General features: G+C 68.4%; 105 protein-coding genes (2 of these 105 cut by a window edge). 33 read left to right on the top strand and 72 right to left on the bottom strand.

Going from position 1 to position 111,590, the window contains the following annotated elements; genetic code table 11:
- A protein-coding gene (locus ASC81_RS12450) for an SDR family oxidoreductase (RefSeq protein ID WP_056267254.1) crosses the window boundary here: on the bottom strand, window positions 1–187 show its start. 554 nt of this gene lie to the left of the window's left edge; the window shows 187 of its 741 coding nt (coding positions 1–187); its start codon is at window positions 185–187; the stop codon falls past the left edge of the window.
- 205 nt (window positions 188–392) lie between these two features.
- Between ASC81_RS12450 and ASC81_RS12445 the strand changes: the two genes are divergently transcribed.
- Both ASC81_RS12445 and ASC81_RS12440 read left to right on the top strand, forming a co-directional pair.
- Window positions 393–878 carry a carboxymuconolactone decarboxylase family protein gene (locus tag ASC81_RS12445; protein ID WP_056267251.1) on the top strand — a complete coding sequence of 162 codons (486 nt, stop codon included), beginning with the start codon at window positions 393–395 and terminating at the stop codon, window positions 876–878.
- Window positions 879–930: 52 nt separating this feature from the next.
- Window positions 931–1,875 (top strand): AraC family transcriptional regulator, encoded by a 945-nt coding sequence (locus ASC81_RS12440; RefSeq protein WP_082536467.1) that lies wholly within the window; start codon window positions 931–933, stop codon window positions 1,873–1,875.
- 1 nt (window position 1,876) lies between these two features.
- On the opposite strand, the gene ASC81_RS12435 is transcribed toward ASC81_RS12440, so the two are convergent.
- On the bottom strand, window positions 1,877–2,167 hold the full coding sequence (locus ASC81_RS12435; protein WP_156392035.1) for a hypothetical protein: 291 nt from the start codon (window positions 2,165–2,167) through the stop codon (window positions 1,877–1,879).
- Window positions 2,168–2,364: 197 nt separating this feature from the next.
- Between ASC81_RS12435 and ASC81_RS12430 the strand changes: the two genes are divergently transcribed.
- Window positions 2,365–5,913: a Dyp-type peroxidase domain-containing protein gene (locus ASC81_RS12430; protein ID WP_056267245.1), complete on the top strand. Its 3,549-nt coding sequence runs from the start codon at window positions 2,365–2,367 to the stop codon at window positions 5,911–5,913.
- A 77-nt stretch (window positions 5,914–5,990) separates the two neighbouring features.
- Here the strand turns inward: ASC81_RS12430 and ASC81_RS12425 are convergent, their stop codons facing one another.
- The 7 genes from ASC81_RS12425 to ASC81_RS12395 all read right to left on the bottom strand — a co-directional run bounded on the left by ASC81_RS12425 (window position 5,991) and on the right by ASC81_RS12395 (window position 15,125).
- Window positions 5,991–6,170 carry a hypothetical protein gene (locus tag ASC81_RS12425; protein ID WP_235533635.1) on the bottom strand — a complete coding sequence of 60 codons (180 nt, stop codon included), beginning with the start codon at window positions 6,168–6,170 and terminating at the stop codon, window positions 5,991–5,993.
- A gap of 85 nt (window positions 6,171–6,255) precedes the next feature.
- Window positions 6,256–6,450, bottom strand: coding sequence for a type II toxin-antitoxin system VapB family antitoxin (locus ASC81_RS12420; protein ID WP_056267237.1), 195 nt, complete (start codon window positions 6,448–6,450; stop codon window positions 6,256–6,258).
- A 112-nt stretch (window positions 6,451–6,562) separates the two neighbouring features.
- Window positions 6,563–8,014 carry a polysaccharide lyase family 1 protein gene (locus tag ASC81_RS12415; RefSeq protein ID WP_200946801.1) on the bottom strand — a complete coding sequence of 484 codons (1,452 nt, stop codon included), beginning with the start codon at window positions 8,012–8,014 and terminating at the stop codon, window positions 6,563–6,565.
- A 289-nt stretch (window positions 8,015–8,303) separates the two neighbouring features.
- Complete coding sequence (locus ASC81_RS12410) at window positions 8,304–11,279, bottom strand: AAA family ATPase (RefSeq protein ID WP_056267234.1); 2,976 nt, start codon at window positions 11,277–11,279, stop codon at window positions 8,304–8,306.
- A gap of 86 nt (window positions 11,280–11,365) precedes the next feature.
- Window positions 11,366–12,616, bottom strand: a complete 1,251-nt coding sequence (locus ASC81_RS12405; protein ID WP_056267231.1) for a hypothetical protein — start codon at window positions 12,614–12,616, stop codon at window positions 11,366–11,368.
- 155 nt (window positions 12,617–12,771) lie between these two features.
- The gene (locus tag ASC81_RS12400; RefSeq protein ID WP_056267229.1) at window positions 12,772–13,005 is read right to left on the bottom strand and encodes a hypothetical protein; all 234 of its coding nucleotides are present in this window, start codon (window positions 13,003–13,005) and stop codon (window positions 12,772–12,774) included.
- A 137-nt stretch (window positions 13,006–13,142) separates the two neighbouring features.
- The gene (locus ASC81_RS12395) at window positions 13,143–15,125 is read right to left on the bottom strand and encodes an alpha/beta fold hydrolase (RefSeq protein WP_082536466.1); all 1,983 of its coding nucleotides are present in this window, start codon (window positions 15,123–15,125) and stop codon (window positions 13,143–13,145) included.
- 70 nt (window positions 15,126–15,195) lie between these two features.
- On the opposite strand from ASC81_RS12395, the gene uvrA reads away from it, so the two are divergent.
- Window positions 15,196–18,081, top strand: coding sequence for an excinuclease ABC subunit UvrA (gene uvrA, locus ASC81_RS12390; RefSeq protein WP_056267226.1), 2,886 nt, complete (start codon window positions 15,196–15,198; stop codon window positions 18,079–18,081).
- 22 nt (window positions 18,082–18,103) lie between these two features.
- Here uvrA and ASC81_RS12385 read toward each other — a convergent pair whose 3' ends face one another.
- Window positions 18,104–18,913, bottom strand: coding sequence for an MHFG family PEP-CTERM protein (locus tag ASC81_RS12385; protein ID WP_056267223.1), 810 nt, complete (start codon window positions 18,911–18,913; stop codon window positions 18,104–18,106).
- A gap of 217 nt (window positions 18,914–19,130) precedes the next feature.
- Here ASC81_RS12385 and ASC81_RS12380 point away from each other — a divergent pair, with 217 nt between their 5' ends.
- Window positions 19,131–19,523, top strand: coding sequence for a response regulator (locus ASC81_RS12380; RefSeq protein WP_056267221.1), 393 nt, complete (start codon window positions 19,131–19,133; stop codon window positions 19,521–19,523).
- A gap of 84 nt (window positions 19,524–19,607) precedes the next feature.
- Here ASC81_RS12380 and ASC81_RS26550 read toward each other — a convergent pair whose 3' ends face one another.
- The 9 genes from ASC81_RS26550 to ASC81_RS12330 form a co-directional block, all read right to left on the bottom strand.
- Complete coding sequence (locus ASC81_RS26550; protein ID WP_082536465.1) at window positions 19,608–20,033, bottom strand: SWIB/MDM2 domain-containing protein; 426 nt, start codon at window positions 20,031–20,033, stop codon at window positions 19,608–19,610.
- 223 nt (window positions 20,034–20,256) lie between these two features.
- Entirely contained in the window at window positions 20,257–20,808 is a 552-nt protein-coding gene (locus ASC81_RS12365; protein ID WP_235533634.1) for a cytochrome b/b6 domain-containing protein, read from the bottom strand.
- A gap of 7 nt (window positions 20,809–20,815) precedes the next feature.
- Window positions 20,816–21,109 carry a PepSY domain-containing protein gene (locus tag ASC81_RS12360; protein WP_056267217.1) on the bottom strand — a complete coding sequence of 98 codons (294 nt, stop codon included), beginning with the start codon at window positions 21,107–21,109 and terminating at the stop codon, window positions 20,816–20,818.
- Entirely contained in the window at window positions 21,106–22,239 is a 1,134-nt protein-coding gene (locus ASC81_RS12355; RefSeq protein ID WP_056267213.1) for an alpha-hydroxy acid oxidase, read from the bottom strand. Before ASC81_RS12355 ends, ASC81_RS12360 begins: the two co-directional genes overlap by 4 nt.
- On the bottom strand, window positions 22,236–22,928 hold the full coding sequence (locus tag ASC81_RS12350; protein WP_056267210.1) for a Fe2+-dependent dioxygenase: 693 nt from the start codon (window positions 22,926–22,928) through the stop codon (window positions 22,236–22,238). Before ASC81_RS12350 ends, ASC81_RS12355 begins: the two co-directional genes overlap by 4 nt.
- A 32-nt stretch (window positions 22,929–22,960) precedes the next feature.
- On the bottom strand, window positions 22,961–25,234 hold the full coding sequence (locus ASC81_RS12345) for a TonB-dependent siderophore receptor (RefSeq protein ID WP_082536464.1): 2,274 nt from the start codon (window positions 25,232–25,234) through the stop codon (window positions 22,961–22,963).
- Window positions 25,235–25,346: 112 nt separating this feature from the next.
- On the bottom strand, window positions 25,347–25,766 hold the full coding sequence (locus tag ASC81_RS12340) for a biopolymer transporter ExbD (RefSeq protein ID WP_056267207.1): 420 nt from the start codon (window positions 25,764–25,766) through the stop codon (window positions 25,347–25,349).
- A gap of 19 nt (window positions 25,767–25,785) precedes the next feature.
- Window positions 25,786–26,544, bottom strand: coding sequence for a MotA/TolQ/ExbB proton channel family protein (locus tag ASC81_RS12335; protein ID WP_056267205.1), 759 nt, complete (start codon window positions 26,542–26,544; stop codon window positions 25,786–25,788).
- Window positions 26,545–26,563: 19 nt separating this feature from the next.
- Entirely contained in the window at window positions 26,564–27,301 is a 738-nt protein-coding gene (locus ASC81_RS12330; RefSeq protein ID WP_156392032.1) for an energy transducer TonB, read from the bottom strand.
- Window positions 27,302–27,429: 128 nt separating this feature from the next.
- On the opposite strand from ASC81_RS12330, the gene ASC81_RS12325 reads away from it, so the two are divergent.
- Complete coding sequence (locus ASC81_RS12325; RefSeq protein WP_056267571.1) at window positions 27,430–27,783, top strand: phage holin family protein; 354 nt, start codon at window positions 27,430–27,432, stop codon at window positions 27,781–27,783.
- Window positions 27,784–27,846: 63 nt separating this feature from the next.
- Here ASC81_RS12325 and ASC81_RS12320 read toward each other — a convergent pair whose 3' ends face one another.
- On the bottom strand, window positions 27,847–29,451 hold the full coding sequence (locus tag ASC81_RS12320; protein ID WP_056267202.1) for a M48 family metalloprotease: 1,605 nt from the start codon (window positions 29,449–29,451) through the stop codon (window positions 27,847–27,849).
- 74 nt (window positions 29,452–29,525) lie between these two features.
- On the opposite strand from ASC81_RS12320, the gene moaC reads away from it, so the two are divergent.
- Window positions 29,526–30,026: a cyclic pyranopterin monophosphate synthase MoaC gene (gene moaC, locus ASC81_RS12315; RefSeq protein ID WP_056267199.1), complete on the top strand. Its 501-nt coding sequence runs from the start codon at window positions 29,526–29,528 to the stop codon at window positions 30,024–30,026.
- Here moaC and ASC81_RS12310 read toward each other — a convergent pair.
- The 14 genes from ASC81_RS12310 to recA form a co-directional block, all read right to left on the bottom strand.
- Window positions 30,018–31,718 (bottom strand): PglL family O-oligosaccharyltransferase, encoded by a 1,701-nt coding sequence (locus tag ASC81_RS12310; RefSeq protein WP_082536462.1) that lies wholly within the window; start codon window positions 31,716–31,718, stop codon window positions 30,018–30,020. The genes moaC and ASC81_RS12310 overlap by 9 nt on opposite strands.
- Window positions 31,719–31,743: 25 nt before the next feature.
- Window positions 31,744–33,309, bottom strand: a complete 1,566-nt coding sequence (locus ASC81_RS12305) for an NAD(P)/FAD-dependent oxidoreductase (protein WP_056267195.1) — start codon at window positions 33,307–33,309, stop codon at window positions 31,744–31,746.
- On the bottom strand, window positions 33,306–33,692 hold the full coding sequence (locus ASC81_RS12300; protein WP_056267193.1) for a GtrA family protein: 387 nt from the start codon (window positions 33,690–33,692) through the stop codon (window positions 33,306–33,308). Before ASC81_RS12300 ends, ASC81_RS12305 begins: the two co-directional genes overlap by 4 nt.
- A gap of 20 nt (window positions 33,693–33,712) precedes the next feature.
- Entirely contained in the window at window positions 33,713–35,617 is a 1,905-nt protein-coding gene (locus ASC81_RS12295; protein ID WP_056267190.1) for a hypothetical protein, read from the bottom strand.
- A 63-nt stretch (window positions 35,618–35,680) separates the two neighbouring features.
- Window positions 35,681–36,139 (bottom strand): prepilin-type N-terminal cleavage/methylation domain-containing protein, encoded by a 459-nt coding sequence (locus tag ASC81_RS27870; protein ID WP_056267187.1) that lies wholly within the window; start codon window positions 36,137–36,139, stop codon window positions 35,681–35,683.
- A 237-nt stretch (window positions 36,140–36,376) separates the two neighbouring features.
- Window positions 36,377–37,162, bottom strand: coding sequence for an MBL fold metallo-hydrolase (locus tag ASC81_RS12285; protein WP_056267184.1), 786 nt, complete (start codon window positions 37,160–37,162; stop codon window positions 36,377–36,379).
- A gap of 209 nt (window positions 37,163–37,371) precedes the next feature.
- Complete coding sequence (locus ASC81_RS12280; RefSeq protein WP_056267181.1) at window positions 37,372–38,025, bottom strand: FHA domain-containing protein; 654 nt, start codon at window positions 38,023–38,025, stop codon at window positions 37,372–37,374.
- A 37-nt stretch (window positions 38,026–38,062) separates the two neighbouring features.
- Window positions 38,063–38,872 (bottom strand): Stp1/IreP family PP2C-type Ser/Thr phosphatase, encoded by an 810-nt coding sequence (locus tag ASC81_RS12275; protein ID WP_056267177.1) that lies wholly within the window; start codon window positions 38,870–38,872, stop codon window positions 38,063–38,065.
- Window positions 38,869–39,990, bottom strand: a complete 1,122-nt coding sequence (locus ASC81_RS12270; protein WP_056267174.1) for a serine/threonine-protein kinase — start codon at window positions 39,988–39,990, stop codon at window positions 38,869–38,871. The genes ASC81_RS12275 and ASC81_RS12270 overlap by 4 nt, the downstream gene beginning before the upstream one ends.
- A 114-nt stretch (window positions 39,991–40,104) precedes the next feature.
- On the bottom strand, window positions 40,105–40,998 hold the full coding sequence (gene sucD, locus ASC81_RS12265; RefSeq protein ID WP_056267171.1) for a succinate--CoA ligase subunit alpha: 894 nt from the start codon (window positions 40,996–40,998) through the stop codon (window positions 40,105–40,107).
- Between the two features lie 18 nt (window positions 40,999–41,016).
- Window positions 41,017–42,177 (bottom strand): ADP-forming succinate--CoA ligase subunit beta, encoded by a 1,161-nt coding sequence (gene sucC / locus ASC81_RS12260; protein WP_056267168.1) that lies wholly within the window; start codon window positions 42,175–42,177, stop codon window positions 41,017–41,019.
- A complete protein-coding gene (locus tag ASC81_RS12255; RefSeq protein WP_082536460.1) occupies window positions 42,174–42,809 on the bottom strand; it encodes a DUF2889 domain-containing protein in 636 nt (211 codons plus the stop codon). Before ASC81_RS12255 ends, sucC begins: the two co-directional genes overlap by 4 nt.
- Window positions 42,810–42,982: 173 nt before the next feature.
- Window positions 42,983–43,453: a regulatory protein RecX gene (locus ASC81_RS12250; protein ID WP_235533633.1), complete on the bottom strand. Its 471-nt coding sequence runs from the start codon at window positions 43,451–43,453 to the stop codon at window positions 42,983–42,985.
- A gap of 64 nt (window positions 43,454–43,517) precedes the next feature.
- Window positions 43,518–44,555, bottom strand: coding sequence for a recombinase RecA (recA, locus tag ASC81_RS12245; RefSeq protein WP_056267163.1), 1,038 nt, complete (start codon window positions 44,553–44,555; stop codon window positions 43,518–43,520).
- 177 nt (window positions 44,556–44,732) lie between these two features.
- Between recA and ASC81_RS12240 the strand changes: the two genes are divergently transcribed.
- Window positions 44,733–45,404 (top strand): response regulator transcription factor, encoded by a 672-nt coding sequence (locus ASC81_RS12240; protein ID WP_056267160.1) that lies wholly within the window; start codon window positions 44,733–44,735, stop codon window positions 45,402–45,404.
- Between the two features lie 39 nt (window positions 45,405–45,443).
- On the top strand, window positions 45,444–46,943 hold the full coding sequence (locus tag ASC81_RS12235; protein ID WP_056267568.1) for a sensor histidine kinase: 1,500 nt from the start codon (window positions 45,444–45,446) through the stop codon (window positions 46,941–46,943).
- Here the strand turns inward: ASC81_RS12235 and rodA are convergent.
- Genes rodA through ASC81_RS12210 form a run of 5 tightly spaced genes read right to left on the bottom strand, consistent with a single transcriptional unit; the run spans window position 46,933 to window position 52,690 of the window.
- Entirely contained in the window at window positions 46,933–48,087 is a 1,155-nt protein-coding gene (gene rodA / locus ASC81_RS12230; RefSeq protein ID WP_056267157.1) for a rod shape-determining protein RodA, read from the bottom strand. The genes ASC81_RS12235 and rodA overlap by 11 nt on opposite strands.
- A complete protein-coding gene (mrdA, locus tag ASC81_RS12225) occupies window positions 48,084–50,099 on the bottom strand; it encodes a penicillin-binding protein 2 (protein ID WP_156392030.1) in 2,016 nt (671 codons plus the stop codon). Before mrdA ends, rodA begins: the two co-directional genes overlap by 4 nt.
- Window positions 50,100–50,113: 14 nt before the next feature.
- On the bottom strand, window positions 50,114–50,635 hold the full coding sequence (gene mreD, locus ASC81_RS12220; RefSeq protein ID WP_056267154.1) for a rod shape-determining protein MreD: 522 nt from the start codon (window positions 50,633–50,635) through the stop codon (window positions 50,114–50,116).
- The gene (mreC, locus tag ASC81_RS12215; protein ID WP_056267151.1) at window positions 50,632–51,624 is read right to left on the bottom strand and encodes a rod shape-determining protein MreC; all 993 of its coding nucleotides are present in this window, start codon (window positions 51,622–51,624) and stop codon (window positions 50,632–50,634) included. Before mreC ends, mreD begins: the two co-directional genes overlap by 4 nt.
- A 22-nt stretch (window positions 51,625–51,646) precedes the next feature.
- Window positions 51,647–52,690, bottom strand: a complete 1,044-nt coding sequence (locus tag ASC81_RS12210; protein ID WP_056267561.1) for a rod shape-determining protein — start codon at window positions 52,688–52,690, stop codon at window positions 51,647–51,649.
- Window positions 52,691–52,900: 210 nt separating this feature from the next.
- Here ASC81_RS12210 and gatC point away from each other — a divergent pair, with 210 nt between their 5' ends.
- The 3 genes from gatC to gatB are packed head-to-tail and all read left to right on the top strand — an operon-like array spanning window position 52,901 to window position 56,135.
- Window positions 52,901–53,200, top strand: coding sequence for an Asp-tRNA(Asn)/Glu-tRNA(Gln) amidotransferase subunit GatC (gatC, locus tag ASC81_RS12205; protein ID WP_056267150.1), 300 nt, complete (start codon window positions 52,901–52,903; stop codon window positions 53,198–53,200).
- Complete coding sequence (gene gatA / locus ASC81_RS12200) at window positions 53,197–54,684, top strand: Asp-tRNA(Asn)/Glu-tRNA(Gln) amidotransferase subunit GatA (protein WP_056267147.1); 1,488 nt, start codon at window positions 53,197–53,199, stop codon at window positions 54,682–54,684. The genes gatC and gatA overlap by 4 nt, the downstream gene beginning before the upstream one ends.
- A gap of 2 nt (window positions 54,685–54,686) precedes the next feature.
- Complete coding sequence (gene gatB, locus ASC81_RS12195; protein WP_056267144.1) at window positions 54,687–56,135, top strand: Asp-tRNA(Asn)/Glu-tRNA(Gln) amidotransferase subunit GatB; 1,449 nt, start codon at window positions 54,687–54,689, stop codon at window positions 56,133–56,135.
- A 34-nt stretch (window positions 56,136–56,169) separates the two neighbouring features.
- On the opposite strand, the gene ASC81_RS12190 is transcribed toward gatB, so the two are convergent.
- The 3 genes from ASC81_RS12190 to ASC81_RS12180 form a co-directional block, all read right to left on the bottom strand.
- Entirely contained in the window at window positions 56,170–56,853 is a 684-nt protein-coding gene (locus tag ASC81_RS12190; protein WP_056267141.1) for a hypothetical protein, read from the bottom strand.
- Between the two features lie 7 nt (window positions 56,854–56,860).
- Window positions 56,861–57,529, bottom strand: a complete 669-nt coding sequence (gene pyrE, locus ASC81_RS12185; protein WP_056267139.1) for an orotate phosphoribosyltransferase — start codon at window positions 57,527–57,529, stop codon at window positions 56,861–56,863.
- 165 nt (window positions 57,530–57,694) lie between these two features.
- On the bottom strand, window positions 57,695–59,956 hold the full coding sequence (locus tag ASC81_RS12180) for a TonB-dependent receptor (protein ID WP_056267136.1): 2,262 nt from the start codon (window positions 59,954–59,956) through the stop codon (window positions 57,695–57,697).
- 182 nt (window positions 59,957–60,138) lie between these two features.
- Between ASC81_RS12180 and ASC81_RS12175 the strand changes: the two genes are divergently transcribed.
- The 7 genes from ASC81_RS12175 to ASC81_RS12145 all read left to right on the top strand — a co-directional run bounded on the left by ASC81_RS12175 (window position 60,139) and on the right by ASC81_RS12145 (window position 66,830).
- Window positions 60,139–60,933 carry an exodeoxyribonuclease III gene (locus tag ASC81_RS12175; protein WP_056267131.1) on the top strand — a complete coding sequence of 265 codons (795 nt, stop codon included), beginning with the start codon at window positions 60,139–60,141 and terminating at the stop codon, window positions 60,931–60,933.
- A gap of 184 nt (window positions 60,934–61,117) precedes the next feature.
- Window positions 61,118–61,510, top strand: coding sequence for a hypothetical protein (locus tag ASC81_RS12170; protein WP_056267128.1), 393 nt, complete (start codon window positions 61,118–61,120; stop codon window positions 61,508–61,510).
- Window positions 61,511–61,540: 30 nt separating this feature from the next.
- Window positions 61,541–62,371, top strand: coding sequence for a hypothetical protein (locus tag ASC81_RS12165; protein ID WP_056267125.1), 831 nt, complete (start codon window positions 61,541–61,543; stop codon window positions 62,369–62,371).
- A 198-nt stretch (window positions 62,372–62,569) separates the two neighbouring features.
- Window positions 62,570–63,079, top strand: a complete 510-nt coding sequence (locus ASC81_RS12160; RefSeq protein WP_056267122.1) for a hypothetical protein — start codon at window positions 62,570–62,572, stop codon at window positions 63,077–63,079.
- A 39-nt stretch (window positions 63,080–63,118) separates the two neighbouring features.
- The gene (locus ASC81_RS12155) at window positions 63,119–64,102 is read left to right on the top strand and encodes a glycosyltransferase family 2 protein (RefSeq protein WP_056267119.1); all 984 of its coding nucleotides are present in this window, start codon (window positions 63,119–63,121) and stop codon (window positions 64,100–64,102) included.
- The gene (locus ASC81_RS12150) at window positions 64,099–65,556 is read left to right on the top strand and encodes a hypothetical protein (protein ID WP_056267118.1); all 1,458 of its coding nucleotides are present in this window, start codon (window positions 64,099–64,101) and stop codon (window positions 65,554–65,556) included. The genes ASC81_RS12155 and ASC81_RS12150 overlap by 4 nt, the downstream gene beginning before the upstream one ends.
- Complete coding sequence (locus ASC81_RS12145) at window positions 65,553–66,830, top strand: hypothetical protein (RefSeq protein WP_156392028.1); 1,278 nt, start codon at window positions 65,553–65,555, stop codon at window positions 66,828–66,830. The genes ASC81_RS12150 and ASC81_RS12145 overlap by 4 nt, the downstream gene beginning before the upstream one ends.
- 11 nt (window positions 66,831–66,841) lie before the next feature.
- Here the strand turns inward: ASC81_RS12145 and ASC81_RS12140 are convergent, their stop codons facing one another.
- From ASC81_RS12140 to rfbF, 8 genes are all read right to left on the bottom strand, one after another.
- Entirely contained in the window at window positions 66,842–67,624 is a 783-nt protein-coding gene (locus ASC81_RS12140) for a class I SAM-dependent methyltransferase (RefSeq protein WP_056267114.1), read from the bottom strand.
- A gap of 72 nt (window positions 67,625–67,696) precedes the next feature.
- Entirely contained in the window at window positions 67,697–68,725 is a 1,029-nt protein-coding gene (locus ASC81_RS12135) for an NAD(P)-dependent oxidoreductase (protein WP_056267111.1), read from the bottom strand.
- The gene (locus tag ASC81_RS12130; RefSeq protein WP_056267109.1) at window positions 68,722–69,810 is read right to left on the bottom strand and encodes an N-acetylneuraminate synthase family protein; all 1,089 of its coding nucleotides are present in this window, start codon (window positions 69,808–69,810) and stop codon (window positions 68,722–68,724) included. Before ASC81_RS12130 ends, ASC81_RS12135 begins: the two co-directional genes overlap by 4 nt.
- A gap of 15 nt (window positions 69,811–69,825) precedes the next feature.
- Window positions 69,826–70,857 (bottom strand): FkbM family methyltransferase, encoded by a 1,032-nt coding sequence (locus ASC81_RS12125; protein ID WP_056267107.1) that lies wholly within the window; start codon window positions 70,855–70,857, stop codon window positions 69,826–69,828.
- Window positions 70,857–72,620 carry a thiamine pyrophosphate-binding protein gene (locus ASC81_RS12120; protein ID WP_056267104.1) on the bottom strand — a complete coding sequence of 588 codons (1,764 nt, stop codon included), beginning with the start codon at window positions 72,618–72,620 and terminating at the stop codon, window positions 70,857–70,859. The genes ASC81_RS12125 and ASC81_RS12120 overlap by 1 nt, the downstream gene beginning before the upstream one ends.
- Window positions 72,617–73,936 (bottom strand): lipopolysaccharide biosynthesis protein RfbH, encoded by a 1,320-nt coding sequence (gene rfbH / locus ASC81_RS12115; protein ID WP_056267102.1) that lies wholly within the window; start codon window positions 73,934–73,936, stop codon window positions 72,617–72,619. Before rfbH ends, ASC81_RS12120 begins: the two co-directional genes overlap by 4 nt.
- Entirely contained in the window at window positions 73,933–74,988 is a 1,056-nt protein-coding gene (gene rfbG, locus ASC81_RS12110) for a CDP-glucose 4,6-dehydratase (protein ID WP_369820853.1), read from the bottom strand. Before rfbG ends, rfbH begins: the two co-directional genes overlap by 4 nt.
- A complete protein-coding gene (rfbF, locus tag ASC81_RS12105; protein WP_056267096.1) occupies window positions 74,985–75,764 on the bottom strand; it encodes a glucose-1-phosphate cytidylyltransferase in 780 nt (259 codons plus the stop codon). The genes rfbG and rfbF overlap by 4 nt, the downstream gene beginning before the upstream one ends.
- A gap of 133 nt (window positions 75,765–75,897) precedes the next feature.
- Between rfbF and ASC81_RS12100 the strand changes: the two genes are divergently transcribed.
- From ASC81_RS12100 to ASC81_RS12085, 4 genes are all read left to right on the top strand, one after another.
- On the top strand, window positions 75,898–77,439 hold the full coding sequence (locus ASC81_RS12100) for a peptide MFS transporter (protein ID WP_056267092.1): 1,542 nt from the start codon (window positions 75,898–75,900) through the stop codon (window positions 77,437–77,439).
- Window positions 77,440–77,606: 167 nt separating this feature from the next.
- Window positions 77,607–78,764 (top strand): efflux RND transporter periplasmic adaptor subunit, encoded by a 1,158-nt coding sequence (locus ASC81_RS12095; protein ID WP_056267090.1) that lies wholly within the window; start codon window positions 77,607–77,609, stop codon window positions 78,762–78,764.
- Window positions 78,765–78,782: 18 nt separating this feature from the next.
- On the top strand, window positions 78,783–82,067 hold the full coding sequence (locus ASC81_RS12090; protein ID WP_056267088.1) for an efflux RND transporter permease subunit: 3,285 nt from the start codon (window positions 78,783–78,785) through the stop codon (window positions 82,065–82,067).
- A gap of 1 nt (window position 82,068) precedes the next feature.
- Complete coding sequence (locus tag ASC81_RS12085; protein WP_056267085.1) at window positions 82,069–83,475, top strand: efflux transporter outer membrane subunit; 1,407 nt, start codon at window positions 82,069–82,071, stop codon at window positions 83,473–83,475.
- Here ASC81_RS12085 and ASC81_RS12080 read toward each other — a convergent pair whose 3' ends face one another.
- The 4 genes from ASC81_RS12080 to ASC81_RS12065 are packed head-to-tail and all read right to left on the bottom strand — an operon-like array spanning window position 83,476 to window position 87,063.
- The gene (locus ASC81_RS12080) at window positions 83,476–84,099 is read right to left on the bottom strand and encodes a membrane integrity-associated transporter subunit PqiC (RefSeq protein ID WP_056267082.1); all 624 of its coding nucleotides are present in this window, start codon (window positions 84,097–84,099) and stop codon (window positions 83,476–83,478) included. It abuts the gene before it with no gap.
- The gene (locus ASC81_RS12075) at window positions 84,096–85,142 is read right to left on the bottom strand and encodes an MlaD family protein (RefSeq protein WP_056267080.1); all 1,047 of its coding nucleotides are present in this window, start codon (window positions 85,140–85,142) and stop codon (window positions 84,096–84,098) included. The genes ASC81_RS12080 and ASC81_RS12075 overlap by 4 nt, the downstream gene beginning before the upstream one ends.
- Complete coding sequence (locus ASC81_RS12070) at window positions 85,139–85,918, bottom strand: ABC transporter ATP-binding protein (RefSeq protein WP_056267077.1); 780 nt, start codon at window positions 85,916–85,918, stop codon at window positions 85,139–85,141. The genes ASC81_RS12075 and ASC81_RS12070 overlap by 4 nt, the downstream gene beginning before the upstream one ends.
- The gene (locus ASC81_RS12065) at window positions 85,918–87,063 is read right to left on the bottom strand and encodes an ABC transporter permease (protein WP_082536456.1); all 1,146 of its coding nucleotides are present in this window, start codon (window positions 87,061–87,063) and stop codon (window positions 85,918–85,920) included. The genes ASC81_RS12070 and ASC81_RS12065 overlap by 1 nt, the downstream gene beginning before the upstream one ends.
- A 183-nt stretch (window positions 87,064–87,246) precedes the next feature.
- On the opposite strand from ASC81_RS12065, the gene ASC81_RS12060 reads away from it, so the two are divergent.
- The 3 genes from ASC81_RS12060 (at window position 87,247) to ASC81_RS12050 (ending at window position 89,380) form a co-directional block, all read left to right on the top strand.
- On the top strand, window positions 87,247–87,558 hold the full coding sequence (locus ASC81_RS12060) for a hypothetical protein (RefSeq protein ID WP_056267075.1): 312 nt from the start codon (window positions 87,247–87,249) through the stop codon (window positions 87,556–87,558).
- 74 nt (window positions 87,559–87,632) lie between these two features.
- Window positions 87,633–88,679, top strand: coding sequence for a sensor histidine kinase (locus ASC81_RS12055; protein ID WP_056267073.1), 1,047 nt, complete (start codon window positions 87,633–87,635; stop codon window positions 88,677–88,679).
- Window positions 88,667–89,380, top strand: coding sequence for a LytTR family DNA-binding domain-containing protein (locus tag ASC81_RS12050; protein WP_056267070.1), 714 nt, complete (start codon window positions 88,667–88,669; stop codon window positions 89,378–89,380). Before ASC81_RS12055 ends, ASC81_RS12050 begins: the two co-directional genes overlap by 13 nt.
- Here ASC81_RS12050 and ASC81_RS12045 read toward each other — a convergent pair.
- Window positions 89,318–90,448: a Fic family protein gene (locus tag ASC81_RS12045; RefSeq protein ID WP_056267068.1), complete on the bottom strand. Its 1,131-nt coding sequence runs from the start codon at window positions 90,446–90,448 to the stop codon at window positions 89,318–89,320. The genes ASC81_RS12050 and ASC81_RS12045 overlap by 63 nt on opposite strands.
- Window positions 90,449–90,619: 171 nt before the next feature.
- Here ASC81_RS12045 and ASC81_RS12040 point away from each other — a divergent pair, with 171 nt between their 5' ends.
- Both ASC81_RS12040 and ASC81_RS12035 read left to right on the top strand, forming a co-directional pair.
- Window positions 90,620–91,831, top strand: a complete 1,212-nt coding sequence (locus ASC81_RS12040; RefSeq protein ID WP_056267065.1) for an acyltransferase family protein — start codon at window positions 90,620–90,622, stop codon at window positions 91,829–91,831.
- Window positions 91,831–92,937, top strand: coding sequence for an alpha/beta fold hydrolase (locus ASC81_RS12035; RefSeq protein ID WP_056267063.1), 1,107 nt, complete (start codon window positions 91,831–91,833; stop codon window positions 92,935–92,937). The genes ASC81_RS12040 and ASC81_RS12035 overlap by 1 nt, the downstream gene beginning before the upstream one ends.
- Window positions 92,938–93,028: 91 nt before the next feature.
- Here the strand turns inward: ASC81_RS12035 and ASC81_RS12030 are convergent, their stop codons facing one another.
- The 3 genes from ASC81_RS12030 to ASC81_RS12020 all read right to left on the bottom strand — a co-directional run bounded on the left by ASC81_RS12030 (window position 93,029) and on the right by ASC81_RS12020 (window position 95,653).
- A complete protein-coding gene (locus ASC81_RS12030) occupies window positions 93,029–93,541 on the bottom strand; it encodes a hypothetical protein (protein ID WP_056267060.1) in 513 nt (170 codons plus the stop codon).
- A 76-nt stretch (window positions 93,542–93,617) separates the two neighbouring features.
- Window positions 93,618–94,196 (bottom strand): HPP family protein, encoded by a 579-nt coding sequence (locus tag ASC81_RS12025; RefSeq protein ID WP_082536455.1) that lies wholly within the window; start codon window positions 94,194–94,196, stop codon window positions 93,618–93,620.
- Between the two features lie 83 nt (window positions 94,197–94,279).
- Window positions 94,280–95,653, bottom strand: coding sequence for a cation:proton antiporter (locus tag ASC81_RS12020; RefSeq protein ID WP_056267057.1), 1,374 nt, complete (start codon window positions 95,651–95,653; stop codon window positions 94,280–94,282).
- Between the two features lie 211 nt (window positions 95,654–95,864).
- On the opposite strand from ASC81_RS12020, the gene ASC81_RS12015 reads away from it, so the two are divergent.
- The 3 genes from ASC81_RS12015 to ASC81_RS12005 all read left to right on the top strand — a co-directional run bounded on the left by ASC81_RS12015 (window position 95,865) and on the right by ASC81_RS12005 (window position 98,282).
- Window positions 95,865–96,116, top strand: a complete 252-nt coding sequence (locus ASC81_RS12015) for a type II toxin-antitoxin system Phd/YefM family antitoxin (protein ID WP_056267053.1) — start codon at window positions 95,865–95,867, stop codon at window positions 96,114–96,116.
- Complete coding sequence (locus tag ASC81_RS12010) at window positions 96,116–96,613, top strand: PIN domain-containing protein (RefSeq protein WP_056267050.1); 498 nt, start codon at window positions 96,116–96,118, stop codon at window positions 96,611–96,613. Before ASC81_RS12015 ends, ASC81_RS12010 begins: the two co-directional genes overlap by 1 nt.
- A gap of 136 nt (window positions 96,614–96,749) precedes the next feature.
- A complete protein-coding gene (locus tag ASC81_RS12005; RefSeq protein ID WP_056267047.1) occupies window positions 96,750–98,282 on the top strand; it encodes a tryptophan halogenase family protein in 1,533 nt (510 codons plus the stop codon).
- On the opposite strand, the gene ASC81_RS12000 is transcribed toward ASC81_RS12005, so the two are convergent.
- The 9 genes from ASC81_RS12000 to ASC81_RS11960 all read right to left on the bottom strand — a co-directional run bounded on the left by ASC81_RS12000 (window position 98,266) and on the right by ASC81_RS11960 (window position 105,492).
- The gene (locus ASC81_RS12000; protein ID WP_056267553.1) at window positions 98,266–99,462 is read right to left on the bottom strand and encodes an MFS transporter; all 1,197 of its coding nucleotides are present in this window, start codon (window positions 99,460–99,462) and stop codon (window positions 98,266–98,268) included. The two genes, ASC81_RS12005 and ASC81_RS12000, sit on opposite strands and share 17 nt — an antisense overlap.
- A 5-nt stretch (window positions 99,463–99,467) precedes the next feature.
- Window positions 99,468–101,303 (bottom strand): arsenic resistance N-acetyltransferase ArsN2, encoded by a 1,836-nt coding sequence (gene arsN2, locus ASC81_RS11995; RefSeq protein WP_082536454.1) that lies wholly within the window; start codon window positions 101,301–101,303, stop codon window positions 99,468–99,470.
- On the bottom strand, window positions 101,294–101,797 hold the full coding sequence (locus tag ASC81_RS11990) for a MarR family winged helix-turn-helix transcriptional regulator (protein WP_082536453.1): 504 nt from the start codon (window positions 101,795–101,797) through the stop codon (window positions 101,294–101,296). Before ASC81_RS11990 ends, arsN2 begins: the two co-directional genes overlap by 10 nt.
- 114 nt (window positions 101,798–101,911) lie before the next feature.
- Window positions 101,912–102,643 (bottom strand): arsenical resistance protein ArsH, encoded by a 732-nt coding sequence (gene arsH / locus ASC81_RS11985; RefSeq protein WP_056267045.1) that lies wholly within the window; start codon window positions 102,641–102,643, stop codon window positions 101,912–101,914.
- Window positions 102,636–103,322 carry an MIP/aquaporin family protein gene (locus ASC81_RS11980; protein WP_056267041.1) on the bottom strand — a complete coding sequence of 229 codons (687 nt, stop codon included), beginning with the start codon at window positions 103,320–103,322 and terminating at the stop codon, window positions 102,636–102,638. Before ASC81_RS11980 ends, arsH begins: the two co-directional genes overlap by 8 nt.
- Before the next feature lie 2 nt (window positions 103,323–103,324).
- Window positions 103,325–103,828 (bottom strand): arsenate reductase ArsC, encoded by a 504-nt coding sequence (locus ASC81_RS11975; protein ID WP_056267038.1) that lies wholly within the window; start codon window positions 103,826–103,828, stop codon window positions 103,325–103,327.
- A 10-nt stretch (window positions 103,829–103,838) separates the two neighbouring features.
- Window positions 103,839–104,162 carry a helix-turn-helix transcriptional regulator gene (locus ASC81_RS11970; RefSeq protein WP_056267035.1) on the bottom strand — a complete coding sequence of 108 codons (324 nt, stop codon included), beginning with the start codon at window positions 104,160–104,162 and terminating at the stop codon, window positions 103,839–103,841.
- Window positions 104,163–104,221: 59 nt separating this feature from the next.
- Complete coding sequence (locus ASC81_RS11965) at window positions 104,222–105,190, bottom strand: PHB depolymerase family esterase (RefSeq protein WP_082536452.1); 969 nt, start codon at window positions 105,188–105,190, stop codon at window positions 104,222–104,224.
- Complete coding sequence (locus tag ASC81_RS11960) at window positions 105,187–105,492, bottom strand: DUF2789 domain-containing protein (protein ID WP_056267032.1); 306 nt, start codon at window positions 105,490–105,492, stop codon at window positions 105,187–105,189. The genes ASC81_RS11965 and ASC81_RS11960 overlap by 4 nt, the downstream gene beginning before the upstream one ends.
- Window positions 105,493–105,684: 192 nt before the next feature.
- On the opposite strand from ASC81_RS11960, the gene ASC81_RS11955 reads away from it, so the two are divergent.
- Window positions 105,685–106,803 carry a mechanosensitive ion channel family protein gene (locus ASC81_RS11955; RefSeq protein WP_056267030.1) on the top strand — a complete coding sequence of 373 codons (1,119 nt, stop codon included), beginning with the start codon at window positions 105,685–105,687 and terminating at the stop codon, window positions 106,801–106,803.
- A 7-nt stretch (window positions 106,804–106,810) separates the two neighbouring features.
- Here the strand turns inward: ASC81_RS11955 and epsC are convergent, their stop codons facing one another.
- The 5 genes from epsC to ASC81_RS11930 all read right to left on the bottom strand — a co-directional run bounded on the left by epsC (window position 106,811) and on the right by ASC81_RS11930 (window position 110,943).
- Window positions 106,811–107,731, bottom strand: a complete 921-nt coding sequence (gene epsC, locus ASC81_RS11950; protein ID WP_056267027.1) for a serine O-acetyltransferase EpsC — start codon at window positions 107,729–107,731, stop codon at window positions 106,811–106,813.
- Entirely contained in the window at window positions 107,691–108,221 is a 531-nt protein-coding gene (locus tag ASC81_RS11945; protein WP_056267024.1) for a hypothetical protein, read from the bottom strand. Before ASC81_RS11945 ends, epsC begins: the two co-directional genes overlap by 41 nt.
- A 1-nt stretch (window position 108,222) precedes the next feature.
- Window positions 108,223–108,972: a DUF899 domain-containing protein gene (locus tag ASC81_RS11940; RefSeq protein ID WP_056267021.1), complete on the bottom strand. Its 750-nt coding sequence runs from the start codon at window positions 108,970–108,972 to the stop codon at window positions 108,223–108,225.
- 80 nt (window positions 108,973–109,052) lie between these two features.
- On the bottom strand, window positions 109,053–109,697 hold the full coding sequence (locus tag ASC81_RS11935) for a hypothetical protein (RefSeq protein WP_056267019.1): 645 nt from the start codon (window positions 109,695–109,697) through the stop codon (window positions 109,053–109,055).
- Window positions 109,698–109,731: 34 nt separating this feature from the next.
- Window positions 109,732–110,943, bottom strand: a complete 1,212-nt coding sequence (locus ASC81_RS11930) for a hypothetical protein (protein ID WP_056267016.1) — start codon at window positions 110,941–110,943, stop codon at window positions 109,732–109,734.
- A 98-nt stretch (window positions 110,944–111,041) separates the two neighbouring features.
- Between ASC81_RS11930 and ASC81_RS11925 the strand changes: the two genes are divergently transcribed.
- Window positions 111,042–111,590 carry the 5' portion of a LysE family translocator gene (locus tag ASC81_RS11925; RefSeq protein WP_056267013.1) on the top strand. The gene runs 36 nt beyond the window's last position, so only the first 549 of its 585 coding nucleotides appear in the window; it begins with the start codon at window positions 111,042–111,044; its stop codon lies beyond the right edge, outside the window.

Genomic DNA, 111,590 nt, shown 5'->3' with positions numbered 1-111,590 from the left:
CGACGCCGGCCCATTGCACCGTGCCGCCGGCGGCGGTCAACTCGGCGGCCAGGGTCTGAAGCCGCGCCGTGCGCCGGGCGCCGATGACCACGCGTGCACCACCAGCGGCCAGGTGCCGCGCCGTGGCTTCGCCGATGCCGCTGCTGGCGCCCGTGATGGCCACCACCTTGCCTTCGATTCCGTTCATGTCTGTCACTCCATCGTCAGCGGTGCAGACCGTCCACACCGCAGGCCGCAGCGTCGCCGTCTCCGCCTGGCTCGCGTGAGCGCGATGGGCCACGAAACTTGCCTGATGCAACGCCTGGAGTTTTGGGCAAGCGCCGTGGAGGCACGTGCTCACGCGCGCGGCCCCCGGCCGCCACAGTGAGACTTCGTTGCCACCGGGAGCCCGCATGCCGACCACCGTTTTCGCTTTCGCAATCGTTCTGGCGCTCAGCCCTGCGCTGGCCGCCGCCCAAACGCTTGCCAACCCGGCTGCCCAGGCGCCCCTCAACCCGCGCGTCGAGCGCGGCATGCAGGTGCTGAGCCAGCTCAACCGCGGCCAGCCCCAGCCGGTGCTGGAGGCCATGCGCGCGGACTTTCCCTTCCTGGCCGATGCCACGGCCGGCTATGCGCTCGGTGACGTCTGGGGCCGGCCGGGGCTGGATGCACGCACGCGCCAATTGGCCGCCTCGGCCGCCTTTGCTGCCCTGGGACTGCGCGGCTTTTTCAAGACGCACGCCGGCTATGCGCTGAACGCTGGCGCCACGGTGGATGAGCTCAAGGAGATCGTCTACCTGACGACGGTTCCCGCCGGATTTCCGCGCGCGATCGAGGCGTCCCAGGCCTTGCAGGAGCTGCTGCGGGAGCGTGCCAGCCAGCCGGCCGCGCGCGAATGACCGCCAGGCGGCAAGATCACGCTTGACGCGCCCACTGCACCCTTTTTTCTCCATGGCCCACCTCGACACCGCCGTCGCCCCGGCTTTCACAGCCGAGCACACGGCAGCGCGCCGGCTGATGCATGCCATCGCGTTGCGCCACGCGCCCGGCGACGGCACCCACGCCACCACCGTGCCGGGGCTGCAGTTGCTGCGGGCATCGGCACCGAGCGGGCAAGTCGCTGTCATGTACCGGCCGGCGCTGTGCCTGTTGCTCGGCGGCGCCAAGCGCATCTTCCTGAGCGACCAGGTGACCGAGTACACCGGCAGCTGCCACCTGGTCGTGTCTCAGGACCTCCCAGTGCTCGGGCAGGTCATCGAGGCCAGTGAAGCGTCACCCTACCTGTGTGTCCACCTGGCCATCGACCTGGGCGAGGTGATCGGGCTGATCCTTGACCACCCGGAACTGCGTGCGCCGCCGGCTGCCACGAGGGAGGCGGCGCGCGGCCTGTGCACCGAGCCGACGACGCCTGAGCTGATGGGCGCCCTGCTGCGGCTGCTGCAGTTGCTGGACGCACCGCGCGACCGCGCGGTGCTGGCGCCGCTGGTCAAGCGCGAGATCCTGTACCGCCTGCTGGCCTCGCCCGAGGGATGGCGCCTGGCCCGTACGGTGTTGCCGGGCAGCCATGAACAGCGCATCGCGCGTGTCATCGCGCTGATGCGCGAGCGCTTCCGCGAAACCTTGAGCATCACCGAGCTGGCCCAGGCGGCGCATCTGAGCCCGTCGGCCCTGCATCAACATTTCAAGGCGGTCACGTCGGAGACGCCGCTGCGCTACCTGAAGCAGCTCAAGCTGCAGGAGGCTCGCCGGCTGCTGCTGACCGAAGGGCTGGATGCGGCGTCGGCCGGCTTCATGGTGGGTTATGAGAGCGCCTCGCAGTTCACGCGCGAATACGCCCGCATGTTCGGTGCGCCGCCGGCCCGCGACCGGGATGCGCTGCGGGGCTCGGCGGTCTGATTCAGCAAGCCGCCGGCGCCACGCAGGCGCTGGCCACTTGCGCGCCATCGGCAGCCGCGTCCCGGCGGCCCACGACCACCACACGCGGCAGCTGCTTGACGCCATCCGTCGCCTCGGGCGTGCTCACGCCGCTGATGACGACGCGATCCAGCTTCACCACGTCCAACTCGTCGGCGGGGACCGTGATGGTCATCCATGCAGCGCCGGTCAGGGCGATCAGGCCGACCAGGGCAAAGGCGCTGACGGCTTGCAGGCGGGTGGTGCGGGCGGTGGTGGTGCTGATGCGGTTCATGGTGTGTTCCTCTGTCTGTGCCGCCAGTGTGTTCGCGGCACGGTCCACGGCCTAAGGGTTTGCGATAGGTTGCGGCTTTCCGCGGATGAATTGCGGCTGGCGCGGATCAGCAGGACCGTCGTCAGACTTAAGGGGCCGCCCTAGCGACGCCTTCATGCGGCGCCGGGATACTTCTCCCTGCACAAGGGAGAACAAACATGGCACGCGGCAACGACGTCCAGCTCGGCGGCATCACCGACCTCAATCTGCTGGTCGACATCAAGCGCGGCTTCGTCGACGCGCTGGAGGTCATCACCTATGTGGAGCGGCTGCGCAAGGTGCTGCGCACGCTCAACGGGCTGCGCCTGGGCTCGCGCGAATCGAGCACGCCGGCGTCGCCTTACACCGACATCGTCGCGCGCTGGCGCATCGTCCATTCCTTCCGCTGGAGCATCGTCGAAGGCAAGGATGACGCGCCCGACCGGCTGCTGCTGTCCGTCAATTTCGACGGCGGCTGGGAGCCCTACATGCGCGTCATCTGGGACCAGCTCGGCAGCACGCTGGACCTGATGCTCTGCCACACCGAGGGCTACACGCTGTCGCGCGACTGCAGCTTCGAGACCTATGCGCGCTGGGTGCGTGAGCATGAGGTGTCGGCGGACTTCCTGTTCATCGAATCCGGCCGCACGGTCAGCGATGCCGAATATCTCGCCCTGCTGGAGGCCGCCCAGCGCGGCCGCGCCAGCGAGCTGGCGTTCAACCGCCTGCGCGCCCCGGCCTCGGGCGACGTGCCGCCGCTGCCCACCGGCGACAAGGAGCGCTTCGCGATGGCCGCGCGCGGCCTGGTGCCGCTTGCTGGGCTCTTCACGCTGCAGCGCTATTTTGGCGACGAGGCCCCCGACCGCGACTGCCTGCGCCGCGCCACGCGTGACGTGCTGTTCGAGCTCAAAGAGCTCGGCACCGCCCAGCATTTCCCCAACGACGGCGGCAAGACCCCTGGCGGCCAGCTGCGCCAGCGCCACCACGAAATGCTGGAATGGTTCGAGCGTCCGCTCGTCGAGCCCGAGGTCAAGGCTCGCGAGCTGTCGCTCAAGCCCGGCGACCTGCAGGCCTGCATCCTGACCAAGCCGCCCGGCAACCGCGGCGGCCTGGTGCTGCTGCGCGTGGCCCAGCCGGCGCAAGCCGTGGCCTGGCTCAGCACGGCGCCCGTCAACCGCGAGGATGACAAGGTCGTCGACGACCCGACCCAGCCAGGCGTATGTCGCCAGGTCGCCCTGACGCTGGCCGGCCTGAAGGCGCTGGGCGTACCCGCCGCGCGGCTGGACCGCTTCCCGCAGGCTTTCAAGGAAGGCATGGCCGCGCGCGCCGGCCTGCTCGGCGATGTGCGCCACAACCACCCGACACACTGGGCCCTGGTGCGCCACGTCAACGGCATCGACCGCTTCGACCCCGCCAACGCTCATGTGCTGGTGCAGTTGCGTTTCCCGGCCGCTGAGCCGGGCGAGCACTTCACGGCCGCAGACGGCCAGCGCCTCGACGCCCTGGCCGAGGCGCTCACCGTCAACACCGGCCTGGCGCTGATGGCCACCGAGCCCATGCGCAGCAATGCGGCCGACAAGGAACACTTCGGCTTCAAGGACGGCATCAGCCAGCCCACGCTGGCACCGGCCACGCCGGGCGCGGCCTGGGGCGACACGGTCAAGACCGGCGAGATCCTGCAGGGCTTCCCGACCGAACGCGACAAGGGCCACGCCGTGCCCGAGAAGCCCGACGCGCTGCTGGACCGCGGCACCTTCCTCGTCGTGCGCAAGCTGCGCCAGTACACCGGCCGCTTCGCCAAGCGCACCTATGAGCAGGCCAAGGAGCACGGCCTGGACCATGACCTGGTGCTGGCCAAGCTGATGGGCCGCTACCGAGACGGCCGCCCGCTCGTTGCCCCCGAGGCGCCGGGCACGACGAACGATTTCAACTACGCCAAGGACGCGGCGGGCTCGGCCTGTCCCTTCCATTCGCACATTCGCCGCGTCAATCCGCGCGACCTCGAGGACGACTCGGCCTTCGCCAGGAATCGCATGCCGCGCATCCTGCGACGCGGCATGAGCTATGGCGCGCCCGTGAACCCCGACGCGCCCGACGATGCGGACCGCGGCCTGGTCTTCATGGCCTACAACGCCCACCTGGCCGAGCAGTTCGAGGTCGTGCAGCGCTGGGTCGCCGGCGGCAATGCCAGCGGCGGCTATTCGGGCCAGGCCGATCCGCTGCTCGCGGTGGTCGACGGCAATGCCGGCCCGCGGCTCTTTCCTTTCGAGCATGGTGGCAAGACCTACGAAATCGACCTCGGTCCCGAGCCCTTCGTCACGCTGCAATGGGGCGCTTATTTCTTCGTGCCCTCCATTGCGGCGTTGCAGGGACTGCCCGGCCTGGTCGAGCTGCCCCTGCCGCTGCCGCCCGCGGTCGCCGTGCCCGAGCGCGTTCCCGACCTGCAGGACAAGGTCGCCATGCAGCTCTGGCTGGAGGACAGCACGACGCGCGACGGTGCGTGGGCCTGGGTGCGCACCCAGCCCGGCGGGGTGGTGGACACGGCGTATGGCGTGCTCGTCGGCACGCCCGAGCGTGTCTGCGAGGTGCTGCGCAACGACCCCGACCGCTACTCCGTCAGCGGCTACGGCGAGCGCATGCACGACTCCATCGGTGTCGGCTACCTGGGCCAGGACGACGACACCGGGCACAGCGAGCTGGCGCCGGTCATCAATGCGGCCATCGAGGGCTACAGCGAGGCGTATTGCTATGGCGTGGCCTACCAGGTCGCCAAGGCGGGACTGAACAAGCTGAAGGACGAGGCCCGTGCGCTGCTGGACGCCTTCCCGGCGTCACAGAAACCCAAGGACCTGCCCACGGACACGCCGCTGGACTTCGAGCGCCTCAGCGAAGGCGTGCTGGCCGCGCTGTGCCGCATGTGGTTCGGCCAGCCCGATGGCCGCCACATCTGGGGCACGGAGTTCCACGCCGAGCCCTATGCGGGCGCGCCTGCCGTCGGCAGCGTGGCGCCGCGCTGCCCGCGCGACCTCATCAAGGTGTCGCGCCACGTCTTCGGCCCCTTCCCGACCAAGGATGTCCAAGCCGAAGGGCGCGCCGCCGGCCGCCGCTTCACCGCCGCCGTCGAAGCCTGGCTGGCCGACCCGGCCGCCCAGCTGCCGCCGCTGGCGCAGAAGATCGTCGCGGCTGCCAAGGCCCTGCCCGACGCCACGCCCGACCTGCCCGCGCGCACGCTGGCCGGCATCATGCTGGGCTTCCCACCGACGACGCATGCCAACCTCGTGACCGTGCTGGCCGCCTGGGTGCAGACCCGAAAGCTCTGGGATCTGCAGCCGCAGTGGAACGAGGTGCACCCGGATACGCAGACGGCTCCGCCTCCCTACGCCGAGGCCGTGGCGCGTCTGAGGCCGACGCTGGTCGCCACGCTGAACCAGCGCCCCACGCCCTTCCAGGTCTGGCGCAAGGCGCGCGTGGCGCATCGGCTGGGGCAGGTGAATGTGGAGGCCGATCGCGTCGTCATCGTCGGCCTGGGTTCGGCCACCCAGCAAGACCCGCTGCGCCACCACGTCGCCTTCGGCGGCGACCGCGCCGACCCGGAAGGCCCGCCGCCGCATGCGTGCTCGGGCTATGGCATGGGGATGGGTGTCATGCTGGGTGTCGTGGCGGCGGTGCTGGATGCGGGGGTGTTGAGGTTTACCGGGGCGCCGACGGTGGTGGCGATGGGGGTGTGACGCGGCATATCACCGGACTCGCCGCAGCGGTCAAGGCGGCGAATGTGCCGACCTGACGTCGCGAATGCGCGGTTCGCTCAGCTTTGCGAATACGCCACTTTCAACCCCAGATGTTCGGCAAATGGCTCAAAGTCTTTGTCGGCATGCAGCAGCGTCAGCCTGTCCTCGATGCATCGGGTGGCGATCAGGGTGTCGATGGTCTTGCGCACCCTGACGCCCATGGCGCGCAGCCGGCGGAAGTTGTCCGCTGCCTTCACCGCCAACTCATAACCCGCGAGGTCGATGTGGCCGGCGTATCCAAAGCACGGAAGTAGTCGATCCAGACGCTGGAGTCGACGAGGATCACCTGTTTTGCCGCAGTGCGTCCAGATCACCCTCCCAGGTGATCCGGCCCTTCAGGTCGCGGGCCTTTTCCTGTGCCCGAAGCTGAACCAGCGTCTTCAGGCCCAGTTCTACGACCTCGCGCTTGGTCTTTGCGCCGGTGGCTTTCAGCGCGTCCTTCATGAGCTTGTCGTCGATCTCAATGTTGGTGCGCATGATGCGTACTTCTTCAAGGAGAGGTACACATACTAGCGCCGGGTCGCGCACCTTGAAGGCAGTCACGCACGAGCTGCGCGACTGCCTTCTCAAGGTTGGGGGTCCTGCCGCGTCAGCAACTGACCTTCGCGTAGTTCGTTCCCGCCCCCGCCGCCGCCGGCAGCCTCTGCTTCACGCACGACGGCGCCTGCAGCGTGTAGCCGTAGGGAATGCCGAGCGGGAAGTTCGCCGTGGTGGTCCAGTCCGTCGCATCCCGCGACGGCGACGAGCCGCTGGGCACCCAGGTGATGCCGTAGGTCCCGAAGTCCGCCGGACTTTGCACGTTGTTGCCGCGCAGCTGCCAGTAGCCGATGGACGAGCTGTCACGCGACGTCACCGGGTTCTGGGCGTTCTCGAACCAGTTGTTTTCGATCAGCGAGTAGCCGCCCATGCGGATGTTGGCGCCCGAGGTCTTCACCCCGCTGTAGAGGTTGTTGTACAGGTGCGTGTAGCCGCCGCGCTGCAGCGGCAGGCGGGCGCTGACGTCTTTGTAGTAGTTGTGGTGGAAGGTGATGAAGCGGTCGCTTCTGTCGCTGTCGCTGGAACCGATCAGGCCGACCTTCTGGTGGTCGTGGATGTAGTTGTACGAGTAGGTGATGTGGTGGGCGCCGGCCTTGCTGTCGATGAGACCGTCGAACTCCAGGTCGCCCGCGCCGCTGCACTCCTTGAGGCTGCTGAAGAGCGTGTTGTGGTCGATCCAGATGTAGCCCGGCGTGCCGCCGCTCTGGCCTTCGATGCCGATGGCGTCGATGCTGCCGGGCAGCAGGCCGATGGTCATGTTGCGGATGATGATGTTCTGCGCCGCTGCCTTGATGGCCAGGCCGAAATTGGCGCCTGAGCCGTTGGCGCCTTCGATGGTGACGTTGTTCTTGTTCTTGATCTCGACGATGGCGCCCGCAGGCTTTTGCCATTGCGCGCAGGAGTCGGTGATGGACGCGAAGTTGAACGTGCCCGTGTAGCGCAGCACCAGTCCGGAGTTGCCGTCATAGGCGTTGAGCGCTGCCTGCATCGCCGCGGCGGTGCTGACGGTCACGGGCGTCTTGCTGCCGCCGCCAGTGACCGTGCCGGCATAGCCGCCGCTGTGGCCGGCCGGGGCGGGCGCAGGTGAGGGAGCAGGGGAAGGGGCCGGCGAGGGCGCTGGCGTCGGTGCAGGTGTGGGGGCGGGGGCAGGTGTTGGCGCAGGTGAAGGCGCCGGAGAGGGCGCGGGTGAGGGAGCAGGGCTGCCGACGGGGCCGACCGCACATTTCTTCGTGATGCCGGGGTTGGGGTCAGAGCCGAAGGTCGCCACCGTGCAGGCGATGTCGCCGCTGAGGTTCTTGATGACCCACTTGTCCTTGATGCCGAAAGACACCGGCCGAGTCGCGGTGCCGGCCTTGCAGGTCTCGCCTTCGTCGGCGCACTTGGAGTAGCCCGAGGGCCAGTCCACGGCCTGCGCGACCGAGGCGGCCAGCAGCAGTGACACGGCAGCGCCCGCGGACCGCAGAACCGGCAGCGGCGGCGGTGTCATCTTCTTGATCGTCGTCATGGGAATGTCTCCTGGTCTTGTAGTGGCAGCGCGGTATCCGTCCAGGTGCGCGCAGCCGGCCGTCGTCGGGCGGGCTGGGTAGCGCGCTGCCGGCGAAGGCTGTGTGGCAGGGAGGAAACCGGTGCCGACGTCAGGTCGCTCCCGGTCGATCCGCGCGCTAAGGGCGCGGCGACGTCAGGTCGGCGCGGGCATGGCCGCGCATCGCGATCTAATGATGAAACAGCGTTCTGTTTTTATGGATACGTAGTTTCACGAGGCCGATGACTGCGACGCCGGGGGCCCTGGCGGGTCAAAGCTGCAGCGCTCGCTCCAGGAAACCCGTCATGCCCAGACGCTCGAACTCTCGACCGGCGCGGTCACGCGCGGCCTGCCAGGCACCGTCCAGCCGCAGTTCGGCCTGCAGCAGCGCGGTGACCGCTGCCTCGTGGGCCGAGTTGCGTTGCTCACCCGCGCCGCGCGCCAGGTCGAGATAGCGTTTGGCACGAGGGTTGTCGCCCACACGTGCGGCCAGGCGGGCCGCGGCGCGGTAGGCCATCGCCACGCCGATCCAGTCGTGCTGGCGGCCACGCCTGAGCGCCAGCGCGACATGGTGGCGGGCCGCGCCGGCATCACCCTGGGTGGACAGGATGTCGGCCAGCCAGCCGTGATTGAAGCTGCTGTACAGGCCGCCGCCGCGCGGGGCCAGCCAGGCCGTGGCGTCCAGCACATGCTGGCGGGCAGCCGGGTCGGCATCCTGCATCCAAGCGCCATAGGCACCGGCGGCGTGGCCCATGGCGCAGGTGAACATGCTGCGCACCTGGGCGCCCACGCGGTGGGCCACCGCAGCCGCCTCGCGCGCCTCGGCCCAGCGGCCCTGCCAGAGCAGCACGGCCGCGCGCCAGCCCTGGATGCTGGCCTCCACTGCGTGGCCGCTGCCCTCGAAGGGCTCCAACGCCTCGGCGAACACCTGGTGGGCCTGCTCGAACTGTCCCTGGTCGCCCAGCACATAGGCGCGGCAGCACAGCGAATAGGACAGGCCGATCCGGTTGGCCGCGCTCTTGCTGGCGCGGGCGCGCTGGCGGGCGATGGCCAGGTCCAGCATCGGCAGCGCGTTGGCGTAGTCGGCCGCGGCGGCCTGCAGCTGGCCGACGGTGCCGGGCAGCTGGGCCAGCAGCGCGTGGTCGCCGCATTCCTGGGCGGTCTCGACGGCGGCGCGCGCGTGGCGCAGGCTGTCGCGCGTCTCGCCCAGCGCATAGCCGACATAGGACAGCCAGTACTCGGTGCGGGCGATCAGGCCGGGGTCACCGTCCTCGCGCGCCAGGCCGGCGGCATGCCGCAGCACGCGCAGGTCGTCCTGCGACGCGTCGAACACGCAGGCCATGCCCAGGCGCTGCGCAATGCCGACCCAGCGGCGCCGCCGTTCGCGGCCCTGGTCGTCGCCATCGGGCAGGAACTCCAGCGCGGCCAGCGCGGCGCGGAACTGCTTCTTGGCGCGGTCCAGCGCCGACGCGGCCAGCGCGTGGTCGCCCGCGGCCTCGGCGTGACGGGCGGCAGCCGGCCAGTCGTTGGCGGCGGCGTCGTGATAGGCCAACTGCTCGTGGAGCTGGTCTTCGGCCCCGCCGCGCGCGCTCAGCTCGGCGCTGATCTGGCGGTGCAGCGCCTGGCGTTCGTGCAGGCCGGTCGCCTCGTAGACGACGTCCCGCGTGATCCCGTGCTTGAAGCGCAGCAATCCGGGACGCTGGTCCGGGAAGATGAAATCCTGCGCGGCCAGTGCCCGCACGGCGGGATGTTGTTCGCCGCAGCCGGACAGTGCCTGCAACAACCACACGGGAATGACATTGCCGATGACGGCGGCCACGCGCACCAGCTGTGCCTGCTCGGGCGGCAGGCGGCCGACGCGTGACTCCACCAGGGCGGCCAGCCAGGCAGCGCTGCTCTGGCCTTCGACCAGGCCGCCGCCGTTGTCGGCCGCGGCGTGGCAAAGCTCCTCGATGAAGAGCGGGTTGCCGCCGGCGTGGCGCTGCACCTCGGAGGCGATGAAGGGGTCGGTCTGTGGCAGCAGTTGCTGCACGGCGCGCGCGGCCTCGGTCTCGGTCAGCGGCGGCAGTTCGAGGATGTCGGCATCGCCGTCGTTGGCACCGGGCAACGCCGCGGGGTGTGACGCCGGTCGGCTGGCGCTCAGCAGCAGCAGCGGCAGGCCTTCGCGCTCGGCCACGGCGCGCAGCCGGTGCAGCAGGCGCAGCGAGGCATCGTCGGCCCATTGCAGGTCGTCGATGCACACGACCTGCGGTGTGCGCCGCGCCAGTGCCAGCAGCAGGGCCAGCAGCGCATCGGCACGCTGGGCCGATGCACTGCTCTGTGCCGCGAAAAGCTCGGGCGGCGCGTCGTGCAGGCCATCAAGCGCGCGCAGCATCTGCACGAAGGGCTGCAGCGGCTCGGCGCTGAGATAACTCTCGCAATAGCCACGGTGGATCTGGCAGGCCTGGTCCGCCGCGCGGCGCAGGAACTCCTCGGTGAGCCGGGTCTTGCCCACGCCCGCGCCGGCGCGCAAGCCCAGCCACAGCGTCTGTCCGGACAGCGTGCGCGCCAGCGCGACTTCGAGCGCGGCGAGCTCGTCACCGCGGCCGACGAAGGGCGCCAGGCCGCGACGCACGCTGGCCTCGAAGCGCCGCCCCACGGGTGCGCGGCCGAACACGCGGTAGGCCGCCAGTGGCGTGGCGCGGCCGCGCAGCTGCAGCGAGAAGCGCGGGCCGGTCTCGAAGAACTGGCTCTGCAGGCCCAGGCTCTCTTCGCTGGCGATGATCTCGTCGCGCTTGGCTGCCTCCGACAGGCGAGCGGCGATATTGGGCGCGTTGCCGAGCAGTTCGAAGCGCCCGCGCATCTGGTCGCCGTCGTTGACGAGGACGACGCCGGCATGGATGCCGCTGTGCAGCGACAGGCCGGGGAAGCCTGCCGGCCGGGGGCCGGGTGGCAGCAGGCCGCGCACGGCGGCGTGCAGCTCCAGCGCGGCCTCGGTGGCGCGGCGGCCGTCGTCCTCTCGCACTTCCGGGTGGCCGAAGACGGCCAGCATGCCGTCGCCCTGGATGCGCGCGATGACGCCGCCGTGGTGCGGCACGATGCGCTCGTACAGCTCGCGCAACCCGGCCAGCATGGCTGCATAGTGCTCGGCCTCCATCCACTCGGCCATCGCGGTGGAGCCGCTCAGGTCGACGAACAGCAGCGTCAGCAGCCGGCGCTGGCCAGCGGCGTTGGGACTGGCGACAGTGAAGGCGAAGGACTCGGTCACAACGCCGGGGATGCTAGCCGCTGCGGCCGTTGACGGCGGCGAAAACCCGCCGTTTGAAGACGTAACTCCAGACGCTGGGCATCAAGCTAGCCTTGCATCGGCGTGAAGTCGGTGTCAGCCACGGTGCGCAGCGAGTCCGTGGGCAGGTCTTCCTCGCGCAGGCCGAGGTAGATGGGCTCGCCATTGCGGCGATGGATGTTGATCTTGGCGTTGTAGACGCGGTGGATCAGGCCGTGCTTGTCGGCCATGTGGTATTCGCTGATGCCCCACAGGCCGGCCGCGTCGCGGCGGCCGGTCAGGTAGCAGGCGATCTCGTCGACCTCGGAGCCGGCGAGCTTCAAGCCATTGAGGCTGCGCAGCGGCGCACGCGTGCGCTCGACGAAGTCGAGGCTGTCGATGCGCACGTCCTCGCCGGTGGCCTCGTCATGCATGAGGGTGTTGAACTTGCCGACCAGGATTTGGCCCGGCTCCGCGCGCTCGATCATGCGGGCCAGCTCGATGGTGACCTGGCCGACCAAATAGCTGAACGAAGTCGGGTTCAGCCCTTCGGATTGATAGAACTCGTAGTGCGAGCCGACATGGAAGCAGGCCCGCAGCCGGGGCACCGATTCGGGGCGCGTCGCGCGCTCCTGCGCCAGTGCGTTGTCGGCCAGGATGAACTGCATCAGCTGATACAGCTCCACATTGGCCTCGATGCCGCGCATGCGGTTCCAGATGTAGAAGCCGTCGCCCGTCGTCGTGCGCGCGAAGTTGATGTTGATCTCGCGGTCCAGCAGCTTGGCATAGGCCGCATTGACCGAGCAGGACAGGCTGTTGAGCTGCACCACCTGCTGCAGCGGCGTCAGCAGCGAGAAGCCGACGGCGTCGAAAAGGATGACGGCGCGGTCCTCGACCAGGCGGATGCCGTAGCGCGCCGCAATGGCCGCGATCAGCGGCAGGCCCAGGCCGCGCTCGGGCGCGAAAGGCAGCTCGATGAGACGGGGCGTGATGCCAAGCGCCGCCGCGACAGCGTCGAAGGCCTGCTTGTCGAGGTGTTCCTGGTTGGACAGCAGCTTGTCCAGCAGGCGCGCGCGCCGTGTCAGCTCGTCGGACGACAGCGAGCCATCCCCCAGTGCAAACTCGGTCAGCATGGGGTGTGGCGCGACCAGCACGCGAAGGCCGCGCGGCTCGGGTGTCCAGCCGTAGATGAGGTTGTCACCCAGGGCCCACAGCGCGTACAGCGCCTGGTCGAGCCGGATGATGTTGTCGCGCAGTGCGGTCTCACTCAGGCCGGGCGGCGCTGGGTAGGCCATGAAGCCATCCAGCCAGGACCGGCGTTTGCGCAGCTCTTCTTTCACAAGCGGGCTCCGATGAAGAAGCCCGGATTGTCTTTCAGAGATGTATCGGCCGGCGTAGGACGCAAGTCGACTCGTCGGCACAGCCCCGGCCGGCGGCCTGCTGTGCCGGCGACTCGGCTCGGAAGTTCATCGTCGAATGCATCGTCATGCAGGGCTCAGGCGCGGCGGGCGGTGACGGTGACGCGGGGCAGTTGCTGCATTTGGGCCACTTCACGGACGGCATAACCGGTCACGACGACGCGGGGCAGTTGGGCAACGGTCTGCGTGGCCTTGCCGGTGACGACGACGCGGGGCAACTGCTTGATTTCCTGCGGAGCGGCGCTGGCGCTGAAGGCGGTGAATGCGAAAGCGGCGACGGCGGCGGCTTGAATCAGGACGGTGGTGTTCATGATGCTTCCTTGGGGTTTCGCTCAGCGGTATTGCTGTGTCGATGGAAGCAGTTTCGTCACCGAAGCCGCGTGCCGCCAGGGCGCTGCGATGAACCGCCGGCCGCAGGCCGCGAGCTGCATGCGGCCGCGATGGACGGTCAGTTCTTCGGCGCGAGATGCGCGGCCAGGAAGCGCTCGACGCGCCCCCAGAAGTCCTCGTTGGTCTTCAGGTTGAACCAGCCATGGCCCTCGTCGGGGTAGACGACCCATTCGAGCGGCTGGTCGGCGCGCAGCGCGGACTTCATATCGGTACCGTGCTTGAGCGGCACGCGGCGGTCCTCGGCGCCGTAGGCCATCAACAGCGGCATGCGGATCTCGGCCGCTCGCGCCAGCGGCGAGGTCTTGCGCATCTGCTCGGCGTCGGTGTCGGGGTCGGCCACCAGGCGCCTCATGCCGTACTGCTTCCATTCCTCGGAGAAGTCGCTCCAGCTGATGCTGGACATCAGGCCGATGTCCGTCACGCCGACCCAGTTGATGGCGCACTTGAACAGACCCTGCTGCGTGACGGCGGCCATCATGGCCGCATAGCCGCCATAGCTCGCACCAGCGATGCAGGCGCGCTGAGGGTCCGCCCAGCCCTTCTTGACGGCCCAGGCGAGGGTGTCGGCAAGGTCGTCCTGCATGGCCAGACCCCATTGCTTCCAGCCGGCGCGAAAGTGCTTGAAGCCGTAGCCCGTGCTGCCGCGGAACTCCGGCTCCAGTACCAAATAACCACGACTGGCGAGGAACTGCGCCATGGGCTCCCAACGCCAGTGCGTGCCGCGCACATAGGGCCCGCCGTGCACGAGCACGACGGTGGGCGTGGCGCCCTTGAAACCGCCCGCCGGTTGCGTGACGAGCACCGGGACCTCCAGCCCGTCGCGGGCCTTGATGCGGTGATAGTCGCGCTGGCCCATCGCAGCCACCGGCAGGTCGGCGCGCTTGCCGGCCAGCGGTTCAAGCTGCTTGTCGGCCGTCTTGTAGAGGTAGTAGAGCGGCGGGCGCCGGTCGGACAGCGCCGTGACGATGAGGTGGCTCGCGCCGATGCACCGCAGGCATTCGATGAGGTTGACGCTGCCGGGCAGCCGGGCGTCGATATCGGCTTGGAAGGCCTTCATCGTCGGCTCCATCCAGGCGGTGCCGGGCGCATCGTTCTCGAAGCGCACACCGAGCAGCCGGCCGCTGCCGGGCTCGGTGATGAGGTCGCCCTCGAAGTCATAGCCCGGTGTAGTGACCAGCGGCTCGCCGTTACTGCGGCCGGTCTGCGCGTCGAGCCTGTACAGGGCGGCGTAGCCGCGGTGGCTGTGCTCGCCCAGCAGCTGGCCGTCGGGACCGACCCAGGTCGGCCAGGGGTGCTGGCGCGCCGTGGCGTCGTCGTCTACCCACAATTGCCACCGGCCGGCGTCGTCGCGCCGGTACAGCCGGCTACGGCCCTGGTGTTCGGTGGCGATGATGCGCGGCTCGCCCCGCCAGTCCAGCAGCCAATGGCGCGTGTAGTCCGGGATGCCCTCGCTGAGGGTGCGTGTCCTGCCGGTGCTGGTGTCAAGCCGCGCCAGCTGCACGCCAGCGCTCTCGGCGTCGTCCTCCCAAGGTCGGCGCTGCACGATGATTTCGTCGCCCTCCAGCCCCGGCGATACGCTGTGCGGCGACCAGTTGCCGCTCAGCCGACGGTCGCTGATGCGTGTCCCATCGGAGACGAAGTACCGGTGATCGTTGACCAACTGGCGTAGCGAGCTGCCGTTGCGGTCCACCGCCCACAGGCCTTGCGCGAAGAGACGCGTCGTGCCGTCCGGCGAGTCCGACACGTCGAACACCAGCCGGTCCTCGTTGATCCAGTGGTGGTTGGCGATGTCGGCGTCGTTGAAGCCGGCGATGAATTTGGGCGCCTGCATGACCTGCAGGTCGATCACGGCCAGCCACATCCGGTCGCCTTTGCCGGCAGCCTGGATGGCCAGGTAGCGGCCACTCGGGCTGAGCTTGGGCGCGCGCACCTGCGGGCGTTTGAAAAAGGCGGTGGCCGGCGGCGGTTCGGCCGCAGCAGCGGTCGGGGCCAGCATGGCGGCGGCCAGGGCCAGCATCACGGTGGCCAAGCGGTTCTTCATCAGCACTCCCTGCTGTTTTGTGCGCGGGATTGTGGCGGCCTATCATGGCCGGTTCGTCGTGAAAACTCCCATGTCAGCCCCTGAGTCCAAGTTCATCCGCGTGCGCGGCGCCCGCACCCACAATCTCAAGAACATCGACGTCGACCTGCCGCGGCATGCGCTGGTCGTGATCACCGGCCTGTCGGGCTCGGGCAAGTCCTCACTCGCCTTCGACACGCTGTACGCCGAGGGCCAGCGACGTTATGTCGAGAGCCTGTCCAGTTACGCGCGGCAGTTCCTGCAGCTCATGGACAAGCCCGACGTGGACATCATCGAGGGCCTGTCCCCGGCGATCTCCATCGAGCAGAAGGCCACCTCACACAACCCGCGCTCGACCGTCGGCACGGTCACTGAGATCCACGACTACCTTCGCCTGCTCTACGCGCGGGCCGGCACACCCTTCTGCCCCGAGCACGACCTGCCGCTGGAGGCACAGTCGGTCAGCCAGATGGTGGACGCCGTGCTGGCCATGCCCGACGAGTCCAAGCTGATGCTGCTGGCGCCGGTCGTGCGCGACCGCAAGGGCGAGTTCCTCGAGCTGTTCGCCGACCTGCAAGCCCAGGGCTACGTGCGCTTCCGCGTCGACGGCGCGACGGTGGAGGCGCCCGACGTCCCGGCGCTGAAGAAGGCCGAGAAGCACGACATCGACGTCGTCATCGACCGCATCAAACTGCGCCATGACTCAGCCGACAGCCTGCGCCAGCGCCTGGCCGAGAGCTTCGAGGCGGCGCTGCGCCAGGCCGACGGCCGCGCGTTGGTGATGGACATGGACAAGGACGAAACCACGCTGTTCTCCAGCAAGTTCGCCTGCCCGATCTGCTCGTACTCGCTGCCCGAGCTGGAGCCGCGGCTGTTTTCCTTCAACTCGCCCGTGGGCGCCTGCCCGAGCTGCGAAGGCCTGGGCCAGGTCACCGTCTTCGACGCCGACCGCGTCGTCGCCTTCCCGACGCTGTCGCTCGCCAGTGGGGCGGTCAAGGGCTGGGACCGGCGCAACCCCTACACCTTCTCGCTGCTGGAGTCGGTCGCGGCCCACTACGGCTTTGACGTCGAGGCGCCGTGGGAGAGCCTGCCGGAGACGGCCAAGGAGGTGCTGCTGCGCGGGTCCGGCCAGGAGGACATCAGCTTCGTCTACCAGGCCGAGACGGCCAGCGGCAAGAAGCGCAGCGTCAAGCGCCAGCATCCCTTCGAAGGCATCCTGCCCAACCTGCAGCGACGCTTCAAGGAAACCGATTCAGCGGCGGTGCGCGAGGACCTCGCCCGCTACATGGCCGCCAAGCCCTGCACCGCCTGCGAGGGCTCGCGCCTGCGCCGCGAAGCGCGCAACGTCGTGCTGCAGCCGGCTGAGGCGCCAGCGGGTGTGAGGGGCCGGCCCATCTTCGAGGTCGAGCATTCGACGCTGCGCGAATGCCTGGACTATTTCGAAGGGCTCAAGCTCAAGGGCAACAAGGCCGAGATCGGCGACAAAGTCATCCGCGAGATCGCCTCACGGCTGCGCTTCCTGAACGACGTCGGGCTGAACTATCTGAGCCTGGACCGCAGCGCCGACACGCTGTCGGGCGGCGAGGCCCAGCGCATCCGCTTGGCGTCGCAGATCGGCTCGGGCCTGACGGGCGTCATGTATGTGCTGGACGAGCCCAGCATCGGCCTGCACCAGCGCGACAACGACCGGCTGATCGCGACGCTGCGGCGGCTGCGCGACCTGGGCAACTCGGTGCTGGTGGTCGAGCACGATGAAGACGCCATCCGCGCTGCCGACTGGGTGCTGGACCTCGGCCCCGGCGCGGGCGTGCATGGCGGCCGCATCATGTCGCAGGGCACGCCCGACCAGGTGGCGGCCGACCCGAACTCGCTGACCGGCCGCTACCTGAGCGGTGCCGCGCGCATCGAGGTGCCCAAAGAACGCCACAAGCCGGCCGAGGACGCCAAGCTGCGCATCGTCAATGCGCGCGGCAACAATTTGAAGGGCGTGACGGTCGAGATCCCGGTCGGGCTGTTCACCTGCGTGACCGGCGTATCGGGCTCGGGCAAGAGCACGCTGGTCAACGACACGCTGTACGCGGCCGTCGCCAAGAAGCTCTACAACAGCCACGCCGACCCGGCCGCCTACGACGAGATCGAGGGCCTGGACGCCTTCGACAAGGTCATCAACGTCGACCAGTCACCCATCGGCCGCACGCCGCGCTCCAACCCGGCCACTTACACCGGTCTGTTCACGCCGATCCGCGAGCTGTTCGCCGAGATGCCCACCGCCCGGGAGCGCGGTTACGGCGCCGGGCGCTTCAGCTTCAACGTCGCCGGCGGCCGCTGCGAGGCCTGCCAGGGCGACGGCGTGCTGAAGGTGGAGATGCACTTCCTGCCCGACGTCTACGTGCCCTGCGACGTCTGCCAGGGCCGGCGCTACAACCGCGAGACGCTGGAGGTGCTCTACAAGGGCAAGAACATCACCCAGGTGCTGGGCATGACGGTGGAAGACGCGCACGAGCTCTTCAACGCCGTGCCGACGCTGGCGCGCAAGCTGCAGACCCTGCTCGACGTGGGCCTGGGCTATGTGAAGCTGGGCCAGAGCGCCACAACGCTGTCGGGCGGCGAGGCCCAGCGTGTGAAGCTGGCGCTGGAGCTGAGCAAGCGCGACACCGGCCGCACCCTCTACATCCTCGACGAGCCGACCACCGGCCTGCACTTCGCCGACATCGCGCTGCTGATGAAGGTGCTGCACCAGCTGCGCGACGCGGGCAACACCATCGTCGTCATCGAACACAACCTGGACGTCATCAAGACGGCCGACTGGCTCATCGACATGGGCCCGGAGGGCGGCGCGGGTGGCGGCAGGTTGCTGGTGGCCGGCACGCCCGAGGACGTGGCGGCCTGCGAGGCCAGCCACACGGGGCGCTACCTGGCACCGTTGCTCAAGCGTTGATCAGGCGTTGATCAGGCGTTGATCAGCGCTTCTGGCGCGCGCGAAAGGCGATCACCAGCAGGCCTGCAGCGATCATGGCCCAGGTGCCGGGCTCGGGCACGGCGGGGATGTTGTCGCCGGGCAGGTCGGTATCGGCCGTCGACACGCGGCCGGGCGGCAAGGCCGGCATGCCAAGGTTGACCAGGCCGACGCCACCGCCGCCGGCGGTCGCAGCCGCAGGCGCATTGCCGCCCGCCAGGCTGAAACTGCCGCCCTGGGCCGGTGCACCCCCCAGCGCGGGCACGCCCGACGCTGTGGCGAAGGTCTCCGGCGCCGCCGCCATCGGGCCGGCCGCGGGGGCTTCGAACTCCAGCGGCGTGTTGTCTTCGCCCTCACGCGTCGATGAGGCGACGTTGGCGGCCTGGGCCGGCGCGATGGCGGCCGGCTTGTCCAGACGGCGGATGCGGCTGACGTTGCGGCAGACCGTCGGCACGAGGATGCACTGGCCGTCCTCGCAATAGACGAGGCCACGCTCCTGGGTCGCCGCCGTCCATTTCGAGCGCGTCACGGTGTTGCAGACGGCGCCAGGGCCGAAGTGCATGTCGCGGATCTCGGGCGCGTAGCTGGCGGTGCCCTTGATGCTGTCGCGCTCGATGAGCGCGATGTCGTCGTAGCTGCGCGCCTTCATGCGGGCCTTGAGCTTGTCGCGCGTCGCCGCAGGGATGTCCTTGTAGCGATCCACGGCCGCCACCACGTCGCCCGTGAAGGGGTTGACGCCGGGGCGGTCCCAGTTGCACTGGGGCAGCGTGGCGCCGGCGGAGGCGGCGAGTGCGAGCGTGGCGATCAGAGACATCGAGCTGTCCAAAAGGACGCGCCCGAACCAGGGCGCATGCCCCTAGTGTTAGGGATGAGTACGGGTTTACGTGCCTTGAAGACCCCCGGAGGTCGGGTGGCGAGTGGGTGAGAAATGTCACGCAAACGGCCGTAACGCGATGGCCCGACGCGAATGACAGCCCCGGCTGGCATTGCTGCTATCGTGCCGACGCCCCCTTGCCGCCTCTTAACCCGCCATGCCCGACCCTGCCGTGCCGCTGGTGCTTTACGTCGAAGACGATCGCATCCACCTGATCCTGATGGAGGAGGTGTTCCGGTTGCTGCCGGGCTGGGAGTTGCGTTGCGCCGAGACTGGGGCCGAGGCGCTGGCGGCCCTGACTGAACGCCGACCCAGCCTCGTCCTCGTCGACATGAACCTGCCCGACATGACGGGCCTGGAGCTGATCGAGAAGGCGCATGCCGACGCGGGCCTGGCCGAGACGCTCAAGGGACTGCGCTGGGTGGCCCTGTCGGCCGACGACCCCGGCAGCGTCGTGCGCGCCGCGCGCGCCGCGGGCTTCGACGACTACTGGCTCAAGCCCATCGACGTGCCCCACCTCGAAGCCGCACTGCGCAAGTTGCTGGCCTGAGCAGGACAGAGAAAGCGGCGCCGCAAAAAGAAAAGCCCGGCAGTGCCGGGCTTCGTAATGGCAGGCCGCTTGCGCGGCGCTGCATCACTTCAGGTGGCTGTTGATCAGCTTGGTCATCTCGAACATGTCGGCCTTGGCCTTGCCGAAGATTTCCTTCAGCTTGGCGTCGGCGTTGATGACGCGCTTCTGCAGCTCATCCTGCAGCTTGTTCTTCTTGATGTACTCCCAGACCTTCTTGGTCACGTCGGTGCGCGGCAGCGGGGCTGCGCCGACGATGGCGGCCAAAGCCGCGCTGGGGGTCAGTGCCTTCATGAAGGCGGCGTTCGGCGTGCGCTTCTTGGCGGGTGCTGCGGCCTTCTTGGCCGGAGCTGCCTTCTTCGCAGGCGCGGCGGCCTTCTTGGCCGGAGCCGCTGCCTTCTTTGCAGGCGCTGCCGCCTTCTTTGCCGCCGGTGCAGCCTTCTTGGCCGGTGCCGCCTTCTTAGCGGGCGCGGCCTTCTTCGCAGTTGCCATGTCGATTCACTCCATCAAAGGTTGTTGATGTGCGGGGCCTGGGTGAAGGCCGCGTAAGCCTTCAATACTCGCTAGCACCCTGCGGCGGCGATGGTACTGCGCTTCCCTAGGGGAAGAGAAGGCTTTCATAGAGGGGATGACCCGCAGAGGCCCATGAAATCGGCCCTTTGCGGCCCGCGTGTCGCGAGGCCGCATCACTTGCGGCTTCGCGAGGGTCTTGCAGTCAGTCGATGTCGTTGGCGTCGGGGGCCCGCTTGGTGCCGCTGAACATTGCGCCGACGAGGTTCTCGCGGTGGCGCCAACTGGTCGCGGCGACACCGCCGAGATGGCCGATGACAAGGGCAAGGATGAGCCAGGCGAGCGCGGCGTGCAGTTGTTCGAGCCAGGCATAGCCCCACAGCCATTCGGTCGTGTAGAGCCAGCCGGTGACGCTGACCGCGGCGGCGGTGAGCCACAGCATCAGCGCCATCCAGCCGCCGAGCGGGTTGTGCCCGATGTAGCGCGGCTCGTGTCCGGCGCGCAGCGCGCGTGCATAGCCGAGCACCGCGCGTGGGCCGCGCACGAACTGCGCGAGGCGCGCATGGCGACTGCCGACGACACCCCAGATGAGCCGCGCCGCCACCGCCGCGAGCGCAGCGTAGCCCGCGCCGTGGTGGATGCTGTCGAAGTCGCTCGGCGGCCAGTGGCCGCTGATCAGGGCCGCGGCGACGGCGCCGGCCAGGCCCCAGTGCAGCGTGCGCACGAGGCCGTCCCAGACGCGGATGCGCGCGGCCACGGTGACCTTACTTGGTGGCGGGCGCGGCGGGCTGTTCGCCCTCCGCATAGACGCGCTCGAAGGTCTTGGGGTTGAAGAAGACCTCGGCCTTCCTGCCCTGCGCATCGAAGCCATAGACCTCGTAGCAACCGTTGAAGTTCTTGACCTGGCGGACTTTCCAGCCTTCGGCTTCGAGCTTGCGCTGCAGCTCCATCTGCGGCTTCTTCTCTTCCTTGGGCACAGCCGGGCAGGAGACGTTGCCATGCGCGAATGCAGTGCTGGCGATGCAGCTCAGGGCGAGGGCGGCGATGGGGTGTTTCATGTCGAGGTCCTTTCAGGAGAACGGGCGGGCCAGAGCAATGCCGGGCCGGCGTCGGCGAGGGTTTTGCAGCCTGAGAGCGCCATCGCGATCTCGAGCTCGTCGCGCAGCAGGCGCAGCGCATGGGCGACGCCGAGCGCGCCGCTGGCGGCCAGCGCATGCACATAGGGGCGGCCGAGCAGCACGGCGTTGGCGCCCAGCGCGATGGCCTTGAGCACGTCGGTGCCGCGGCGGATGCCGCCGTCGACGAGCAGCGGCACGTCGGGCCCGAGCGCGGCGCGCAGCGGCGGCAGCAGCTCGGCGGTCGCGGGCAGCGTGTCCAGCGTGCGGCCGCCGTGGTTGGAGACGATGAAGCCGTCGACACCGCGGGCCAGGGCCTCGCGTGCGTCGTCGGCATGGGCCAGGCCCTTGAGCAGCAGCGGCAGGCGGCTCTCGGCGCGCAGCCAGTCGACCTCACGCCAGGTGGCGGCGCGCGGCATCAGGCCGTCGAAGAGGGCGCTCTGGCCGGGCTGCAGGTCGAGCGGCTTCTTCAGGCCGCCGAGGTTGACCGCGCGAATGTGGTCCGGCAGCTTGAAGCCGCTGCGGCGTTCGCGGTCGCGCGCGCCATGCACCGGCGCATCGACCGTCAGCACCAGGGCCTGGTAGCCGGCGGCCTCGATGCGCCGCAAGAGCGCGCGCATGAAGTCGCGGTCGTCGCGCCAGTAGAGCTGGAACCACAGCGGACCGGCGGCCGGGTCGGCCCGCATCGGCGCGGCGATCTCTTCCAACGGCACGCTCGCCTGCGCGCTGAGGATGAGACCGGCGCCCTGCGCGGCCGCCGCGTGGGCGATGGCCAGCTCGCCGTCGGCATGGAAGAGCCGCTGGTAGGCGATGGGCGCGAGCAGCACCGGGTGCTGCAGCTCACGGCCGAGCAGGGTCACGCCCGTGTGGCCGCCGGCCAGGTCGCGCAGCACGCGAGGCTGCAGCCGGATCGCGTCCCAGGCCGCGCGGTTGGTGCGTAGCGTGAGCTCGTCGGCCGCGCCGCCGTTGAGATAGGCCCACGCCGCCTCGTCCAGGCGCGCACGCGCTGGCGCTTCGAAGTCGGCCAGATTGACGACGCCGTCCGGCAGCGACTCGATGCGCGGCGCGGTCACGTATCGGCCCACATTCGCAAGAGGTTGTGATACGCGCCGGTCAGCCGCACCAGCTCGGGCGTCTCGCCGAGGTCGCCGCGCAGCTTCATCAGGCTCATGTCCATCTCGTAGAGCAGGCGGCGCTGCTCCTCGGCACGCACCATGCTCTCGATCCAGAAAAAGCTGGCCAGGCGCTCGCCGCGCGTGACCGGCTCGACCCGGTGCACGCTGTTGCCGGGGTAGACGATCAGGTCGCCCGCCGCCAGCTTGACGCGCTGCTCGCCAAAGCTGTGCTCGATGACGAGTTCGCCGCCGTCGTAGTCGGCCGGGTCGCTGAGGAACAGCGTGCAGGAGATGTCGGTGCGCACGCGTTGCGGGCCCGAACCTGCACCCGGCAGGTATCGCACCGCCTGGTCCACATGGCTGCCGTAGGCGTTGGCCTCACCGGCGTAGCGGTTGAACAGCGGCGGCAGCACACGTTTCGGGAGCGTGGCCGAGAAGAACAGCGGGTGCTTCTCCAGCGCCTGCAGCACCAGCGCCTGCAGATCGCGGTGCTGGGGGCTGCCGGATTGCAGCTGTTCGTTGTTCTTGACCTGCGCAGCCTGGCGGCCGGCGGTCGAGCGACCATCGGCCCAGGGGGCCGCGGCCAGCAGTTCACGGGCCCGGGCCACGCCGGCCGTGTCGAGGATCTGGGGGATCTTCAGCAGCATGGCGTGGCGCGGTCGGTCATCGGGTCAAAGGCTCAGAACTTGTAGGTGCCCGTCAGCGCGACGATGCGGCCCGTGCCCGGCAGGTAGTGGCCGGAGTAGAGCGTGTCCGCGTACAGCTTGTTGGCCACATTGTCGACATTGAGGCGGAACAGCAGCGCGTCTTCGATGACGGTGTACTCGGCCATCAGGTTGCCGACGATGAACTTGGGCGCGTAGAAGCCCGGGTTGCGGTTGGGCTGCTGGCCGCTGCGCGCGACAAAGCCGCCGCCGACGCGCCATTGCGGGTTCAGCTTGTAGGTCGTCCACAGGCTGCCGGAATAGCGCGGCGTCAGCGACGGGCGGGTGCCCTGGCCCTCCGCACCGGGCGCACCGATGTCGATCTTGGCCACTGGCATCCAGGTGAAGCTGCCGAAGATTTCCCATTCGGGCGTGATGCGGCCGGTGATGTCGACATCGACGCCCGCGGCGTGGCGCTTGCCGGACAGGGTGACCAGGTTGACCAGCGGGTCGGTGTTGCGCTCGTGAAGCTTGGTGGCGCGGAAGATGCCGAAGCGCGTCGTCAGCTTGCCGTCGGCCGAGTCGTACTGGCCGCCGAGCTCGACGTTGACCGACTTTTCGGGCGGGATGTTCTCGTTGGCGGCGCTCAGCGAATAGGTGTCGCCCGAGGTGTTGAAGGACGTGGCGGCCATCAGGTGGAACGACAGACGCTCGCTCGGCTGGAACAGCACGGCGGCGCGCTGGCTCCACTCCGAGATGTTCATCGCATAGGGCTGGGTCGTCGTCGGCGACGGCGCGTTGTTCGGCAGGGTGTAGACCTTGTAGTCGCCGTCGAGCTTGTCGTAGCGCAGGCCGGCCAGCACCTTCCACATCGGCGCAACCTGGATCAGGTCCTGCAGGTAGGCGCCATAGCCCTTGGACACGTATTCGTTGTTGGTGCGGAAGCTGCGCAGGCCTTCGTCGATCCATGCGCCGTCATTGGGCCGGCCCGCCGTCGTGGTGGGCTTGGGCGGCACGATGCCCCCCTGGTTGGCGGAGTAGGCGGCATAGACCTGCTTCTTCTCTTGCGAGAAGTCGACACCGGTCGTGATGTTGTGGTCCATGCCGGCGGCCTTCAGCCGGGCCTGCAGGTCGCTTTGGACGGTGACCGTTTGCATGTCCTGCACCTTGAGGTGGGTGCCGCGGTTGATGACCGTGTTGGGGCCGAAGGTGGCCAGCGACACGGCCAGACCGCCGGGCTGCAGCGCCGCACCGGCAAAGCGCACGGTACCGGCGCGCTGGTCGCGCGTGTAGGACGCGTAGCGGGCCTTCGTTGTCAGCTCGATGTCGGGGCTGAAGCGGTGGATGTGCTGGCCCATGACGTATTGCGCCGAGCCCTTGTTGCGATCACTGGCCATGCCGTAGTACGCGGTCGGGTCGACGGGCACCAGCGTCGTGTCGGCCACCGGCGAGGTCAGCGTCGGGCGGATCCACGGCATGCCGTAGTTCATGCCGTTCTCGTTCTTGAGCGCATACAGCGTCAGTCCGAACTCATCGGTCTCGCCAATGCCGGTGCGCACCGAGCCGGCCAGGCCGGCCTTGTTGATCATGTTGCCGGCGCCGTCGTTGTCGGCGCGGTCGACCATGGTGCTGATGCGCCAGGCCGTCGTCTCGCCGGTGCGGCGGTTGAAGTCGCCGACGCCGCGCAGGCCGGCGTGGCTGGACGCGGTGATGGCGATCTCGTTCTGGTCGGCCAGCACGGCCTGCTTGGTCACCTGGTTGACCGCGCCGCCGCTGGAGCCGCGGCCGAACATCAGCGCGCCGGAGCCGCGCAGCAGCTCGACCCGGTCGAGGAAGAAGGTGTCGCGTTCGTAGAAGGCCGGGTCGCGCATGCCGTCGATGAAGATGTCACCGGTGCTCTGCAGCGAGATGCCGTGGATGCGGATGTCTTCCTCGCCGCCCTCGGCCGCCATGAAGGTAATGCCGGCGGTGTTCTTCAGCACTTCCTTGACGTTGTCGAGGTTGCGGTCGTCGATGAGCTTTTCCGTCACGACGGTCAGCGACTGCGGAATGTCGCGGATGTCCTGCCTACCCTTGCCGATGCGGGTTTCGGTGGCCTGGTAGGCGTCCTTGCCCTGCGGCTCGGCGGCGGCCTTGACGCGCACGGTGGGCAGGGCTGCTTCTTCAGCGGCCGGCTTGGCGGCGGGGGCCGCAGGCGCCTGAGCCAGCGCGGCCGAGGCCAGGCCGAAGCCGGCGGCCAGGGCGCCAAGTGGCAGCATCGGCAGGAGATTCAGCGCCGGACGGCGGCGGCGGGAAGGCTTGGCGGACATTTGAAGTAACTCCTCTGTGGGTGGACGGCGACATGGCGCTGCCCTTGCGGCCTGGCGATGGCTTGGCCGTCTTGTTGGCGAAAGAAACGGAAAACTGCTGCGGCGACGGCGCTCAGGGGCGCTCGGGCTCGCTGACGAAGCCGACCCGCGTCAGGCCGGCCTTGCTGGCATCGGCCAGGGTCTCGGCGACGGCGCGGTAGGCGACGTTCTGGTCGGCGCGCAGGTGGATCTCGGGCTGCTGTGGCTTGAGACCCTCGGCCTTGAATCGCGTCACGGCTTCGGCGCGCGTCAGCGGCTCGCCGTTCCAGAAGCGCTGGCCGGCCGCGTCGATGCCGAACTCGATCTTGTCGGGCTTGAGCTCGTTGACCTGCGAGCTGACCTTGGGCAGGTCCAGCTTGACGGCATTGGTCAGCAGCGGCGCGGTGACGATGAAGATCACCAGCAGCACCAGCATCACATCGATGAGCGGGACCATGTTGATCTCGGCCATCGGGGCGCTGGCGCGCTTGCTGTCGAAGGAGGCGAAGGCCATGGCGTGCAGTCCTTCGGATTCAGGCCGCGGCCGTCGATTTCAGCGGGCGCACGTTGCCGGTGGCGCCAGCGCCCGGCGCCTCGCCCAGCGTCAGGAAGCTGTGCAGCTCGTAGGCGAAGGCGTCGAGGCGCGCGCTCAGCACGCGGTTGCTGCGCGTGAAGGCGTTGTAGGCCATGACGGCGGGGATGGCCACGGCCAGGCCGATGCCGGTCATGATCAGCGCCTCGCCCACCGGGCCGGCCACCTTGTCCAGCGTGCCGGCGCCGCTCATGCCGATGGCCAGCAGCGCGTGGTAGACGCCCCAGACCGTGCCGAACAGACCGACGAAGGGCGCGGTGGCGCCGATGGTCGCCAGCGTCGTCAGGCCGGATTCGAGGCGCGTGGTTTCCTCGTCGAGCACCTTCTTGATGGTGCGCGTGATGAAGTCGTTGGCGGTGCCGGCCTCGGCCAGCTTGGCCGAGCCGTAACGGGCATGGTGGGCCTGGGCGTGCATGGCGTGCGCGCTGAGGTGCGAGAACGGGTCGTGGGCGCCGTGGGTGTTGAGCTCGGCCTGCACGGCGTCCAGCGAACGCGCGTTCCAGAAGAAGTCCAGGAAGCTCGTCGCGCGCTTGTTGCGCAGGAACTGCGCCACGCCCTTGGCGACGATGAGGCCCCAGGAGGCGATGGACATGACGACGAGCACGCCGAGCAGGAACTTGCCGACGGCGTCGGACTGGGCGATGAAGTGGCCGAAGCCAGGGGCCGGCGTGGCGGCGATGACGGAAGCGGTGGCGTCCATGGGGTACTCGGTTAGCGTTTCAAAGGTCGTAGGCCAGCGGGGCCAGGGTTTGCCATTCGACGGGCCGGCCGTCTTCCATCTGCGGCACGAAGCGGGCGGTGCGGATGTCCTTCAGTGCCGCCTGGTCGATGCGCTCGAAGCCCGAGGACTTGTGCACCCAGGCCTCCTTGAGCCGCCCGTGGGCGTCCACGGTGATGCGCAGCACGACGGTGCCGTGCTCGCGGGCGCGCTTGGCCAGCAGCGGGAAATCCAGCGTCGGCTCCTTCACGTAGCGCACCGCGCTGGGCGCCACCTGCTTGATGACCTGGGCCAGCGGCTGGGCGACCGGCGCGGGCGGTGCCGGCGGCGCGGGCGCGACGACGACCGGCTGCGGCAGGACCGGCTCGGGCGCCGGCACGACGAAGGCCGGTGGCGCAGGCGAGGGGGTGGGCGCGGCGGCAATGAGGGGTGCGGGTGCCGGGGCGGTCGACCTGGGCTGGGGCCTGGGCGGCGGCGGCGCAGGCTTGGGGGCCTCTGCGGGCGCGATCATGTCGACCATCAGCACCGGCGCGGCCTCGATGACGGCCGTGCGGACAGCGTCGATCTGCATCAGCGCCCAGCCGCCTACCAGGTGGGCGGCCACTACGCCGCCAATCAGCGCTCGGCGACCCTGAGGGCCCAACTCGTCACCACGCGCCGGCGGCAGACGCAGCTGGGCCGCGGCGGCAGCCGGTGCGGGCGGCGGGGGTTCGACAAAGACGGGGGAGGCAGTGGTCACGCCTGACAGCAAAGTTGGTGGAGCGAGGACGGGCGCCATGGCGCAACCGAAGGCATCTTAACATTGAATGAGAATGATTCCTATTGTGAATCGCGTTTCACCACACGGGCCCTTGTATGCTGGGCATCATGAAGACATTCACTCGTTGGCTGCTGCTGGCTGGCGCACTGCTGCTAGTCGCCCACCTTTATCCCGGCGTCGTGGTGACCAGCTTCACCTCCGCGCTGATTGCTGCGTTGGTGCTGGGCCTGCTGAACACGCTGTTGCGGCCCATCCTTGTGCTGCTGACGCTGCCGGTGACGGTGGTGACGCTGGGGCTGTTCCTCTTCATCATCAACGCGCTGATGTTCTGGGCCGCGGCGTCGCTGCTGCCTGGCCTGGCCGTGACCGGCTTCTGGGCCGCGCTGATCGGCTCTTTGATCTACAGCCTGTGCGGCATGGTCATCGACGTCGTCGTCGAGCGCATTTTTCCGTCCGACTGATCCCTTGCAGTCGCGGGCGGAGCGCCGGCGCGCGTGCAGCGCGGCCGGACTGGGCGAGGGGCTTCAGTTCGGCAGCTCGGCGTCCGGCGGGATGTAGCGCCCGCGGAACATCTCGCCCAGCAGAGACTGGCGCTCGTAGACCAGCGTGCGCAGGCGCGCATCGATGACCGAGGCCTCGACCTGGTCGGCGTCGGCCCCGCGCGACTGGCGCAGCCCGGAGCGCAGGCGGTCGATGGCCCCGTTGAGGTCGCCGGCGGCGGCACGTGTTTCCGCCTGGGCGCGCACCGCGCGCAGCGGGTGGCCCAGCTTTTCCCAGACCAGCGCAAGCTGCGACCAGGCCAGTGCGTCGTTCGGCGTCAGGCTGACATGGGTTTGCAGGGCGTCTGCTGCTTCACGCAGCACCGGCCCGCTCGTTGCTGCGGGGCCCGCCGCCAGCGCCAGGCCGACGCGCTGCAGCAGCATTGGCCGCGAGCGCTCGCCTGGCAGCCGGTCCAGCGCCGTATTGCCGTCGGCGGCGCGGCCGCGCGCCTGGGCCAGCTCGGCGCGCAGGAAGGTCAGCAGGCGGGTGGCCGAGGCGGTCTCGACCGGGCTGGGGCCGATCAGTTCCAGCGTCAGCTCGGCACTGCGCAGCGAGGCCTCGGCGCGGTCGAAATTGCGCAGCTTGATGGACGCGAGCGCGGCGGCATAGCGGGCGCCGAGCTGCTCGAAGCCGCCGCTTTCCTTGATGTTGCGCGCGCCGGCGTCGTAGTTCTCCAGCACTTTCCAGGCGTCCACGCGCGGGTCCATCAGTGCGCGTGCGCGCGCGGCCATCAGCGCATGCTCGGCCAGGCCACGGGGGCGCATGAAGGGCTCCAGCGCGAGGCGGGTGCGGGCGTCGCCTATGCGCTCGCTCGTCAACGGGTGCGAGCGCAGATAGGGGAAGGCGCCCGAGTCCATCAGGTGATAGGCCTGCTCCATGCGCTCGAACATGCCCACCATGCCGCTGCCCGCGAAGCCGGCTTCGACCAGCACGTTGAAGCCGACGCGATCGGCCTCCCGCTCCATGTCGCGCGAGAAATTCAGCGACAACTGCGTGGCCGCCGCCTGCCCGCCGACGATGCCTGCTTGCGCCAGGTCGGCATTGCCGCGCGAGGCGGCCAGGATCCCCAGCAGCAGGCCCGCCACCGCTACCCAGCTGTTGCGCGAATCGCCCGCGATGCGGCGCGCGATATGGCGCTGGGTCACGTGCGAGATTTCATGCGCGATCACCGAGGCCAGCTCGTCGCGGGACACCGTCATCGCAATCAGGCCGAGGTGGGTGCCGACAAAACCGCCCGGCAGCGCGAAGGCATTGACGCTCTTGTCCTCGACCAGGAAGTGCTCCCACGCAAAGCGCGCCTGCGTCTCGTCGCCGATGTGCCCGAGCTTGCGCGCAGCCGTCACCAGAGGGTTCCAGATGCCGTCCATGTATTCCTGCAGCAACGGGTCGTGCAGGTAGGCCGGGTCGATACGGATCTGGCGCATGTAGCGGTCGCCGATCTGGCGCTCGGTGCCGACATCAAGGTCTTGCGAGACCGAGTCGCCCAGCGCAGGCAGGTTGACCTGGGCATTCAGCGGGCCCCCGGGCAAGGCCAGGCTGGCGGCTGCGAGCAGGGTGAGCAGGGGGCGGGTGGCGAACGACTTCTTCATCAGGCAAAGGCTCCGGCCAGCGCGGGCTGGCTGTCTATGATGCCTGCAACTCGGTTTCCTTTTTGTTTCCAGGCATGACGTCCCCGCTGACCCACTTCGACGCCCAGGGCCAGGCCCACATGGTGGACGTGTCGGCCAAGGCCGAGACGCACCGCGTTGCCGTGGCCGCAGGCGAGATCCGGATGCTGCCCGCGACCTTCGCGTTGATCACCGGCGGTACCGCCAAGAAGGGCGACGTCCTCGGCGTGGCGCGCATCGCGGCCATCCAGGGCGCCAAGCGCTGCGCCGACCTCGTGCCGCTGTGCCATCCGCTGCCGATCACGCGCGTCAAGGTCGAGTTCGAACTGGACGACGTCGCCAACCGCGTGCTGTGCCGTGCCCAGGTCGAGACGCTGGGCCGCACCGGTGTCGAGATGGAGGCCTTGTGCGCCGTCCAGGTCGGCCTGCTGACCATCTACGACATGTGCAAGGCGGCCGACCGCGGCATGGTCATTGGCAATGTGCGTGTGCTCGAAAAGCAGGGCGGCAAGAGCGGTGAGTGGCGGGCCGCCGAGGCACCGCCGCCTTCAGCGTAGCCTGCGCCAGTCAACCACGGCCGACGCCGGCTCGCATTGCGGCATGGGCGCCGAGGCGGCATCGCTGCAGGACGCGAACCAGTTGTCGCCGGTCGGGTTGCGGAACTCTCGCAGCCGGTCGGCCAGGTGGCGCGCGCCTTCCACGTCGCCCGTTGTCTCCAGCGAGCGCGACCAGTGCATCAGCAACCGCGCGTCGACCAGGTTGAAGGCGGTGCGGCGCGCGGCGGCCAGGGCCAACGGGCCGGGCGAGAGGCTGGTGGCTGCCGCGTAGTCAGCCTGGTGGCTGAAGAACACCGAGCGCTGGCCCGAAGCGATGCGCTTGCCCAGCGGCACGGCGTCCGCGCTGGGCGCGTAGATCGCGACGATGCGTTGGTAGTCCCACAGCGCGAAGACGCTGCCCGCGAGCAGCAGCCCGCCCATCACTTGCCATGGCGCTGCAGAAGCGGGCACAGCGGGCGTGTCGGCCGGCAATGCCAGGCCGAGCGCAAAGCAGGCAGGCAACAGGAAGTACGCATACCAGAGCGGGTACTCCAGCAGGCTGTGCAGCGCGATGGTCAGCACCAGCATCAGGGCCATGCGGCGCAATGGCGCGTCGTCGGTGGCGCGCACGGCGCCGCGCCAGGCCTTCCAGAGTGCCCAGGTGAGCAGGCCGAGCGCCGCGCCGGCCCAGGGCAGTCCCAATTCGACGGCCAGCTGCGCCGGCAGGTTGTGCGTGTGGTCGAAGAACGCAATGGGCCGCGCCGGGAATGGGGTCAGGCTCCAGGCGAAATTGAACTCGCCCCAACCGACGCCAAGCCAGGGATTGGCCAGCGTCAACGCCCAGGCGTCGCGCAGGATGGCCAGCCGCGACGGCGAGCCAGCGCCCTCGGACAACCGTGATGCCGCACCGAAGGCATGGCCGCTTTCGGCGGACCACAGCGAGATCAGCCACCAGCTGACGCCCAGCATCAGCGGCGTGGCGAGCAGGCTCAGGCGCGCATTGCGGGAGAGCTTGCGATCAACGAGGCCCCAGGCGGCCAGCATCCCGATGCCGATGAAGCCGGTGCGGGAGGCGCTCAACACGACGGTGAAGACGCAGGCGAACACCAATGGCTGCAGCATCACGCGCCAGCCGCGCTTCTCGCAGATGAAGACGGCAGCGACCGCAGCCCACATCATCAAGCTGGCCAGATGGTTGGGCTGACGCAAATTGCCAACCGCGCGTCCGGGGATGCCGGAGCGCGCGATGACGTCGCCATCCGCCCAGCCAGGCGCAAAAACCTGCACGAGGCTGATGACGATGCTTGCCATGCCCGCGATGAGCAGGCCCCAGCACAGCGCCTCGGCGGCGCGGCTGCGCATCTCCTTGGACAGGCCCTGGGCGACGAGCAGCACCGCGAGGCCCGCGCCGAGGATCGCGGTGGCGCTCAGCCCCAGCGACGCCGGCAATGCACGCCAGACGACAGAGCACATTGGCGCCGCCAGCAGCAGCGCCAGCCCGATCGCCGCAGGACTTCTCAGGCCAGCGCGCCAACCGGGCGTGAGCCGCGCCCACAGCAGCAATGCGACCCCCCAGCCGGCCAGAGCCAGGAGCTGGTTGTAGAGAGTGGCGGCCGGGGTCTGGTTGAAGGCCAGCAGCGGTGGCAGGGCGGCGGCGAGGATGAGGCCGAAGGGGGCGGCCTGCTGGGAGGAATCGGGCGTCACAGGAGACATGGGCGCGGATGATGGCATGGGCGCTTCAGGTCTTCGCTGCAGTTTCCTCGTGGTAGTCGTCGTCGATGTTGACGGCCCAGATCGCGTCGCGGCTTGCACCGCCCTTGATGATGGCCTGTGCGGCCAGGCGCGCGGACAGCATGGAGTGGTCCTGGTTGTTGTAGCGGTGCATGCCGTTGCGACCACACAGGTAGAGGTTGTCCAGGCCGTCGAGCCAGGCGCGCAGCTCGTCAAAGCGCTGGAAGGCGGCGCCGAAATAGCCTGGGTAGGCCTTAGGCTGGCGCAGCACGGTCGCGTCGAGAAGTTCTGCCTCGTCGGCGAGGCCGAGTTGCTGCATTTCGCGCACGGCCAGCGCCTTCAGCGCGTCTTCGCTCATGGCCCACAGCGAGTCGTCGTCGCGTGCAAAGAACTCCAGGCCGAGCCAGACAGTGTCCGGGTCGGCGACCATGTAGGGGCTCCAGTTGTTGAAGACCTGCACGCGGCCGACCTTGACGCCAGGCTCCTGGATGTAGATCCAGTTGTCTTTAACGTGGCGCGCCTTGCCCGACACCTTGTGCGACATGCGGCGGTAGAGCAGGCCCACGGTGATGAAGTCCCGGTACTCCAAGCCCGAGGCGATCGACAGGGCGGGCGCATCCGGTGCAGGACGGAGTGCCTGCGCAAGTTCGCGGATCGGCATGGTCGAGACGATCGCGTTGGCGTCGAAGCTCTGGCGCTGGCCTTCGGCATCGCGTGCGACGACACGTTCGACCCGGTTCTCGCGCCGGTGAATCTCGTCCACGGTCCAGCCCCGCAGCAAACGTCCCCCACGCCGCTCGAACTCGGCGGCGGCCGCCTCCCACATCTGGCCGGGGCCGAACTTGGGGTAGAGGAAGCTTTCGATCAGCGAAGTGTGCTGACTGTCGTTCTTGCCGGTGACGATCTTCTTCAGTGCCTGCTTCGCGGCGCTGCCAATGGACAGGCTCTTGATGCGCTGGGCACCCCAGTCTGCACTGATGTCGCGGCATGGCACGCCCCAGACCTTTTCGGTGTAGTCCTTGAAGAACTGACGATAGAGCTGGCGGCCGAAGCGGTTGATGAAGAAGTCTTCGAGCGTGTTTTCTGGCTGGATCGGGTTGGCGGCCGCGGCCATGTAGCTGCCGGCGAAGTGCATGCAGCGGGCCAGTCCCATCTTGCGCACCAAGTCCATGCCAGGTTTGAGCGGATAGTCGAAGAACTGCCCACCGAAATAAATGCGCGACTGGCGGCTGCGGACCAGCATGACCGCATCGTCGGTTTCGCTGGCAGTCGCCTCGTGGCGGCCAAGCAGACGTCGTTGGCCCTGGTAGGCGAGCTGCGTATCGCCCTGGCCGCCGGTCGGCTTGGCGACAGGTAGCACGTCGCGCCACCAATCCATGACCCAGTCTGACTTGGAAAAAAAGCGATGCCCGCCGATGTCGATGCGGTTGCCCTTGTAGTTGACCGTCTTGGAGATACCGCCGATCGCGTCGGTGGCCTCCAGGATCGTGACCTGCGGATAGCCGGCGCGCAGCAGCTCCAGGCCAGCGGTGAGGCCGGCGGGACCGGCGCCGATGATGAGAGTGGGCGTCATCGTGCCGGAAGCAGTGCTGCCGGGCGCAGGGAGAACAGCAAGCCTTTGCGCAACAGGAAATTGAACGCGAACGTCGCGCCTGCCGTGGCGAGCTTGGCTGCAGGAGGAGCGAAGTGGAGTTTTCCGACCAGCCACCACAGCAAGGCCTCGGTCAACAGCAGTCCAGCGACGCCGACCACCGCGAAGATCGCAAATTCCATGCGACGGTCGGCCAGTCGGTGATGCGTAAACACGTAGCGCGCGCTGATCGCATAGATAGACAACAACCCGACCGCAAAACCGATTGCGGCCGCGAGGGCGAGGTCCGCGCCCAGGCGAAGGCTGCAGGTGAACACGATCATGTCCAGAGCCAACGCGATCCCGCTGGCGGCGGCATAGAGCATGAATTCCCGTTGGGGGAGCGTTAGCGCTGAGGTTGCAGGGCGACGAATTGACGGCATGAATGCAGCGAGTAGGCCAAGGGTGGGTCGCGATGGGTTGGCGGTTGCCACGTCGCCAGCGGCGTGCGTGCGTGATGTTGCGGAAGGACCAAGAAATCCGGTGGGTCCCACGCACTGCACAGTGCTGCGAGCCGCTGCTGCACTGATGGGGCGTCACAAGAAGCCAGTAACTCCCGGTCTCTGAGACGCATGGCATCGCTGCGGCAGTTCGCGGCATCCTCGTTGATGTTGCGGTGCTGATCGCGCCTCGCACCAAACGCCATTGCGGTATTTCGGTTAAACAGCATGCCGGAGCCTTGTTGCGGCGCGAAGTGGCTGGTGCGCTCGAGCAGGCCCCACACCGGCAAGAGCTGGCCGGGCCAGTAAACGGTGGCTCGCGGCGGAAGGTGGCCAGCAAACGGATGTGATGCACCCGATGGTGACTCTACGGCGCGTGCCAAGTCAGGGCGCTGGTCCCACGCGGCGGCAGCCACTGTGAACAGAGCGGCGCTCGACAGGGCTGCGAACCCCAAGGCTGTGCGTCCGCGCTGGACCAGCAGCCACAGAGCGGCAAAACATGACATGGCCACCGTTGGGAACGACAGCACCAGCATTGCGGACGCGTTTGCTCCTGCTGCTGGGTTTTGCCAAGCCTGTAGCGCCAGCACGTCTCGAAGACGCGCCCAGGAGACAGCCGCGATGCAAAGCAGGATGCACCCGCAGATAAGCCAGCGCGTCGACGCCGATACCTTGCGAACGCGCCAGGCGAGCAGCGACGTGAAAAGCAGCAACGCCGTCGTGGCAGGGCCGTGCTGACCGCCGACATGAATATTGAGCATCGCCAACGCCAGGGCGCAAGCGCTGGTGGGCCAAAGTCCGCCCAGACGCCAGAGCTGCATCACCAACCAGGGCAAGGTCGCAACCGCAAGCAGGTGAGCAATCCAATGGGCGCGCCATAGCTGCAACTGAGTGACCAGCACGAGCTGAAGGCCGTCGGCCAGCACGACGGCAACAGCGAAAAGTGCCAGGTTCGTGATCACGACGGCATGGAGCAGTCGAGTCAATCCGGCGCTGGGGCGCAGTTTGGCAACGACCAGCAGGACTGCCAGATCAAGACCCACGGTCAGCCAGTCCAGCAGCGACCAGTTCTGCAACAGCACCTGCGCATTGACGGTGCCGATCAATGACCACCAGTAGGGGTCGTAGCGCTTCAGCAAGCCATCCCAGGGTGGCAGCCCGGCTGCGCCTGCCAACATCGCCAACGGAACGATGCATAGCGCCCACCACCAGCGCCGGTCCTTCTGTGCGAGATAGCAGCCGGTAACCAGCACGACGGGCAGCGCCATCAGCGGGTGGAACAGCGTTGCCGCGCCCTGCAGGCCAGCCACCCTGGCCAAGCGGCCGCTCAAAAGCGCCACAAGGCTCCACAACAACAGCGGTTCAGCGACGGTGCGGGCCGTCAGAAATGGCTCGCCGTATCCGAACACCCAGCCGCCGCCGTAGATCGGCGAAACGACGCCATACGCCAGCAAGCCCCAAAGGGCCGCCGGCTGCCACCGCTGCTCCAAGGGTTTCAACAGTGTCAGGAGCGCGCCCGCCATGAGGGTCCAGCTGAGCAACACGCCCACCACATGGGTGGCGTACTTGCCCAAGGCCGAGTACAGCGGTGCAACAACGTGGGCGTAGACCGAATAGCGGTCCTGCGAACCGCTGGCGAAAAACATGTCTTCCGATAACGCCGGTACCTCTGAATGCCGGAGCACCTGCCCGAAGTAGAGGATGCCGTCGTGCCACAGGCCGCGATAGGGTTGTGCCGCCAGCATCCAGCCAAGGACGGCGAGCAAAACGATGGTTTGACGTCGCCGAAGCAAACCCCACATGGTCGACATTTGATGCAATAAGAAGAAAAGGGGCCCGCAGGCCCCTTTGTCATGCGGCGAACCGCTGTTTGATCAGGAATTGTTCTTGGCCAGGGCCGTGATCACTGCTGCGGGCAGGTTGCCAGTGCCGACGGTCTCCCACTTCAGGCGGGAGTCGTCCATCGTCGGTGTGATGGTGATAGTGCCAGTTCCGCCCGAATTACCCATGGCACCGGTCGGAATGGTTGCGACGATCACGCCGTTTGCATTCACCACGGCGGCACTGATCAAAGGCGTAGCCGTGAACGCCGGGATGCCCGAAGTCGCAGCGGCGGCAGTCGTGCAATTCGTCAGCGCACCTTGCTCCTGCGCGCAGATGGCGACAGCCTTCTTCAGCGAATCGATGCTCGCAATTGCTGAAGCAGCCTTCGACTTGGATGTGTAGTCCCGGTACTGCGGAATCGCCACAGCGGCCAGGATGCCGATGATGGCCACGACGATCATCAGTTCGATCAGGGTGAAGCCTTGTTGGGCGCGTGCTTTCAGGTTCATGTGATTACTCCAGCGAAGTGAGTGGTGGGAGGGCAGACCCCTTGAATGCAGGGGTCGTGCCAGCTTTTCGAGGCCCCTTTGCCGTGCGAAACCGCACGGATCCACGGCGGAAAGGCCGCTGGACTGACAAAAAACGTCATCTCGAACTGACGCGTTGTGTCACCCGGCCGCGGCCAGCCGAGAAACGTCAGACGAAAAAAAGGCGCCTCGCGGGCGCCTTCTGCCGAGCCGCAACGCTCAGAGTTGCATCTCTTGCCCTGCCAGCAGCGCGCTGATGCGGTGTGGGCTGCTCAGCGCCTGCACGCCTTGCATCACGGCGTCGGCCTCGCCGGGCTTGATATGGGTGATGCGGACGTCGACGCTGCCGGCCAGCTGCGCCAGCTCCTTGCCGAGGTCAGCGGGGCAAAGATGACGGCTGACGTGCGCGAGTTCGGCCTCGTCGTCACTGAAGGCGGTTTCGATGACGAGGTGCGACAGGCGAAGCTCGGCCAGACGCTTCCACAGCGCCGGGTTGGGGCCGGTGTCGCCGGTGAACACCCAGTGCGCATGTTGCGCCGCAGCGCCGCCGTCGACGGCAAAGCCAACCGCCGGGACGGTGTGGACGGCGGACAGCACTTCGATGACTCGGCCGCCGATTTCCAGTCGCTCGCCGATCTGGAAGGCGTGCAGCGACAGCACCGGCGCTTCGCGCGTGGGCAGGGCCGTGAAATCGGGCCAGATGACGCCGTTGAAGATGTGGCGGCGCAGTGCGTCCAGCGTCTCGGGCAGGGCATGGACCTGGATGGGCGGGCGGCCGGCAGCGGCACGCAGGCGCAGCACGGCGTCGGCCAGCAGCGGGATGCCCAGCACATGGTCGAGGTGCGAGTGGCTGAGCAGGATGTGGTCGATGGCGGCCAGTGCATCCAGCGGCAGGTCTCCCACGCCCGTGCCGGCGTCGATGAGGACATCGTCGTCGAGCAGGAAGGCTGTGGTCTTGTAGCCGGCAGCAATGGCGCCGGAGCAGCCCAGGACGCGGATGTTCATGCGATGCGTGGCTCGGTGTCGTGGCCTCGCTTCAGGCGAGGTGGAGCCAAGAATGTACGCACCCGCCCCGGAGGTCGGACGGTCGGATTACCGAGTTGGGGGTGTCGCTATCGTGAGGAAGTCACGCAGCCGCCGAGGCCGGCTGATCGGGCCGGCAACGGCTCCTGATCGGCCGTCCACGCGGCCAAAAACCGGCGCGGCGCGGGCAATCAGCCCTGAATGAATTGCATCTGCGTGCCGGCAAGTTCGATCAGGTCGCCGGTGCGCAATGCAATCGATTCACCCGTCAGCGGGATGCCGTTGACACTGGGGCGCTGGCCGCCCTCGACGTGGGCAAAGACGTAGCCGGTGGGGCGCTTGGTGATGGAGGCCACCTGCACGCCGGGCTTGCCGAGCGTGGTGACGACCTTGGTCAGCGCCACTTCGCGGCCCGCAGCGGCGCCCGTCAACACCTTGATGGAAGCCGGCCCGATGGGCGCCGTGGTGCCCAGTGAGCCAAACGAGGAGGTGAGCCCCAGATTCGGCGGCGCGCCGGCGCCGGGCTTGAGGATCATCGTCTTCTCGTAGTCCCCACCGTCGTTCAGCAGGAACTTGATCTTGTACTTGCCGATCTCGACCGTGTCGTTGTCTGCCAGCAGCTGCTTCTTGATGGCCTTGCCATTGATGTAGGTGCCGTTGGTGGAATTGAGGTCCTCAATGAAGACATCGGCACCGACCATCTGCAGGACAGCGTGCTCACCGCTGACGGCAAGGTTGTCGATGACGATGTCGTTGTACGGCCGCCGACCCAGCGTGGTCTTGTCCTTGGTGATCTGTACCTCCTTGATCACCACGCCGTCGAGCGAGACCACCAATTTGCCCATGTAAGACCTCAAGTTCTGTTGTACGTGCCACGACTCATCAGGCAGGAGAGTCTTTGCCGCCGCGTCGACCGAAGGGCCACCAGCCCCGTCCTTCGGTACGTTGGCGGCCCTCGGCGCGGGCCAGGATGAGCGCGATGTTATCGCGACCGCCGGAGTCATTGGCTGCGTTGATCAGCGCGCGTGCAGCCTCGGGCAGAGCCGGATTGCCATTGAGCAGATTGGCGAGGCTGTCGTCGTCGAGCATGTCCGACAGGCCATCGGAGCAGAAAAGATAGGTGTCGCCCGGCTGCACCTCGTGCAGATGCAGCTCCAGCAACACCGTGTCTTCGACGCCGACGGCGCGTGTGACGAGATTCTTGTTGCTGGAGAAAGCCGCTTCCTCGACGGTCAGCAGGCCGGCATCGATCTGTTCCTGCAGCAGCGAATGGTCGCGGGTGATCTGCATCAGGCGGCCGGCCCGCAGCCGGTAGCCGCGCGAGTCGCCCACATGGCCGAGCAGCAGGCCTTCCGGGCGGAAAACGCCCAGCACCAGCGTTGTGCCCATGCCCGCGTACTTGGGGTTGGTGTTGGCGGCGTTGAAGATGGCGCGGTTGGCGTTGTCCACGCAAATGTCCATCGCGCGCTTGACTTCACCCGCGCGTGCCTCGCGTCCGGCGTCTTTGAGCCAGCGACCGAGTTCGGTGCTGATGAAGCCGGTCAGCATCTGGCTGGCCACTTCGCCAGCGTTGTAGCCGCCCATGCCGTCGGCCAGCACGGCGAGACCGGCAGCCTCATCGAGGGCGACCGAGTCTTCGTTGTTGTCGCGCGCACGGCCCACGTCGGTGGCGCTGAAGAACTCCAGGATCATGAGGCTTGGGAGGGGTCGTGGGGCTCAGCGCCGCAGGCAGGGGAGCGGCGATTCTGCCCTGCTTCCTCGGGCGTCAAGCGCAGTGTTTGTGCGAAGGCTGCATCCTGAGACTGGGCCACCTCGGGCGCGTTCGGCTCGGCTTGCAAGTCCATGACGAGGACGGCCTCCAGGTCGCGCGCCATTTGCTCGCCCGAGGCGTAGCGCAGCTCCGGGCGCTTTTCCAGCGCGACCGCGAGCACCAGGGCCAGCGATTCGGGCAGGCCGGGCCGGCGCGTGCGCACATCGGCGGCGGGTTCCGTCGCGATCTGCTGCATCAGCCGTGCCATGGAATCGCTTTGGTGCGGCAATGTGCCGCTGAGCAACTGATAGAGCAGCACGCTGAGCGAATACAGGTCGCTGCGGCCATCCACCGTCAAGCCGGCCAGTTGTTCGGGCGACATGAATGACGGTGTGCCCAGCACCAGCCCCGTGCGCGTGCGGCTGCCATCGCCCACGCGGGCGATGCCGAAGTCCATCAGCTTCAAGCTGCCGTTGACGCGGTCCAGCATGACGTTGGCGGGCTTGATGTCGCGGTGGATAACGCCCTGGCTGTGCGCATAGTGCAGCGCGCGTGCCAGGCGGGCGCCGAGTTGCACGACTTCGCGCACCGGCAGCAACTGGCCGGCCTTGGTGAACAGGCTGAGGTCGCGGCCCAGCACGTACTCAAGGGCGATCCAGGCGTCGCCGCCGTCCTGTCCGGCGTCGACGACCTGCAGGATGTCGGGGTGTTCCAAGGCGCGTGCCGCACGCGCTTCGCGCATGAAGCGTTCGCGCACGTCGGCCAAGTCTTCGGCAGAGAACTCACGGCTCAGCGCCAGGCGCTTGATCGCCACTTGACGGCCGGTGGAGCGCTGGGTGGCCTTGTAGACGATGGCCATCGCGCCCCGGCCTATCTCGGCGCCGAGGTCGAAGTCACGCAGATCCTGCGCGGTTGACGCGGCCGTTGCCTGGGGCGCCGAAGCGCCGGGGGCGTGGGTTTGCTGGACGGCGGGAAGCGTTGACAGCTCGCTAGCGGGCGCGTCACTACCGGCCGCGCGGCCGATGATGCGCTGCCAGAAGCTGGGTTTGCCAGTCGCCATGCCGTTGATCTTAGGCGGAGCAGATCGGCTCCGACCCCATCCCATCGCTACGGCCCTAAATCAAAAAGCCGCTGGGCAGTGGCCCAGCGGCTTTTGCTTGTTGGAGCAAGCCGCTTACAGCAAGGCCTTGAGCAGCTTGGCCATCTCGGACGGGTTGCGCGTGATCGTGAAGCCGCACTCCTCCATGATGGCCAGCTTGGCGTCGGCCGTGTCGGCACCGCCCGAGATCAGCGCGCCGGCGTGGCCCATGCGCTTGCCGGGGGGGGCAGTGACACCTGCGATGAAGCCGACGATGGGCTTTTTCATGTTGGCCTTGCACCAGCGCGCGGCTTCCGCCTCGTCCGGGCCACCGATCTCGCCGATCATGATGACGGCGTCGGTGTCCGGGTCGTCGTTGAAGGCCTGCATCACGTCGATGTGCTTCAAGCCGTTGATCGGGTCGCCGCCGATGCCAACAGCGCTGGATTGACCCAGGCCGATCTCGGTCAACTGGGCCACGGCTTCATAGGTCAGCGTGCCCGAGCGCGAGACGACGCCGATGCGGCCCTTGCGGTGGATGTGGCCCGGCATGATGCCGATCTTGATTTCTTCCGGCGTGATCAGGCCCGGGCAGTTGGGGCCCAACAGCAGCGTGCGCTTGCCGCCGGCTGCTTCCTTGGCCTTCATCTTGTTGCGCACCTCCAGCATGTCCCGTACGGGGATGCCTTCGGTGATGCAGATCGCCAGGTCCAGGTCGGCCTCGACGGCTTCCCAGATCGCGGCCGCAGCGCCCGCGGGCGGCACGTAGATGACCGACACGGTCGCGCCGGTCTGGCCAGCCGCTTCCTTGACGGTCGCGTAGATGGGGATCTCGCTGAACTTTTCGCCGGCCTTCTTCGGGTTCACGCCCGCGACGAAGGCGTTCTTGCCGTTGGCGTAGGCCTGGCAGCCCAGCGTGTGGAACTGGCCAGTCTTGCCCGTGATGCCCTGGGTGATGACCTTGGTGTCTTTGTTGATGTAGATCGACATGTCTTGTTCTCCTGGGCTTTAAGCGACGGCCGCGACGATCTTGGTGGCCGCTTCGGCCATCGTGTCGGCCGCGATGATGGGCAGGCCGGATTCGGCCAGCATCTTCTTGCCCAGTTCTTCGTTGGTGCCCTTCATGCGCACGACCAGTGGCACGGACAGGTTTACCGCCTTGCAGGCGGTGATGACGCCTTCGGCGATGGTGTCGCACTTCATGATGCCGCCGAAGATGTTGACCAGAATGCCCTTCACGCTCTTGTTCTTCAGCATGATCTTGAAGGCTTCGGTCACCTTCTCGGCCGTGGCGCCACCGCCGACGTCGAGGAAGTTGGCTGGCTCGCCGCCGAACAGCTTGATGGTGTCCATCGTGGCCATGGCCAGGCCGGCGCCGTTCACCAGGCAGCCGATGTTGCCGTCGAGGCTGATGTAGGCCAGGTCGAACTTGCTGGCTTCCACTTCGGCCGGATCTTCTTCATCCAGGTCGCGGTAGGCCACGATCTCGGGGTGGCGGAACAGCGCGTTGGCGTCGAAGTTGAACTTCGCGTCCAGCGCCATCAGGTTGCCCTTGCTGTCGCGGTTCAGCGGGTTGATTTCAACCAGCGACGCGTCGGTATCCATGTAGCACTTGTAGAGCTTGGCGAACACGTCGACGGCCTGGTCGACCGTGTGGCCTTCCATGCCGATGGCGGCGGCGATCCTCTTCGACTGTTCGGGGGTGATGCCGGTCAGCGGGTCGATGATCTCGGTGATGATCTTTTCGGGGCTGCTGTGGGCGACCTCTTCGATGTCCATGCCGCCTTCGCTGGAGGCGATGAAGGCAATCTTCTGTGTGGCGCGATCGGTCACCAGGGAGATGTAGAACTCCTTGCCGATGTCGGCGCCTTCCTCAATGTAGAGGCGACGGACCTTCTGACCTTCCGGGCCGGTCTGGTGGGTCTTGAGCTGCATGCCGAGGATGGCCTCGGCCTTTTCCTTCAGGTCATCGATGCTCTTGGCCACTTTGACGCCGCCGCCCTTGCCGCGGCCACCCGCGTGGATCTGTGCCTTGACCACCCAGACCGGGCCGCCCAGCTTCTGAGCGGCTTCGAGGGCCTCCTGCACAGTGAAGGCCGGGATGCCGCGCGGCACCGGCACGCCAAACTGGCGCAGGATCTCTTTGCCCTGGTATTCGTGAATTTTCATGGCTGGGTCTCTCGGGTCGGGAAGTCAGGAATCGGTTGTGGCTGGCTCGGGTGTCCCGGGGAGCTACCGGGTGCCGGCTCGGCGGCATCGGTGTGCCAGCGCGGATAGAACTTGGCGACGGCTGCGCCATCGCGGCGCAGGGCGTGGCAGCGGTCGAGCTGGAAAGGCGGATTGCCGGCCGCGTCACCTTCGCGCGTATCGATCACGGAGCCGGCCATGGCCTGGATGACGGCGGTGGGCAGTACCTGGCACAACTCGGTCAGATGAGTACAGCCGCGGGTTCCAGCCAGGCGCTCGTTGACCGCCTGGCGGAAACCCTTCATCAGGTTCAGGCCGGCGAGGCGGGCGTAGGCCCCGCCGTGCTCGTCGCAATTGCCGGGATAGGGCATCCACAACATCTCGGAGCTTGCGGCCGTGATCGTCAGCCCGGCGTCCACAGTCAGGTGCAGGCGCATCTCGTGGATGGGATCGCCGGCCTTGCGGGCTTCGCCGGCAAGAGGGACGTCATGCGTCTTCGTGTCAACCAAGCCGGCTTCGACATCGAACAATCCGTCATCGCGTGCAAACACCTGCACATCGAGTGCGCGGCGGTGCAGCAGGCGGCGCGTGATGGACGGGTGGACGGCAGGCATGGACGGGAATTGGGCAGAACGACCGGCCGATGCCGGGACGGTGTTCGCCGGGCTCGTACCGCTGTTTGCCGTGGAGGCAAGGCGCTTGTAACCGGGTGAACCGCCGTTTTGGGGCAGGCGGCAATGTAGCACGGAGGGTGAAAACTACCCCTGCGCGCTCGGTCAAGCGGCCCTTAGGCCTTCAGCAAGCGGCGCACCAGATCGGGCGCAAATCCGCGCGCCAGCAGGAAACGGCTTTGCCGAGCCTGTTCTGTCACATCACGAGACGGCTCGGCGCCGAAACGCCTCAGCCAGACCTCGCGAGCGCGGTCCAGCTCTGTCGCCCGCAGCGCCGCCTGCTGCTCCGCATCCAGTTTCAAACCGTGCTGCGCCAGCTCCTGCTGGATGCGCTGCGCGCCAAAACGGCTGGCGCGTACATGCACGCGGGACTCGACGAAGCGGTTTTCATCGAGGTAGCCATCGGCGGTGAGGCTGTCGAGGAGCGCCTCGATGACTTTGTCGGTGGATTCCGGCGCGTCCTCGACAGCCGTGGCGCTGCTTTCGCCGCCGGCTCGGTCGGCTTCGGCGCGTCGTGCCCGCTGCTGCTGCTCAATTCTGAGCAGCTTGCGCCTGAGTTCGGCACGGCTTTGTTCGCGCTGGGCCAACAGGCCAATGGCGCGGGCCTTCAGCGAGAGGGGCGCACGCGCCACGGCGGTCGGCGCTGAAGCCTTACTCCGGCGCGGCTGTGGTCAGCAGCGCAACACCCAGCGATTCACGGATCTTGTTTTCGATCTCGCGGGCGACATCGACGTTCTCGCGCAGGAACTCGCGGGCGTTGTCCTTGCCCTGGCCGATCTTTTCGCCTTGGTAGGCGTACCACGACCCCGACTTCTCGACGATCTTGGCGACGACGCCCATGTCGACGATCTCGCCCTCGCGGCTGATGCCCTCGCCGTAGAGGATGTCGAACTCGGCCGTCTTGAACGGCGGGCTGACCTTGTTCTTGACGACCTTGACCTTGGTCTCGGAGCCGATGACTTCCTCGCCCTTCTTGATGGAGCCGATGCGGCGGATGTCCAGGCGCACGGAGGCGTAAAACTTGAGCGCATTGCCGCCGGTGGTCGTTTCGGGCGAGCCGAACATGACGCCGATCTTCATGCGAATCTGGTTGATGAAGATGACCATGCAGTTGGTCTTCTTGATCGTGGCGGTCAGCTTGCGCAGCGCCTGGCTCATCAGGCGGGCCTGCAGTCCCGGCAGGCTGTCGCCCATTTCGCCTTCGAGCTCGGCCTTGGGGGTCAGCGCCGCGACCGAGTCGATGACGATGAGGTCCACCGAACCTGAGCGCACCAGGGCGTCGACGATCTCAAGCGCCTGCTCACCGGTGTCAGGCTGGCTGATCAGCAGTTCCTGCAGATTGACGCCGAGCTTCTGCGCGTACTGGATGTCCAGGGCGTGCTCGGCGTCGATGAAGGCGCAGGTGCCTTGCAGCTTCTGCATCTCGGCGATGACCTGCAGCGTCAGCGTCGTCTTGCCCGACGATTCGGGGCCGTAGATCTCGACGACGCGGCCGCGCGGCAGGCCGCCGACGCCCAGGGCGATGTCCAGGCCCAGCGAGCCGGTGGAGACGACCTGGATGTCTTCGATCACCTCGCCTTCGCCGAGCCGCATGATCGAACCCTTGCCGAACTGCTTTTCGATCTGGGCGAGGGCGGCCTGCAGGGCCTTGGCTTTTTCGGTGTTCAGGGCTTTGACGGGGGCGTCCATGCGAATCTCCGTAGGGAATGGCTGAATTATGGGGCAAGCTGTAGGTTTGTACAGTGGTTTGTCCCTCGATCTGCGGCAGCCCGCAGCGTCAGGATTGATGAGCATGCTAGGCGGCAGGTGGCTCAATGCGTGAGCCACCTGCTCAACACCTAACATCGGCGGCGGAGACAAAAAACCATGCGCATCCTGATTGCCGAAGACGACCAAGTGCTGGCTGATGGGCTGTTGCGTGCGCTGCGCGCGTCGGGTTACGCGGTGGATCGCGTCAGCAGCGGTACTGAGGCGGACTCCGCCTTGGCCACGCACGACTTCGACCTCGTCATCCTCGACCTCGGCCTGCCGCGACTGCATGGGTTGGAAGTGCTGCGCAAGTTGCGCGCCCGCGGTTCGACGATGCCGGTGCGCATCCTGACAGCGGCCGACAGCGTCGAGCAACGCGTCAAGGGCCTGGATCTGGGCGCGGACGACTACATGGCCAAGCCCTTCTCGCTGCAGGAGCTGGAGGCGCGAGTGCGGGCATTGACTCGACGCGGGCTGGGCACGGCCAGCAGCGTCATCAAGCACGGCCCGCTGACCTTCGACGCGACCGGGCGCGTGGCCTACATCAATGACCAGATGCTGGAGCTTTCGGCGCGCGAGCTGTCGCTGCTGGAAGTGCTGCTGCAGCGCGCCGGTCGGCTGGTCAGCAAGGACCAGCTGGTCGAGCGCCTGTGCGAGTGGGGCGAGGAGGTCTCGAACAACGCCATCGAGGTCTACATCCACCGGCTGCGCAAGAAGATCGAGCAGGGGCCGATCCGCATCGCGACCGTGCGTGGCCTGGGCTACTGCCTGGAAAAGATCGCCTCCTAGATGCCCAACAAGGACGGCGCCAGCCCCGAGCAGGGCTCGATGGCTCGGGCGGGCGCCCCTGCGGCCCAGGGCTCGCTGTTCGGCGAGATCCTCGATTGGATGCTTGCGCCGCTGTTGCTGATCTGGCCGATCAGCGTCGCGCTGACCTGGTTGGTGGCCCAGGGCATCGCCAGCCGGCCCTATGACCGCGAACTGGGCGAGGTGGCGCGCAGCCTGGGGCTGCAAGTCGCGGCCGAGTCCGCGCCGGCCAAGGGCCGCGACCGCTATGCGCTGGTGCCGGAGGCGGCGGCGCTGCTGCGAGCGGACGCGTCGGACACGGTTTTCTACCAGGTACTCGGCGTGCGCGGCGAGCTGCTCAGCGGCGATGCGAGCCTGCCTGTGCCGTCGGAGGACGCGCCCGTCGTCCCCTGGGAACTGCATTTCCGCGACGACGAGGTCGGCACCGATGCCGTGCGCGTGGCCTACCTCTGGGTGTCGCCCGAGGGCCAGGCCGGCTCGACCAAGACCATGCTCGTGCAGGTGGCCGAGACCCTGGGCAAGCGCGCGCGGCTGACCAACGAGATCATCAAGGGTGTCATCCTGCCGCAGTTCGTCATCCTGCCGCTCGCGGTGCTGCTGGTCTGGCTGGCGCTGGCACGCGGCATCTCGCCGCTGAACGAGTTGCAGCGGCGCATCCGCTCGCGCGAGAGTTCAGACCTGTCACCCATCGATGAACAGCGCGTGCCCGATGAGGTGGCGCCGCTGGTTCAGGCCATCAACGACCTGCTGATGCGGCTGGACCTGTCGATGAGCCGCCAGAAGCATTTCCTTGCCGATGCGGCGCATCAGCTGAAGACACCGCTGGCGGGCCTACGCACCCAGGCCGAGCTGATCCAGCGCGAGATCGACGCCGGCCGTGCCTCGCCCGAGGAACTCAAGCGCTCGCTGGCCCACATCGCCCGGGCCAGCGAGCGTGCAGCGCACATGGTCAACCAGCTGCTGTCCATGGCGCGCGCCGAGGACGCCGAGCAGGCCATGCGGCGTGAGCCGGTCAACCTGGCCGAGATCGCCATCGACACGGTGCGCGACTTCGTGCCGCGCGCGCTGGAGCGGCGCATCGACCTGGGCTACGACGGCGTTGCGCCGGACGACAGCCGGTTGCGCGTGCAGGGCCAGCCGGTGCTGATTGGCGAGCTGATCCGCAACCTGGTCGACAACGCCTTGCTCTACACCCCCGCGGGCGGGCTCGTGACGGTGCGCATCGTCGAGGACCCCTTCGGCCAGGTCATCGTGCTGCAGGTCGAGGACACCGGGCCGGGCATCGCACCGGCGGAGCGGGACAAGGTCTTCCAGCCCTTCTACCGCTCGCTGGGAAGCGGCGCCGAAGGCTCGGGCCTGGGCCTGGCCATCGTGCAGGAAATCGTGCAGCAGCACGAGGCCGAGCTGACGCTGGACGACACCCGTGTGCGCCGCGCTGCGGGCGGTGAATCGCCCGATGGCCAGGGGCCGGGCGCGCGCTTCACGATCCGCTTCCAAGCGGTGCCTGCTGCTACGTTTTGACCAGCTTCTTGGCGCGCGCGATGGACAGCAGCAGGCCGAGTGACAGGCCCAGCGTCACCATGGCCGTGCCGCCATAGCTGATGAAGGGCAGGGGCACGCCCACGACGGGGAGGATGCCGCTGACCATGCCCATGTTGACGAAGACATAGGTGAAGAAGCTCAGCGTCACCGCGCCCGCCATCAGCCGACCGAACAGCGTCGGTGCATCCGACGCGATCATCAACCCGCGCAGGATCAGCGCCGAAAAGCCGGCCAGCAGCGCCAGTGCGCCCATCAGTCCGAACTCCTCGCCGAAGGCCGCGAAGATGAAGTCCGTCGTGCGCTCGGGGATGAACTCCAGGTGCGTCTGCGTGCCCTGCATGAAGCCTTTGCCCGTGAGGCCGCCGGAGCCGATGGCGATCTCGCCCTGGATGATGTGGAAGCCTTTGCCGAGCGGGTCCTTGGTCGGGTCGAGCAGGGTGCAGACACGGGTCTTCTGATAGGGCTTCAGCAGGGGCCAGGTCACCTCGGGCTGGCAGATCTGGTCCTCGCTCAGCACCAGCGCCGTGATACCGGCGGCCGCCAGCACGACCGCGGGCACGATGAGTTTCCAGGGCAGGCCGGCGAAGAAGATGACATACAGCCCAGCGGCCAGCACCAGGATGCCGGTGCCGAGGTCGGGCTGCTTGGCGATCAGCAGGAAGGGCAGCAGCAGCAGCGCGAAGGCGGCGATGAAGTCCGGCCAGCGCAGCAAGCCCTCGCGCTTCTGGAACCACCAGGCCAGCATCAGCGGCGTGGCCAGCTTGAGCAGCTCGGACGGCTGGATCTGCGTCACGCCGACGCTGAGCCAGCGCGTCGCCCCCTTCTTGCTGACGCCGAAGAGCGCCGTGGCGATGAGCAGCGCGATGCCGAGCGTGTACAGCGGCACGGCCAGGGCCATCAGCGTCTGCGGCGGCACGCGCGAGACGATGTACATCAGGCCCAGCGCCAGCCCCATGTTGCGCGCATGGTCGACGAACCGCGTGCCATGGTCATAACCGGCCGAGTACATGCACAGCAGCCCCCAGCCGCACATCCAGACGATGGCCAGCAGCAGCGGTGCGTCCAGGCCGCTGAGCCAGGGCTTCACGCGTTGCCACAGCGGCGGGCGCTCGAAGACGGTCATCGCGAAGCTCCTGAAGCCGGTGCGGACGCCGCAGCTGCCGTCACCGCAGATGCGGCCTGGCTCGGTGGCAGCAGCGGCACGTCAGCCACCTTGCGCGGCGTGCCGATGGGCGCGTAGGTCTGGCCCAGCTGCGTCTTGGCAATGTCTTCCTCGCTGGGGTAGACGCCGGCCAGCAGGTAGTCGAACACGCGGCGCGCAATCGGTGCGGCGGCCGCGGAGCCCCAGCCGGCGTTCTCGACGATGACGGCCAGCGCGACGCTCGGCTGGTCCACCGGCGCGAAGGCGACGTAGAGGGAGTGGTCGCGTTTGCGTTCGTCGGCCTTGATGGCGCTGTAGCGCTCGCCGGCGCGCAGACCGACGGCCTGAGCGGTGCCGGTCTTGCCGCCGCTCAGATAGCTCGCGCCAAGGAAGACCTGGCGCGACGTGCCTTCCAGCGTCACGCCGCCCATCGCGTTGCGGATGACGTCCACATCGGCAGGCCGCAGCGGCAGCGGGGTCAGCGCGTCACTGGCGGTACGGCGCTGCTCATGGCGCACGACATCCTCGATCTCGCGCACCAGGCGCGGGCGGTAGCGCTGGCCGCCCGAGGCGACGATGGCATAGGCATTGGCCATCTGCAGCATCGTGAAGCTGTTGTAGCCCTGGCCGATGCCCAGCGAAATGGTCTCGCCCGGGAACCACTTCTGGTTCGCCGGATTCTTGGCGAAATAGCGGCGCTTCCAGTCCTGTGAGGGGAGCACGCCGGTGACCTCGCCCTGCACGTCGATCTCGGTCTTGCGGCCCAGGCCGAAGGGTGCCAGCTCGTCATGGATCAGGTCCACACCCATCTCGTTGGCCAGGCTGTAGAAGTAGACATTGGACGAGCCGACGATGGCCAGGCGCATGTCCTTGGGGCCGGGCCGGTCGGCCTCCGGGCTGCCGAAGGTGCGTCCACCGAAGCTGTAGGTCAGGTTGTCCTGGATGACGACGTTCGGCCCGCGCTTGCCGCTGGTCAGTGCGGCCATGGCCATCAGCGGCTTGAAGGTCGAGCCGGGCGGGTAGGTGCCGCGCAGCGCGCGGTTGAGCAGCGGCTTGTCGATGTCCTCGTTGAGCTCGCGCCAGGAATCGGCGTCGATGCCGTCGACGAAGAGGTTGGGGTCGAAGGTCGGCTTGGACACGAAGGCGAGCACCTCGCCGTTGCGCGGGTCGATGGCCACCAGCGCGCCGCGGCGCTCGCCGAACAGCCGCTCCACCAGGGCCTGCAGCTTGATATCGATGGACAGATTCAGCGTGTTGCCGGGCGTCGGTGGGCGGTGGTCCAGGCGGCGCACCGCGCGGCCGCCCGCGCTGGTCTCGACCTGCTCGAATCCGGTGATGCCATGCAGCTCACGCTCATAGGCCTGCTCCAGACCGAGCTTACCGATGTATTCGGTGCCACGGTAGTTGGCCAGGTCCTCCTCCTCCCAATCCTCCATCTGCTTCTTCTCGGCCTGATTGATGCGGCCGATGTAGCCGATCAGGTGGGCGCCGACGTCGCCGAGCGGGTAGGAGCGGAACAGCCGCGCCTTGATCTCCACGCCCGGAAAGCGATAGCGCTGGGCCGTGAAGCGGGCGACCTCCTCGTCGGTCAGCTTGGTGCGGATGGGCAGCGAGTCGGTGTGCTTGGCTTCGTCCATCAGGCGCTTGAAGCGGCGCTTGTCGCGTGGCTGAATGTCCAGGATCTCGCCGAGTGCTTCGATGGTGGCGTCGAGGTCGACCACCTTTTCGGGGTTGATCTCCAGCGTATAGGCCGAATAGTTGCTGGCCAGCACGACGCCGTTGCGGTCCTTGATCAGGCCGCGGTTGGGCACGATGGGCACGATGGCAATGCGATTCGACTCGGCGCGGGCCGCCAGGTCATCGTGCTGGATGACCTGCAGCCAGACCAGACGGGCCACCAACAGCCCGAAGCAAAACAGCACGAAGGCCGCGGCGGCCAGCACGCGCATGCGAAACCGCGACAGCTCCTGGGGGAGGTTCTTGAGGACGACCACGGCTGAGGGCGCTGTCAGAGCGGGCGGTTCGCGTCGCGGTCCGGCGCGCGGCGCTGCGGCGCCAGCAGCAGCACGCTGATCACCGGCCACAGCGCGGCCTCGAACACCGGCGCCAGCAGCACGCCCCAGCCCGGCCACATGCCGCCGACGATCATTCGCACGACCAGCGCCAGTGCATGGGCGCCGAAGAACAGCGGCAGGACCTGCACCGCCTGCGCGCCGAGCGGGAACCAGGTCAGGCGGCGGTGCAGCATGATCGCGCCGAAGCTCAGGGCGCTGTAGGCCAGCGCGTGCTGGCCGAGCAGCGCGCCGTCATGCACGTCGACGAGCAGGCCGAACACAAAGGCCCACAGCACGCCGACGCGCCTGGGCTGATGCACGCCCCAGAACACCAGCACCACGGCCAGCACGTCCGGCATGGCCGCATGCCGACCGGCCGGCACCATGTCGATCATCAGGGCGACGATCAGCGTGAAGGCGATGAACCAGGGGTTGGCCGGCAGCAGCAGCTGGTCGGCGGCGCGCGGCATGATCATGGCGCGGCTCCCGAGGCCTTGGCGGCGGCCTTCTCGGCGCGCTCCACCTTCTTCGCGGCGCGAGCGCTGGCCTTGGTGTCAGCGGCCGATGCCGCTTCGGCGACTGCAGCCACATCGGCTTCGCGCTTGGCCGAGAGGTGTCGGTCCTGCGGCAGCAGCACCAGCACGTGGCGGGCGCTGTCCGGCTGGGCGATGGGTGCCAGCAGCACCTGGGCGAAGCTGGAGTCGCCGCGCCGCTCGACGGCGCTGACTTTGGCGACCGGCAAGCCCGGCGGATAGACGCCGTCCAGCCCCGAGGTCGTCATCACATCGCCGACCTTCACGTCCGAATTCGCAGCCAGGAAGCGCAGTTCCATGCCCGCGCCGTCGGCCCGGCCGGCGGCGGCGTTGCGCATCTGGGTGCGTGCGTTCAGCAGCGGGATGGCGGCCTCCTTGTCGGTCAGCAGCGTGACTTCGGCGGACAGCGGGTAGACGCGCGTCACCTGCCCCAGGACGCCGGCCTCGTTGATGACAGGCGCGCCGGCGGTGACGCCGACCGTCGCGCCGCGGTCGAGCACCACGCGGCGCGAGAACGGGTCGGGCGCCTCGAACAGCACCTCGGCAGGGATGGCCGGCACGCTCAGCGAAGGCACCAGGCCCAGCAACTTGCGCAGCCGGTCGTTCTCGGTCTGAAGCGCTTCCGCGCGCGACAGGCGCTCGGCCTGTGCACTGAGCTGGCGGCGAGCCTGGTCCTCGGCTGCCATGGCGCGCTGGGTACCGCGTAGGTAGTCGCCGGCCGTCTCCCAGGCATCTACCGGTGTCAGCAGCAGGCGTTGCACCGGGTGCAGCACGAGGGCGAAGCCGGCGCGCACCGGCTGCATCAGCTTGAAGCGGGCATCCGCCACCATCATGAACAGCGCCAGCGCCGAGCACAGCGCGAGCTTGGTCAGCGCCGACGGACCCTGGCGGAAGAACGGCGGGGGTGTGCGGTCTAGGGTGCCGAGGGGCATGCGCGCCTGGCGAGTTAGCGGCTTATTCCGAAGTGAAGATGGAGCCCAGGCGCTCCATGCGCTCCAGCGCCATGCCGCAACCGCGCACCACGCAGGTCAGCGGGTCCTCGGCCACCAGCACCGGCAGGCCGGTCTCCTCGCCCAGCAGGCGGTCCAGGTCGCGCAGCAGCGCGCCGCCGCCGGTCAGCATCATGCCGCGCTCGGCGATGTCGGCGCCCAGTTCAGGCGGCGTCTGCTCCAGCGCGTTCTTCACGGCGGAGACGATCTGGTTCAGCGGGTCGGTCAGGGCTTCCAGAATCTCGTTGGACGAGATCGTGAAGCTGCGCGGCACGCCCTCGGAGAGGTTGCGGCCCTTGATCTCCATCTCCTTGACTTCGCTGCCAGGGAAGGCGCTGCCGATGTTCTTCTTGATCGCCTCGGCGGTGGGCTCGCCGATCAGCATGCCGTAGTTGCGGCGGATGTAATTGATGATGGCTTCGTCGAACTTGTCGCCGCCGACGCGCACGCTGCCCTTGTAGACCATGCCGCCGAGCGAAATGACACCCACTTCCGTGGTGCCGCCGCCGATGTCGACGACCATGGAGCCCGAAGCCTCCGAGACCGGCAGGCCGGCACCGATGGCTGCGGCCATCGGCTCCTCGATCAGGTAGACCTCGCTGGCGCCAGCGCCAAGCGCGGACTCGCGGATCGCGCGGCGCTCCACCTGGGTCGAGCCGCAGGGTACGCAAATGATGATGCGCGGGCTGGGCTTGAAGGTCTTGGAGTCGTGGACCATCTTGATGAACTGCTTGAGCATCTGCTCAGTGACAGTGAAGTCGGCGATGACGCCGTCTTTCATCGGGCGGATGGCTTCGATGTTGCCGGGCACCTTGCCGAGCATGGCCTTGGCCTCGCGACCGACGGCCTGGATGGTTTTCTTGCCGTTGGGGCCGCCCTCATGGCGGATCGACACCACCGAAGGCTCGTCGAGGACGATGCCCTTGCCGCGCACGTAGATCAGGGTGTTGGCGGTGCCGAGGTCGATGGCGAGGTCGGTCGAGAAATAACGGCGCAGGGAGGCGAACATGGTGTGGCGCAGGGAGCCTCGCCGGCAAGGGCGCGGCTCGAAATCGGGGGGCTGGATAAGCAGCGAGGCCGCCCCGCCGGCGATGAATTGCATCGCTGAATGGGCAGCCTCGAAGGCCTTGGAGATGGGCGGCGATAATAACCGAACACCCCATTCTGAGGCCCGCCAACACTGGCTTTCTGGCTTCAGGCTTACATCTGAAAACCCTTCATGAGCCTCACCCCTGACGACGTGAGCCGCATCGCCAACCTGGCCCGGCTTGAACTGCAACCGGCCGAGTCCGAGGCGCTGCTGGGCAACCTGAACGACTTCTTCAAGATCGTCGACCAGATGAGCGCCGTCGACACGGCCGGCGTGGAGCCGCTGTACACGCCGCTGTCGGCGATCCAGCAGGTGGAGCTGCGCCTGCGCGATGACGTCGTCACCGAGAGCAACCAGCGCGAGTTGAACCAGCGCAGCGCCCCGGCCGTCGAGGACGGCCTCTTCCTCGTTCCCAAGGTCATCGAATGAAGCCCGTTCACGACATGGGCGTGGCCGAGCTGGCCAGCGCCCTGAAGAGCCGCGCGCTGTCCAGCCGCGAAGCCACACAAGCGCTGTTGAGCCGGATCCAGGCGCATGAAGGCCTGGGCGCCTTCCTGCATGTGAACGGCGACGGCGCCCTCGCCCGAGCGAGCGCGGCCGATGCGGTGCTGGCTGCCGGCAGCGCCGGCCCGCTGACCGGCGTGCCGATGGCGCACAAGGACATCTACGTCACCGCCGACATGCCGACGACGGCCGGCTCCAATATCCTGGCTGGCTACCGCAGCCCCTTCGACGCCACCGTCATCGCCCGCCTGAACGCGGCCGGCACCGTGGCGCTGGGTAAGCTGAATTGCGACGAGTTCGCGATGGGCTCGGCCAACGAGAACAGCGCCTATGGCCCCGCGCATAACCCCTGGGACGTCAGCCGCGTGCCGGGCGGTTCGTCGGGCGGTTCGGCCGTCGCCGTGGCCGCGCGCTTGGTGCCTGGCACGACCGGCACCGACACCGGCGGCTCGATCCGCCAGCCGGCCAGCTTCACCGGCATCACCGGCATCAAGCCGACCTATGGCGTGTGCTCGCGCTACGGGATGATCGCCTTCGCCTCCAGCCTGGACCAGGCCGGCCCGATGGCCCGTTCCGCTGAGGACTGCGCACTGTTGCTGTCCGGCATGAGCGGCTTCGACGAGCGCGACGCGACCAGCGTGCAGCAGCCGCCGCAGGACTTTCATGCCCAGATGCTGGTGGCTCGCGACGGTGCTTCTGCCGGCAAGCCGCTGGCTGGCCTGCGCATCGGCCTGCCGAAAGAGTTCTTCCCGGCCGGCCTGTCTGCCGATGTGAACGCGGCCGTGCGCGCAGGTCTTGCGGAGCTGGAAAAGCTGGGCGCCACGCTGGTGGACGTCAGGCTGCCGCGCACCGAGCTGGCCATCCCGGTCTACTACATCATTGCCCCGGCCGAGGCCAGCTCCAACCTGAGCCGCTTCGACGGCGTCAAGTTCGGCCACCGCGCGGCCCAGTACGACGACCTGCTCGACATGTACAAGAAGACGCGCGCCGAGGGTTTCGGCCCCGAGGTCAAGCGCCGCATCATGATCGGCAGCTATGTGCTTTCGCACGGCTACTACGACGCCTACTACCTGCAGGCTCAGAAGCTGCGCCGCATGATCGCGGACGACTTCCAGCAGTGCTTTGCCCAGTGCGACCTGATTGCCGGCCCGGTGGCGCCCACGGTCGCCTGGAAGCATGGCGAGGGCAAGGACAACCCGACCCAGGCCTACCTGGCCGACATCTTCACGCTGCCCGGCTCGCTCGCTGGCCTGCCCGGCATGAGCGTGCCGGTGGGCAGCGGCGAAGGCGGCATGCCGGTCGGCCTGCAGCTCATCGGCAACTACTTCAAGGAGGGTCAGTTGCTGCACGCGGCCCACGCCCTCCAGCAGGCGACCGACTGGCATCAGCGCGCCCCGGCAGGATTCTGAACATGGCCACTTCCAAGCTCATCCGCGGTTATGAGGTCGTTATCGGCCTCGAAAACCACGTCCAGCTCTCCACGCAGAGCAAGATCTTCAGCGGCAGTTCGACCGCGTTCGGCGCCGCGCCCAACACGCAGGCCTCGCCCGTGGACCTGGCGCTGCCTGGCACCTTGCCGGTGCTGAACCGCGCCGCCGTCGAGCGCGCCATCCGTTTCGGGCTGGCGGTCGGCGCCAAGGTCGCGCCGCTGTCCATCTTCGCGCGCAAGAACTACTTCTACCCGGACCTGCCCAAGGGCTACCAGATCAGCCAGTTCGAGATCCCGGTCGTGCAGGGCGGCTCGGTGGAGTTCTTTGTCGGCGACGTCAAGCACAAGGTCAACCTGACCCGTGCCCACCTGGAAGAAGACGCCGGCAAGAGCCTGCACGAGGACTATCACGGCCAGTCGGGCATCGACCTGAACCGCGCCGGCACGCCGCTGCTGGAGATCGTCTCCGAGCCCGACATGCGCTCCGGCGCTGAAGCCGCCGAGTACGCCAAGACGCTGCATGCGCTGGTGATGTGGCTGGGCATCTGCGACGGCAACATGCAGGAGGGATCGTTCCGCTGCGACGTCAACGTGTCGGTGCGCAAGCCCGGCGATCCGTACGGCACGCGCCGTGAGATCAAGAACCTCAACAGCTTCCGCTTCCTGGTCGACGCGGTGAACTACGAGGTCAACTGGCAGATCGACGAGATCGAGGACAGCCGCAAGATTCGTCAGGCCACGGTGCTCTACAACCCGGACACCGGCGAGACGCGCGCGATGCGCAGCAAGGAAGACTCGGCCGACTACCGCTACTTCCCCGACCCCGACCTGCCGCCGCTGGTGATCGGCTCAGAGTGGGTGGAGCGTGTGAAGGGCGAGATGCCGGAACTGCCGCGCGTGATGGCGGCGCGCTTCGAAAGCGTCGACGGGCTGCCCGCCTACGACGCGACGATGATGACGCAGAGCCTGCCCGTCGCCCGCTATTACGAGGCCGCCAAGGCCGCAGGTGCCGCGCCCAAGTTGGTCGCCAACTGGGTCATGGGTGAGATCTCGCGACGGCTCAATGCAGAGGACCGTGGGATCGAAGCCGCGCCGGTCGGCCCTGAGCTGTTGGCCCGGCTGATCGCGCGCATTGCCGACGGCACGATCTCCAACAACGCTGCCAGGCAGGTGTTCGAGTCGCTGTGGTCGGGTGAGGCCAGCGATGTCGACGCGGTCATCGAAGCCAAGGGCCTCAAGCAGGTCAGCGACACCGGCGCCATCGAGGCCATCCTCGACGAGGTGCTGGCTGCCAATCAGAAGTCCGTCGACGAGTACCGCGCGGGCAAGGACAAGGCCTTCAACGCGCTGGTCGGCCAGGCCATGAAGGCGACCAAGGGCAAGGCTAATCCGGCCCTTGTCAATGAGCTGCTGAAGAAAAAGCTGGGCTAGTACTGCGGGTTGTCCTGAAGCTGCAAATGCAGCTTCAGCGCTTGGGCGTAGTCGGCGGTGACGACTTCGGCAGCTCGGTCAGCGGCGCCATCGACCCGGGCGTGGCGCCTGCCCACAGCTTGCGCAGGCGGGCCAGTTCAGCGTCGAAGCGCGTGTTGATGCGCACGATCTCTGCCTTCTGGTTCTCGATGAGAACCTCTTGCGCCTCGATGCCGGCGTCGTTGGCATCCAGCGCCTGCTTGAGCTTGCCGGGCAGCGGCTTGCCCTTGTAAAACTCGGCCTCGTCCAACAGCGGCTTGCGCTCGTGGTTCAGATCCTTGATGCGGCGCTCCGAGATGCGGGTCGCCTTGTTGGCGTCATCCAGCGCGGTGTTGCGGGCGCGCTGGTGGGCCGCCTCGTTCGGGTACCGCTGCATCAACGTGCGGTCGCGGCGAATGGCGTCCAGCTGGGCGATGCGCTCGGCCGCGGCGCGGCGGTCGGCCGCCTCCTTGACTGTGCGCTCTTCGGGGCTCAGGAAGGGCGGCAGGGTCGCGCGTTGCGAGCCGTCGGGGTTGAGCACACGCTGTTCACGCGACGTGCATTCCGGGATGGGCCGGTCGCCGGTCAGCCTGCGGCCATCGGCCGTCGTGCAGGTGTAGATCCCCTTGCCGGGCGAAGTGTCCTGGGCTTGCGCACAGGCCGCGACCAGCAATCCGGTGACGACGGTCAACCTGCGCATCGGCGTCTCACACCCCGTAACGCTGTCGATAGGCCAACACGGCTGGCCGGTGGGCGGCCAGTTCTGGTGCACCCTCCAGGTAGGCCAGCAGGTCGGCCAGGCCGGCGATGGCCACGACGGGCAGGCCGTAGCGCTGCTGCACCTGCTGCACGGCCGACTGCGGGCTGTCGACACCACCCTCGGCCGCCTTTTCCTGGCGGTCCAGCGCGATGGTCACGCCGCAAGGCGTGGCACCGGCCGCCTCGATCATCTGGATGGATTCGCGCACCGAGGTGCCGGCGGAGATCACGTCGTCGATGATCAGCACGCGTCCCCGGACGGGCGCGCCGACGAGGGTGCCGCCCTCGCCGTGGTCCTTGGCTTCCTTGCGGTTGTAGGCGAAGGGCAGGTTGTGGCCGCGGCGCGCCAGCTCCATCGACACCGCCGCAGCCAGCGTGATGCCTTTGTAGGCCGGGCCGAAGATCATGTCGAAGGCAAGACCAGAAGCGATCAGGCGCTCGGCATAGAAGCCGGCCAGGCGGCCGAGCTTGGCGCCGTCGTCGAACAGACCGGCGTTGAAGAAGTAGGGGCTGAGCCGGCCGGCCTTGGTCTTGAACTCGCCAAAGCGCAACACCCCGGCCTCGACGGCGAAGGCCACAAAGGACTGGGCAAGGGAGTCGGCGGGAGCGGCGGGCATGTGACAAAGATTCTAGGGGTCAAAAAAACAGGCCCGACCCCTAGAAAGGGCCGGGCCATCAGCTGGTTTTCACCAAGTCGCGGGCAGGGCCCGCATGACGTCTTGCGCTGATTCAGTTGAGGACCGACCTGGCCAGGAGTGCCCGGCCAGGTCCGTCCCACAAGGTCAGAAACTGGCCTTGAACTGAACGCCGTAGCTGCGCGGCTCGTTGACGATACCGGTCAGGTTGTTGAAGTCGATGGCGGCGACGACCTGGCGGTGATCGGTGATGTTGCGTGAGAACGCGGCGACCTCGTACTTGCCGTTGGCCCAGCCGTAGCCGACGCGCAGGCCACCTTCCAGGGCCGACTTGGCGCGGTACTCGACGGCCTCGTACAGGAACATGTTGTACTTGTCCTTGAACGCCCAGTCGGTCAGCACGGTCAGCTCGCCGTTGCCGATCTCGGTGCTGTACTTCAGCGTCCAGTTCCAGACGACCTTGGGCGCGCGCGGCAGCGGGTTGCCGTTGATGCTGACTGAGCCGGTCACGGGGCCTGCCGGGTCCAGCACCGTGCAGGGCGCGCCGCAGGGCGAGGCGAACAGGTTAGCGTCCTTGATCTCGGTGTCGTTGTACGAGAAGCCAAGGGTGGTGCGCCAGTCGCGCGCAATGATGGCTTGCGCATCGATCTCGAAGCCCTGGCCTTCGGCCTTGGCAGCGTTGATCAGGCGGTTCTGGTTCACGCTGCCGCTGCCGGCGGTGAGCTGCATGTCCTTGACGCGGTACTTGAACACCGTTCCGCTGATGCGGGCTGTATTGTTGAGCAGGTCGGCCTTGAAGCCGGCCTCGACCGACAGCACCTTCTCGGGGTTGGCCACCGAGATCGTGTCACCGAACAGCACGCGGCCCTGGATGGACGGTGCACGGTAGCCGGTAGCGACGCGCGTGAACAAAGTCGTCGCCTTGTCGACGTTGTAGCTGGCGCCGAGGTCCCAGCTCCAGTTCGTCGACTTGGGATTCGTGACCAGCGGGCCGACGTTGGCGCCACCGAACGGCGTCTGCGTGCGCGACGCGGTGAAGTCCTTCTTGTCGTCGGTGTAGCGCAGGCCGCCACGCACCTTGAAGTCGGGCGTCACCGCGTAGTTCAGGTTGCCGAACGCGGCCCAGGACTTGGCTTCCTGGTGCTGCACGGCGTAGCCGTTCTGCGGGTCGCCGGGGGCGAAGCTGTCGAAGTTGAAGCTGTCGACCTGCAGCTTCTCATTGAAGTAGTAGAGGCCCGCGATCCACTGCAGCGGCGCGCTGGTGTTGGACTGCAGGCGGAACTCCTGTGTCGTCTGGCGCAGCATGGGGATGCCGTCGGCGGTCTGTGCGTCGAACGGGATGTTGGCGGGCTGGTTGCCGTAGTTCGGGCCGGAGGGCGGCGCATAAGGCGCGCCGAAGCCGCCGTCCACGTCGCCGCGGCTGTAGAACTTGGCGCGGTCGTGGGCGGTGATGGAGTACAGCGACACGCCATCGAAGTCCCAGCGCAGGCGCGCGCTGACTTCGCTGGACGTCAGCGTCTGCGAGTTGTAGCCGTCGGTCGGGTAGTAGCTGTCGTCGTAACCGTCGACGAAGTCGTTCGTGCCCTTCTTGATGATGTTGGCGCGGAAGGTCGTCGCGGTGCCTTTGAAGTCACGCGCCTGGACCTTGAACAGGCCCGAGAAACCGCCGTTCTTGTAGGCCGCCTGGACGCGCAGCGCCTTGTCGTTGTAGCCCTCGAGGTCGGCGGTCGCGCCGGCGATCGGGTTGTGCACGCGGTCGTCCTGGCGCTGCGCGATACCGGCGACGCGCATTTGCCAGTCTTCGCTCAGCGGCACGTTGACGGCGGCTTCCACGTTGACGGAGTTCCAGCGCCCGATGCCGAGGTTGGCATAGCCTTCAAAGCGCTTGCCCGGCTTGGCCGAGTCGAACTTCATGACGCCAGCCGGCGAGTTGCGGCCGAAGAGGGTGCCCTGCGGGCCGCGCAGCAACTCGACCTGCTCCATGTCGAACACCGGGAAGCCCTTGAGTGCAATGCTTTCCTGCACGACGTCGTCGTAGACCAGGCCGACGGGCTGCGAGGCGTTCATGTCGAAGTCGGTATTGCCCAGGCCGCGCACATAAAAGCGCGGGAAGGTGCGGCCGTAGTCCGACTCGATGTTCAGGCTCGGGACCTTGCCAGATAAGGCGCGGATGTCCTGGCCGCTGGCGTTGTAGGTGTCCAGCTCCTCCGACTTGATGGCCGAGATCGATTGCGGCACTTCCCTCAGGTTCTCAGCCCGGCGGCTGCCGGTGACGATGACGGCCTCCAGCTGGCTGACGTCCTTCTTGGCCTCGGGCGCCGGCGCGGTCTGCGCCAAGGCGGCCTGCATCGGGAAGGCCGCGCTCAGCGCAAGCGCGAGCAGCGTCGGAGTAATGCTGTGTTTGGACATGAGAAATCCTCGGGTTGGCGGGGGTCGGAAGCAGATGGAGAAAAGAAATGGGCGCCTGTCGCGCCTCTGATTCCTACGGGATCGTAAAGATCAGATGACCGTTTTGTGATGAAAGCTCGCCGCGGTGTTGTGCATTTGCTGCACTGCGATACTTCCCTGAACCCAGCCTTCCGTCAGCCCCGATGCGCTTCATCACCGCCAACCTCAACGGCGTCCGCTCTGCCGCCAGCAAGGGCTTCTTCGAGTGGCTCTGCCAGCAGGAGGCCGATGCCGTCGGCGTGCAGGAACTCAAGGCGCAGGCCGATGTCGTCGAGGCCAAGTTCCGCAGTTGCGACCGGCTCAACGGCCACTTCCACTACGCGCAGAAGAAGGGCTACTCCGGCGTGGGCCTGTACACGAAGGAGGAGCCGAGCGACCTCATCACCGGCCTGGGCATCGACGAGTTCGACAACGAGGGCCGCTGGGTCGAGAAGCGCTTCGACAAGCCGGGCCGCAAGCTCAGCCTCATCAGCGTCTACTTCCCGAGCGGCACCAGCGGCGAGGAGCGACAGCAGGTCAAGTACCGCTTCCTGGCGGCGCTGTATCCGCATCTGCTGGCGCTGAAGGCCGAGCGCGAATTCATCCTGGTGGCCGACGTCAACATCGCGCACAAGGAAATCGACCTGAAGAACTGGCGCAGCAACCAGAAGAACAGCGGCTTCCTGCCCGAGGAGCGCGCCTGGTTGACCCGCCTGTTCGACGCCGGTGCAGACGGCGGCGGCCTGGTCGATGTTTTCCGCACGCTCAATGACAAGGCTGAGCAATACACCTGGTGGAGCGCCCGCGGCGCCGCGCGGGCCAACAACGTCGGTTGGCGGCTGGACTACCACCTCGCCACCCCCGGCCTGGCAGCCCTGGCTCGTAGCGAGTCCATCTACACGGGCCAGATGTTAAGCGACCACGCGCCGCTGACCATCGACTACGAGTTTTCCCTCTGAGTTTCGGTAGCGTGAGGTAACCACCCGCTACGGTGTGGGGGTACCTCCTACATGGCGTTGGGCGACGAACCGACGCCAGCCGCGAGCATGGGCCAATAGAGTGGATTCCAGCCGGTGGAAATGATCTGCCTGGCCTCACCAGCCGGCCATCTGACCGGTCCCCGCATTGAAAAGGAGTCCCACCATGTCCAAGCTCAAGACCGCCACCAGTGCCCTGACCGCTGCCGTCCTCGTGACCGGTATCGGCCTCGCCTGGGCCCAGACTGATGAACAAGTCCAGCCGACCGAACCGATGACGGCTGCCACCGCCGAGCCGATCAGCGAGCAAACGCCCGCCGACCCGAATGCGGTGACGCCAGTGGACAGCACCACGGCCGCCCAACAGGCCATGCCTGCCGACGACCCGGCACGCACGACCCCCCCGGTGGATAGCACCGCGCCGCTGACGAGCGATTCGACGACGCGCAGCACGACCGACAGTTCGTACAACAACAATGCGAACACGACGGCCGCATCGACCGACATGTCGACCACTGGCTCAACCTACGAGCCGGCCCCCCGCGCTGACCGTAACTAAGTCGCGCCAGCGTCAGCTCCGGGAGCAACCATGCGTTTCGGAGAACGCGCCGAACTCGCTGCCGCTGCAAGGCGGCGCGACATCCTTGTCGGCCTGGGCCAGGGCGGTGTAGTCGCCGCCCTGGTCTTGGCCGCGCTTTACTTTTTTGTCGGCAACAAGCCCAAGACCACGGCGCCGGCCGTCACGCCCCAGGCGGCCGTGGCAAGCAACCGCATGCCGCCGGTCACCTCAGCTGTGCCCAGCATGACGGAACGCCACCTCGATCTCGGGGAAGTGCGAGCGCCGCGCGACGTCACGCATGTGGCGGCCTGGGCCGTGCGGGCTGCCGACAATGGCGACCGTCCGTTCGCCATCGTCGACAAGCGCCGTGCGCAGGTCTATGTCTTCGCCGCTGGCGGGCGATTGCTCGGTACCAGCCCTGTGCTGCTGGGTTATGCCGCCGGTGACCTATCCGCGCCCGGCATCGGGGAGAAGGCCATCGAAGACATTCGCCCGCAGGAGCGCACGACGCCGGCCGGCCGCTTCGTCTCGGAGCCAGGCCGCAACGCGCTGGGCCACGATGTCGTATGGGTCGACTACGACGCCGCTGTTTCCATGCACCGGGTGCGTGCCACCAATCCCAAGGAGCGGCGCCTGGAGCGGCTGGCCAGCAAGACGGCCGCCGACAACCGTATCAGCTGGGGCTGCATCAACATCCCGGTCGACTTCTTCGACCGCACCGTCTGGCCCAACCTGGGCAAGGGCCGCGCGGTCGTCTATGTGCTGCCCGAGAAGCGCCCGCTGACCGCGTTCTTCCCCGATGCCGCGCCGCAAGTCCTTGCCCAAGCTGGCTCCCGGCGAGGTAACAACGCCAAACCGTGAACTTCTAGGCTTTTGGTTACAAGCGCCCTTTTCTAGACTGCCCCCGAGGCAGGCGCGAGGGTTGCGCCGCCACCGTCAATGGGGCGTCGCGTGGGCAGCAGTTGGGCAAATCTTGCCAGGGTCGGTTTTTGCAGCATCCTCATCGGATGCAGCGTTCTTTCAGCAAGTAACGCGGGGGCAGAGGTCATTTCACGGCCGGTGTCCAGCGATGTCCGTGACGGCCGCCCTTTTGCCATCGTCGACAAGCGGCAGGCGACGCTGTCCGTCTACGCGGCCGACGGCCGCCTCATCGGCCGCACGGCCGCGCTGCTTGGGCTGACGCCCGGCGACATCGAGCCCGCCAGCGCGCGCGGCAAGGATCCCGCAGCGCTGGCCCGGCATGAGCGCGTCACGCCGGCCGGCCGATTTGAAGCCCAGCCGGGTCGCAACCTCAAGGGCGAACGCATCGTCTGGTTCGACTACGACGCCAACCTCGCCATCCATCGCCTGCGCCCCACGCCTGTCAACCAGCGCCGCCCGGAGCGCCTGGCGTCCGCCAACCTGGAAGAGCGCCGGGTCACGCTCGGCTGCGTCGTCGTCGATCCGGCCTTCTTCGACGAGGTCGTGCTGCCGACGCTGGGCAGCGGCAAGAGCCTGGTCTACATCCTGCCGGAGCGTCAGCCCATCGTTGCGTCTTCCGGCGGTTCCGCCCGCGCCGCAGCGCCCTGAGCGGCCGGGCTGGTCGCGCAAGCCCTAGGATGCGCGCGCATGACCCTGATCAGCATCGTCACCAGCTGCCTGAACGAGGCCGACAACGTCGCCGAGTTGCACCAGCGTATCAAGGCCCAGTTCGAGTCCGGCGGCCCTGCGGCTGACTTGGAGTTCGAGCACATCTATGTGGACAACGGTTCCACCGATGGCACGGTCGCTCGCGTCAAGACGCTCGCTGCCGCCGACCCACGCGTCAAGCTCATCGTCAACGCGCGGAACTTCGGTCATGTGCGCTCGCCGTTGCACGGCATGTACCAGGCGAGCGGCCAGGCCGTCATCTGCATGGCGTCGGATCTGCAGGACCCACCGGAGCTCATCGGCCAGTTCATTGCCCACTGGCGCGCCGGCGAACTGATCGCGCTGGGCGTGAAGCCGCACTCCCGCGAAACCTGGGCGATGTCACTTGTCCGGCGCTTTTACTACCGCGCGCTCGGTCGCATGGCCGATGTACCGATGATCGCCAACTTCACCGGATTCGGTCTTTACGACCGGTCGGTGGTCGAGATGATCCGCGCCTTGGGCGACCCCTATCCATATTTCCGAGGGCTGATCGCAGAACTGGGTATCCGCTATGCGACGGTCGAGTTTGAGCAGCCGGCACGCGTGCGCGGCATCACCAAGAACAATTTCTACACCCTGTACGACCTGGCCATGCTGGGGCTGACCAGCCACTCCAAGCTGCCGCTTAGGCTGGCCACGCTGGCCGGTTTCTCATTGAGCGCCGTCAGCCTGCTTGTTTCGCTCGGCTATCTGGTCGCCAAGCTGCTTTTCTGGCAACACTTTTCCGTCGGCACGGCACCCATCATCATTGGCCTGTTCTTCTTCGGCGCGGTGCAACTCTTCTTCATCGGCTTGGTGGGTGAGTACGTCGCGGCCATCCACACGCAGGTCAGCAAGCGTCCGCTGGTGGTGGAAAAGGAGCGCGTGAACCTGCCGCCGGGCGATGCGCTGCCGCGCCATTCCGGCGAGCGCCAGTCGTGAATGGCGTCAGTGATGCGCGCCAGCTCGACCGGCTGGAGTTGGTTGCGCTGGGCTACCTGCTGGCGCCCATGGTCTTGTTCTTCTGGGGCTGGTGGCGCTGGCCGGTCGCGCTGGTGCTTAGCGGACTGTTGGCGTGCAGCGGGCATGTTGTCGTCAAGCGCTGCCAGCACGGCGCGCAACGGCTCAGCGGGAAGCTATGGCTGGCGATTGGCGCCGTTGCGTTGATATGGGTGGGCAGCAGCGGCTTGCTCGGCGTGCTGCCACTGAACGAGGATTGGAGCGTGCGCATGGTCGTGCTGCGCGATCTGACACTCGGTGCCTGGCCCGTGGGGTACGGCGAACTGGGCGGCGGCGAGGCGGTACTGCGCTTCTCCATGGGTTACTACCTGATTCCGGCTGGCCTGGGAGCCTGGTTGAGCGGCGTGGAGTCAGCTCGACTGCTGCTCGGTCTGTGGACGGCGCTCGGTGTGATGCTGTTCTTTGCGCTGGTGATCCAGTCATGGCCCAGCCGACGGCCGGTTGTCATCGCCGGGCTTCTAGCTGTGCTGGTCTTCTTCAGCGGCATGGACATGTTGGGCTTCCTGCTGGAGAAGGCGCGCTCCCCAGAGTTTGGCGAACACATCGAGTGGTGGGCACCTTGGCTTCAGTACTCTTCGCAAACCACGCTAGTGTTCTGGGCGCCCAACCACGCGCTGCCGGGCTGGCTGGGTGCGGCGCTGGTTTGGCGTCACCGTGAAGCGGGCTTGGCGTTAGCGCCCGCAGCGCTGCTGCTGCTGGCCGGTGCGCTGTGGTCGCCGCTGGCCTGTGTCGGGCTGTTGCCGCTGCTGGCGCTGACGACGCTGCGCCATCAACCCTTGCAACGCTGGGTGCGCGAACTGATGCGCCCTGCCGTGCTGGCGGCGCTGCCACTGCTGGCCCTTTTGGCGGTATTTGTCAGTTTCGGCATCGTCACCGACGCTCTGCCTGCCGAGGGCCGCGAGCTGGTCGAGGTAGTTGCGGCCAAGGCCAATTGGTATCAGCTGGTCTGTTTCGGGCTGCTGGAATGGGGTTTCTTGGCCGCTGCGCTGTTGGCTGCCGGACCGCGCCGCCAAGGCTGGGTGTTCTGGGCCGCCTGTGCGTTGCTGCTGGTACTGCCGCTGCTGCGCTTCGGGCCGGGCAATGACCTAGTGATGCGTGCCGGTATCGCCCCGGTCGCGCTGTTGATGCTTTGCGCTGCGCGTGCGCTGCATAGCGGCGAAATGCCGGACCGCTGGCGTGCCGCACTGGCGCTGATGCTGTGCATTGGCGCTATCACGCCGGGGCAGGAACTGGCCCGGCAGATGCGGGAGGGCTCTCGCTGGCTCGACAACGGCAGCAGTATGGCCCGCTATCGGGGCCATGCTTGGCACTACGTGGGTACTTTGCGGCCCGGTTGGCTCGCCCTGGCGCTTCGACAGCCGGTGCGACTGCCGTGATTGCTGCGCTTGTGCGCATGCTCAGCGTCGAGGTGCGGTGGGCTCTGCTGACCCGCGCAGTTCAAGGATGCGGCGCGCTGCTTGCAGTGGTTTGCGTGGTACGTGGTTATAACCTCGAAGTGCAGGGGCTGTTCTTCACATTCCTGAGTCTGGCGGCGCTGATTCAACTGGGCGAGTTCGGCGTCGGCTATGCCAGCCTGCAGATGGCCGGACACTTGCGGGCTCGGGGTGAGGTAACGGCGGCCGTGCAGCTGCGCCATCAGGCGCGTTGGCGCGGCTTGACATGGCTCACCTGCGTCGGTGGCTTCACGGGTGTCGCAGTGGCCGTTTGGCTGCCCGTGTCGGTCACGCATTGCTGGCTCGGGCCATGGTGCGCGTTGGTCGTTTCGGCAGCGGCCATGCAGATGGCGCAGCTGGAGCTGTACTGGCTGGAAGGCGCGCGCTCGGTGGGCTTGGCTTGGCGCTTGCGCTTCGCCCAAGAGGTATTGGGGGCCTGCGTTTTCGTCGGCAGTCTGTGGATGGGTGGTGGGCTGTGGGCCTTGGCGATGTATTTCGCAGTCCGCGCTGCGGTGCCGATGCTGTGGTGGTTGCAATCACGCACAGGTGGCCGGACTCATGGGCAGGTGGCTCAAGCAGCGGGCCGCTTCTCATGGGGCGAGCAGCTATGGCCTTTCCAATGGCGAATCGGCCTGAGTGCCCTGGCGGGCTTCCTGGTGTTCCAGGCACTCAACCCGCTGTTGCTGCTCAGCCAGGGAGCGGCGGCCACGGCACGCTTCGGCATCGCGCTGGCGGCGATGAATATGCTGCTGCTATTCAGCACCGCTTGGCCACTGAGTCAGTCGGCGCGGTTTGCCGTGCTGCTGGCGCAGGGAGATCTCGCCGGACTTCGCCGCCGTTTGGCGCACCTGCTGTTGCCATCGCTGGCGTTGGCGCTTGTCGCTGCGCTTCTCGCCTTGGCGGCGGTGGCCGGATTGTTGCAACGCGCGCCTGCGCTGGCCGAGCGGCTACCTGATCTTGGCACCCTCGGCTTGCTGCTCATGGCGGGGCTGGCCCATCACGCCACCGCCTGCTATGCGGTGGTACTGCGCGCCGATCGGCTGGAGCCGCTGCTGCGCTTGAACGTGATTGGCGGCCTAGCGGGCCTTGCGTTGGTTGCAGCAGTGGCTCGCATGGGCGATTTGCCTCTCGTTGCCGCGACTCATCTCGGCTGCACCTTGGTGGGCCTGCTGATCGCATGGCGGCACTATCGGCGCCTTCTACAGCGTCCGGCGTGAACGGCATGAAATCAGGCGCTGGGCCAACGGCGGCACAGCAGCCCCAGCGCAACACCAGGTCCTGCCAGGGCGATTCGGATCTCGGCCTGGACCTGCAGTCCGCATCGCTGCAGTAGCCGACGCATGCCCTCGGCGCTGAAAAAGTTGATGTGTTCATGCCAATGCCGCTTGCGCCGCCAAGCAGCCGCGTCGGCTTCGCAGTCCTGCATCAGCGCCTCGAATGGCACTTCCACGTAGAGCCACGTGTTCGCGCACAGGGTCGAGCGCACCTCCTGCAGCAGCGCACTCGGTTCGGGCACGTGCTCCAGGACGTGGGCCAGCACGATGAGGTCGTAGTCCCCTTCGGGTACCGCCACGGCGGTCGCGCCTTGCACCAGCGGCCGGCCGGAAATGTCCAGCACGTCATGACGCGCGGCGATCTGCCGCAGGGGCGTGTTCTGACCGGTATCGCCGCCCCAGTCCAGCACGGTGGGGTGGGGAGGCAGCCAAGGGCGCAGGAAGGCCTCGACGGCGGGAATGTGCTCATCACCTGCGAGAAGCCGCTGGTTGCGCGCGGCGTATCCCGGTTCCAGTCGCTCGCGCTGTGCCTCGTAGTCTGGGCCGCGGTAGCCTGCATACAGGCGCGCCATCTCGTCACCGTCGAAACGCATGTCGACGAACAGGCAGCCACAGTCCGTGCAATGCAGGCTGGTGCAGAGCGCCTGCGCCCAGCCGATGGACAGATCGCGCAGCCCCCAGTCGGGCGTGATCTCGCAGGCCTGCCAGCCCAGCGCACGCTCGGCGACGAAGGGCATCAACACGGCGCCCTGTCGTTCCAGGGGCGATGCCTCACAGCAGATGCAGCGGGTCGCTAGGCGCGGCATGGCTCAGTTCGCCTGCTGATACCAGCGTGCGGTGCGTTGCAGCGCCAGCGGCAGTGGAGTCCACGCATCGAGGCCGAGAGCGCGCGCACGTTTGATGGCGGGCACATAGTGGCGGCGCGGCTCGCCAGTTTGCGCAGGGCCCAGACGCACGGTGGCGCCAGGGCATAGTTCATCGCGAGCGAGGTGGGCAAGCTCGGCCACGCTCAATCCGGCGTCGGAGCCCACATTGAACGCTTGCCCTGCCGGCGCGGCTTGCAGCAGGTGCAGCAGCCACCAGGCCAGATCCGCGCCGTAAAGGAAGCTGCGCACGGCAGAGCCGTCCGACGAGAGCCGCAATGGGCCGCCGGCGAGCGCGTCGCGGATAAAGTTACCGATGGCGAAGTGGCCATCCAGGTCCAGCCCCGGGCCGACAAAGGCAAAACAGCGCGTCGGGATCACGGCCGTGCCATGCCGCTGCGCGTGGAGCGCGGCCAGCAGCTCGGCGGCGCGCTTTGCCTCGCCGTAGGCGCTGCCGGGTTGTGTTGCGTCACAGGCAAGTCCGTGGGCCTCGTCCGCCGGCCCGGGCGGCAACGCGCCGTACTGCGCACCGGAGCCGGTCAGCAGCAGCCGCCGCACGCCGTGTCCACCCGCGAACGCGAGGGCCTGCCGTGTGCCGGCAACGATGCCGTCGAAGACGTCCTGCAGGTCCGAGTGGGCGTGGCTGTGGGTGTCGGTAGCTGCATGAAGCAGCGTGTCGAAGGCGCCGTCGCCGGGCCAAGCCTCCTTGACGTCGGCGCGAAGCAGCGTGAACCATGGCAGCCGTGCGGCCCACGGTTCGAGGGCGAAGAAGCGCTGCGGATCGCGGCTCAGACCCACCACGTCGAAGCGCTGACCGCGCTCGTGCAGCCAGGCCAGCAGCGCAAGCAGGCTCTTGCCGAAAAAGCCGGTGGCTCCGCTGAGCATCAGGCGCTGGCCGTCCAACGCCAGCGGTGGGGCGGCGGTCGACAGCCGCTCGAAGTCCGCGGCAAGAAAGGTGGCGAAGTCCAGGCTCACAGGCCGCGGTTGTAGATCAGCTGGCGCAACGCGGGCGTGCTGGCATAAGGGCTGTCCAGGTCGTCGATCATCAAAGCTGAATCGGCCTTGAGCTCGCGCACGGAGCGCTGGCCGTTCATGACCTCGCGGCAGGACAGCTGGCCCTTCTGGAGCGGAATGGCCAGGTAGAAGTCGCGGTCCACACTGGCGTGGTGGAACTCGTAGCCGGCCGGCAGGTCGCGCTTCAAGTAGACGCCGCGCACCAGCTGATCCAGGTATTCGATCTCGCGCCGGCTCGGAATGCGCTTGGTCTGGCCGCTGGCACCGCACATTTCACGGGCCTGATGGAAGGCTTTGAACCAGGTGTCGATCTGGTGCGGCAGCGAGCAATATGGCGACACGGGAATGCCGCCGTCCTCGATGTCGATGTGGCGCTCCCAGCTGCGTGCGCCCTTGGCGTAGGACATCAGCATGGACGCCTGCCAATCACGGTACTCATGCGTTGAGTGACCGATGACGAGCTGCGGATAGCGCTGACGCAGGTAGTCGATCTGATTGAGCTCCATCTCATCGTCTTCGGTGGGATAGAGCGATACGCAATGGTTCAGCGACAGCGGGATGTGGCGGTTGGCGAAGAAAGTGACGAGGTCGTCAACGTCCTTCTCGGACGAACCGCCGGTCGACACGATGACGGGCTTGCGGCTCTTGGCGATGCGGTCGAGCAGGAACCAGTCGTTCAGGTCAGAGCTGGCTACCTTGATGATGGGCAGGTCGAACTCCTCGCACAGGTCCACCGAAGCCTCGTCGAATGCCGTGGCCATGGGAATGCATCCCTGGTCGCGAATCGCATTGATCAGCGTCGCGTACTGCTGCTTGTCGAGCTTGGTGGCCTCGGTCTTCTTGACGTAGCGCAGGTCCTCGCGACCCTTGAAGCTCGGCGAGATGAAGTGGTCCACATCGCGGAACTGGAGCTTGATGGCAGCGCGCACATTGTTGAAGCGCACCACCTGGGCGAAGGCGTTGATGATCTTGAGCCCCCGCTCGACGCTGCCCCAATGGTTGTTGGCCAGCTCGAGCACGAACAGATTCTGGAAGATGGGGTCCATGGCGGGCGCGCTTGATCAGTAAGCGTAGAGAACGGTGTCGAAACTATTGTGGCCGTGAAGGCCCAGGCGCAGGCGGTATCCCAGACTCAGGCCGGCGATGAAGGCGGGCAGACGCCACAGATCGTCCCAGCGGTGATAGGCCGCAATGGCCAGCGTGGGGCGCTCGCGCCGCAGCGTGCGGCAGGCGCCCTGCAGGGCCGCCAGCTCCTGCCCCTCGACATCCAGCTTCAGGAAGTTCACCGGCGCGCCGTGCAGGCAGTCGTCCAGCGCCAAGATGGGCGTGGGCCGGCCGCCGGCCGCGCCGAAGTGGCTGGCCTCGCCGGCGCCGGCCGCGAAGTTGGCCAGGCCGCAGTGGTCGGACAGGCCGGCGGGGATATGCGTCGCCGGAGACGGCCAGTCGCGCAGCGCCTGCACGAGGGCCACGTGGTTGTCGGCGTCGGGCTCGAAGGTCCAGGCTTGCTGAATGGGCAGCTTGCTGGCGAGCGCCTGCAGCGTCTCGCCGCGATAGGCACCGCCGTCGACGATGCGCAGGCCGTCGCCTGCCGATAGGTGGTCGACCAGCCAGTCCGGCAGGTATTGCATGTCGGCGTGCGGCTCGGGCGGCGCGTCGGGCTGTTGCGTGCGGAAGGCGAGCAGCTGGTCGAAAACCGGGCGGCTCACCTCGTCAAGCAGCTCGCGTGCTTCGGCGATCTCGGTCTGCATGGCAGCATAGGCCGCAGGCTCGGCCAGCCAGAAGCGAAAGCCCAGATGACCAGCGAGCCGGCCATACAGGGATTGCGGCCAGACCAGCTCGACCTGCGGCGCCAGCGCACGCAGCCAGCGGGCAACGGCTCGATAGTCACTGTGCGCCTCGCGGTTGAACACGCCGATGCAAACCGGGGCCCGTTCAAGGAGCGCCGGCGTGGCCGCCTGCACGGGCAGGCCGTCGAATTCGGTCGCGCCGGGCGCGGCCGAGGTCAGGAAGCCCATCACCTGCTCGCCATCGGCGATCAGCGCCTGCGCGAGGTCGCGCGCGAAGCGGCCGGCGCCGAAAACCTGCAGCGCCATCAGAGTTCCAGCGCGCTGGCGCGCAAGGCCGCTAGCTCCTCGGGAGGCAGGAAGGGATGCATGTCGTCCAGCTCCGGCGTCATGAACTGGCCGTGCTCATCGACGCGCGATTTCAGCTTGGGGCTGAAGCCCTGGGCCGGGTCGACGTGGATCTGCACGAGCAGCGGGCCCTCGCCCTGGATCAGTTCGGGTAGGCGCGCGAGCTCGTCGGGCGAGGCGATGTCCACGGCGTCGATGCCATAGGCGCGCGCCACCGCGACGTAGTCCGGGCAGTCCACGCCCGAGGCGCGGCTGGCGCCGATGACGCGGCCGAAGAAGTTCTCGTGGCTGAGGCGGATGGACAGATAGCCGTCGTTGGCCATGACGACGACGACGACGTTGAGCTGCTGCGTTTTCAGCGTCTGCAGTTCCTGCACATTCATCTGCAGGCTGCCGTCGCCGGCCAGGCAGACGACGCGGCGCTGCGGCGCGGCCGTGGATGCGCCGAGGGCAGCGGGCAGGTCATGGCCCATGGAGGCAGCGCCTGAGTTGCTGAACAGGCGCTGGCCGCGCTTGAGCCGGCTGATCTGGAACGGCAGGATGCAGGCCGAGGCGTTGCCGCTGGCGACTATTGCCGAGTCGGGCAATGCCTCAAACAGCGCGGCGACGGCGCTGTAGGGGTTGATGACGCCGGGCGCGCTGATGTTGCGGGCTTCCAGCGCGGGATAGCGGGCGGCGATGTTGCGGCACCAGGCGGCCCAGGACGCAAAGGATGGCGTGGTGATACCAGCTCGGAGGGCCTGGATGAAGGCCTTCGCGTCGGCGGCGATCGTCAGCGTCGGCTTGACCAGCGGCTTGTCAAACTCGGCCGGGTCGATGTCCACCTGCACGACGCGCGCGCCCTTGGCGAAGCTGCCCCAGTTGTAGCTGACCTGACGGATGTTCAGGCGCGAGCCCACAACGATGACAAGGTCGGCGGCTTGCAGGCAGATGTTGCCGGCGCGCGTGCCGATGGTCCCCGGGCGGCCGGCAAACAGCGGGTGGTCGGATTCGATGAGGTCGTGTGTCCAGGCCGTCGTCAACGGGATGCCACTGGCTTCGACGAGGTCGCGCAACTCGTCCACCGCGCCAGCCAGGCGCACGCCGGTGCCGCCGAGGATCAGCGGGCGCTTGGCTTCGCGCAGCCAGTCGAGGACGGTGCTGACGTCGGGCGCTGCGGGTTCTTCCGGCGCTCGCGGTTCGATGAAGTCGAAGGCCTCGGTCGATGACTGCAGGTCGATGGGAATGTCCAGCCACACCGGACCGGGCCGGCCGCTGGTGGCCAGCGCCAGTGCCTCGGGAAGGGCAAGGGCCAACTCCTCCAGCGAGCCGATGGCCCAGGCGCGCTTGACGATGGGGCCGACCATGGCGGTGATGGGCACTTCCTGGTCGCCGAGCTGGCGCAGGCCCGGCACCGGCGTGTGCGCGAGCGCGGTGGCGCGCTTGACCTGGCCGGACAGCACCAGCATCGGGATGGAATCGGTGAAGGCGCCGAACACGCCGTTCAGTGCATTCAGCCCGCCGGGACCGGTCGTCACATTGACGATGGCCGGCCGGCCGTCGATGCGGGCATAGCCTTCGGCCGCCATCGCGCAGGCCTGCTCGTGGTGCATGAAGCTGCAGGTCAGGCCCGGTTGGGTCGCCAGCGCCTGGTTCAGGAACATTGCGCCGCCGCCGGTGACGGCAAAGACCTGAGCCAGGCCCTTGGACGCGAGATAGGCGGCGACGCGCTCCGCCGCGTTCACAGGCCACCCCCGACAAAGCCGGCGATCTCATCGGCGGCGTAGTCCAGCTGTTCGTCGGACAGGCCGGGGTAGAGGCCTATCCAAAAGGTGTCGTTCATGACGATGTCGGTGTGGGTCAGCGGGCCGGCGATGCGGTAGTTGCGGCCCTGCATATAGGGCTGGCGCGTCAGGTTGCCGGCGAACAGCAGCCGCGTGCCGATGCGCTTGCTGTCCAGATGGGTGAGCAGGTCGACGCGGCGCAGGTTGGCCACGGGCTTGATAGTGATGGGGAAGCCGAACCAGGACGGGTCGCTGCCGGGCGTGGCCTCGGGCAGCAGCAGGAACTCCTGGCTGCCCTGCAGCCGCTCATGCAGCCGCGCGAAGTTGCGCTTGCGCGCGGCGATGAAGCCGTCCAAGCGGTCTAGCTGCGCCAGCGCGCAGGCGGCCTGCATGTCGGTGATCTTCAGGTTGTAGCCGAGGTGGCTGTAGGTGTACTTGTGGTCATAGCCCTCGGGGAGCTGTCCCAGCTTCCAGCAGTAGCGCTGGCCGCAGGTGTTGTCCTTGCCCGGCGCGCACCAGCAGTCACGGCCCCAGTCGCGCAGCGACTCGGCGGCACGACGCAGGGTGTCATCGTTCATGAAGACGGCGCCGCCTTCGCCCATCGTGATGTGATGGGCCGGGTAGAAGCTCAGCGTGCCGATGTCGCCGAACGTGCCGACGAGCTGACCGCTGTAGGTGGAGCCCAGCGCGTCGCAGCAGTCCTCCACCAGCCACAGGCCATGCTCGCGGCACAGCTTCGTCACCGCGTCGAGGTTGTAGGGGTTGCCCAGTGTGTGGGCCAGCATGATGGCCTTCGTCCTGGGCGTTATCGCCGCTGCCATCTGCTCGACGTCGATGTTGTAAGTCGGCAGGTGCACATCCACCAGCACCGGCACGGCGCCGCATTGCAGGATGGGATTCACCGTCGTCGGGAAGCCGGCCGCGACGCCGATGACCTCGTCGCCGGGCTTGATGGCGCGCTCGCCCAGCAGCGGTGACGTCAAGGCCGAGAAGGCGAGCAGATTGGCCGACGAGCCGGAATTGGTCGTCAGCACATGCTTGACGCCCAGGCGCTCGCCGAGGCGCGCCTCGAAGGCGGCATTGAAGCGGCCGGTGGTCAGCCAGGCGTCCAGCGAGGCCTCCACCATCAGCTTCATCTCCGGCGCGCCGACGACCTTTCCGGACGGCGGGATGACGGTCTGGCCGGCCTGGAAGGCGCCGGGCGCGGGCGCAGCTGCGGCGTATTGCTCCACGAGCTGCAGGATCTGCCGGCGCAGTGCGAGTTGGTCGGGATTCATGCGAAGGAAGAGGAAGCGTAGGAGTCGATCTGCTGCAGCGTCAGTGCCTGCAGGTCCTGGCCGGTGCGGTGGGCACAGTGCCATTGCCAGGTGAGGCGCAAGGCTTCTGACAGCGTCAGCCGGCCTCGCCACCCCAGGTGGTTGGCAGCCTTGCTGGAGTCCAGCAGCAGCACGCCGGCCTCGTGCACGCCGCTGCCGTCGCCAAAGCTCATCCCGGGCAAGGCCGCACCATCGGTACGCGCGTGGGCCAGCAGCAGGCTGGCCACGGTGCGCACGGGATGACCGTGCAGGTCGGCGGGGCCGAAGTTCCAGGCGCCGCTGAAGTCCTCGGGGTTGTCGAGCAGCTTTTCTGCCAGTGACAGATAGCCGGCCAAGGGCTCCATCACATGCTGCCAGGGCCGCACGGCGTCAGGGTGGCGCAGGTGCAGCGGCGCGCCGGCATCGATGGCGCGCAGCAGGTCGGGTACGAGGCGGTCGGTGCTGATGTCGCCGCCGCCGATGACATTGCCGGCGCGCGCCGTCGCCAGCGGCAGGTCGAAGGACGCCGCGTAGCTGGCCGCGACGATCTCCGCGCTGGCCTTGCTGGCGCTGTAGGGGTCGTGGCCACCCAGCGCATCGCTTTCGCGGCAGGGTGGCCCCAGGTCGCGGTAGCACTTGTCGCTGGTCACAGCGACGACGGCGCGCACGCCGTCGCACTGCCGCACCGCATCCAGCAGGTTGGCTGTGCCCATCACATTCGTGGCGAAGGTGCCCAGCGGGTCGGCGTAGGAAGCGCGCACCAGCGGCTGCGCCGCGAGGTGGAAGACGACCTCGGGCTGGGTCGTGATCAGCGCCTCCAGCAGCGTGGCGGTGTCGCGCACGTCGGCGATCCACTCGGCCTGCAGCGTCTGCCTGACACCGGCCAGTTCATGGAAGCCGCCCGCTTCAGGCGCCAGCGCATAACCGCTGACCTGGGCGCCAAGCCGCTTCAGCCACAGCGCCAGCCAGCCGCCCTTGAAGCCGGTGTGGCCGGTGACGAAGACGCGCCGGCCGGCCCAGGCTGACGCGTTCACCACAGCTTCCATGGCGCCCTGCCCTCGGCCCACAGGCGCTCCAGATGGGCGCGGTCACGCACCGTGTCCATCGGTTGCCAGAAGCCCGGGTGCTCGTAGACGCCGAGCTGGCCGCGCTCCGCCAGCGTCTCCAGCGGCCTGGCCTCCCAGGCGTCGGCATCGCCGGCTATGAGGTCCAGCACCTCGGGCTTGAGCACGAAGAACCCGGCGTTGACGCTGGCGCTTTCGCTCTGCGGCTTCTCGCGGAAACGGCTCACCAGGCCGGTGTCGGGGTCCACGTCCAGCGCGCCGAAGCGGGCCGGCGGCACGGCGGTCGTGATCGTGGCGGCCAGGCCGCGGGCCCGGTGCTGGGCGATCAGTCTGGTGACGTCCACATCGGCCACGCCATCGCCATAGGTGAAGCAGAAGTCCTGCTCGTCCTTCAGATAGGCCGCCACGCGCTTGAGCCGCCCGCCGGTGCCGCTGTCCTGGCCGGTGTCGACCAGGGTCACACGCCAGGGCTCGGCATGGCGCTCGTGCACTTCCATGCGGTTCTCGGCGAGGTCGAAGGTGACGTCCGAGCTGTGCAGGAAGTAGTTGGCGAAATACTCCTTGATGACATAGCCCCGGTAGCCGCAGCAGACGATGAAGTCCTGGATGCCGTGGCTGGCATAGATCTTCATGATGTGCCACAGGATCGGCTGCCCGCCGATCTCGATCATGGGCTTGGGCCGCAGATGGGTTTCCTCCGCGATGCGGGTCCCCAATCCACCGGCCAGGATCACGGCTTTGGTCATGGAATCAGTTTAGGGCGACCGAGGGCAATCCCTGGGCCGGCTAAACCGGGGAATGCCCGCGCCAGACGGGACAATTCTGCCCTTTCCAGCGGGTTACCGCCCGCGCCTCCCGAGTTCACTTGGAACAGCAGACGTGACAACCACCTTCACCCCGGCGCCAGGTCGCGCGGCCACCATCCTTGGCCAGCCCAACCAGCTCTTCGTCCTCTTCTTCACCGAGATGTGGGAGCGGTTCTCCTACTACGGCATGCGGGCGCTGCTCGTGCTGTTCCTGATCGCCGAGGCCAGCAAGGGCGGCTGGGGCTGGAGCCGCGAGCAGGCGCTGGAGCTGTACGGCTGGTACACGCTGTTCGTCTACCTGACGCCCATCCTGGGCGGCTACATCGCCGACCGGCTGCTGGGCACGCGGCGGTCAGTGCTGCTGGGCGGCTTCGTCATCGCGGCGGGCCACATCGCCCTCTTCATGGAGACGACAACGAGCTTCTACATCGGCTTGGGGCTGATCGTCATCGGCACGGGCCTGTTCAAGCCCAACATCTCGGCCATCGTCGGCCAGCTCTACGGCAAGGACAACGAGGGCGCCCGTGACGGCGGCTACACGCTGTTCTACATGGGCGTCAACGCGGGCGCCTTCTTCGGCATCTCGCTGTGCGGCTACATCGGCGAGAAGATCTCCTGGAACCTCGGTTTCGGCCTGGCCGGCATCTTCATGATCCTGGGCGCGCTGCAGTTCTGGCTCAGCCAGGGGCTGTTCGGCAGCATCGGCGACAAGGTCGACGCCGCCGCCAAGAGCGCCCGCGAGGCAGTGGACGACACGCCCAAGCATGTCGTGGCGGACCGCCTGAAGGCAATCTTCGTCTTCTCCTTCTTCACGATCTTCTTCTGGTTCGCGTTCGAGCAGGCCGGCGGATCCATGACCATCTTCGCGGCCGACTACACCGACCGCACGTTGACCGGCGCCAGCGGGCTCATCTTCAAGATCATCAACACCGCGATGACGCTGGTGCCAGCGGCCATCCTGTCCTGGCTGCTGTTCAAGCTCTACCGCTCGACCGGGGGCAACTACCTGATGGCCAACCTGTCGCTGGCCCTGGCGTTCGCCATCATCTGGGGCCTGTGCCTGTGGATGCTGGGCCGCGAGTTCGGCATGGACCAAAGCGAGGTGCCCGCCACCTGGTTCGGCGTGTTGAACAGCTTCTTCATCGTTGTGCTCGCGCCGATGTTTTCCAAGATGTGGGAGGAGAAGTGGAACCCCAGCGGCCCCGTCAAGTTCGGCGTCGGCCTGGTATTGCTGGGCCTGGGCTTTGCCGTGCTGTCTTACGGTTCGGCCGGCATTCCGCAGGGTGCCAAGACGGCCCAGGTCAGCATGATGTTCCTGACGCTGGCCTACCTCTTCCACACCATGGGCGAGCTTTGCCTGTCGCCGGTCGGCCTGTCCTATATCTCCAAGCTCGCCCCGGCGCGCCTGCTGGGCCTGATGTTCGGTGTCTGGTTCCTGAACTCGGCCATCGCCAACAAGATTGCCGGCTCCACGGGCTCCTACATCGATCACATCTCATCGACCTATTCGATGTCGGCCTTCTTCCTGATCTTCACCATCATTCCCATCGCCGCCGGTGTGGTGCTGATGGCGATGACGCCGCTGATGAAGAAGTGGATGCACGGCGTCCATTGAGCCGAGCCTGATGCCTGCGCAAGCCGCCTCCGGGCGGCTTTTTCGTCTTTGTTCACGGTTCTGCGCTGGTGACAAGTAATGTCAGCAGGCTTGAAGGGTTTCGAGTTGGGGTTAGTCAGGCTTAAGTTGCGCTCGTTACAGTCGCGCGCTTGAACTCGGAGCCCCCCATGAAAAAGACCAGCCTGGCGCTGCTAACCCTCACCCTCGCCGCATGCGGACAACAGCCGGAAGGCGCCGGTGGACCGGGTGGCGCGGGTGGCCCGCCGCCTGTGTCAGTAGCCCCGGCCACGCAGCGAGAAGTGCAGGAATTCGATGAATTCACTGCCCGGCTGGAGGCGCCGGACACCGTCGAGGTGCGTCCGCGCGTGGCCGGCACCATCGAGGCGGTCCGCTTCCGGGAAGGCCAGTTCGTCAAGAAGGGCGACCCGCTCTTCACCATCGACACCCGCGCCTTCCGTGCCGAGGTGGCCCGCGCAGAAGCGCAGATCGCCGCGCTCAAGACCCAGGCCGACCTGGCGCGCACCGACTTGGCGCGCTCCGAGAAGCTGGTCAGCGTCAACGCCGTCAGCCAGCAGGAGATCGACCAGCTGCGCTCGGCGCTGCGCAGCGCGGAGGCCAACCAGAAGGGCGCCGAGGCGGCGCTGGTGACGGCCCGGCTGAATATCGACTACGCCAACGTGACGGCGCCCGTCAGTGGCCGCACGTCGCGCGCCAACGTGACGCCCGGCAACCTCGTCGGCCAGGGCGATGTGGTGCTCACGACCATTGTTTCCAGCGACCGCGTCCATGCCTACTTCGACGCCAGCGAGGCCGCCTACCTGAAGTACATGCGCGCCGCCAAGCCGTCCGCGGTGCTGGTGCAGATGGGGTTGTCGAACGAGCAGGGCTACCCGCACACCGGCAAGCTGGACTTCGTCGATAACCGCCTCAACCCGGCCACGGCGTCCATCCGTGCCCGCGCGGTGTTCGACAACAAGGGCGGCGAATTCACGCCGGGGCTGTATGCCCGCGTCAAGCTCGGTGGCAGCGCCAGCTACACGGGCGTCGTCGTGCCGGAGCGCGCCATCACGACCGACCAGACGCGCAAGCTCGTCCTCGTCGTCGGGCCCAACAACATCGTGCAGCCGCGGCCCGTCAAGCCGGGCGCACTGATCGACGGCATGCGTGTCGTCGACGGCGTCAAGGCGGGCGAACTGGTCATCGTTGACGGCCTGCTGCGCGCGATGCCCGGTGCGCCCGTCACGCCGCAGGTGCTGAAGGTGGACGACAAGGGCATGCCTATTCCAGCTGCTCCCGCTGCCCCGGCGCCCGCCGCCTCGAAGTAAGCAAAGGCGGCACCCTCCATGGACATCTCACGCTTCTTCATCGACCGGCCGCGCTTTGCGACCGTGTTGTCTCTCTTCATCTTCCTGATCGGCGCGCTGGCCATTCCGCTGCTGCCGATCTCCGAGTACCCCGAGGTTGCACCGCCGCAGGTGGTGGTGCGCGCCCAGTACCCCGGCGCCAACCCGCGCGTGATCTCCGAGACCGTGGCTGCGCCGCTGGAGGAGCAGATCAACGGCCTGGAGAACGTGCTGTATTTCGACAGCCAGGCCACCGGCGACGGCGGCATGAGCCTGACGGTCACGTTCAAGATCGGCACCAATCCCGAAGCCGCCGAAACGGCGGTGCAGAACCGCATCAACCGAGCGTTGCCGCGCCTGCCCGACATCGTGCGCACCATCGGCGTGACGACGGAGAAGAGCAGCCCGAACCTGACCATGGTGGTCCACCTGGTCAGCCCCGACAACTCGCGCGACGCGCTCTACCTGCGCAACTACGGCTCGCTCAATGTGCGCGACGACCTGCTGCGCGTGCCCGGCATGGGCTCGGTGCAGACCTTCGGCGCCGGCGACTACGCGATGCGCATCTGGCTGGACCCGCAGAAGCTCGCCGCACGCAACCTGACGGCCGGTGAAGTGGTGGGCGCCATCCGCGAGCAAAACTCGCAGGTCGCCGCCGGCGTCGTCGGCGCCTCGCCATCGCCAAAAGGCACGGAGTTCGAGCTCGCCATCAACACGCAAGGCCGCCTCACCACCGAGGAGGAGTTCGCCAACATCATCGTCCGCGCCGAGCCGCGAACCGGTGCCATGGTGCGCCTGCGCGATGTCGGCCGCGTCGAGATCAGCGCCAACACGTATGCGCTGCGCAGCCTCTTGAACAACAAGGAAGCCGCGGCCATCGCCATCTTCCAGGCGCCGGGCTCCAACGCGCTGGCCATCTCGGAAAACGTGCGCAAGACGATGGAACGCCTGAAGCCGGCGTTCCCCGCCGGTGTCGACTACGCCATCGTCTACGACCCCACGCGCTTCGTGCAGACGTCCATCAGCAAGGTGGTCAGCACGCTGTTCGAGGCCGTTGGCCTGGTCGTGCTGGTCGTCATCATCTTCCTGCAGACCTGGCGCGCGTCCATCATTCCGTTGGTGGCCGTGCCGGTGTCCATCGTCGGCACGTTCTCGGTGCTGCTGCTGCTGGGCTTCTCCATCAACACGCTGACGCTGTTCGGCCTCGTGCTGGCCATCGGCATCGTGGTGGACGACGCCATCGTGGTGGTCGAGAACGTCGAGCGCAACATCCAGGACGGCCTCACGCCGCGTGCTGCGACGATCAAGGCGATGCAGGAGGTCTCCGGGCCCATCATCGCCATCGCGCTGGTGCTGTGCGCCGTGTTCATCCCGCTGACGCTCGTGCCGGGTCTGTCGGGTCAGTTCTACAAGCAGTTCGCCGTCACCATTGCCATCTCCACGGTGATCTCGGCGTTCAACTCGCTCACACTCTCGCCCGCGCTCGCCGCCATCCTGCTGCGCCCGCATGACGCGCCCAAGGATGCGCTGATGCGCGGCATGGACAAGGTCTTCGGCCGCTTCTTCAACTGGTTCAACCGATTCTTCCATCGCCGCTCCGAGGATTACGGCCGCGGCGTCACCGGCATCCTCAAGCGCAAGTCCGCGGCGCTCGTCGTCTACGCGCTGCTGCTCGGCGCCACGGCGCTGGTGTTCTCGCGCATCCCCAGCGGTTTCGTGCCCGCGCCCGACAAGCAGTACCTCATCGGCATTGCGCAACTGCCGGCCGGCGCGAGCCTGGACCGCACCGAGGAGGTCATCCGCAAGATGAGCGAGATCGCGCTGAAGGTGCCCGGTATCGTCGACTCGGTGGCCTTTCCCGGCCTGTCTGGCGCCGGCTTCTCGGCTGCGCCCAACGAGGGCATCGTCTTCTTCGGCCTGGCCGACTTCGAGAAGCGCACTTCGCGTGACCTCAGCAAGGAGGCCATCCTTGGCCAGGTCAACGGCGCCATCCAGCAGATCCAGGGCGCGCGCATGTTCGTCGTGCCGCCGCCGCCGGTGGACGGCCTGGGCATCGCGGGCGGCTTCAAGATCCAGGTGCAAGACCGCAGCAGCCAGGGCGAGCAGGCCTTGTACGGCGCCGTCTGGGGCACGCTGGGCCAGGTCTACGCCAACCCCAAGACCAGCATCGGCACGCCGTACTCCAACTACGACATCAACGTGCCGCAATTGTTCGCCAATGTCGACCGCACCAAGGCCAAGCAGATCGGCGTGCCACTCGCGTCCATCTACGACACGCTGCAGATCAACCTCGGCTCGCTTTACGTCAACGACTTCACCAAGTTCGGCAAGACGTATCAGGTGATCGTGCAGGCCGATGCGCCCTTCCGCGCCAAGGCTGAGGACATCACCCAGCTCAAGACGCGCAACGGCGCCGGCGAGATGGTGCCGCTGGGCTCGTTGATGACGGTCGAGCCCACCTTTGGCCCGACCCGCGTCACGCGCTACAACGGCTTCCCGGCGGCCGACATCAACGGCGCGCCCAACCCCGGCTTCTCGTCGGGGCAGGCCGAGGTCGAGATCGAGAACCTGCTCAAGACGCTGCCACGCGGCTTCGGCTACGAGTTCACCGATCTGAGCTACCAGGACCGCCTGACCCGCGACGTCGCCGTGCCCGGCACAACGCTGAAGATCCCGACGCTGGCGGCCGTGCTGCTGTTCTCGGTCATCCTCGTCGTGCTGGTGCTGGCCGCGCAGTACGAGAGCTGGAGCCTGCCGCTGGCCATCATCCTGATCGTGCCGATGTGCATCCTGTCGGCGCTGTTCGGCGTGTGGATTTCGCACTTCCCGCCGTTCGGGCAGGCGGGCGACCTGAACATCTTCACGCAGGTGGCGCTGGTCGTGCTGGTCGGCCTGGCCTGCAAGAACGCCATCCTGATCGTCGAGTTCGCCAAGGAGCTGGAGGAGCGCGGCAAGTCGGTCACCGACGCCGTCATCGAGGCCTGCCGCCTGCGGCTGCGCCCCATCCTGATGACGTCCATCGCCTTCTGCGCAGGCGTCATCCCGCTGATCCTCGGCTCCGGCGCCGGCAGCGAGATGCGCCGCGCGATGGGCATCGCCGTGTTCTCCGGCATGCTCGGCGTGACCTTCTTCGGCATCTTCCTGACGCCGGTGTTCTACGCGCTGTTGCGCAAGGGCACCGAGAAGCGTCGCGCCCGCGCGGCCGCGCTGAAGGCCGAGATCGAAGCGTCCGCCCATGCGTTCCACCCAGGCATCGACGATGCACCCACGACGAAGGGGCACTGACATGCTGACCCGCCTTACTCCCCTCGCCCTCGCCGCGCTTGTCGCTGGTTGCGCCGCCCCTGGCTCATCGCAAGGACCGGCCAACCTGGCACCGGCGCAGTTCTCCCAACTGCCTTCCATCGACGCCCAGGCGGCCAATGGCGCCGCGCAGATGACGGCCGCCTTCGTCGACAGCGCCCAGCTGCAGCGTGTCGTCGACGACGTGCTGGCCAGCAACCGCGACCTGCGCGCCGCTGCTGCGCGACTGCGCCAGACCGAGGCGCTTGCCACCGCCGCTGGCGCCCAGCGCCTGCCGTCCGCCGGGGTGGGTGCCAGCGCCAGCCGCCAGCGTGCCGCCAACGACCAGGGGCAGTACAGCACCTTCAACAGCTACGGCGTCAGTGCGACGGCCGGGTGGGAGGTCGACCTGTGGGGCCGCGCGTCGGCTGCCGCTCAGGCTGCCGGTTATGACGCCCAGAGCGCCGCGCTGGACCGCGACGCCGCCGCGCTCAGCCTGGCCGGCACGGCGCTCAACCTGCAGACCCAGCTCATCGGCCTCGGCCACCGGCTCAAGCTCGCCAAGGAGACGCTGGTGGTGCAGAACCAGCTGCTCGACCTGGTGAAGGCCCGCGTCGGCGCCGGCCGCGGCACGGCGCTGGACCAGGCGCGCGCCGAAGCCCTTGTCGCGCAGACTTCGGCCAGCGTGCCGGCGCTGCGCAATGCGGCTTGCCTCACGCGCTTGCAGCTTGACGTGCTGCGCGGCCAGCCGCCGGCTGACTGCGACAGGGCCGACAGCGACCCGTTGCCCGCCATGCCCGAGCCGCGCCTGATCAGCCTGGGCACGCTGCCCGACCCGGCCGGCCTGCTGGCCGCTCGCCCCGACGTGAAGGCCGCTGCCATCCGTGCGCAGGCCGCCGCGTCGCGCGCCCACGTCGCCTGGGCCGCGCGCTGGCCGAGCATCGGCCTATCGGGCTCGATTGGCTGGAGCAGCGGGAGCGCCTCCGACCTGTTCAAGAGCGCCACACGCGTCAACAGCCTGGCTGCCGCGCTGAACTGGAACTTCCTTGATTTTGGCGCCCGCAAGGCCGAGGAATCGGCCGCCCGCGCAGGCTTCGACGCCGCGGTGGCCGGTGCCGAGCAGGCCCAGCTGGTGGCGCTGCAGGAAGCCCAGGGAAGCCTGTCGACGCTTCGCGAGACCGAGCTGCAGGCCGTGGCCCAGGCCCAGGCGGCCGATGCGACCGTCCGAGCACGCGAACTGGCTTTCAAGCGCTACGACGCTGGCGTGACCGACTTCTATTCGCTGCTCAACGCCGAGCAGGAGCGCCTGGCGGCGCAGGACGCGCTGATCCAGGTACAGACCAGCCGCGCAGCGTCATTGCTGGCGGTGCACAAGGCGTTTGCGGCGCGGCTGACCGCGTCGGCGCCCTGATCAAGAACCCGCCACGATCCTTGCCGCCAGCAGCGTCACGCTGCGGCGGTAGGCGTCGGCCAGTGCGTCCGGCTGTGCGCTGCACGGCACCGTCAGCTCTGCCGAGCCGGGCGGCGGCAGCGCCGTGCCGGCCGGGGCCTGCAGTGGCAGCCAGTGCCAGCGCCCGCGCAATGTCAGCTGCAGGCCGTCGCCACCGGCGCGCGCCAGCCATTCGTCCACCTGCACGACCAGCCGCAGTGATTCGCCGTCCGGCGCATTCGGCCGGCCGACGGTGACGGGGTAGGGCTGGCGCAGCCGCCACAGGTCTTCGGCCAGCACGCGCGGCAGCGCCTCGCGCAGCGGTTCGGCCCAGCGCGCCTCGGGCAGCGCCACCAGGCCGGCGTTGCCTTCGGCCACCAGGATCTCGTCGCGGTCCAGCAGATCGGGCAGCGACACCTGCGGGTTCAGCACCCAGGCGCGGCCGTCCTTGCCCGGCTTGGCGTCGGCAGGCAGCGTCGGCATGCCGGTCAGGCCATACAGGCGCCGCGGCGGTGTGCTGCGCGTCGCGCAGCCGGCGAGCGTCACCGCTGCCAGCAGCAACAAGGCATCGCGACGGTGCGCGCGGTCGGGAATCGAGGTCGTCATTTGGCGGGCTCCACGGCGGGCGCGGGAACGGGATCGGGCTTGCGGCCCAGCAGCAGCTGCTGGGGCTGGGCGTCCAGCGAGCGGGCCAGCTGGCGCAGCGCCCGCGCGGCCTGCGACAGCTCGCGCATCGTGCGCTCGGTCTGCTGCAGCAGCGGCCCATCGCCGTCGGCGGCTTCACGCAGCGAGGCGCTGGCGTGGGCCAGCTCGTTGACGGCGCGCTGCAGGTCCCGCACGACCGGCCCCTTCGGGTCCAGCAGCTCGTTGGCCTGGTCGGCTGTCTTGCCCAGGCGGTCGGCGGTGTCGGACACCTCGCTGCCGGCGCGGTCCACGCTGGCCATCGCGCGCTCGGCCCCCTGCGTCAATGGCACGGCGCGGCGGTCCAGCTGTGCGGCCAGGCGGCGGGCGTGGGTGGCGGTGGCGGCGAAGTCCTTCAGGCCCTGCTTGAGCTCCGGTGCGGCGATCAGCTGGCGCGCAGAGTTGGCGATCTGGCTCAGGTCGTCCACGATCTTGCGCAGGTCCACGCTTTCGAGCTGGTCCTTCAAGGCCTGGAAGGCGGTGGCGCTGGTGGGGATCTCGGTGGCCTCGCCCTTGTAGCCGCCATGCAGCTTGCCGGGCGGCTTGGTGCGGAAGTCGAGGTCGACATAAAGCTGGCCGGTCAGCAGGCTTTGCGTGCCGAGCTGGGCGGTCAGGCCGCGCTTGATCAGCGTGGGCAGCGCATGGGCGATGTCCTCGTTGCCCTGGCGCCCATCCAGGCCGCGCACGGCGTCGGCATCGAGCCGTGCGAGCACGGGGATGGCGAAGTTGTCGGTCTTGCTGTCGTAGTGGACGCTGATGTCGGTCACGTCGCCGATGCGCACGCCTCGGAAGACCACGGGCGCGCCCTTCTGCAGGCCGAACACGGAACCCGAGAAGAACATGACGACGCGCTCGGGCCGCTGGAACCAGCTCTGGCCCGGCAGCGCGATGAGGGCCAGCACAAGCAGCGCGAGCCCGCCGACGACAAAGGCGCCGATGAAGAAGGGGCTGGCGCGGCGGCGCTTCATGCCGCTTCCCTTTCGGGCTCGTACAGCCCGCGCGTCAGAAACTCGCGCACCGCATCCGGCCCCTGGTCGCGCAGTTCCGCTGGCGGCCCCAGCGCGGTGGCCGTGTGCGCTTCCACATCGAGAAACAGCAGCCGGTCGGCCACGGCGAACAGGCTGTCCAGCTCATGCGTGACCAGCACGATGGCTGTGCCGAGGTCGTTCTTCAAGCGCTTGATGAGATCGTCAAGCCGCGCCGAGGTCAGCGGGTCCAGGCCTGCCGAGGGCTCGTCCAGGCAGAGCAGCGGCGGGTCCAGCATTAGCGCGCGCGCAATGGCCGCGCGCTTGCGCATGCCGCCCGACAGCGCGCCGGGCTCGGCGTCGAAGGCCGTGGCGTCGGGCAGGCCGGCCAGCGCCAGCTTGAAGCGCGCCCGCTGCTCGCGCTCGGCCTCGCTGAGCTCGGTGTAGAGCTCCAGCGGCAGCATCAGGTTCTCGCCCACGGTCATGCTGCTCCACAGCGCGCCGGCCTGGAAGGCCACGCCGATCTCGCGCCGCGGCGGGTCGTCGCCGTGAACATCGCGCTGCTGGCCGCCGGCCGTCCAGGTGACGCTGCCGACCTTGGGCGTGTGCAGGCCGATCATGTGGCGCAGCAGCGTGCTCTTGCCGCAGCCGCTGGCGCCGCAGATGGCCAGCACCTCGCCGGCGCGCACCTCGAAGTTCAATCCATGCTGCAGCTCGCGGCCGCCGGCGTGCAGGCTGAGGTTCTCGACGCGCATCAGCACTTCACCTGGCTCGGCCATCAGACGCCCAATCGTTGAAAAATGACCGTCAGCAGCGAGGCGGCAACAACCATCCAGATGATGGCCTGCACGACGGCCGCCGTCGTCGCCTCACCCACGGCCTGCGCGCTGCGCCCGGCGTTCAGACCCTGGCGGCAACCGGCCAGCGCCACCAGCACGGCATAGACGCTGCCCTTGAGCAGGCCCACGAACAGGTCCCAGCCCGCCAGTGCCTCGCGCGTCGTCGCCAGGTAGGCCATGGCCGGCACGTCGTACATGCCCACCGCCACGGCCATGCCCACGCCCAGGCCGGCCACGCCGGCGCACAGCGTCAGCAGCGGGCCGGTGACCAGCAGGGCCAGCATGCGCGGCAGCACCAAGTGCTCCACCGGGTCGATGCCCAGCGTCGTCAAGGCGTCGATCTCTTCGCCGGCGCGCATGCTGCCGATCTGCGCCGCGAACGCCGCGCCCACGCGGCCGGCCAGCACGATGCCGACCACCAGTGCCGCGATCTCGCGCACCACGCCGATGGTCACCAGGTTGGCGATGAAGCTCTGGGCGCCAAAGCGTTGCAACTGCTCGGCGCCCATGTAGGCCACGATGAGGCCGACCAGCGAGCTGACCAGCAGCACGATGGGCAGGCTGCGCGGCCCGGTCTGCTCGATCTGCCACAGCCAATCGCTCATGCGCATGGCGCTGCGACTGCGCAGCAGTCGGCCCAGCGCCCCCAGCACCTCGCCGACCAGGGCCACGGTCTTGCGCCATTCCGGCTCGGGTGCGACGTCGTCGGCCGCGGCAGGCGCTGGTTTTCGTGGTGCGCCTGCGGGCTGCGGCAGACTCAGGTGCAGCAGCGGCTGCAGGCCGCGCGGCAGGCCGGCGAGGTCAAGCTGCACCCCCGCGCGCGCCAGCGGCGCCAGCCTTTGCCACAGCGCGCCGGCCAATGGCGGCTGCCAGTGCGACAGCGCCGTGCTGTCCACGCTGAGCTGGGTCTCCGGGTTCAATGCCAGCTCGGCCGGTGGTCGTGGCAACTCGGGCTCTCCGCGCGACAAGTCGCCGGTCAGCACCAGCCGCCACAGAGAACCTTCGCCTTCCCAACGCGCGCTGCCCGCGGCATCACGGCCGGTCTGGCGAGGCGAGAGCAAAGGCGCGGGCAGGGCGTGAGACATGTGCCACCATGCTGTGCCGCCAAGGCGCCATTGCGGCCCGGACGCCGGCGCCGCCGTGTGTAGGACGGCGCCCGGTTCGCCGTTGTCGGTGCCTGCCGACAGACAGGCAAGCGGCCGGACGACGGCAGCCGGCCAACGTGGCGCGGACAGTTGTCGCACTGACATTGCCCGGAGGGCCTCGCCATGAAAACCACGCCCCCGCCCCGTACCGAAGACAGCGGCATCCACGCCGACCGCCCGCGCACCACCGGCGACGCGTCGCGGCCGCTGGGCCCTTCGCTGCCGCATGACCGAGACCAGCAGGCCACGGCCACCAACACAGCGCCCGACCCGCACATGAAGCGCGCCGCACGGGACTTGAAGGAAGGCCAGGTCGACACCGATCTGCGCGCCACGCCGGGCTTGGATGCCAACCGCCGCGGCGACATGGTGGAGGGCGGCGAACAAGGCGCCGGCAAGCAAAAGCCCAGCCCCGCGGCGGACGCCACCGACTGAGCGTCGGGACGAATGGCGCTGGTGCTGGGGCGGGCCGCGGCGGCATCCGCGTGGCGGGCGGCTAACCTCCCGGCATGTCCATCCTGCCGCGCCGCTGGCGCCTGCCCTATGTCGCGCTGCTGACCGTCGTCGGGCTGCTGCTCAGTGCCTCCGCGCTGCAGGACTACCTGCAGTACGGCGGCCGGCGGCCGTGGGAGCCCTTCCTTTGGGAGTTCAGCTCCATCGCCGTCATCGGCGCACTGGCGCTGGGCGTGCACGCGCTCGTCGGTGGGCTGCGTGGCCGGCCCTGGCCGCAGCAACTCGCCGGGCATGCGCTGGCGCTGCCGGTCTTCAGCGTGTTGCATATCGCCGGCATGTTCGGGCTGCGCCTGCTCGTCTACCGCTGGGCCGGCGTCGAGTACCACCCCGACGACGTGCCGACGCTCCTGGTCTTCGAGGGCGGCAAGGACGCGGTCAGCTACATCAGCTTCTGCCTGATCTCGCGTGGCGTGTGGATGGCCCAGGCCGCCGAACGTGCGCGCCTGGAGCTGGCCGAGCTGCGGCTTGCGCGTCTGGCCGACCAGGTGCAACCGCATTTCCTGTTCAACACGCTCAACCTGATTTCGTCGGTCATGTACGAGGATGTGCCGCGCGCCGACCGGCTGCTGTGCCAGCTGGCCGACCTGCTGCGCCAGACGCTGGCCGCTCAAGCGCGCAGCGAGCACACGGTGGCCGAGGAGCTGGCCCTGGTGCGGCCCTTCCTCGACCTGATGCAGGCCCGCTTCGGCCCGGAGCGCCTGGTCGTGCAGATCGACGCGGATGCCGCCGCGCGCGAGTGCCGCCTGCCGGCGCTGCTGCTGCTGGCGCCCGTGGAGAACGCGGTCAAGCACGATGTGGCGCGTCACCGCGGGCGCGTGACCGTGCGCGTACACGCCGAGCGCGTCGGCGAGCGGCTGCGGCTGAGCGTCAGCAACCACGGTGATACACCGGTGCCCGAGGCGAAGACCGATCCGGATGGCGGCCTTGGCCTGCGCAACCTGCGCGAGCGGCTGACCGCGCGCTACGGCGGCGCCGCGCGGGTGAAGTTCGGGCCGGAAGGCGGCGGCATGCGCCTGGACCTGGATTTGCCGTGCGCGTCCTGATCGTCGACGACGAGCCCGCCGCGCGCGCCAAGCTGCGCCGCCTGCTGGCCGCGGAAGCCGATGTGGCCGAGCTGATGGAAGCGCCCGACGCGCCGGCAGCGCTCGCCCTGGTGCAGGCCTTGGCGCCGCCGCCCGACCTCGCCCTGCTCGACATCGAGATGCCCGGCGGCAACGGCGTGCAGCTGGCTGCCGCCCTGCGCGAGGTCGGCGTGCGCTGCGTCATCTTCTCGACGGCCCATGCCGAGCATGCGCTGCAGGCCTTCGAGCTGGCCGCGCTGGACTACCTGCTCAAACCCTACACGCCCGAGCGCCTGTCGGCGGCGCTCATGCGTGTGCGCGAGCAACTCGCGCGACCCGCAGCGAATGTCGGCGTGCACTGGGTCGATGGCCAGCGCTTGCTGCTGGCGGACGTGCAATGGCTGAGCGCGGCCGACAACTACATCGAGCTGCACCTGCCGCCGCGCAGCCTGCTGGAGCGCGTCACGCTGGCCGACGCGCTGGCGCGCCCCGGCTGGGCCGCGCGCTTCGTGCGGGTGCATCGCAGCCATGCGGTCAACCCGGCGCATGTCATACGCATCGAGCGCCTGGGCAGCGGCGAGGCAGTGCTCACCTTGAGCGGCGGCGAACAGCTGCGGGTGTCACGGGGCTACCGCGACGTCCTGACGGAGTTCGTAATGGGTGCTGCGCCCGGCCGCGCCTGAGCGCTGCAGCACGCCGAGCGCCACCAGTGCATTGAGGTCGCGCAAGGCGGTGTCGGTCGAGCACTTGGCGAGCGCGGCGAACTTCGCCGTCGTGAGCTTGCCCTCGAAGCCGTCGAGCAGGCGGTTCAAGACCTGGACCTGGCGCTCGTTGAGGGCCGCGCCGTGGACGCGATGCCAGAAGCGCGACTTGTGCAGAACCGCGTCGAGCGTGCCATTGGCGTGGTCTACCGCGGCGCTGAGCATTTGCAGCAGCCACAGCAGCCATTCGGTCACGTCGAGCGTGCCTTTTTGCGTACGTTCGAGGATGTCGTAGTAGGCCTTGCGCTCGCGCTGGATCTGCGCCGACAGGCTGTAGAAGCGCTGCGGGCTGCCGTCGGCCCGCGCGAGCAGCAGGTCGCCCACCGCACGGGCGATGCGGCCATTGCCGTCGTCAAAGGGGTGCAGCGTGACGAACCAGAGATGACCCAGGCCGGCGCGGATCAACGCCGGCTCCTGGGGCGCGGGCGCGTTCGCCCAGCTGAGGAAGCGCAGCATTTCCGCGTCGAGCCGCGCGGCGGGCGGCGCCTCGTAATGCACGCGCTGGCGGCCGAGCGGGCCGGAGACGACCTGCATGGGCCCCTGCGCGTCGTCGCGCCAATCGCCTGTGTTGATTGGCGCCAGGCCCGAGAAGCCGGTGGGGAACAGCGCCGCGTGCCAGCCGAACAGGCGTGCCTCGGTCAGTGGTGCGCTGGCATGGGTCGTCGCGTCCAGCACCATGTCGACGACGCCGTCCACGTGCCGGTCCGGCGGCGCCAGCGCGCCAATATCCACGCCCAGTCGGCGTGCGACGGACGAGCGCACCGACGCCGGATTCAGCGCCTCGCCTTCGATGGCGCTGGTCTGCAGCACGTCGTCAGTCAAGGCGGCGAGGCTGGCCTGGTCGCGCGGCTCGAAGCCCACGTCGGCCAGGCGTCCGAGCAGCCGGCCCTGGGCCTGGCTCACGGTAGCCAGCGGCGTGGCCAGTGCCGCCAGGTCATAGCGCCAGGCGGGCCACTGCGGCGATTGCCAGATGTATTCGACGCTGAACATGCGGTGATTGTGGCCGGAATCGGCGCATGGCCGCTTAATCACCGCGCAAATTGCGGTAAATGTCTGCGTTTTTCACCGCAGAAGCTCGGTTTTCTTGTCACTGGCCCCAATCCGCCCGCCACTGATCCCACTTCCCTCGCCGCGATTCGTGACAGCCGCGAACCTGCCGGCATGAACACCACCACCGCCCGCCTGCCCTTCCTCGACGGCCTGCGCGTTGCCGCCTTTGCGCTGCTGATCCCGTACCACGTCGGCATGTATTACGTGACCTGGGACTGGCATGTGAAGAGCCCCGCCGCCAGCAGCGCGCTGGAGCCCTTCATGCAGCTCAGCTCGCCGTGGCGGCTGGGGCTGCTGTTCTTGATCGCCGGCGCGGCCTGCCAGGGGCTGTTCGTGAAGCGCGGCGCGCTCGGCACGTTGAAGGACCGGTCGCTGCGGCTGCTGCTGCCACTGGTCTTCGGCATGCTCGTCATCGTCACGCCGCAGGCCTATTTCGAGGTGCTGACCCAGGCGCCCGAGATGCTGCCGGGTGATGGCGGCTACCTGGACTTCTGGCGCTTCTACCTGACCGCCGGCAAGGCCTGCCGGGGCGATGACTGCCTGGTGATGCCGACCTGGAACCATCTGTGGTTCCTGCCCTATTTGTGGCTCTACGCCGCAGTGGGTGCCGTGCTCGGCGCGCTGCTGGCGCGGGTCGTCCGCACCGACCGTGAACTGAGCCTGCCGGCCTGGGCCTGGTTGCTGCTGCCGGCGCTGCCGCTGGCGCTGCTGCGCGTGGCCGTCATGCCGCATTTCCCGACGACGCATGACCTGGTGCATGACCTCTACAACCACCTGCAGTACGGCGGGCTGTTCGCCATCGGCTGGGCCAGCCGCACGCCCCTGGCCGCGGGCCTGTGGGCCGCGGCGCTGCGGCTGCGCTGGGTGGCGCTCGGCGTCTCGCTGGCGGGGTGGGCGCTGCTGCTGGTCTTCAACAGCTATTACGAAGCGGTGAAGCACATCGACGCTGTGCTGCCGGCCGCGCGCAGCTTGCGCGGCGCCCTGACTTGGTGGGCCATCGTTGCCGCCTGTGGCTGGGCGCAGCGCGCGTTCACGCGTGAATCGCCGCTGCTGCGCCAGGCGGGAGCGGCGGTGTTTTGCCTCTACATCCTGCACCAGAGCGTCATCGTTGTGCTCAGCCAGTGGCTCAAGCCGCTGGCGCTGCCGTGGGGCGTGGAGGCGGTGCTGCTGATTGCGCTGACCTTCGCCGTCTGTGCGCTGGCCTACATGGGCGCTCGCCACGTGCCAGGGCTGGCGTTGCTGCTCGGCATCCAGCGCCGCCGCCGTGGCGTGGCGACACCGGTGCTAGGGTCGGCATCCCTGTCTTCGTCGCCTCAAGCCTGATGACCCGATTCGTCGCCGCCTTTCTCGCCACATTCCTTGCGTTGGACGCCCTGGCCGCGTCCCCGCCGCCGGCCGAGCCCGGCTATGCCACGGTGCGTCCCATGATTGCCGACCAGCAGCGCCTCGTCGCGCCGAATGCCATCGAGGTCAGCGAGGCGGTCGAGCTGGGCGGCCTGAAGCAATGGATCACCATCCGTGGTGCCGACAGGGCCAACCCCGTGCTGATCTACGTGCACGGCGGGCCCGGCGCGACGGAGATGGGCCGCAGCTGGCCCTACCAGCGTGGTTGGGAGGACTTCTTCACCGTCGTGCAATGGGACCAGCGCGGCACCGGCAAGACGCTGCGACATGCCGGTGAGGCGGCCAACAAGCTGGAGTTGACGCGCCAGCAGATGGCGGCCGACCTGGTCGAGCTGATCGCCCTGGTGCGCCAGCGGCTCCGGGTCGAGCGCGTCATCCTGCTCGGCCATTCGTGGGGCAATGTCATCGGCCTGGACGCCGCAATGCGCAAGCCCGAATGGGTCGGCGCCTATGTCGGCGTCGGGCCGCTGATGAACCTGCAGGCCAACGAGCGCGCGCAATACGAGGCGCTGCTGCGCCAGGCACGCCTGCGCGGCGACGCGACGGCGCAGGCCGAGCTGGCCGCCATCGCGCCGTATCCCGGCGAGGGCGAGATCCCGTTCGAGAAGGTCAACGTCGCGCGCAAATGGGTGATGGCCTATGGCGGCCTGGCGGCGTCGCGCAAGGACGCCAACTTCTACTTCCAGGCCGCGCGGCTGTCGCCCTACTACGAGTTCGAGGACCGGCTCGCCATCGACCAGGGCGGGCAGCTCTCGGTGCCGGCGCTGCTGCCCGACATGCGGCGCGTGGACCACACGCGCATCGCTGAGGCACCGTTTCCGGTGCTCATGTTCCTGGGCCGCCACGACCTGACGACGCCGTCCTCGGTCATCGAGCCGTGGCTGGCGCGGCTGAAGGCACCGGTGAAGAAGCTGGTCTGGTTCGAGCACTCGGCCCACCTGGCGCCGCACGAAGAGCCGGGCCGCTTCCTCGTCGCCCTGGTCCAGCATGTGCGGCCGCTGGTGGCGCGGCCAGGAACCCGGTGATGGGTCGCACCCCGCGGTCGGCTGCAGCGTGCGCATCAGCATCATTCAGCGCCACCGGCCGCCAGCCGGGGCTGGCGCTGTTGTTGGGTGTTCAGCGCACGCCGCGCAGCGCCACGCCGTCGGCGGGGCGCGTGACGGGGCAGTTGACGACGATGCCGGTCACCGACAGGTCGATCTCACCGGCCTCGGCCGCCGCCAGCACCGCCTCCTCGGAGCGCAGCTCGCGCCGGGTGGCCGCAGGCTTCCAGGCCACCAGCACCAGCCGCCAGAGCGGGCTGTAGTTGGTATCGGGCTGTGCCGACGCCAGCGGCGCCGGACCCGACGCGAACACGCTGATCTGGGCACCGTCGCTGAACTTGTAGACCCGTTCGGTCAACGAGGCCGAGCCCTCGCCCAGCGCCTGGGCGAGCCGGGGCACATGGTTCACGCCGGCCTGGGCCGCCATGGTGGCGTCGGAGATATCTGTCGTCACGTACTCCACAGTGCGCCCTTCCACCCACGCGCGGTGCTTGGGCAGCACGACCTCGTCGGGGCCGTGGGTGGCGCAGCCGCTCAGCAGCGCGGCGAGGCAGGCGAGGGCAAGGAGCGAGGAAGGGCTGGTCATCGTGGGTGGTCGTTGCAGAGCCCTGTCACCTTACGCCGTTGATCGGGCGCGAGGCCCCGCCCCCGCGCCCGCCCCGCTAGTACCAGTACGCCGGGTAGGCGCGCCGCGTGGCGCGGTGGTAGAGCACCGCGACGACCACCATGGCCACCGCGCCTAACAGCGTCGGGAACAGCAGGAAGCCCCACGTCGGCGCGGCCAGGAACACGATGATCGGGTTGGATCCGGCGGGCGGATGCAGCGTGCGCGTGACCATCATCAAGGCCACCGATACCGCGGCGGCCGTTGCCAGCGACCACCAGGTCGGCCCGAACAACGCCAGCGCTGCCAGGCCCACGGCCGTGCAGATGAAGTGGCCGCCGATGACGCTGCGCGGCTGCGAGAAATGGATCTCGGGAAAGGTGAACATCATGACCGCGGTCGAGCCGAAGGACCCCAACAGCAGCATCACGCCCAGGTTGTAGGAGCCGATCGCCAGCACGGCAATGATGGTGAATACGCCGGCGCAGGCGAGGGCGCCGACGCCCAGCGTGTAGCGCGGCGCGCCGACCGGCGCGGGCAGGTGCAGGGCCAGTGGCACAGGCTCGGTGCGCGTGGCTGCAGGCGCCGCCCTTTCCTGGGGAGCACGCGCAATGGCGCTGGGTGCAAGCTCGCTCATGGTGCGGTGTTGTGACGATGCTGGGCGGGCCAATGGCCGCCCCTGCCCGAGACAAGCAGGTTTCGCGCCGGTTCTGAAGTCGCTCAGGCCGCGCCGCCGGTCGCGCTGCCCGGGATGGCACCCAGCTCGCCCGACGCGCGCGCCTGGCGGCCGTAGAACAGCTCGAACAGCGGGCTGGCCATCATGGTCGTCACCACCGCCATCAGCACCAGCATCGAGAACAGCGCCGGGCCGATGATGCCCTTCTGCAGACCGATGTTGATGATGATCAGCTCCATCAGGCCGCGCGAGTTCATCAGCGCGCCTATCCCCAGGGCCGTGCGGTTGTCTTCGCCCGCCATGCGTGCGGCCAGGTAGCAGGCACCGAACTTCGCCAGCACCGACGCCGCCAGCACGCCCAGTGCGATCAGCAGCAGCTGGGCGGAATTGATCATGTCCAGCCGCGTGTTCAGCCCCGAGTAGGTGAAGAACATCGGCAGTAGCAGGATCACGGCCAGCGGCTCCACCTTCTTCTTCAGCTCCGCCGCGAACAGGCCGCGCGGCATGACCGCGCCGAGGATGAAGCCGCCGAAGATGGCGTGGATGCCGACGGCATCCATGATGAAGGCCGACAGGCAGAACAGGGCTATCGTGATGCCGAGCACCGTCATGCTCATTTCGCCCTCGCGCTCGACGATGCGGCCCAGCGGCGCCAGCAGCTTGCGGCCGAACAGCATGATGAAGGTCGCGTAGATCACGCCGCCGCCAATGGCCAGGACGGCCACGCCCGGTCCAGCGCCGAAAGCCGCCAGCACCAGGGCCAGCACGCACCATGACACCGCGTCGTCGAAGGCGCCCGCCGTCAGTGACAGCGTGCCCAGCGAGGTGTTGGCCAGGCCGCGTTCGTTGATGATGCGCGCCAGCATCGGGAAAGCCGTCAGCGCGATGCAGGCGCCCATGAACAGCGTGGCATTGGCCGTCGAGATGCCTTCGGCAAACAGGCCCGGCACCGTCAGCAGCAGCGGCGTGATCAGGAAGGCGATGAAGAACGGCGCCGCGATGCCGGCGACCGACACGCCGATGGCGCTCCTGGCCTTGGTGGCGAAGTGGTCCAGCCGCAGCGTCGTGCCCACGAGGAACATGTACAGGCCCACGCCCAGCTGGGCGCCGGTGTAGAGCACGTTCTTCATCTCCGGCGGAAAGATGGCGGCCTGCGTTTCCGGCGCCAGCAGCCCGAAAAGCGATGGCCCCAGGATGACGCCCGCAATCATTTCGCCCACGACCTGCGGCTGCGCGAGGAACTTGCGGCCGGCCCAGCCGACGATGCGACAGGCCAGCAGGATGATGGCCAGCTGCAGGAAGAAGTGGACGCTGAAGTCGGCCGGGGAATAGGTCTGCGCGAATGCGGGCGCCGCCGGGCCGTGCTTGGCGAAAACGTCGCCGAGCAGGCCCAGAAGGTCGATGTGGTCCAGGTTCATTGGGGGTCCTCTTGTTGTCGCCGCCGCTGTGCTGCAGCCGCCCTGGCGGTCTTCTGTACAACGTTGTCTGCGCAGATTGGTGAAAGCGCTGCCATGCCGCCGCGGACTGTGCCAGTGCGGTTTGTGCTGTCCATCGGGGCTGACGGAAACGAGCCTACCTACCTACCCAAGGGTTGCGGCGATGTAGGCAGGTAGGTACATTCGCGGCCTCATGAAGCTCCTCAGCAGCCGCGATTTCAACCGCGATGTCAGCCTGGCCAAGCGCGCCGCGCAGGCGGAGCCCGTGCTGATCACGGACCGCGGCCGGCCCACCCATGTGCTGATGAGCATTGCCGACTACCGCCGCCTGACCGGCGAGGGCGAGAGCATCCTGGAAATGCTGGCCATGCCCGAGGCGGTAACCATCGAGGCGGCCGATGCGGCGGCGGAGGGCGCCTGGGACCACCGGGAGCCGTTGGCCTGATGTTCCTCCTCGACACCAGCATCGTGCTCGAACTGCGCAAGGCCAAGGCCGGCCAGTCCGACCCGGGCCTGGCCGCCTGGGCGGCGGACATTGCGCGCCAGAAGCTCTTCATCTCGGCGCTGACGCTGCTGGAAATCGAGAACGCCGCTGCGCGCCTGGGCCGCAAGGACCGCGCCGCTGGCCTGGTCGTGCGCGACTGGATCGACAACCGCGTCATGCCCGCCTTCGAGGGTCGCGTGCTGCCGGTGGATGCGACCGTCGTGCGGAGGCGCGCCCAACTGCCCTATGCCAACACGCGCGACGGCCTGCTGGCCGCCACGGCGCTGGAGCATGGCCTCACCTTCGTGACCCATCGCGTCTCGGCCTTCCGTGTCGGCCGCGTCAAGCTGCTCAACCCCTCGGGCTATGTCGCGCCGCCCAGCGATGAAGACGAGGACTGGAGCCACGGCACACAGACGGGTCACCAGTGGCTGAAAAATCTATACGTCAGAGCATGAAGCCCCTCGTCCAAGGAGTACCTTGGCCGGTCCCCCGGGGGGACGGCGATGCTTGCGGCATTGAGCCGCCAGCACATCGCCATGGCGGGCCGGCTTGGGAGCGGCCCGGCGCTCGGCCCGAATACGCAATCCCCACATGACCCAGAAGCGACGCATCCTCATCGTCGGTGGCGGCACGGCCGGCTGGTTGACGGCCGCCTACCTGGCCAAGGCGTTGCGCCTGCCCGAACGCAGCCAGCTCGAAGTGACCGTGCTGGAGTCGCCCGACATCAGCAGCGTCGGCGTCGGCGAGGGCACCTTCCCCACCATCCGCAGCACGCTGCAATTCCTCGGCATCGACGAGGCGCGCTTCATCCGCGAGACCTCGGCGACGATGAAGCAGGGCATCCGCTTTGTCGACTGGGCGCGCGCGCCGGTCGGCGGCTCGCGGCACGAGTTCTTCCATCCCTTCGAGGCGCCCTTCTACGCCGAGGACCTCAACCTCGTGCCCTACTGGCTGCTGCAGGACGAGGCCGACCGCGCGCCGTTTGCGCAGGCCATGACCATCCAGCACCGTGTGGCCGAGGGCCAGCGCGCGCCCAAGCGGGCCGGCGAGGCGCCCTATGCCGCGCCGCTGAACTACGCCTACCACTTCGATGCGATCAAGCTGGCCAAGCTGCTGGCCGAGCGTGCCCGCGAGCTCGGTGTGCGCCATGTGCAAGCCACGGTGACCGGCGTTGCGCTGGATGCCGCCGGCGCCATCGCCCACCTGGACACCGATCGACAGGGCCGCTTCGAATCCGACCTCTACATCGACTGCAGCGGCTTTCGCGCCGAGCTGATCGGTCGCGCGCTCGGGAGCCCGCTCAAGTCGGCACGCGGCCATCTCTTCGCCGACCGTGCGCTGGCGTGCAAGATCCCGCTTGGCGCCGAGGCCGTGATGGAGAGCGCCACCATCGCCACCGCCCACGAGGCCGGCTGGCTGTGGGAGATCGGCCTGAACGGTGCGCGCGGTGTCGGCTGCGTCTACTCCAGCGACCACCTCAGCGACGACCGTGCCGCCGACATCCTGCGCAACTACTGCGGCGCTGGCAGCGAGGACCTGGCGATGCGCAGCATTCCCTTTGCCCCCGGCTACCGGGAGCAGCAGTGGATGAAGAACTGCGTCGCCGTCGGGCTGTCGGCCGGTTTCCTGGAGCCGCTGGAGGCAACCGGTCTCGTCCTCATCGAAGCGGCGGTCGGCATGATTGCGGAGATGCTGCCTCACAGCGGCCCGATCCAAGCCCCCGCGCGGCGCTTCAACGAGCTGATGACGGCGCGCTTCGAGAACATCATCAATTTCCTGAAGCTCCACTACTGCCTCAGCCAGCGTGAAGAGCCCTTCTGGCGCGACAACGCCGCGCCGGCGTCCATCCCCGACCGCCTGGCCGGGTTGCTCGAGGAGTGGAAGCTGCGCCCGCCGGGCCGCTTTGACTTCCTGCTGGACACCGAGACCTTCGCTTTCTTCAACTACCAGTACATCCTCTACGGCATGGGTTTCCGCACCGACCTCAGCGCCGGGCGTGACGACTTCACCCAGGTCGAGGATGCGCAGAAGTTGTTCGCCAAGATTCAGCGCTTTGCCGACCGCGCCGTGGCCGACCTGCCCAGCCACCGGACGTTGATCCAGCAGATCAACGCGGGACGCTGACCGGCGCCGGACTGGCGGGCGCCGCGACGCGGATGAACAGCAGGGCCAACAGCGCACTCAACCCCAGCGCGGCCGAGAACCACAGCGCGCCCGTGCCGAACCGGGCCAGCAGCAGGCCGAACAGCCAGGGCGACAGGGCCTGCCCCAGCCGGGCCGGCAGCATGAGCAGGCCCTGGCGCTGCCCATAGCCCTGCGGGCCGAACAGTGCCAGTGGCAGCGTGCCCTTGGCGATGGTCAGGATGCCGTTGCCGGCGCCGTGCAGCAGCGCGAACACCGCCGCCGCCGGTGCGCCGACCAGGGCCAGCAGCGCGGCGCCCAGCGGATGCATCAGTGCGGCGGCGCGCGCCGAGTGCAGCGGGTGCAGCCGCCTCAGCAGGCCGAACTCCAGCAGCCGCCCCGCCACCTGCGCCGGGCCGACCAGGGCGCCGATGAAGACGACCTGGGCCGGCGCGGTGCCCACGGCCGCCAGCAGTGACGGCAGGTGCGCCGCCATCGCCGTGCTGATGAACCAGGTCACTGCGAACACCCAGGCCAGCATCGCCGCCGTCATGACCGACGGTGGGGGCGGCTTGCTCTCAATGACGGCCGGCGCGTCGCTCGGCGGCGTGGTGGGCGCGTTGGCAGCCCGCGGCAGCCAGGCGTTCAACGGCAGGCCGATGACGAGGTGCAGGCCGGCCCAGGCCCAGCAGGCGCCGCGCCAGCCGTAGGCCTGCTCCAACGCCGCGGTCAGCGGCCAGCCCACCGTGCTGGCAAAGCCGGCGAACAGCGTGATGCCGGTGATTGCGCCGCGCGCGTCGTGGCCGTAGAGCCTCACCAGCGATGCGAAGGCTGCCTCGTACAGCCCGCTGCCCATCGCCAGGCCCATCACCAGCCAGGCCGCGAACAAGCTGACCGGCCCGGTGGCCAGCGCCATGGCCGCGAGGGCCAGCGCGAACAGCGCGCTCGTCGCCATCAGCACCGGCCGCCCGCCCCATCTGTCGATGCGCCGGCCGCTGTAGGGCCCGACGAGGGCCGAGATAACCAGGGCCGCGGAGAAGGCGGCGAACACCGTCGGTTCGGACACGCCCAGGTCGCGCGCCATCGGCCGCGCCAGCAGTGCCGGCAGGTAGTAGGACGAGGCCCAGGCCAGCGTCTGGGCAATGCCCAACGTCGTGATGACGCGCGTGCGGCTGGCCTGCATCGCGTTCAGCCGCAGCAGCGCGCGGGCAGCGCTGTGGGAACGGGCAACGACTTGGGTGCGCAGCCCCGCTTGGGTGCGGGCACGGCCTCGGGCGCCGGGCCGCAGCAGCCGGTCGCCGCGGCTTCGGGCCCGCTGTTCACCGAGCACACCCCCGTCTCGGGCAGGTCCAGCTCCACCCGGTCCGCCGCGGCCAGGTCGCCCGCGATGGCCGCGACCACCGAGCGCGCCTGCTCGAAGCCCGTGGCCATCAGGAAGGTCGGCGCACGGCCATAACTCTTCACGCCCACGGTGTAGAAGCCCGGCTCGGGATGCGCCAGCTCGCGGTGGCCATGCGGGCGCACGGTGCCGCAGCTGTGCAGGTTGGGGTCGATCAGCGGGCCCAGGGCCTCGGTGGATTCCAGCCACGGGTCGAGCTTCAGCCGCAGCTCGCTCGTCAGCGACAGGTCCGGCCGCTGCCCGGCGGCGCAGACGATCTCGTCAATGCCGTCGACGATGACGGGCTGCTGCTTCGCATCCAGCCCGCTGACGCGCAGCTGGCCGTCGACGCGGTCGATGCGCGTGATGCGCAGGCCGCTGATGAACGCCAGCGCGCCGTCGTCGCGCAGCCGACGCAACGCCGCGCCGAGTGCACCGCGCGCCGGCAACGCGTCCGCATCACCGCCACCGAACACGCGCTGCAACGCCGGCGAGCGCACGCCCCAAGCCAGCCGCGTGGCGGGCGCCTGCCGGGCCAGCTCGGCCAACGCCAGCAGCGCGTTCGCCGCCGAGTGCCCGGCGCCGATCACCAGCGTGCGCTTGCCTTCGTAGCGGCTGCGCAGCGCGCCGGCCACGTCGGGGATGCCGTAGAAGATGCGGTCCTGCGCTTGCTGCTCGCCGATGGCGGGCAGGCCGTTGGCGCCCACCGGGTTGGGCTGTTGCCAGGTGCCGGTCGCATCGATGATGGCGCGAGCGCGCAGCTCGTGCACCTGGCCGCCTTGCTCATAGCGCACCAAAAAGGCGGCCTTGTCGCGGCCCGCGCTCTTGACCTTGTCGAAGCCCTCGCGGCTGACGGCGAGCACGCGGGCGCCCAGCTTGATGAAAGGCGCCACGCGGGGCAGCGCGGCGAACGGCCGCAGCACCCGCTCGACGACCTCACCGGCCCGGGGCAGCTCGGCAGCCGGCGGCGCGGCCCAGCCGGTCGGTGCCAGCAGCCGGGCCATCGCGGGGTCGACGTCGTACTGCCAGGGCGAGAACAGCTGCACGTGGCCGTAGTCACGCAGGCTGGCGCCGACCTGCTGGCCGGCCTCCAGCGCGACGAAGGGCAGGCCGCGCTCCACCAACTGCGCCACGGCGGCCAGGCCGACGGGACCGGCGCCGAGCACCGCAACGGGCAGCGTGGCGTCAACCACGGGGGCCTCACGCAGCGTCAGCGTCATCAGCGCCGCGCACGCGGGGCAAGCGCCCTGGAACTCGGCCGAGGCCTTCAGCGCCTGGGGCGCCTCCTCGTTCTTGATGCGCTTGAAGCCGTACTGCGCGAAGTACTCCGGCGCCGTGACGGTCAGCAGGTAGAGCGCCGCGATGTCCCGCGAGCGTGCCTCCTGCAGCAGCCGCTCGACGAGCAGCCGGCCAATGCCCTGCTTGTGCAGGCCCGGTGCAACGGCGACGGAGCGCATGAGCGCAACGCTGCCGTAAATCTCTGCGCCAGCGCAGCCGACGATTTCGCCGTTGCTCATGGCGATCAGATAGGTCGGCAGATGGGATTGGGCGCCCTCGGTGGGCAGCTTGTTGGCCAACAGCAGAGCTTCAACAGCGGGCCAGTCGGACCCGCCGGCCTGGCGCAGGGTGATGGTGTTCAGCAACATGGTTTGGAATCCTGGGTGGGCTCACGAGCCAGCGTGGGCGGCAGGCAGCAGTTGGCTGCCGCGTCTTCACGCAAGGCCTTCAGGAGCGTCAGCAACGAGGTCTCGACGGCGGCGCGCTCGCGCTCGCTCAAGGACGCCAGCAACTGCTGGGCGTGCTCGTCGAGGGTCTGGTTCAGCTCATCGACGGTGCGTTCGCCGTCGGCGGTGAGCGTGACGAGCCAGCTCCTTGCGTCTTGCGGGTTCGGCTCCTTGGTCACCAGTCCACGGGCTGCCATGACCTCCACGGCACGCGACACCCAGCTCTTCTCCAGACTGACGCGCGTTCCGAGCTCGGACAGCGGCAGCGGCCCGCTGCGGCCCAGCTCGGTCAGCAGATGGCATTGCGTGCTGGTGGTGCGACAGCAGTCGGCCACGACGCGCTGGGCACGGGTGTACAGGCGCGCCACTTCGCGCAGCAGGCTGCCGGAGGCGCTGGTGGTCTCGGACGGGGTCATCTGGGTGCGAATAGCAACTATCTGGGCGCATGTTGAAGTGGGCCTTCTTGGTTGTCAATAGCAACTACCTGAGCCAAAGAGACGGGGCCTGAGCCCCGTGCTGCCGGTCGGGTTTCAGATGGCGCGCTGGTTCACGCGCCGGGACAGTTCCTCGGCGCTCTCCTTGCGCTCGCTGTAGCGGTCCACCAGATAGGGTCCGAGGTCGCGCGTCAGCAGCGTGAACTTGAACAGCTCCTCCATGACGTCGACAACGCGGTCGTAGTAGGCCGAGGGCTTCATGCGGCCGTCGTCGTTGAACTCGGCGAAGGCCTTGGCGACGGAGGACTGGTTGGGGATGGTCAGCATGCGCATCCAGCGCCCCAGCACGCGCAGCTGGTTGACCGCGTTGAAGGACTGCGAGCCGCCCGACACCTGCATGACAGCCAGCGTCTTGCCCTGCGTCGGCCGCACGGCGCCAGAGCTCAGCGGGATCCAGTCGATCTGCGCCTTCATGATGCCGGTCATGGCGCCATGCCGCTCGGGGGAGGTCCACACCATGCCCTCGGACCACAGCGCCAGCTGGCGCAGCTCCTGCACCTTGGGATGACTGTCGGGCGCGTCGTCCGGCAGGGGCAGGCCGCTCGGATTGAAGATGCGCACTTCCGCGCCCATGGCCTCCAGCAGCCGGGCGGCTTCGAAGGTCAGCAGCCGGCTGTAGGAGCGCTCGCGCAGCGAGCCGTACAGCATCAGGAAGCGCGGCCGGTGCTGCGACGGCGCCGGCACGATCAGGCGCTGCTGCGTCGGCACGTCGAAGAGGTCGGCCCTCAGCGCCGGGAAGCTGGTGTCGGGGAACAGCGGCTCAGACATGGCGGGCCTCAGGTTGGGTTTGGGTGACGGGCGGCGCTGCTGGCGACAGCAGCCGGTGCACGGCGACTGCCAGGCCGGCGCCGAGCAGCTCCGCCACGACGAAGCCCGGTGCGCTCACCGGCGCGATGCCGGCAAAGCTGTCACTGAACATGCGGCCGAACACGGCAGCCGGGTTGGCGAACGAGGTCGACGCCGTGAACCAGTAGGCCGCGCCGATGTAGGCGGCGACCATGGCCGCCACCCGCGACGGCGGCGCGCGCAGGATCACGAGCACCAGGCCGAAGGTGGCCACGGCCTCGGCAATCCACTGCCCGGTGCCGGCGCGTAGCTTGGTTGAGAACTGCAGGATGCTCATGTCGAACATCGCGTGCGCCAGCCAGGCCCCGAGCATGGCGCCGAGCAGCTGCGCCGCCACATAGGGCGCCAAAGCTGCCACCGCCAGCTCGCCACGCCACGCCATCACGGCGCTGACGGCGGGGTTGAAGTGGGCGCCGCTGATGGGGCCGAAAACTTCGATCAGGATGTAGAGGCCGCCGACAGTCGCCAGCGTATTGGCCAGCAGCGCGATGGCGACATTGCCCCCCGAGAGCCGTTCGGCCATGACGCCCGAGCCGATGACCACGGCCAGCAGCAGCGCTGTGCCCAGGCCTTCGGCGAGGAGCTTGCGGGACAGGCTCATGGTCAGCTCTTGGCGATCTCGGCGAGGGCCTGCTGCAGCTCGGCCTTGTCCATCGTCCCCAGCGGCAGTTGCAATAGCTGCAGCATGCGATAGCCGATGGCCTGGCGGGTCAACTCGAAGGCGCGGCGCTTGCCTTCGTCGCCGCCCTCGGCGTTGGACGGGTCGGGGTAGCCCCAGTGCACCTTGACCGGCTGGCCCTGGCCGCCAAAGAAAACGGGGCACTGCTCCGCCGCGGCGCTGTCGCAGACGGTGATGACGATGGACAGCGGCGGTGCGCCGTCCTGGCTGAAGGCGTCCCAGCTCTTGCTGAAGTAGCCGGCGGTGTCGACGCCGGCGTTTTGCAGCGCCTCCAGCGCGAAGGGGTTGATGCGGCCGCTGGGCGCACTGCCAGCGCTGTGTGCCCGGACGTCCTTGCCCAGCTGGCCGGCCAGGTGGTTGAGCATGCCCTCGCTGAGGACGCTGCGCGCGGAGTTGTGGGTGCAGAGGATGAGGACGTGGGTGGTCATGGGGGCGGCGTCAGCAGCAGGAGGCCTTGGCATCGGGCACGGCGCAGCCGGCGCCCTGGCAGCAGTTCTCGGTCAGATAGCCCAGCAGCCCGTTCATGTGCTCGAAGTGGGCGCGGTAGATGAGGTTGCGGCTGGCGCGCTCTTGCGTCAACAGGCCGGCGTTAACCAGCTCCTTCAGGTGAAAGGACAGCGTGGCCGGCGCCACACCCAGGCCTTCCTGTATCGCGCCGGGCGTCAGCCCTGCATCGCCGACAACGACGAGGGCGCGGAACACCTGCAGCCGCAGGGGCTGGGCCAGCGCAGCGAGCGCCTTGACGACGGCTTGTTCATCCATGATTCCATTATTATCGAATAATCGTTTGATGCGCAAGCCCTGTGACCAGGGCGCAGAAATCAGCCGCGTGTCGGTGTGTCGAACTGCCGCGCCGCGAAGCGCCAGATCATGCGCGAGGCATCCGGCCCGTTGGCATCGCTGAAGTGCTGGCGCGCCGCGCCGCCGCTCCAGGCATGTCCCAGGCCGCCGACCTCCACCAGCGTCGCCACCACCTGGCGGGCGCGCTTGAATTGGGTCACGGTCATCGGGTAGCGCTGGCCACGGCGCTGCTGCTGCGGTTCGCTCGCGCTGGCGCCGGCCGCTTCCGACCACATCTGCGCTGCGGCTCCTGCGTTGCGGGCCGATACCACACCGTCGGCCTCGCCGTGGATGACCATCAGCGGCGGCCAGTGCCCCGCGACGTCGCCGGGCGCTAACGGCTCGCGGCGGCCGCGCATCGCACCGAGGGCCGACGCCGGCGAGCTGGCCGCACCGGGCGGCACGCCCGAATGCATGACCAGCGCCTTGAAGCGCTGGGGATAGCGCGTGGCCAGCAGCGCCGCCATGCTGGCGCCGGCCGACAGCCCGGCCACGGCGATGCGCTCGCGGTCCGCCGCGTAGAGCACGCAGACCTGGTCGACGGCCTTCATGAGCCAGGCCGCTTCGTTGAAGGCGCGGCCCGACTGCGTGTCGAACCAGTTCCAGCAGCCCTGCGCGTTGCAGACACGTGGCTGCTCGGGGTAGAGCACGAGGAAGCGCTCGCGCACGGCGACGCTGTTCATGCGGGTGCTGTCGGCAAAGCTCTTCGCGTCCTGGTGGCAGCCATGCAGCATCACCAGCAGCGGCAGCCGCTCGCCGAAGCGCACGCCGGCGGGCCGGAACAGGTAATAGCGGCGCGGCCCGTCCGCAGCCATCACGAGACCCATCAGCCAGCTGCCGGCGCTCGCACTGCTGGCAGGCGGCCGGTGCCGCTCGCGCAAGGGTTTCGCGGCCTGCCGCAGCAAGGCGGCGTTGCGGTTCAGCAGCGTCGCCCAGGAAGCATGCTTCATGGGCAGGCGGGGTGGTCCGGGGTCAGCGAGCAGTCCACCTGCGCCAGCTCGCCCGGCTCCGGGTGCTCGCGCAACGCGGCGTTCAGCTGATCGATCTGCACGCACCAGTCACCATCGTCCTGATGCCATTGCTCGCGGATGAAGGCCACCTGGCTGGCGTTCCAGAAGGGCGCCTCGGACAGGTTCAACGTCTGCGGCAGTGGCCGGTGCAGGCGGATGAACTGCTTGATCTCCGCCGTCGAATTGGGCAGGCCGAGCTGCGCGAACAGCGCGGGCATGTCGTGGTGGGTGGTGGTGTCCATGGGGGCTCCTATTCGCAGCGGGCTGCAACGAAGCGACCTTAGGCGCCGGCGGCGGCGCGCGGTGTCAGCGGGCACCTCATCCGCTGCGTCTCGGGCTGTCAGCCAAGGCCCACAGGGCTGGCTGCCAACGGCTGACAGACGGGTGGAAGCCGGCCACCTAGGGTGGGCGGATTGGTGTTTTGGAGGTCGGACATGACCTGGAACGAGTTTCTCGCCCGCGTTCAAGCCGCGTGGCCGCAGGTGGGCTGGATGGATGTATTGCCGGCGCTGCTGGCCGGCGCGCTGACCATCATCGTCATCAAGGTGAGCCTGCGCTTGCTGGTGCAGCGCCTGCGCAAGCTTTCAGCGCGTACCCACACGGCGGCGGACGACGGCTTCGTCAGCGTCTTGGAGCGCACCAACGGCGGCCTGATCTGGATCATCGGCCTGCTGGTGGGCCTGAACATGCTGCCGTTGGACGACCGCTGGCATGGCCGCGTGTCGCAGCTGTGGTTTGCGGTCGTCGCGCTGCAGATCGGCCTTTGGGGGCAGCAGGCGGTGACCCAGGTGCTGGCCGCGCAGCAGCTGCGGCATGGCGGCGGCCCGGCGCTGTCGGCGTCGGCGACGCTGCTGAGCTGGGGGCTGCGCGGCGCGCTCTGGGTCATCGTGGTGCTGGCCGTGCTGTCCAACCTGGGCGTCAACATCACGGCCTTCGTCGCGTCGCTGGGCATCGGTGGCATCGCGGTGGCGCTGGCCGTGCAGAACATCCTGGGCGACCTGTTCGCGTCGCTAGCCATCGCGGTCGACAAGCCCTTCGAGGTGGGCGACTCGGTCACCGTTGGCAACGTGACCGGCACGGTCGAGCGCGTGGGCCTGAAGACGACGCGCATCCGCGCGCTGGGCGGCGAGCAGATCGTCATGTCCAACGCCGAACTGCTCAAGCAGACGGTGGCGAACTTCAAGCGCCTGCAGACGCGCCGCGTGGCCTTCGTCTTCGGCATCACCTACGACACGCCCGCCGACGAGGTGGCTGCCCTGCCGCAGCTGGTCAAGGAGATCATCCAGGCCGATCCCCAGCTCGAATTCGCCCGCGCGCATTTCAAGGGCTTCGGTGACAGCTCGCTGGATTTCGAGGTGGTCTATCGCGTCAAGGACGCCGACTACGACCTCTACATGGATCGCCAGCAGGCGCTCAACCTGGCGCTGTTGCGGGCGCTGCAGCAGCGCGGCATCGAGTTCGCCTTCCCGACGCGGACGGTCAACATCGCCGGCGGCCTGCCGCCGGTGACTGTGCAGCGCGGCGATGCCGAGCCGGTGCCGGCGGCCGGCTGAGACCGTTTCAGCTGCAGGGCCCGGCGAGCGAATCCGCCTGCGTGACCAAGCTGCCCGCCGCGACGCTGCGCGTCAGCCAGACATTGCCGCCGATGACGGCGCCGCGGCCGATGGTGACGCGGCCCAGCACGGTGGCGCCGGCATAGATGACCGCTTCGTCCTCGACGATGGGATGGCGCGGCTGGCCCTTGACGAGGTTGCCGTCGCCGTCGGTCGGAAAGCTTTTCGCGCCCAGCGTGACGTTCTGGTAGATGCGCACCCGCTCGCCGATGACGGCGGTCTCGCCGATGACGACACCGGTGCCGTGGTCGATGAAGCAGCCGCTGCCGATCGTGGCGCCAGGGTGGATGTCGATGCCGGTCTCGGCATGCGCCAGCTCGGCGATGACGCGCGCGATCAGCGGCAGCCCGAGCTTGTAGAGCTCGTGCGCGATGCGGTGGCTGATCAGCGCGCGCAGGCCCGGGTAGCACAGCAGCACCTCGTCGACGCTGCGCGCCGCCGGGTCGCCCTGGTAGGCGGCCAGCACGTCGCTGTCCAGCAGCACGCGCACGCCGGGCAGCGTACGAAGGAAGCGGCTGGCCAGCTCGTCGGCATCCTGGCTGGGTGAGTCGTCGCCGCGCTGGCGGGCGTCGTGGCGCAACTCCAGCGCGGCCTGGTGGCGCAGCGTCGTCATCGCCGCGCCGAGTGTGTGGCCGACGTAGAAGTCCTCGTCCTCGGGCCGCAGCGTCGGGGGGCCCAGGCGCATCGGGAACAGCGCGCCGGACAGCGCCTGGATCATGGCGGCCAGCAGCTCGCGCGACGGCAGCTCGCGCCCGTCGCCGCCGCGGCGGTGGGCGTCGCGCCACTGACGCCGCGCACCGCGCAGCGCCTCGACGACGGAGGTCAGGTCATCGCTGGGGGCGGGCGTCGGAGCGGCGGCTTGGGTCATGGGCGCCGAGTATAGAAATCCACCGCCGCCAGGCGGCGCGTCCGCCAAGAGCCATCACGGCCGTCACGGCCATCATGGTGGCCATGTGGACGGCCACCGCGGCCAGCGCCAGCAGCAGCGAGCCCGAGGCCGTGATCTCGCGCGCCGGCGATGCGCTCAGGCAGATGGGTACGAGCGCGGGCACCAGCATCAGCCCGCTGCCGTGCACGCTGGCCACCAGGCCTGACCACAGCGCCAGCCCGGCCTTGGCACGCCGCAGGGCTAGGGCCAGCAACAACAGCAGGCCGCACAGCCAAACACCCGCAGCCATGGACCCGCCGAGCGCGACGAGCACGGCCACGCCGCCGACGGCTGCTGCATGCCCCAGGGCCAGCGGCAACAGCGCCCGCCGCGGGTCGCGCGAGCAGGCGGCCAGCCCCCAGCCGGTGGCCGGGTTCAGGCCGTGCAGCGCGCCGGCGCCGGCCAGCGCCAGCCAGGGCCAGGCGTCCATGTCAGCCGCCGCAGCAGGCGGCGGGGGCAGGCGCAGCCGACTCGTAGCGGTCGTGGTGGCGCACCCATTCCATGCCGTAGGCCAAGCCCTCTTCGTCGCGGCCCTTGGGCGTCAGGTCGATGAGGCTGTACGCACCCATCATCACTTCCAGGCCACGGCCGAAGGTCGAGTAGGTGTGGAAGACCTGGCCCGCATCGCCCTTGTAGAAGACGCTGATCCCAGGCGCTTCCTCCATCGGTAGCGGCGTCATGTGGAAGTTGTAATAGACCTCGCCATTGACGCGGTCCTCGGGCGCAAAGCTGACGTGGAAGTCGCGGTTGAAGTCGCTGCCATGCGACGACGCCCAGTCGAACCGCCAGCCCATGCGGCGCTTGAAGGCCTCGATCTCGGCCAGCGGGGCACGCGACACAACCAGCAGTGTGATGTCGCGCTGGGCCAGGTGGGGCGCCATGCCGTCGAGGTGGTCGGCCATGAAGGAGCAGCTCTTGCAGCCCTGCTCCCAGCCGGGGCCGAGCATGAAGTGCTGCACCAGCAGCTGGCGCCGACCCTTGAACAGCCCGGACAACCGGCGCGGCCCGTCGACGGTGTCGAACAGGTAGTCCTGCTCCAGCGTGGCCCAGGGCAGGGCACGGCGCTCGGCGGCGATGCGGTCGCGCAGCTGGGTCAGTTCCTTCTCGTGGGCGAGCAGCGTCTTGCGCTCGGCGATCCAGCGGTCACGCGTGACGACGGGGTGGGGTGTGGGGGCGTTCATCAAAGGCTCCTTGGGTTGGCAAAGGCAATGCAGCGGCTTCACCCGGGCTCGGGTGAGTTCTGCGCAGGGGGATTGAGTGGTTAGGCGCGCTTGGGTCGGCGCACGGCGCGCACCTTGCCCGCGCCGCCGCCACCGGCGTAGAACAGGTCGGCGCCGTCGGATTCGAGGCCGCTGACGTTGGTGCCGGGCGGCATCTGCAGGGCCTGCAGCACGACACCGTTCGCCGGGTCGATGCGGCGGATCTCGCTCGCGTCGTCCTCCCAGGTGCCGTGCCAGAGTTCGCCGTCGACCCAGGTCACGCCGGTGACGAAGCGGTTGGATTCGATGGTGCGCCGGATGGCCCCCGTGGCGGGGTCGATCTGGTGGATCTTGCGGCTGCGGTGCTGCCCCACCCAGAGGCTGCCCTCGGCCCAGGCCATGCCCGAGTCACCGCCCTGGCCGGGTGCGGGGATGGAGGCGACCACAGCGCCGCTGGCCGGATCGATCTTGTCAATGCGCGCTTCGGCAAGTTGCCAGAGGTAGCGGCCGTCGAAGGCCGTGCCGGCATCGCAGGGGCGCTCGATGCGCTGCTGCGTCTCGCCGCTGGCGGGGTCAAAGGCGACCAGCGCCGCGCCGGTGGCGGCCCAGATGCGCTGGCCGTCGTGGGTCACGCCGGCGATGGACTTGCCGCCTTCGAAGGGGCCGTACTCGCGCACGATCTCGGCGGGCTGGGGGTTGCTGCTCATGGCCTTGCTCCTGCTGGTTTGCGATGGGCGAACCTTAGCCAAGCGGCAGCGCGGCGGGGAGTAACAAGATCGTCGTGAAACCGGTCAGCGGCGGCGCCAGCCAGCGCCGCGCGCGGGTCTGGCCGACGGCGCGCACGCGGCCAGCCGCCTCCAGTTCGGCCAGTGCGCGCTGCACGGTGCGCTGGCTGTCGCCCACGGCCAGCGCCAGCGCCGACGTGGACCAGGCCGCGCCGTCGGACAGCAGCGCCATCAGCTCGCCGGCCTCGCCCTCGACAGGCGGCGCAAGCACGACGATGGAAGTCGCCCGCAGTGCAAAGCCGCGCGCGGTGGCCTCGATGCCGGCGACCGGCTTGACGAGGGCACGCAGCCGGCCCACCTCGACCCGCAGGCGGGCGCGGTGGGTCTCGTCGGCATCGCGGGTGCGAAACGCGCGCTCGATCAACGCGTCGCGGTCCACGTCACCCGGCCAGGCCTCGGCGAGTGCGCGCAGCAGCGTGAACAGGATGGGCCGGCGCGCCAGCGGCAGCGCGAACTCGTCGGCCCGCAGCGCATGGCGGCAGGCATCGACGACAAGGGCGCCCGAGTCCATCAGCGCGGCCACCTCGTGCAACTGCAACGGCTGCCACGCACCGCCCACGAGCCGGCGCGCGGCGGTGCGCTCAAGCGCGGCACCGGCCTCGGCAATCTCGGCCTGCAGCGCCGGCACATCCGCGCGTGCGGCGGCCTGCTGCGCCTGGTGCAAGGCTTGCCGGGCGTCATTGACACGCAACGAGCGCAGGGCCAACTCGACGCTTGCCAGCGCCGCGACGGCGGCCAGCAGCGGCGGCAGCGTGGCGATGTCGACGGGCGCGAGCAACGCGGCCGCCATGTCCAGGCGGCCGAGCAACAGCCAGCGGCGCGCGGCGATCAACCGCGCCTGCAGCGCATTGGCGGGGTCGGCGCGCGCCTCCAGCACGGCCATGGCCGCCTCCAGCGCGCGCGGCGCGGCGCTGAAGTCGCGCAGGGCCAGCGCCACCTCGGCCTCGGCGACGACGCAGCGCGCCCGCGCCAGCGACGCCTGCGTGCCGAAGCCCCGCGCTGCACGCCGCAGCAGCTCGCGGGCCCGCGCCAGCTCGCCGAGCTGGGCCATCGCGATGCCGCGCAGCGCCAGCGCGGGCGGGTCGTCGCGCAGCGCGACGCGCTTCAGCGCCGCGAGCGCGTCGCCAGCGGCCAGCGCGCGGGCGGCGGCGGAGATCAACGAGTCCATGGGGCCGGACTGTGCCAGTCACCGGCCTGATACAGCACGCCGCCCGCAGCCCTGCGCTGTAGCTTCACGCGGCCACCGCCCGGCGCTGCAATGGCGACATGAACGAGATGCTGCCTCTGATGACCTACTGCCTGCTGATGTCCGTCACGCCCGGCCCCAACAACATGCTGATGGTCGCCAGCGGCGCCCACCACGGCTACCGGCGCAGCCTGCCGGCCATGCTGGGCGTCAACATCGGCGTCGCGCTGCAGACCTTCGTGACCTGCCTCGGCCTGGGCGCTGTCTTTGTCGCCTGGCCAGCCCTGCATGCGGCGCTGAAACTGGCCGGCACGCTTTACCTGCTGGTGCTGGCCTGGCGCTTGGCCGTCGCGCCGGCGGCGAACGGCCGGCCCCCCGAGCGCGTGGGCTTTGCGCAGGCGGCGCTGTTCCAGTTGGTCAACCCCAAGAGCTGGGTCAAGGCGGTGACGCTGGCCTCCGTCTTCATGCCCACGGGCCTGAGCGTGCCGGCGGGCGCGCTGCTCGTCAGCGTCGTCGGGGCCGTGGTCGGCTTTCCGTGCATCTCGATGTGGGCGCTGTTCGGCGTGGGCATCGCCCGCTTCCTGTCCAACCCGGCACGGCGGCGCCTGTTCAATGCCATCATGGCCGCT

Source organism: Pelomonas sp. Root405 (genome assembly GCF_001425165.1).
GTDB lineage: Bacteria > Pseudomonadota > Gammaproteobacteria > Burkholderiales > Burkholderiaceae_C > Pelomonas.
This window is presented reverse-complemented; position numbering and strand designations above follow the sequence as displayed.

Bases quoted from the DNA above. Each gene is read 5' to 3' on its own strand.
- ASC81_RS12415 (WP_200946801.1), bottom strand. From the start codon at position 8,014: ATGACGACGATCAAGAAGATGACACCGCCGCCGCTGCCGGTTCTGCGG.
- arsH (WP_056267045.1), bottom strand. From the start codon at position 102,643: ATGTCTGAGCCGCTGTTCCCCGACACCAGCTTCCCGGCGCTGAGGGCC.
- ASC81_RS12010 (WP_056267050.1), top strand. From the start codon at position 96,116: ATGTTCCTCCTCGACACCAGCATCGTGCTCGAACTGCGCAAGGCCAAG.
- ASC81_RS12280 (WP_056267181.1), bottom strand. From the start codon at position 38,025: ATGGGCAAATTGGTGGTCTCGCTCGACGGCGTGGTGATCAAGGAGGTA.
- ASC81_RS12275 (WP_056267177.1), bottom strand. From the start codon at position 38,872: ATGATCCTGGAGTTCTTCAGCGCCACCGACGTGGGCCGTGCGCGCGAC.
- ASC81_RS12320 (WP_056267202.1), bottom strand. From the start codon at position 29,451: ATGAAGAAGTCGTTCGCCACCCGCCCCCTGCTCACCCTGCTCGCAGCC.
- ASC81_RS12255 (WP_082536460.1), bottom strand. From the start codon at position 42,809: ATGCCTGCCGTCCACCCGTCCATCACGCGCCGCCTGCTGCACCGCCGC.
- recA (WP_056267163.1), bottom strand. From the start codon at position 44,555: ATGGACGCCCCCGTCAAAGCCCTGAACACCGAAAAAGCCAAGGCCCTG.
- ASC81_RS12060 (WP_056267075.1), top strand. From the start codon at position 87,247: ATGAAAACCACGCCCCCGCCCCGTACCGAAGACAGCGGCATCCACGCC.
- sucC (WP_056267168.1), bottom strand. From the start codon at position 42,177: ATGAAAATTCACGAATACCAGGGCAAAGAGATCCTGCGCCAGTTTGGC.
- ASC81_RS12095 (WP_056267090.1), top strand. From the start codon at position 77,607: ATGAAAAAGACCAGCCTGGCGCTGCTAACCCTCACCCTCGCCGCATGC.
- ASC81_RS12240 (WP_056267160.1), top strand. From the start codon at position 44,733: ATGCGCATCCTGATTGCCGAAGACGACCAAGTGCTGGCTGATGGGCTG.
- sucD (WP_056267171.1), bottom strand. From the start codon at position 40,998: ATGTCGATCTACATCAACAAAGACACCAAGGTCATCACCCAGGGCATC.
- ASC81_RS12345 (WP_082536464.1), bottom strand. From the start codon at position 25,234: ATGTCCGCCAAGCCTTCCCGCCGCCGCCGTCCGGCGCTGAATCTCCTG.
- ASC81_RS12285 (WP_056267184.1), bottom strand. From the start codon at position 37,162: ATGAACATCCGCGTCCTGGGCTGCTCCGGCGCCATTGCTGCCGGCTAC.
- ASC81_RS12235 (WP_056267568.1), top strand. From the start codon at position 45,444: ATGGCTCGGGCGGGCGCCCCTGCGGCCCAGGGCTCGCTGTTCGGCGAG.
- ASC81_RS12005 (WP_056267047.1), top strand. From the start codon at position 96,750: ATGACCCAGAAGCGACGCATCCTCATCGTCGGTGGCGGCACGGCCGGC.
- ASC81_RS11945 (WP_056267024.1), bottom strand. From the start codon at position 108,221: ATGGACGCCTGGCCCTGGCTGGCGCTGGCCGGCGCCGGCGCGCTGCAC.
- ASC81_RS11990 (WP_082536453.1), bottom strand. From the start codon at position 101,797: ATGACCCCGTCCGAGACCACCAGCGCCTCCGGCAGCCTGCTGCGCGAA.
- ASC81_RS12045 (WP_056267068.1), bottom strand. From the start codon at position 90,448: ATGTTCAGCGTCGAATACATCTGGCAATCGCCGCAGTGGCCCGCCTGG.
- ASC81_RS12125 (WP_056267107.1), bottom strand. From the start codon at position 70,857: ATGGCGCTGCAGGTTTTCGGCGCCGGCCGCTTCGCGCGCGACCTCGCG.
- ASC81_RS12340 (WP_056267207.1), bottom strand. From the start codon at position 25,766: ATGGCCTTCGCCTCCTTCGACAGCAAGCGCGCCAGCGCCCCGATGGCC.
- ASC81_RS11975 (WP_056267038.1), bottom strand. From the start codon at position 103,828: ATGACCACCCACGTCCTCATCCTCTGCACCCACAACTCCGCGCGCAGC.
- ASC81_RS12435 (WP_156392035.1), bottom strand. From the start codon at position 2,167: ATGAACCGCATCAGCACCACCACCGCCCGCACCACCCGCCTGCAAGCC.
- ASC81_RS11940 (WP_056267021.1), bottom strand. From the start codon at position 108,972: ATGAACGCCCCCACACCCCACCCCGTCGTCACGCGTGACCGCTGGATC.
- ASC81_RS11965 (WP_082536452.1), bottom strand. From the start codon at position 105,190: ATGAAGCATGCTTCCTGGGCGACGCTGCTGAACCGCAACGCCGCCTTG.
- ASC81_RS12445 (WP_056267251.1), top strand. From the start codon at position 393: ATGCCGACCACCGTTTTCGCTTTCGCAATCGTTCTGGCGCTCAGCCCT.
- ASC81_RS12440 (WP_082536467.1), top strand. From the start codon at position 931: ATGGCCCACCTCGACACCGCCGTCGCCCCGGCTTTCACAGCCGAGCAC.
- ASC81_RS12420 (WP_056267237.1), bottom strand. From the start codon at position 6,450: ATGCGCACCAACATTGAGATCGACGACAAGCTCATGAAGGACGCGCTG.
- ASC81_RS12380 (WP_056267221.1), top strand. From the start codon at position 19,131: ATGCCCGACCCTGCCGTGCCGCTGGTGCTTTACGTCGAAGACGATCGC.
- ASC81_RS12080 (WP_056267082.1), bottom strand. From the start codon at position 84,099: ATGACGACCTCGATTCCCGACCGCGCGCACCGTCGCGATGCCTTGTTG.
- mreC (WP_056267151.1), bottom strand. From the start codon at position 51,624: ATGCCCCTCGGCACCCTAGACCGCACACCCCCGCCGTTCTTCCGCCAG.
- ASC81_RS12350 (WP_056267210.1), bottom strand. From the start codon at position 22,928: ATGCTGCTGAAGATCCCCCAGATCCTCGACACGGCCGGCGTGGCCCGG.
- epsC (WP_056267027.1), bottom strand. From the start codon at position 107,731: ATGACCCAAGCCGCCGCTCCGACGCCCGCCCCCAGCGATGACCTGACC.
- mreD (WP_056267154.1), bottom strand. From the start codon at position 50,635: ATGATCATGCCGCGCGCCGCCGACCAGCTGCTGCTGCCGGCCAACCCC.
- rodA (WP_056267157.1), bottom strand. From the start codon at position 48,087: ATGACCGTCTTCGAGCGCCCGCCGCTGTGGCAACGCGTGAAGCCCTGG.
- gatB (WP_056267144.1), top strand. From the start codon at position 54,687: ATGGCCACTTCCAAGCTCATCCGCGGTTATGAGGTCGTTATCGGCCTC.
- ASC81_RS12325 (WP_056267571.1), top strand. From the start codon at position 27,430: ATGAAGACATTCACTCGTTGGCTGCTGCTGGCTGGCGCACTGCTGCTA.
- ASC81_RS12385 (WP_056267223.1), bottom strand. From the start codon at position 18,913: ATGTCTCTGATCGCCACGCTCGCACTCGCCGCCTCCGCCGGCGCCACG.
- ASC81_RS11955 (WP_056267030.1), top strand. From the start codon at position 105,685: ATGACCTGGAACGAGTTTCTCGCCCGCGTTCAAGCCGCGTGGCCGCAG.
- ASC81_RS12065 (WP_082536456.1), bottom strand. From the start codon at position 87,063: ATGTCTCACGCCCTGCCCGCGCCTTTGCTCTCGCCTCGCCAGACCGGC.
- pyrE (WP_056267139.1), bottom strand. From the start codon at position 57,529: ATGCCCGCCGCTCCCGCCGACTCCCTTGCCCAGTCCTTTGTGGCCTTC.
- rfbF (WP_056267096.1), bottom strand. From the start codon at position 75,764: ATGACCAAAGCCGTGATCCTGGCCGGTGGATTGGGGACCCGCATCGCG.
- ASC81_RS12305 (WP_056267195.1), bottom strand. From the start codon at position 33,309: ATGACGCCCACTCTCATCATCGGCGCCGGTCCCGCCGGCCTCACCGCT.
- ASC81_RS27870 (WP_056267187.1), bottom strand. From the start codon at position 36,139: ATGAACCTGAAAGCACGCGCCCAACAAGGCTTCACCCTGATCGAACTG.
- ASC81_RS12000 (WP_056267553.1), bottom strand. From the start codon at position 99,462: ATGCAGGCCAGCCGCACGCGCGTCATCACGACGTTGGGCATTGCCCAG.
- ASC81_RS12300 (WP_056267193.1), bottom strand. From the start codon at position 33,692: ATGCTCTATGCCGCCGCCAGCGGGATCGCGTTGGCTCTGGACATGATC.
- gatA (WP_056267147.1), top strand. From the start codon at position 53,197: ATGAAGCCCGTTCACGACATGGGCGTGGCCGAGCTGGCCAGCGCCCTG.
- ASC81_RS12400 (WP_056267229.1), bottom strand. From the start codon at position 13,005: ATGAACACCACCGTCCTGATTCAAGCCGCCGCCGTCGCCGCTTTCGCA.
- ASC81_RS12295 (WP_056267190.1), bottom strand. From the start codon at position 35,617: ATGTCGACCATGTGGGGTTTGCTTCGGCGACGTCAAACCATCGTTTTG.
- ASC81_RS12180 (WP_056267136.1), bottom strand. From the start codon at position 59,956: ATGTCCAAACACAGCATTACTCCGACGCTGCTCGCGCTTGCGCTGAGC.
- ASC81_RS12165 (WP_056267125.1), top strand. From the start codon at position 61,541: ATGCGTTTCGGAGAACGCGCCGAACTCGCTGCCGCTGCAAGGCGGCGC.
- ASC81_RS12085 (WP_056267085.1), top strand. From the start codon at position 82,069: ATGCTGACCCGCCTTACTCCCCTCGCCCTCGCCGCGCTTGTCGCTGGT.
- ASC81_RS12155 (WP_056267119.1), top strand. From the start codon at position 63,119: ATGACCCTGATCAGCATCGTCACCAGCTGCCTGAACGAGGCCGACAAC.
- ASC81_RS11935 (WP_056267019.1), bottom strand. From the start codon at position 109,697: ATGAGCAGCAACCCCCAGCCCGCCGAGATCGTGCGCGAGTACGGCCCC.
- ASC81_RS12170 (WP_056267128.1), top strand. From the start codon at position 61,118: ATGTCCAAGCTCAAGACCGCCACCAGTGCCCTGACCGCTGCCGTCCTC.
- ASC81_RS12015 (WP_056267053.1), top strand. From the start codon at position 95,865: ATGAAGCTCCTCAGCAGCCGCGATTTCAACCGCGATGTCAGCCTGGCC.
- ASC81_RS12035 (WP_056267063.1), top strand. From the start codon at position 91,831: ATGACCCGATTCGTCGCCGCCTTTCTCGCCACATTCCTTGCGTTGGAC.
- rfbH (WP_056267102.1), bottom strand. From the start codon at position 73,936: ATGAATCCCGACCAACTCGCACTGCGCCGGCAGATCCTGCAGCTCGTG.
- ASC81_RS12175 (WP_056267131.1), top strand. From the start codon at position 60,139: ATGCGCTTCATCACCGCCAACCTCAACGGCGTCCGCTCTGCCGCCAGC.
- ASC81_RS11960 (WP_056267032.1), bottom strand. From the start codon at position 105,492: ATGGACACCACCACCCACCACGACATGCCCGCGCTGTTCGCGCAGCTC.
- arsN2 (WP_082536454.1), bottom strand. From the start codon at position 101,303: ATGTTGCTGAACACCATCACCCTGCGCCAGGCCGGCGGGTCCGACTGG.
- ASC81_RS12190 (WP_056267141.1), bottom strand. From the start codon at position 56,853: ATGCGCAGGTTGACCGTCGTCACCGGATTGCTGGTCGCGGCCTGTGCG.
- ASC81_RS12040 (WP_056267065.1), top strand. From the start codon at position 90,620: ATGAACACCACCACCGCCCGCCTGCCCTTCCTCGACGGCCTGCGCGTT.
- ASC81_RS12140 (WP_056267114.1), bottom strand. From the start codon at position 67,624: ATGCCCTTCGTCGCCGAGCGTGCGCTGGGCTGGCAGGCCTGCGAGATC.
- ASC81_RS12130 (WP_056267109.1), bottom strand. From the start codon at position 69,810: ATGGACCCCATCTTCCAGAATCTGTTCGTGCTCGAGCTGGCCAACAAC.
- ASC81_RS12270 (WP_056267174.1), bottom strand. From the start codon at position 39,990: ATGGCGACTGGCAAACCCAGCTTCTGGCAGCGCATCATCGGCCGCGCG.
- ASC81_RS11980 (WP_056267041.1), bottom strand. From the start codon at position 103,322: ATGAGCCTGTCCCGCAAGCTCCTCGCCGAAGGCCTGGGCACAGCGCTG.
- ASC81_RS12075 (WP_056267080.1), bottom strand. From the start codon at position 85,142: ATGAAGCGCCGCCGCGCCAGCCCCTTCTTCATCGGCGCCTTTGTCGTC.
- ASC81_RS11970 (WP_056267035.1), bottom strand. From the start codon at position 104,162: ATGGATGAACAAGCCGTCGTCAAGGCGCTCGCTGCGCTGGCCCAGCCC.
- ASC81_RS12310 (WP_082536462.1), bottom strand. From the start codon at position 31,718: ATGTCTCCTGTGACGCCCGATTCCTCCCAGCAGGCCGCCCCCTTCGGC.
- uvrA (WP_056267226.1), top strand. From the start codon at position 15,196: ATGTCAGCCCCTGAGTCCAAGTTCATCCGCGTGCGCGGCGCCCGCACC.
- ASC81_RS12335 (WP_056267205.1), bottom strand. From the start codon at position 26,544: ATGGACGCCACCGCTTCCGTCATCGCCGCCACGCCGGCCCCTGGCTTC.
- moaC (WP_056267199.1), top strand. From the start codon at position 29,526: ATGACGTCCCCGCTGACCCACTTCGACGCCCAGGGCCAGGCCCACATG.
- ASC81_RS12395 (WP_082536466.1), bottom strand. From the start codon at position 15,125: ATGAAGAACCGCTTGGCCACCGTGATGCTGGCCCTGGCCGCCGCCATG.
- ASC81_RS12210 (WP_056267561.1), bottom strand. From the start codon at position 52,690: ATGTTCGCCTCCCTGCGCCGTTATTTCTCGACCGACCTCGCCATCGAC.
- ASC81_RS12090 (WP_056267088.1), top strand. From the start codon at position 78,783: ATGGACATCTCACGCTTCTTCATCGACCGGCCGCGCTTTGCGACCGTG.
- gatC (WP_056267150.1), top strand. From the start codon at position 52,901: ATGAGCCTCACCCCTGACGACGTGAGCCGCATCGCCAACCTGGCCCGG.
- ASC81_RS12020 (WP_056267057.1), bottom strand. From the start codon at position 95,653: ATGAACCTGGACCACATCGACCTTCTGGGCCTGCTCGGCGACGTTTTC.
- ASC81_RS12055 (WP_056267073.1), top strand. From the start codon at position 87,633: ATGTCCATCCTGCCGCGCCGCTGGCGCCTGCCCTATGTCGCGCTGCTG.
- ASC81_RS11930 (WP_056267016.1), bottom strand. From the start codon at position 110,943: ATGGACTCGTTGATCTCCGCCGCCGCCCGCGCGCTGGCCGCTGGCGAC.
- ASC81_RS12025 (WP_082536455.1), bottom strand. From the start codon at position 94,196: ATGAGCGAGCTTGCACCCAGCGCCATTGCGCGTGCTCCCCAGGAAAGG.
- ASC81_RS26550 (WP_082536465.1), bottom strand. From the start codon at position 20,033: ATGGCAACTGCGAAGAAGGCCGCGCCCGCTAAGAAGGCGGCACCGGCC.
- ASC81_RS12360 (WP_056267217.1), bottom strand. From the start codon at position 21,109: ATGAAACACCCCATCGCCGCCCTCGCCCTGAGCTGCATCGCCAGCACT.
- ASC81_RS12430 (WP_056267245.1), top strand. From the start codon at position 2,365: ATGGCACGCGGCAACGACGTCCAGCTCGGCGGCATCACCGACCTCAAT.
- ASC81_RS12030 (WP_056267060.1), bottom strand. From the start codon at position 93,541: ATGACCAGCCCTTCCTCGCTCCTTGCCCTCGCCTGCCTCGCCGCGCTG.
- ASC81_RS12070 (WP_056267077.1), bottom strand. From the start codon at position 85,918: ATGGCCGAGCCAGGTGAAGTGCTGATGCGCGTCGAGAACCTCAGCCTG.